The sequence below is a fragment of the Saprospiraceae bacterium genome (assembly GCA_016717265.1).
Lineage (GTDB): Bacteria > Bacteroidota > Bacteroidia > Chitinophagales > Saprospiraceae > Vicinibacter.
Map to the genome: position 1 here is coordinate 2,867,302 of JADKFX010000001.1, position 115,343 is coordinate 2,982,644.

Sequence of the window (115,343 nt, forward strand, 5' to 3'; positions counted from 1 at the left end):
ACTCCAACCTGTTCAGATAAAACAGTTAATTGATCGATAGCTGCTGGTCTATATACATCACAAGCAGTTAAAAGTACTTTCTTATTCTTCTTCGTTTTTAAGAAAAGCGATAGTTTACCGGAAAAGGTTGTTTTACCAGATCCTTGTAAACCAGCAATTAAAATAACAGCAGGATTTCCATTTAAATTTAAACCTTCTGCCTGGCCGCCCATGAGTTCTACAAGCTCGTCCATAACTATTTTAACCATCAGTTCACCTGGCTTAACAGATTTTAAGATGTTCTTAGATCCTAATGCTTGTTCTTTGATCTTATCTGTAAATTCTTTAGCAATTTTGTAATTTACATCTGCTTCAACCAGTGCTCGTCTAATTTCTTTAATAGATTCAGCCACATTAAGTTCTGTTATCCTAGACTCCCCTCTTATGGTTTTTAGCGCTAATTCAAGACGTTCATTTAAGCTATCAAACATGTATATTAATTTAAAATGCAAAGATATCCTTGAACTTGAAACTACCCCAATAAATTCAAAGACAGTTAATTCCTAAGTCGTTTTTTAAGATCCTACAATAAACTGCCCATTATTCATTCTTAAGGATTTACAAGTTGTAATTTCTGGTGCTATGCCAAATAAGCTTGTTGACAAAATCGTCATTCTTTCCGTTTGTCTCAATTGTTGAATGAGCTCAATAACCATATTTCTTCTCGTTACATCTAAAGCGTCAAGACTTTGATCCATCAATAATAATTTAGGCTTATTTATAAGTGCTCTAGCAATTGAAACCAGCACCTGATCACTATTAGACATATGTTCAATTTCAGTTTTCACTAAATGCTTTAGTTCCAGTTTCTCTAAAAGATTTGAAATTAATTCATCCTGAGTTTGATCAAATACCTTATCAGAAGCATCTAAAGCCATTAAAAGATTGGCTCGTAAGGTTTTATTTAACAAAAGCCGGTTTTTTTGGCTGGCATAGCCAATTTTACGTCGAATTTCCAATTTATCGCTCTTATTTAATGGAATTAATGAATAATCCAAAACCAATAATTGACCCGAGCAATGCATTGGATTCCCGTAAATTGAATCTAAAAGAGTTGATTTTCCTGCGCTATTTGATGCCTGAATTTCGACCCAATCGCCTTCCTGCAGGGTCCAATTTAAACTAGAAATAATATACTCATCGTTATATCCTAAGTTTAAATTAATAGCTTGTATTACGTGTTTTGACATAGTCTTGTATTCAAATCCAAAAATAGATCATTGATAACAGAACCAGAACTTTCTAGACTTTGTTTACTTATGATTAACCTGATACCATATGAATTTGATAATCCATAAACACTCAAAACCAGCATATAGATAAACAGATTAACTTTGCCACAGATATGAAAAAATCATTTATTATTGCTTTTGCCTTAATTGGAGTTGCTGTAGCTCTACTAATATCTGCTTCCAAGGATTTTTCAACGTACTCCAGTTTTAGTAAAGCTAAAAAAAATGGTGGTGTAGTAAAAATTGTTGGACAGTTAGCTAAAGAACAGGAAATTTATTATGAACCTGATAAAGATGCTAACTTTTTTAGTTTTTATCTTACGGATAAGGAAGGCCAAACTAAAAAAGTAATTTTAAAAGCTCCAAAACCTCAGGACTTTGAATTATCTGAACAGGTGGTATTAACAGGTACCATGACGGATGATTTATTTATGGCTAAAACAATGCTTTTAAAGTGCCCATCTAAATATAAAGATGAGGAAATTTATATAAAGTCGACTGTTGAATTATGAATACGATTCAATATGTTGGTGAGCACCTTTGGATTCATTATGCTGGACATTTCTTAGTTCTATTAGCATTTTTCAGTGCCCTATTTTCAGTAGTAGCCTTTATTCTTAATTTTAAAAACCTTACTAAAGAATGGGAATCCGCAATAAAAATTGGATTTTATACTCATTGGTTTTCAATTTTAAGTATCCTATTTCTGATTTTTTTCATAATGAGTCGGCACTATTATGAATATCAATATGTTTGGGCACATGTATCTGATGAACTTCCAATGAAATATATCTTGTCAGCTTTCTGGGAAGGTCAGGAAGGAAGTTTTTTATTATGGATATTCTGGAATTGCCTCATAGGATTTTTTTTATTACGGTCGAAAAATAAATTTAATATTTCAAATACCATCATTGTTCTGGCTGTCAATTTCATTTTGACCAGCATGCTTTTAGGTATTTATATTGGAGATTCGAGAATTGGCAGTAGTCCGTTTGTTTTATTACGACATGTTATGGATATTCCGCTATTCAATAATGCTGAATACTTGTCACTGATAAAAGGAAATGGGTTAAACCCTTTACTTCAAAATTATTGGAATATTATTCACCCACCAATTTTATTCCTCGGTTTTTCTTCAACTATTGTTCCTTTTGCCTTTTCGTTATCAGGACTTATTTACAGAGATTATACCTCCTGGTTAAAAGCTGTTTTACCCTGGGCTCTATTTTCAGGATTTATTTTAGGTACTGGTATTTTAATGGGTGGTGCCTGGGCATATGAAGCACTTAGTTTTGGTGGATATTGGGCTTGGGATCCAGTTGAAAATATGTCGTTAGTACCCTGGATTGTATTGATTGCTGGAATTCATACGAATTTAATCGCAAAATCAACACAATATTCTATTACCCCAATGATTGCAACTTATTTGCTTTCATTTTTTATGGTGGTCTATTCTTCATTTTTAACTAGAAGTGGAATACTTGGCGATAGCTCTGCACATGCCTTTACCCAAATGGGCTTAGAATGGCAATTGGTTATATTTTGCACAATTATATTAATTGTTCCATCTGTCTATTTATTTAAAAGAATAGCTGAAATTCCAAGAAAAAATACTGAAGAGCAAATTATGTCCAGAGAATTCTGGATGTTTATTGGTAGTTTGGTTTTACTTTTTAGTGCTCTATTAATTAGTTTTACAACGTCCATTCCAGTATATAATAAAATTCTTGACCTCCTTGGAAATATTACAAATAGTTCATTGGAAAGTTACCATAGAAGTACACCATTAGATCCCGTCGCCCATCATAATCAATATCAAATATGGATTGGAATTTTTATTGGATTTTTGGCATCTGCATCTTTATATTTAAAATATCTAGGTGAACGAAAAGCAAATTTAAATAAAGCGTTTTTGATAAATTTATCGATTTGCTTTATTGGATCCTTAGCACTTAGTTATTTCAATTCATATTCTTTTGAAAATTTAAATTGGAGTCACGCTCTTTTGTTATGGTCTGCCTGGTTTGCAATTGTTTCCTCTTTAGTGTTTTTTATACGAATGTTGAGATTTCAATTTCGATTAGCAGGAACTGTATTATCACATGGCGGATTTGGAATATTACTTTTGGGAATATTATTTACAGGAATCAATAAAAAAATAATTTCTAGCAATCAGTTTGCTCAACAAGGATTAGTAGAAAATTGGTCTGATGATGATATTGCGAAACACTTAACTTTAATTAAGGATCAAAAAATGTTTATGAATGGATATTGGGTTCAATATCTTTCAGATACTTTTATATTAAAAAGTAGAATCTATGAACTTGAATTCTGGAAAGAGGATACTCTAAATAATAAAACGGAAAGCTTCAAATTATATCCAGAAATTCAATACGACAATAAACTAACCAAAGTAGCTGCTTCAAATCCATCTACAAAACACTATATAAACAAGGATGTGTTTTCGTTGATTGCACAAATTCCACAAACCCAAGTTGATGTTGAAACTGCGCAAAAAGCAGAAGACAGTTTAAACTATGAGACCTATTTTTGTAAATTGGGTGATACCTTTTTTACAAAAAAACATGTCGTCGTTTTGAGTGCTATTTTAAATGATTTTGATGCGAAAGATTTTGAATTTAAACCGAATGATCAAAAGTTGCAACTCATTTTTAAGGTAAAAAATCTGGAAGATGATACTGCCAGAACAGCCACTCCCTCAATAGTATTCAGAAATAATTTAGTGTATAGATTTCCGTATCAGATTGATCCGTATCAAATGCGAATTCAAATTCCTGATACTGCATTTAGCACTTTAGTGCCTGAATTTGGCTCACAAAAATTCAATGCTATCGTTTTGAAAAAGGGCAACGAAATAGAAATTGGTGACCAAAAATTTATTAAGCTAATTGGATTTAGTAAAGAAATTGATCCTGATATCTATGTGCCTCAAGAAAATGAAATAGCCATTTCAGCACAATTAGAATATAGAGACCACGAGAAACGTTCTGTTTTGAATCCTATTTATCTAATTAAAGGCAACCAGGTTATTTCACTCCCTGTGAGCGCTGTGTACCCAGGAATTACAATACGGTTTACTAAAATCAACCCTGCAACAGAAGAAATGAGTTTTGATTATGCTGTTCATGCGCCAATTACATCCATTAAAATTCCATTGCAAATTGCTGAAAATGCTTCCAGAAATGATTTTATAGTAATTCAGGTTACTGAGTTTCCATGGATAAATTTAGTTTGGTTTGGCAGTATCGTTATGTTACTTGGTTTGCTATTATCAGCATACTACAAAAGAAATACGACTCGTTTTGAAGTATAAAATTGTATTAATCGGTTCAGGTAATTTAGCTACTTCATTAGGAGTCAAACTATTTGAAAGCGCACAGCAAGTAGTTCAGGTGTATTCAAAGACTTTAGAAAATGCAAAAGGATTAGCAAAGAAACTGCATTGCAATTATACGAATTCATTAAATGAAATTGATACTTCTGCAGATATTTATATAATAGGAATTAAAGATGATAAAATCCATGAAGTTTCAATTGCTTTGAAACAATTTTTAAAGCCGGATAAAATTATAGCCCATACTTCTGGAGTTAATAGTCCGAATTTAATTGATGATTATTTTATAAATCGTTCGTTATTTTATCCATTACAAAGTTTTAGCAAGATTAAAACACTTCTATGGGATGAAATTCCAATTTTTTTAGAAGGAAGCACGTATGCAACAAAGCTTTTGACGGAGGTGGCTCATGGATTATCAAATCAAGTTTTAGAAATGAATGATCAGATCAGGACACATTTACATTTAGCTTCTGTGTTTGCAAATAATTTTTCAAATTTTAATCTTCTGATCGCAGAACGAATTTTAGCAAAATCTAAAGTGCCTTTTACGGTCATTCAAAGTTTAATGAAAGAGACGATTGACAAAGCATTTGCGCTGGGTTCTAAAAGTGCTCAAACCGGACCAGCTAAACGAGGTGACAATTTAACTATTGAAAAGCATATTCGATTATTGGTTACAGAATTTCCAGAATATCGTTCGTTGTATAAAAAATATTCTCAAATCATCCAAAAAGAATTTAAACATGAGAATCCTGGGACAGATTCCACATCCTAATTTAAACATTACCGTTTTTAAATCAAACAACAAATACATTGTCAAATTTGAGATTGGACCCTTCGAACAAAGCTATAAATTTTTAGAAGCAAATAGCATATCAGGATTTGAAGATGTAAGCCGTTTAGTAGATGAAGTATGGCTTAAAGAAATTTTTCATGTTTTTGATCAAATGAATAAGCAATATCAAAGGATCTCTTCAAATATTACTTAAAAATTATGAACACTTTTAAAACACAATTCCAATTCATTGCAGCTAGTTTTATATTCTGGATTTCAGCTTGCGTAGTTGATCCTGTTGACCCCAATGGAAATTTTACTGGACCTAGTGAAATTACTATTGTTATAACTTCTGGAACATTTTCAGGCAAAACCTATAATTTAATTAGCAATTCATCAGGAGATGATCACAATTTTATTATTTCAAATTCGATTAATAAAATTCTTTGTGAGCCAATACAAATAATAGACTCAAATAATCTTAGCGAAGAGAGCTTTATAAACTGGGCTTGGGTTTCAGATTCAATAAAAGGAACCTATGAAGCCATTTTTGCAACAGATCCCTCCGTTTATAAGTCCGGTGACATTCAATTACATTTTAGAAACCTGGATGAACTAAATACGTATATTCCAAAAGGAACACAGATAATCATAGAAGAATTTGGCGGACTTTCTGGAGCAATCATCGGACAATTTGGATTCAGCGCTCCATTAGATTACCGATTAAATGGAATTAACAGGCGAGAAAATGCCAGTTTTGAAATTCATTTTAAAATAAAAAGAGGAGAAAATATTTAATTTTTTACACATTAGGCAGTGATAATCAGTTATTTACATATTTTAACTTGAAAAGAAAATGTAACGCTACAAGAATTGCATATAAATATTATAAAAATCCAAATTATTTTCTGAAACTTTACGCAGCGGTAATTTTTAATTCATTCACTAACAAATTTCTATTTTATCATGAAAAACTTATTTTTATTATTTGCTTTCACTCTTTGTGTTGGTTTTCTAAATGCACAAACTACACCAACTGACACAAAAAAACCAAGCTCTACTACTACTCAAACACCTACTTCTACAAAAACTGTAGATGCTGCAAAACCTGGTGATGCTACTGAAATGACTGATTCTCAATTAAAAGAACACAAATGCACAAAAGCATGTAGAACCGGAAAACATTCCTATGCACATGGTGAAAAAGGGCATACCTGTACAGAAGCTTGTCGCAGACCTAAAACAGATGCTAAACCTAAAACAACTACTAGAACAGATGGCAGAGCAAAAGTTCCTGCTCCAACTCCTCAGAAGTAATTTTGAGAATACATAAAATAAAAAAAGCTCTGCATTTGCAGGGCTTTTTTTATTAAAAGATGAATTTATTTGAGGTGTTAGATCCTGTGATTTAAATATTCAATAATTTGTAAAAAAGTTCTCAATCTTAGATTGAGAACTTTTATCACCAAATAAATATAAATAGCTTTTTAGCAATCAATAGATAAGGAAAATTTTAATCTCCTGTTGATCTTCACTACATTCTGTGTTAAATAAAAAAGGCCCGATTTTGTCGAGCCGTTTAAAGTGGAGCTGGCGGGAGTCGAACCCGCGTCCAGAGAAAGAACAAATGAGCTTTCTACATGCTTAGTTTCATATTTGATTGTCAGGATAAAAGGAGCTTAAGAAACGAGCTTTTTTATCCTTATTCTCTATTTAATCTCGCCTGATAAAAGAGATCATTATCTAGCCAGTCTGAATTTGATGATGTGCTTATCGACTTAGTCAGACATTCAGCCGGAAGCACACAAGCATTCTAATTCCTAGAATTAGGCAGCAAGGGCAAAAGATGTATTGCCATTTAATGTTCGACAACCGTTTTTTACGTAGCGTGTTATCATCCTACGGCATGCTTACTAATCTATTACATTTCCTGTCGATTCCAAGCAACCCCAATAAATTATTTGCAAATAATTTCAATATCAAATTATAAGCTATAAATATTTTTGAATTGAATATCTCTCAGAAAAAGCAGACTTCTTTAAATCTGTAAAATGTATAACACAGGAATCTATAAATTCGTTCCAGGATTAAAAATAATTTGAAAGATTTTGAGCAATCCGGTCCTTTATACGTATTGAGGAATCAGGTTTTATAAAATGCTTTCCGACTAATTTGTCATACAATTCTATGTAGCGTTCTGAAACATGCCACACGAATAAATCGGACATTTCAGGCATTAATTGATCATCCTTACCTTGAAAACCATGTGACATTAGCCATTCTCTTACAAACTCTTTGGATAATTGAATTTGAGGCTGATTTAATTCCAGATTCAATTTATAATTTTCGAGTTCAAAGTACCTTGAACTATCTGGTGTATGAATTTCATCCATCAACATAAGTTCGCCATCATAGATTCCAAACTCATATTTGGTATCCACTAAAATTAAACCTTGATCAGCCGCTAACTTAGTTCCTCTTTTAAATAATTGATGGGAATAATCAATCATTTGATCTAGCTGAGCAGTAGAAATAATATTGAGTTCTTTTAATTGAAGAATGGAAATATCAAGATCATGTCCTTCTGTTGCTTTCGTAGTAGGCGTAATGATTGGCTTTTCAAATTTTTGATTTTCTATCATTCCATCTTCGAGTGCTTCACCACATAAACTTCTAAGACCGCTATTATAAGTGCGCCAGGCATGTCCGGTTAAATATCCTCTGATAACCATTTCAATAGGGATCGCTGAACATTTTTTGCCTATAGAAACATTTGGGTCTGGTGTATTATCAAGCCATACTGGACAAATATCTCGTACCGCATTTAAAAAATGAGAAGCAATTAGATTCAAGACTTGTCCTTTATAAGGAATGGGCCTTGAAAGGATGTGATCAAATGCTGAAATACGGTCTGTAGCAACAATGATTAACTGATCACCGATATCATATACATCCCTAACTTTACCTTGGTACTTATGTTGCTGATTTTTAAAATGAAAATCAGTGGTAACTATTGAATTAGATTCAGGCGAATTCACAAAATCATTTTTTAATTAAAATTCGTATGAGGAGAAAGAGTCTTCTTCCCGTTTAAATATTTTTTACAGAGTTTCTATCTAATAGAATATCTTTTAACTCCTTTAACATTGCATATTCTTGTGGCAGCATCTTCTTAAATGCTTCTTTAAATGCCACATACGCTGAATCTTCTACAACCGGAATCTTGTTTTTTAGAACATCTTTCACAAGAATGATATCTTGCTTGATCAACTGTCGGACCCGGGGCAATTCATGCCAATCAGCTTCGATAGCGATCGTGCGAATTTCCTTAGCGTCTGATCCTTCCAACTCTATAATAGATGAATTTATAGTGGTCATCATGATCTGGTCATTTGAAAGGTCTCCATTTAAGAGGATCCAGTTGCCCTCTATTGAATTTGGCTTTAATAATAATACTTCAAGACCTTTCTCATGAATTCTATACACAATTAGGCGTATCTGATTTCTAACAGTCATACTACAAAGGTACGGCGAGATAAAATGATATCAAAACTTGTAATAAAACGCAAATAGTTTAGATTTGATATTCCTTTTTCAGGAATTAAACGGTTTAATATTATATTGATTAAAATACCTTCTTAACCTCCTGAATGCGTGTTCCTTAACTTGTCGTGTGCGTTCTGAAGACATTCCGTACCGCGCTGCAACTTCTTCAAGACCTTTGGGCATTTCTCCATCTAAGCCATACATCAGACTTAAAATTTCCCGTTCTCTTGGAGACAGATGCACCAAACCAAAGTTCAATTCTTCACTCATCGATTCTTTAATTAAAGCAAGATCTGGGGATTCAGCAGAATTGTCTCCGATCGTATCTATCATTTCGAAACCACCTTCTTGTCCATCTACAGGAGAGTCCAGAGAAACTGTTTTATTTCCTGATTGTAATATAGAATAAACGTCTTCTGGTTTCATTCCAAACAATTCAGAAATTTCTTCCGGACTTGGTTCTCTTTCAAATTCTTGCAAAAAGGATTGATAAATCGTATTGATTTGTTTTTGACTATGATACTTATTATAAGGCAACCGGATCATTCTTGAATTCTCTATGATCGCAGTCAATATTGCTTGTCGAATCCACCAAACTGCAAACGTAATGAATTTAAAACCACGGGTTTCATCAAAACGTTTCGCAGCTTTTAACAATCCTACATTCCCTTCATTTATTAAATCATTTAAGGTAAGTCCGTTATTCTGATATTGTTTTGCAACAGAAACTACAAATCTCAAATTGGATTTAACTAATGTATCAAGAGCTGCTTGATCTCCTGCTTTTATTTTAACGGTTAGCGCTACTTCTTCATCCGGAGAGATGGTTTCAATTTTGGCTATTTCAGATAGGTATCTTTCAAGAGCAACGCTTTCGCGATTTGTGATCTTTTGAGAAATTTTTAATTGTCGCATGTGAAGAGTAGACGCATTGACAAATATAAGTCTCTAAAACAAAAAAAAGTTTCATTATTTAAGAATGAAACTTTTTTATTTATAATTTAGAAGCAAATCCTATTTAAACAAAGGATCCGGTTCGTTTCTTGACATCATAGCTTTTCGGGATAAACGCAATTTTCCAGTTTTCGGATCCAGACCAATTAATTTAATCCTTACAGGATCGCCGACTCTAAAAACATCTTCTACATTGTCTATTCGGGTATGTGATATTTCGCTAACATGCAATAAACCAGATTTATTTTTAAAATCGACAAAAACCCCAAATGGAAAAAGGGATGCCACTTTACCTTCAAATTCATCGCCGATTTGAGGTACAAAGGTTATATTTTGTATCATGGCTAATGCAGCGTCCATTCCTTCTTTATTCGTTCCTGCTACATTAATCACACCTTTATCGCCAACTTCTTCAATATTAATTTTGGTTCCAGTCTTAGCTTGCATTTCCTGAATAATTTTACCACCTGGACCTATGATTGCACCTATAAAACTCTTTTCAATTATGATTTCTACAATTCTTGGAGCATGTGGTTTTAATTCTGGATTTGGAACTGCAATAGTTTCTGCCATCTTATCCAAAATATGAATGCGACCTTGCCGTGCCTGCTCTAAAGCTTCTTCTAATAATTCATAAGATAATCCATCAATTTTCATATCCATTTGTGCTCCACAGATTCCTTTCCGGGTACCGGTTACTTTAAAATCCATATCACCTAGGGCATCTTCATCCCCTAAAATATCAGATAATATTACAGTTTTGCCATTCTCAGAAATCAGACCCATTGCAATACCAGAAATGGGCTGCTTTACTGGAACACCTGCATCCATTAATGCTAATGAAGCAGCACAAACAGTTGCCATTGAAGAAGAACCATTGGATTCCAATATATCAGAAACAATCCGCGTGGTGTATGCAAAATTATCGGGCATAATTTTTTTCAATGACCGTCCAGCAAGATTTGCATGTCCTATCTCTCTTCTTCCAGGCGCTCTCATTGGTTTCGCTTCACCTACTGAAAATCCAGGAAAATTATAATGTAAAATGAATTTTTCATGATACAATAACATTGCATTATCAATCAACATTTCATCATCTTTAGTACCTAAGGTAACTGAAGTTAATGCTTGCGTTTCTCCTCTATTAAAAATAGCGGAACCATGTGTTGCTGGCAAATAATCTATTTCTGTCCAAATAGGCCTTACTTCATTTAGCGCTCTTCCATCCAAGCGTTTTCTACTATCCAAAACTAAATGTCGGATGATATTCTTTTTTAGTTTATCAAAATAACTTGCAATTTTCTTCTTATTATCTGCAACATATTCTGCACCTTTTTCACTAGAAAGTTTTTCAATACATACTTTCAAGATGGAATCAAAACCATTTTTACGAACGTGTTTTTCTAATGCAGATCCAGCGATTTCTTTTATTTTATCTGAAGCTTGAACTTGTAAAAATTGACTTAACTCAAGGTCTTCTTCAATTACTGGCAATTCCCGTTTTACTAACACACTATCACCTAATTGTGCGGATAAATCTAATTGTGCCTGACATTGTACTTTAATTGCTTCATGTCCTATTTTTATAGCTTGAATCAAATCAGATTCACTGCATTCATTACCTTCTCCTTCCACCATCATTAAATTTGTCATGGTAGCAGCTACGATAATATCTAATTCTGCATTAGCAAGTACACTCCGGGATGGATTTACAACAAATGCGCCATCAATTTTAGCTACCCGAACTTCAGAAATTGGCCCTTCCCAATTGATATCAGAACACATCAAAGCAGTGGAAGCTGCTAATCCAGCTAAAGCATCCGGCATGGTTTCAAAATCACCAGAAATTAAATTAATTATAATCTGGGTTTCATTCATAAACCCATCTGCAAAAAGTGGCCGAATGGCTCTATCCACTAATCTTGAAATTAAGACTTCATAATCTGAAAGCTTTGTTTCTCTTCTGAAAAAATTACCCGGTATCTTACCTGCTGCGGCAAATTTTTCCTGATAATCAACAGATAATGGGAAAAAATCCTGACCTTCTTTTGCTTCTTTATTGCAAACAACACTCGCAAAAAGCATGGTATTACCAAGTTTTATCACAGCCGAACCATGTGCTTGTGTTCCTAATTTTCCAGTTTCCAGGATGACCTCTCGTCCATCAGGAAGTTGAAATGAGGTTGAGAAAGGCGTTTTTAAACCCATAACAATTAATCTTAATATGTTAATCAAATAGAGAGTAACTCTTCAGTTCTCTGTAGTCTATAAAAATCCTAATAACGAAAAACCTTAGTAAAGACCCAGTAAAAATACCAGATTACTTTCTCAGGCCTAACTGTTCAAGTATAGCTCTGTAACGACTAAGGTCCTTTTGATGAAGATAATTTAAAAGTTGTTTTCTTTTACTTACCAAATGGAGCAGCGCACGACGGCAAGAATGGTCTTTCCGGTTGGTTTGAAGATGGTCTGATAGACCTTTGATTCTGGTTGTAAATAAAGCGATCTGAGCTTCAGATTTACCGGTGTTTTTTTCAGATCCACCATACTGTTTAAAAAGTCCTTCTTTACTTTCTTTTGTTAAATATGCACTCATTAATTAGAATTATCAAGTTACCAAATGGGATCACTAAGATCTTTATTAGCGGCGCAAATATACTAGAATAATCTGAAAATCAAGTATATTTAAAGGTATTTAAGCATTTTTTCAAACTTTATCCTGAAATATCCTCAAATACCTTTGAAACTTGCCAATAATAATAAAGTATTAATTGTCAATAATTATGAAATGCTGATCACTTTCCAATGTTAATTTCATCCTATATATCTAATTCATTTTATTCCAGTTGCAGATTTTTCTATTAATTTGGCTTTGTTCCACAATGCATCCAGCGCTTCCAAACTCATTTCTGTTAATGGTTTATCTGCTTGATTTTCAATATATTGAAATCTAGATCTAAATTTTTGATTAACTTTATCCAAAGCAGTTTCCGGATCAATATTTAAAAATCTTGCATAATTAATTAAAGCAAAAAATACATCCCCTAACTCACCTTCAATTTCTTGAATTGACATGTTTTGATCAATTGCTTCTTTTAATTCTCCCATTTCTTCATTGACTTTATCCCAAACTTGTGAAATATGATCCCATTCAAATCCAACTTGTTTTGCTTTATCCTGCATTCTAAATGCTTTAACCATAGCAGGCATGGAATCCGGAACTCCCGCTAATAAACTTTTCTTGCCTTCTTGTTGCTTGAGCTTTTCCCAATTCTGCTTTACCTGCTCTTCATTATCTAGTTTCAGATCACCATAGATATGAGGATGCCTGTGTATAAGTTTTTGACTAATCGATTCAATGACTTCTTGTAAAGTAAACCAATTTTCCTCTTTGGCAATTCTCGCATAAAACAAAATATGAAGCAATAAATCACCTAGTTCCTCCTTAATTCCTGGTGGATTTTCTTTTAAAATTGCATCCGTTAATTCATAACATTCTTCAATTGTCAACGATCGCAGACTATGAATCGTTTGCTTTTTGTCCCAAGGGCAACCATCTCTAAGCTCATCCATGATTTCGACAAGTCGAAGAAAAGCATTTGAAAGTGTAGTCATATGAATTTATTAAGGTAGTAAATGTCCCAGTTTCTCTCGCTTTGTTCTGAGGTAATCTTGATTAAACTCATTTTCACCAACAATAATCGGAATTCTTTCCACAACAGCAATTCCCGATTTTACCAATGCATCTACTTTCTTAGGATTATTCGTTAAAAGTCGAACTGATTTAATACCGAAACTTTTTAATATAGAGATCGCTTCATCATAATTACGCAGGTCTGGCTTAAATCCAAGAGCCTCATTTGCTTGTACGGTATCCAACCCAAGATCTTGTTTATGATATGCTTCAATTTTATGATGAAGTCCAATACCTCTACCCTCTTGTCTCAAATACACTAATAGCCCTCCCTCTTTTGATATTAAAGTAAGGCTTTGGTTTAATTGAAACCCACAATCACAGCGCAAGGAGCCAAACACGTCTCCCGTAAGGCATTCAGAATGAAGTCGAAGCAATGGAAATTGTAATTTTGCTAGATCCCCAGAAATTAATACTAAAGCTGGAGCATATGGATTTATTGGATTTGCAAAGCTATGAATTTCAAATCCACCATAGACGGTAGGTAATAATGCTTCTATAGATTCAATCATCTTATACTTTCAAATTAACCCTCAAACTCAAAACAACGGTCCTTGGGTGAATGTTGAGTTGAGTTTTGGTTAAAAGGCAAAAATTAAATTCTTCTTACTGAAGAACTCTTTCGTTGCCATAGCATAAGAGCCGTACTAAAAAGCAATACAGCTGTAACTATACAGACTATAAACATTGAAATAATTTGGTTTAACGTAAGCTTGATTCGGGCACAATATCCGAAATATCTTTTTGTAAAAACAAGTTTATTGCAAACTTTTCTTATATATTTTTTCCACCCATGTATTATTAGATCACACTAAGGTATTTTTGCTTTTAATACTGTTAAAAAAATATATTGAATACTAAGATCCAAAACAAAATTTAACTAGTTTGCCATTTCTTCAAGTTCAACCTCATGATCATATTTTCTAAAATCAACGGCTGTAACCGAAGAAACTCCTTGATCTTCCATGTAAACACCATACAATACATCTACATCTGCCATAGTCAATTTATTATGGGTAATAATTATAAATTGAGATTCTTTTGAGAATTTTCGGATAATTCTATTGAATTTTTCGATGTTAATATCATCTAAAGGTGCATCTACTTCATCGAATATACAAAACGGGGCAGGTTTTAATAGATAGAGCGAAAATAATAAAGCAATCGCTGTCAAGGTTTTTTCTCCACCGGACAATTGACTTATTGATTTTGGTCGCTTTCCTTTTGGTTTCGCAATGATATCAATATCGCATTCTAGAGGGTCTGAATCATCCACTAAAACTAAATCACAATCATCATCATCTGTAAACAAACTTCTGAATACTGTTTGAAAATGAACCCGGATCTGATTAAAAGCTTGCAAAAAACCACTTGTCGCAGTCTCTTCAATTTCTTTTATTGTTTCCATTAAACTATCCTGGGCTTTTAGAATATCATCTCTCTGTTCTGTAATTTTATCCAATCTTCCCTTCATTTCTTCATAAGCTTCAAGAGCTAATGGATTTACTTCCCCATAATTATCAATTCTGGTTTTATAATATTGGGACTTTTCTTGAAGTGCTTCCAGATCTAATTCCAAATCCTCTTCACTTGCAATAAATTCATCTAAATTACATAGAAATTCAATCTGAGCTTTTTCATATGCTGATTGTATCTTAAACTTAAATTCTGCTTTTTGATCTTTTATCTGGTTAACGACTGATTGCAACTCAAATATAGCTTTTTGATGAAATTTTGCTTTCACCTCTGCTTCGGAAATTAAATTTCGCATTTCATAGTAATCTGTCTCCATAGTTGACAGGTTAGAATCCATGTTTTTACGAAAATCCAATTTTTCTATCAGCTCTGTTTGATGAATATCGATTGCAATACTTAATTCAGCAATGGATTTCGTTAATTCTATTTTATTAAGTTGGTCCTCATTTGTTTGTTTTAGAATATCATTTAATTGATTTTCCTTATAAACTAAATCCTTTTGAATATTTTCATATTTATTTTGCCATTTTAAAAGCTCCAATTTTGCTTGATTAAAAATATTCGTTACATCTGATAATTCTATTGAAACTCTATTATAATCTTCGTCTGAAGAATGAAGAGATTGCATTAATTGCAACTGTGTCGCTTTTAAATCAGTAATTGAAATATGATTACTTTGTAGTCTATTGGTTAACTGATAAGCCTTTTCTTGATTTTCGGCAATTCTAATTCCGAGGTCACTTTTCAAATCCAGGTAATGCTGCAATTTTGCCTGCAATTGAGCCATTTGCTGCAATATTTCACTTTCCTTCCTTCTGTAACCATCCAGATCTTTTTGACGATCATTCAATTCAAACAAACGAATTTGATTCTTAATTTCAGAAAGTTGTTTCTCATGTTGAATGGATTGAGATTCTAATTTTTGAATCTCCGTCTCCAATTTCTCAAGATTCTTTTTTCGACCTAATTTCTTACCTTCAAATAATCCTACAGATCCACCAGTTATCACTCGATTTGCTTTGACAATAGATCCTGAAACTGAAATAATGGAGATATCATCAGGAAAGCGAATCACATCTTCCAAATGCTGGTCATTTTCAAGAATATAAACATCCTTCAACAGATCATTCATGAGCGGTTGGTATGCTTCTGATACCTCCACAACTGAAAGCGCAGGAATGCAGCCTTCAATTTCTTTAAATGTGGGTCTTGGATTTCTGAATTTATCTAAAATAAAAAAATTAGCTTTTCCTTTAGAATTATTAAATAATAAACGAATCGCTTTTACAGCATCATCCTCATTATATGCTACATAAAAATTTAAATAATGTTCTAAATAAAGTTCAATTGCAGAACGATACTTTTCTTCTGTATAAATAAGATCTGAAAGCACCGGAACATCTTGCCTCCAATTTTGATTTAAAAATTTAATAGACTCTGGAAATCCTTCCATCTTCTCAACCATGCTCTTCAATAAATCAAATTCATTTTTCTTTGCATCGCGTTGACGATAAATACTGGATACCTTATTTGTTACTTCTTCTAATTCTAATTGTACATTTTTTAAAGATGCCAGACGTGTCTCTTCTTCTACTAATACTGTTTGTACATCTTTTTGAATATCTACTAATTTCAATTTAAACGCTTCATTTTGATGATTCACCTGGTGATATTCCTCTAACTTCCCAGCGATTTCATCTTCGCATCTGCTGGAATCAGATTTCAGATTCTCTAATTGATTTTGTTGGATAGCCATTTCCTTTTCCAAATCAAAAATCAGGCTTTCATTTTTCTGTTTGTCTAACTGAAATTGATCGACGCCAGATTTCAGCAAATTAAACTCAGCTTGCTTTGCACTAAAAAAAGATTCTTGCAGCAGGACTTCTTCTTCTGCAATTTTTAAATCCAATTGTGTTTGTGCTAAATCTGTTCTGATCATTGTGATATCAGAATTCAAAAGTTCAATCTTGTTTTTTGCTTGTTGAATATTTTGATCTAAAATTTCAAGTTGATTTGATTGAAAATTTTTCTTTTGCTCATCAATCTGTATGGAACTTTCTAATGTACGAATAGTATCCAAAATTTCATTCACGCGTTTTTGAAAATCAGAAAGACTTTTTTCCTGATCCAAATGCATTTTTTTATTAGATTCTATTTGAGCTTCAATAACAGACATGGAGCTTTCTTCCTGTGTGATTTTTAGAATTTCTTCTTCAATGGTAGACTCCAGACCAGCCAGTTTTTCTTTAAGTGTCTTAACAGATAAAAACTGAACTAAAAGTCCGGCGGATTTATATTTTTCTTTTAATTCATTATACTTTTTTGTACGCTTTGCTTGTTTTTCCAATTCAAGCAAATTAGTATTTATTTCAAAAAGTAAATCCTCAATACGCGCAAGATCTTCTTTTGTAGTTTTTAATTTATTTAAAGTTTCTCGTTTTCTAGCTTTGTATTTCGAAATACCAGCTGCTTGTTCAAACATTTTCCTTCTAGCACTTTCCTTATTAGAAAGCAGGTCTTCAACCATATTAAGCGCGATAATTGCATAAGAATCAGATCCAATACCAGTGTCTAAAAATAAACTGGTAATATCTTTTAGCCTACAAGTCACCCCATTTAAACGATATTCACTATCTCCACTACGATACAATAATCGGGCAATTTCAATATTGTGATATTCTGTTGGAAGTAAATTCTTGGTGTTTTCAAAATTTAGTGAAACTTGAGCTAATGGCGCTTCTTTACGTTTTTTTGTACCATTAAAAATAACATCTGACATTTGCTCCAAACGCAACTCCCGGCCTTTTTGCTCACCCAATACCCATCTAATGGCATCCACAATATTTGATTTTCCAGAACCATTAGGCCCTACAATACCAGTCACTGATTCATTAAAATGAATTATTGTCTCATCAGCAAAGCTCTTAAACCCTTTAATATTGAGGTTTTTTAGTCTCATGCCGCAAAAATATGGATTTCTTTAATATAAAAAATTTATATATAAGTTATGGCCACTTCAGTAAATCATTGATATTCAGTTATATATAATTATTTATACTATCTTTTTAAGCCACTATCAAGACATTACGAATTGATAAAAAAAGATGAATTAAATTTTTAAAAAGTTCCAGGTACCTGAAGTCAGGACTTTATAAGATAAGAAACCTTGAACAAGCCAATACAAAATCTCACCAGACCAAGCTATAGCCAGGCCATTTACTGGATCCTTGACTGCAAAAAAGGCAATAGTCAAATAAGTTGTACAGCCAATTGCTTGAATTGTAAGACCTTTTAATGTTTCTCCTGTGCCACTAACTCCATTACAATACATGGTCGTAATGGAATACACTAATAAAATACAAAGCAAAATCTTAAAATATGGTACAGCGTCTTGAATCAAGGTTACATCATGATAGCCAAGCAGCGGAGCAAGAAATGTCATAGGAAACAATAAAAAAGGGATAGAAATAACTGCAGTTGTTGCAAATGCAATCATAGATGAATGAAACACTAACTTTAAAACCCGTTGATGCCGTTTTTTCCCAATTGTATTACTAACTAAGGTATTAATGCCTGTAGAATATCCCCAACACGGAATTGCCAATACCAAATAAGTTATGCGCAATAAATTTGAAATTGCTAGCTGACGCTCTCCCAACTTTTCAATCATTGAAAAGAATAAAAACCAGGATCCAATGGCCAATAGAGATTGCAACAAAATGGTAAAACTGATTGAATTAATAGTTTTGATCCAAGCAAAATCGAAGTGCGGAATTTTCAAAAGCTTAAAAACGCGAATTTCCTTATCAAAGCACATATAAACAACAAATATGCTCATCGCAATAATTTCAGACAACCCACTCGCAAGACCTGCACCTGCAATACCCATTTCTGGAAAACCAAATTTGCCAAAAACAAATAAATAACCTAATAAAACATTTACACTGCATAAAATGATCGTATCAATGAGAATAAAATTTGTTCGCTTAATCCCGATATATAAAGAAACAAAAGCTAGGCCTACATAAGCGAAAATCAAACCATATATACGTTTATCTAAAAACAGGAGTGATTTCTCTAAAATAATTTCTGATTGAATAAAGACAGATAGTATAGGTCTTGATGCAAAGTACAATGCAAAAAATACAATAAGTCCTAAGAGTAGTTCATAGATAAATATCGCATAAAAATATTTCTTAACAAAATCGAAATTGCGTTCTCCAAATTTACGAGCAATTAGGATCTGTCCACCTTTACTGATTCCAAAAGCAATAGATGATACAACTAAATAAAACACGGAAACAAATCCTGCAGCTGCGAAATCATTAACATCATAATAGTATAAAAACAAACTATCTGTCAACGCGACAATATTTTGCGCAGCACTTCCAATCATCATTGGCAATGATAGCCGGATTACATTTCTAACGTTAAACCAAAACTCGTGCAATGCTTATTTTATTTTGGCTAAAGATAGAAGGAAATATTGAACTAGAAAAACGGACTTAAGTGCAAATCAGACTTAATTGAATGCTATACAAACCATTTGACATCGATAATCTATTTACCTCATACTGCGCAACGAATACATTCGAGATATAATTTTTTAGAATTTACCAATATCTATATTTACAGATATATAACAATTCCATAAACTTAAAAATTAATTTTGGCAAAAAATGAGCTGTTATTTTGATTGATCAGAATAAGCGTTTTTTATATAAGCTAATTGTTAAATCGTTTGATTTCAGTCAACTCCCTAAAAATGACTTATAACAATTTACTAAATAACTATATAAAATCAAAATTCTCATCAATTTTCCAAAACTCCTGACAAAAATTCTAAAAGATTGATTAACCAGCTTTTAGCTTAGGCTTTTTTTAATTCTATTTGGGTAATTTCTGGCCAGATCCCAACGCGTCCTCTAAACCCTAACACACCGAATCCACGATTAATATAAAGATAGCGCTCATTTTCTTCATAAACACCCGCCCATTTTTGATATTTATATTGTATCGGACTCCATTTAAACCCAGGTATTTCAATTCCCATTTGCATCCCATGTGTATGTCCGCTTAAGGTCAAATGGATTTTATTTGAATTTAATTTTACTTCATTTTCCCAATGTGTTGGATCGTGAGAGAGCAAAACTTTAAAATCCTGATGATCCACGGTACTTAATGCTTTAGGCAAGTTACCTCGTTTTCCAAATCCTAAACCCCAATTTTCGACTCCTAACAACTGAATATGCTGTCCATCTTTTTCGATTTTTATAGATTCATCTAATAGCAAACGAAAACCCATATTTGAATGGTGGTTCTTCAAATCTCGAAAATTTGCTTCTTTTGCTTCCAGACTACCCCATTTTGCATATTCACCGTAATCGTGATTTCCTAAAACTGAAAATTGCCCAAATTTAGCCTTCAAGGTATTAAAATCCTTATACCAAGGATCAAACTCAGATGCATAGGTGTTTACTAAATCTCCGGTAAAGACTAGAAGATCACTATTTAGAGCTTTAGCCATTTCGATTCCTTTCAAAACCCCTTCCCGGTCTTCAAAACTACCGGCATGGATATCCGAAATTTGGGTTATTGTAAATCCATCAAATGCTTCTGGTAAATCCTTATAAAATACCTGTTGCTTATGAATTTTATATTGATATCGCCCTCTAACTAAACCATATGTCAAGGATAAAAGTGGAAAAGCAGCCAATAAAATAGCACTATTACTAATAAACTTTCTACGGGATGGAAGAAATGATTCAGATACCTCATCAGAAATTTGATTCCCATTAAACCACTTCAAATAAATTCCTTCAAAAAAACGATAAATATCTTCACCGAAAATAAATAAAATTAAAACCAATTTTGACATCAATAATACAAACCAAATATTCCCGATAAATACCCATACTGAAGGCATTAATTGGGTTTTTCTCATTTCAAAAACACCTACTAAAAATAATATGGGTAACACGATGGAAATCAACCAGTAGCCTATAAATATCCAATTTGCCTGGATTCCAAAAAGGCCATCACCGAAAGAAGTTTTAATGCCTTGAAAAGCATAAAAGTCAATCGCAAGAAGTAAAATAAAAATGATTATAAAGTTCATTAATTCATTTAAAAATGAAATTAAAAGCTGTTCAAAACGTAGATATGAACAACAAAAGCAAGAACTTTGTTCCAATTTAACATATGAATAAGATACCAGAAACAAAAACCCGGATTCGATTTAAAGATTGTGATCCTTTAGGTCATTTGTATAATACCCGGTTTATTGAATATATGCTTGAAGCCCGCGAGGATCAATTACTGGAGCATTATCAACTAAACCTAATGGAATATGCTGAACAACAAAAAATGGCCTGGGTTATTATTAAACATGAAATGGTCTATTTACAAGAGGCAAAAAGAAATGAATATGTTTGGATAAACTCTAGTATTATTCACTTTGATACATCCGATTTAGTAGTAGAATATCAAATGTGGAATGAAGATAAATCCAGACTAAAAGGATTACTTTGGTCGCGTTTTAAACATATTGACTTAAAGTTAAAAAAGGCTACAGCACATCCAACAGAAATTCATCACATGTTGGAAGATCTATTGAATCCAATTCAAGCAAAATCTATGGATGATAGAATTGTATTTTTATTATCAAGAAAATCTGCTATCTAAGCAAATTATTATAAGCAAATGTCCAATTATTAAGGTATTCAAGCCTAAAACTCCTAGTATTTCTTAATTTTGCAAAAAACAATAAGGAATGGAGTTTCAGCATCAAGAGGTAGAAGATAAATGGAAGAAAATTTGGAAAGAGGAACAGATTTATAAAGTTTTAAATGATTTTTCTAAACCCAAATACTATGTTTTGGATATGTTTCCATATCCTTCTGGTGCAGGATTACATGTCGGGCATCCATTAGGTTATATTGCCTCTGATATTGTAGCAAGGCAAAAAAGAATGAAAGGATATAATGTGCTCCACCCTATGGGTTTTGATGCTTTTGGTTTACCTGCAGAACAATATGCAATTCAAACTGGTATACATCCGGCGATATCTACTATGCAAAATATTGAACGATACCACCAACAATTAGATAATATCGGATTTAATTATGACTGGACAAGAGAAGTTATTACTTGCAAACCTGAATATTACAAATGGACACAATGGATATTTCTAAAACTATATAATCACTATTATAATACAAAAGAACAAAAAGCAAAACCAATTCTTGAACTCATTTCACTTTTTGAAAACTATGGAAATCTGGATGCACCTGCATCAACAAGTGAAGATTCTATTTTTAGTTCTACTGAATGGAATGAGAAATCAGCTTTAGAAAAAGATATTGTCTTAATGAATTACCGGCTTGCATACCGGAAAACAAGTTTTGTAAACTGGTGTGAAGCTTTAGGTACTGTACTTGCAAATGATGAAATTAAAGACGGTGTTTCGGAGCGTGGAGGACATCCCGTAGAAAAGAAACCAATGATGCAATGGGCTTTGCGAATTTCAGCCTACGCAGAAAGATTATTGAATGATTTGGAAACTTTGGAATGGTCTGAAGCATTAAAAAATATGCAAAAGAACTGGATTGGAAAGTCCGTAGGTGCTCAAGTATTTTTTACCATTGAAAATCAAAAAGAGGTTTTGGAAATCTTTACTACAAGACCAGATACCATATTTGGAGCTAGTTTTATGGTCTTGGCCCCTGAACACCCTCTCGTAAATAAAATTACAACAGACGCACAAAAGAATGCAATTATAAATTATATAGAATATTCGAAAAAGAGAAGTGAACGGGAGCGGCAATCTGAAACCAAATCCGTCACAGGAGTCTTTACAGGAGCCTATGCTTTGCATCCATTTACGAATGAAAAGCTTCCAATCTGGATTTCCGATTATGTCTTAATAGACTATGGAACCGGTGCCATTATGGCGGTTCCAAGCAATGATAAACGGGATCAATTATTTGCTATTAAATTTGATTTACCAATAATTAAAGTTATCGATCAAACTGAATTTCCCGGAGCAGATTTGGAAGATTTGGTAGGTACTCTTATCAACTCCAGTTTCTTAAATAGTGCTCCAGTTACAAAAGCAATTGATATGGCAATTGAATCTCTTGCTGAAAAAAATATTGGCAAGAAACGAATTCAATACAAAATGCGGGATGCAAATTTTAGCAGACAGCGTTATTGGGGTGAACCGTTTCCAGTGTATTACAATACAGAAGGTGTTTCATTTATATTGGAAGAATCAATGCTTCCACTGGAATTGCCACATATCGATTCAATCGAACCTGGTAAAGGCGGAAGATCTCCTCTAAACAGTAAAACAGATTGGGTGCATTGGAATGGCTTTGAAAGAGAAACGGATACCATGCCAGGCTATGCAGGCTCCTCTTGGTATTTTTTACGGTATATGGATGCATTAAATAATACGGAGTTTGCATCCAAAGAATCCTTAGAATATTGGCAAGATGTGGATCTTTATATTGGTGGAACAGAACATGCCGTAGGCCACCTTATGTATTCTCGCTTTTGGCATAAATTTTTATATGACCTTGAGTTTGTACCAACTATAGAACCTTTCAAAAAATTAGTAAATCAAGGAATGATACAAGGTATCATAGAATCCTTATTATTAGTTAAAGAAAGCCAACCTCCTCATTTTATTGATCCTGATATCGCAGAAAAATACAATGATGATCAACTTGCAAAAATTCCAGTTCATATTGATTTTATCCAACAATACAATACTCCAAATTCACATTTATCCAAATCAGGTTTAAAGCAATTTATACAATGGAGACCTGAATTTGAACAGGCATTTTTTGAAAACGCAACAGAGAAAAATACCGTTGATAAAATTTCCGATGCATTTAAAATTCAAAGTTATTCAGAAACAGGAAAAATGTCGAAACGATATCACAATGTTGTGAATCCAGATGATGTCATAGCTGAATATGGGGCAGATTGTTTCCGAATGTATGAAATGTTTTTAGGTCCTATTGAACAATCCAAACCATGGGACACTAAAGGAATTGATGGAGTGAGTAAATTTATACGCAAATTTTACAGTTTGTTTTATAACGAAGCGGATCAATTTGTTTTAAGTGATGATGGAGCCACTGGAGATGAATTTAGAATCCTGCATACTTGTATAAAAAAAGTAAACCAGGATATCGAACAATTGTCATTTAACACATCGATAAGTGCATTTATGATATGTGTCAATGAATTGAAAAGAATTGGATGCAATAAAAAAGAAATTCTCTTACCACTTACACAGCTGCTTGCACCATTTGCACCCTTTATTACAGAAGAAATCTGGGCAATTGCAAATAATTCAAGCAGTATTCATCATACTGCTTATCCAGAGCATTTAGAAATGTATTTAGTGAAGGATGAAGTGAATTATCCCATAAGTATCAATGGTAAAAAAAGATTTGAATGGATCGTATCAAAAAGTTTGACACAGGATCAGTTGCAAGACCAGGTTTTAAAGCTTGAAGAAATAAGTAAATGGGTAACCGGACAACAAATTAAAAAAATTATTATAGTTCCAGGTAGGATGATTAATATCGTACTTTAATTTTTAAACAATGTTTGAGCATAAAACAAAGCCTTTAGCAAATAAACACGTATTCTATAGACGGATGTTTGTTTTTTGGATGCTGGGCACTTCATTAATCATTTTTTCATTAATTCTTGGCACCTTAGGCTATATGTATTTTGGAAATGTTGGAGCTGTTGATGGTTTCTACAATGCTAGTATGATTTTAGCTGGTATGGGGCCTGCATTAGAAAAACCCTGTGATGCAGTTAAAATCTTTTCATCCTTTTATGCTCTCTATTGCGGTATTGTATTTTTATCAAGCATTACAATCGCGTTTGCGCCAATAATCCATCGATTTTTTCATTTAATTCATCTGGAAGGGCAATAAAGCCCAGCTTATGTTAGGTTGCTTAAATTGCTTAAGGTTTCTGTAAATCTGCTAAATTTAGGAGCAACTACAAGCTCCTTCGACCCAGCTGTATACGAATAAAATCCTTCACCCGTTTTGACCCCTAATTTTTTTGCATTCACCATTTTTACTAATAGCGGACAAGGAGCATATTTTGGGTTTCCAAAACCGCCTTCCAATACCCTTAAAATATCCAAACATACATCTAAGCCAATAAAATCCGCTAATTGTAATGGACCCATTGGGTGGGCCATACCTAATTTCATCACCGTATCAATTTCTTCAACACCAGCTACCCCTTCATACAGACTATAAATCGCTTCATTGATCATTGGAATTAATATCCGATTTGAAACAAAACCCGGAAAATCATTCACTTCTACGGGTACTTTATCAAGCGCGCGAGTAAGTTCCATAATGGTATCACAAACTTCGTCTGAAGTATTATAACCTCTAATTATTTCAACTAATTTCATGATCGGTGCAGGATTCATAAAATGCATCCCAATTACTTTATCAGGACGTTTTGTGACAGATCCTATTTTAGTCAATGAAATCGCTGATGTATTGGAGGCCAAAATTGTGTTTGGAGAGGTCATTAGATCTAAATCTGAGAATATTTTCAGCTTTAATGTTTCATTTTCGGTTGCAGCTTCTACAACTAACTCAGCATCTGTCACAGCCTCTTGAAAATGTGCATTTGATTTAATACGCAATAAAATAGCTCCTTTATCTTCTGGCTTAAGTTTACCCTTTTCAACCATCCTGTCCAGGTTTCTTGAAATTGAGTTCATTGCTTTATCCAATGCAGGTATTGAAATATCCGTTAATACTACCTGGTATCCATATTGAGCAAATACATGGGCAATTCCACTACCCATGGTACCTGCGCCGATTACTGTTATGTGTTTCATATTATGTTTTTATGAGCGGGCAAAGGTAAATGGTTTAAAGTTCAATTAACAAATCAAAATTAAAAAAATAATTTTGCATATATTGCACAAAATTTTAATGTGTATTTAATTGCAGATGCGGGATCTACTAAATGTGATTGGGTTTTATTTGATCAGAGTCAAAGCATTTATTTCAAAACAAAAGGAATTAATCCAAGCACCCAAGATCAAAATACTATAAAAAAATCAATTTTAGAACTGCGTGAACAACTTGCATTTAATCCACATAAAATCTTCTTTTATGGAGCTGGATGCAGTTCTCCATCCGCTATTAATATTATAACAACGATTTTAACACAATCGTTTTTATCCGCTGATATATATATATATACTGATCTACTTGGAACTGCAAGAGCACTTTGCGATGGCAAACCAGGAATTGTTGCAATTTTAGGAACAGGAAGTCATGCCGCTTTTTGCGATGGCCATAAAATTATACATCAATTGCCTTCATTAGGATATTTGTTAGGTGATGAAGGGAGCGGGAATTATCTGGGGAAATCTATACTGCAGGCTTATTTTTTAGGTAAATTAGACTCTGAACTTGAATTAAAATTTGAACAGGAGTATCCTGAAATCAAACAGGATTTCATTTTTCAATTATATCATTCAGAATCGGTTTCTGCATTTCTTGCTAAATATGCTGCTTTTATAATTAAATATAAGAACCATCCTTCGATTGCCAAAATTATAGAAATGGCAATTGATACATTCATTACTACCCGATTAATAATATATAAAGAAAAACAAGGAATCCCGGTACATCTTTGTGGTTCAATTGCTTCTTTATTAAGTATGGAAATCAAACAAAGAATCATAAAATTTGGTTTAGAACCTGGAACATTCTTACAAAAACCAATTACCGAAATAATGAAATATCATTTGACTTATGAGTATAATTAAACGAATTGGCATTTTTACTTCAGGAGGTGATGCCCCAGGAATGAATGCTTGTATTAGAGCAATCACACGATCTGCTAGTTATTTTGATTTACATGTTTATGGAATCTACCGAGGCTATGACGGTATGATTGATGGAGAGATAAGCCGGTTAGAAACCAACGACGTTAGTAACATCATACATCGTGGAGGCACCATTTTAAAAACTGCTAGGAGTCAACGATTTATGACCCCAGAAGGCAGAAAGCAAGCATTTGAAAATTTAGTTGCCAATGATATTGATGCATTGGTTGCTATCGGAGGAAACGGAACATTTACAGGAGCTGATATTTTCTTTAAAGAAACTAATATGCCAATCATAGGCTTGCCAGGAACTATAGATAACGATTTGTTCGGCACAGATTTTACAATAGGTTTTGACACAGCCGTAAATACAGCTGTTGAAGCTGTTGATAAAATTAGGGATACTGCGGATTCTCATAACAGATTGTTTTTAATAGAAGTTATGGGCAGGCATTCTGGCTATATTGCTTTATATACGGCCATTGCCTCTGGCGCCAGTGCCGTTTTAATACCCGAAAGCAACGCAAATCTTGAAGATTTAATTGAAGATTTAAATAAATCATTAAAACGAAAAAAATTGTTTGGTTTGGTTATTGTGGCGGAGGGCAATACCATCGGACAAACTACAGAAATTGCTGCGCAACTAAAGAATAGAATAAAAGATTATGAAATTAAAATTTCCATCATTGGACATATTCAAAGAGGTGGCTCTCCAACTGCATTTGATCGCATTTTATCAAGTCGATTAGGACACGCAGCTGTAGATGGATTATTAAAAGGCAAATCAAATTGCATGGCGGGAATTGTAAATGATAAAATTGTCTTCACAGCTTTTGAAAAAGCCGTAGTTCATCAAAAATATCCTGAAGAAGAATTAATTAAAATGGCTGAGGTATTAGGAATGTAATGAAAGTATTCTGAAACTGACAATAAAAATTGTTGAAATCGAATTAATTGACATCCATTCTTTAGTTTCCAATTCCAACATTAGTTAGTAGTCCAAGCTTTAAATAGGATCCTCCATAGCTACTGCCATAAAAACTATGAACCCAATCTAGTCTTAATACGCGAAATAATTTATAACCAATATTTCCAAATCCGAGACTCAATTCAGAATATGGATTGGAATTTGGAATCATTACAGATGCATATCGAACGAGTTCTTTTAATCCAAGTCTGTTTATTAAAGGAATCCGATCCAAAATAAAACCTTGCATATCATATTCTAAAAACCAAGATGCAGATTGTCTATCTGTAGAATATGCATAAGGATATAAAGCTATAAAAAAATCGAGCCTATTGGGCTTATTATATAAAAACAATCCATTCTCATGTTGAAAAATAAAATCAGGACTGTCTAAAGTGTGTTTATGAAATATTTTATTAACTTTTACAAAGGCATTTAATTCACCCCATTTACTCAATCTAAAATTATCAGATACAGAAAATTCAAATTTATGATAAAATTCCTTTTTCGCTAAATAGCTTCCAATAGCATAGGTCATAAAAAACCGAGGGTTGTCAGATTCCAATAGATTAATCTGATTTGGAGAAATCTCTACTCTAGTGCCAGGATTCCATGCAATACTATTGGTCAACTGAATATGTTGGGGCTTAGAAATATGCAAACTATCTGTAAAATAGTCAGCTTGATTATTCGCTTGATATGTTAACGACTTTTTTCGCCAGCTGTAATTTGAATGATTCACTACTTCCGATCTATAAGAATATTCAATATTTGATTTCCACCTCCAATCAAAATTTAAATAACGCCCATAAGCTATTGAATAAAACTGCTTTTCATAATACTTCAAATAGTTCTTTTTTATGAGTAAATTAGATAATTCCTCAAATAATTTGGAACTTTCAAAATTATTAAATTCAGATAAAGCTAAACCACCAGCTAATTGAATAAAAGATTTCGATCGGGTATTAAACTGATATTGCAATAAAAGTGAAGGTCTGAATTTTTGTTCTGCAAATCCATAATCTAATTTCATTTCACTAAAAAACCGGTTATAATCATTCGCATCAATTAAATACTTGCTAAATTTTAGAACAGAGCCTATAGCCCATCCCTGGATTGGATTAAAATGATACAATTCAATTGGTGAGTTTATACTAAATATACTCCTATCCATTGTTTTTTGATAACTATAACCTAAAAAGAGATCTGAAAAATTAAACTTATTATTTCTATGATCTATGGAATCTTTATAGGATTTCGATTCCCTGATTAATTTAATACTGTCTTTCAATGTATAATCCTTAATTTCGTCCTTTGTTAAAGGAATCGGACGAATACTATCCCAATACTGCTTCGTTTTTTCATTTGCACCTTTTGCAATTTGAAGAATTATTTTTTCATTTTCAAGTTCATGAATATTCGCAAAATTATAATCTGAAAATACAACTACAAATTTACCTTCAAATTTAATTCCTAATAAATTCGCTTTAAAACCAAAAACTTGATTTTGCAAAAGATTTTGAGAGGTTGTTGACACCGGAATAAACAATTGCGAAAGATAAATAGTATCAAACAAAGGTTGCTGTATTTGACTTCCAGATATTTGAAGATTAAAGGATTGAATACTCCAGGTTTCATCATGAATTGAGAGGATTCCAGACCACGCAGCTAGACTTCTTATTTTAGGTCGAACTTCAATTTTATACAAAAGCTTTGCTTCTATGTTTGATGTGTCAATACTCAGTAATTTAAAGGTATAATATTCAAACGCATAATCTGCTATTGGAGAAACAATGCCTTTTCCGAATGAAGTTATATTTTCATAAAGATTAAAATTTGCCGAAGTAGCCCGATTAAATGAAAAACCATTATCCCGACCTGAAATAATCGATGAAACCATTTCTTCATGGGTATAATCAGGTTTCTGAAAATGCAATCGGGAGACCGTTTCAGAAAGATATATAATACCTTGCCTGTTCGTATCCAGATTATTATCCATCGTGCCTATTTCTTGCCCTAAAATCTTTTTGGGTGCATCTGTAATTTTGATAAGGCCCTTTGTGTATGCATTGCATGTATGATTTTCATTCAACTTTAAAAAATAATTTCTTTTACTGATCGCTTTTCGAATAATTTCATAGGCAGGGTCTTCCTGATCAGAGGATACGACAACTTCGCCGAGAGAATAAACAGATACATATAATACTAAATTCAGAACAATGGGTTCATTTTTAAAGTCTACCTGGATTTCCTGAATTTGATAGCCTAAATAGTGAAACACCAAAGTATTTAATCCAGGATTTAAATTTAATTCATAATCTCCATCTAAATTTGTACTTGTGCCTTTGGTTGAATTTTTAATGTAAACAGCCGTATAGGGTATAGGATTCCCATCTGAATCTGTTACCTTACCCTTTATTTGAGCTACCATTAAAGAATTGGAAATAAACAAATAAAATAAAAACGTTAAGGTATATTTCATAAGGCTAGCCAATTTCTAACAAGATCAGAACCAATATTAGTTAAAAATGATTCCGGATGAAACTGAACTCCTTCCAAAGGTAAATACTTATGCTTTAACCCCATAACAACCTGATCTTCAGACATACAGGTAATTAAGAGATCCTTTGGAATAGATTCCGGGACTACTGCCCAAGAATGATAAACACCAACAAGAAAACTTTCAGGTAAATATTGCAAAGATGTATTTTGACAAGATTCTGACTTCAAAATTCTTTTTTGCTGCCCATGTTGTACTTTATCCTGCTTAAATAATTTAGCTCCAAAATATTGCGCTATGGATTGATGCCCTAAACAAACTCCTAAAACTTTCGTTTCCTTAGAAATCGACTTTAAAATATGAGACATCACGGGAAAGTCTTCAGGAAGACCTGGCCCAGGCGAAAAAACAATCTGCCGATAATCCAAAAAGCAATCCGTTTTCAAATCAAAAGAATCTGATATTGTAACTTTACACCCCAAAGATTCGAACAAATGAACAAGGTTAAAGGTAAATGAGTCCTTATTATCAATTAATAGAATTTTATTGCACGTGGATATCACAAAAGCTAATAACTTTCAGCGAAATTATAAAAACATTAGGATCCTTTGGATTTATTAATTAAATATTCCGCTATAATTGATAGGATGAATGCATATCATTTGTCAAATCAAGCATTTGTATTTGCTATTAATTTTTCAAAAACTACAGGTTTTTGTTTAAAACCTTATGAAATACCCAAAGATTATATTCGATTTTCGATGAATTTTTCAGAACCTGGATTAGCTCTATCAAAACCATTGCAATTCAAAATAGAACCCATACAGTTTATAGAATACCAAGCTAAATTTGATAGAATTCAACACCAAATATCGGATGGAAATACATATTTATGCAATTTAACACAAGCCACAAAAATTAATACAAATTTAAATTTAGAGGAAATCTATATTTATAGTAAAGCAAGGCACAAATTATTTTTAAAAGATCATATAGTAGTATTTTCACCAGAAACTTTTATTACTTTAAATAATGATATTATCAAAACATTTCCTATAAAAGGCACTTCCACTTTAGAAGCTGATCCTGACGGTTCGATTTTATTGAATAGCTCAAAAGAAAATGCCGAGCATAATACAATTGTAGATCTCATGAGAAATGATCTTAGCATTGTTTCTAATCATGTGACGGTCGACAAATTGAAAACTTTAGATAAAATAGATACACATCAAGGTGCCATTTGGCAAATGAGTTCTGAAATAAGCGGAATCCTCAAACCTGACTATTCTAGAAAAGCAGGTGATCTCTTTGACAAGATACTACCTGCTGGTTCAATAAGTGGTGCTCCAAAAGCAAAAACACTGGATATTATACATTCTACTGAAGCATACGATAGAGGTTTCTACACAGGTGTATTTGGGTATTTTGATGGAATAAATTTAACAAGTTCTGTCATGATTCGATATATAGAAAAAACAACGGAAGGCTTAGTCTATAAAAGTGGCGGTGGAATAACAAGTCATTCTATTGCTGAACAAGAATATAATGAATTAATAAAAAAGGTATATGTTCCGATTTTTTGAAAGCATCGCGATTCTGGATAACACTCCTCGGAATTTATATTTTCATCAATTAAGAGTAAATAAAACATTCAAATACTATTATCCTGGTTTTGAGCCTTTCCACCTTGAATATATAATATTTAATACTCAAGTAAATAAATACTCAAAAGCAAAACTAAAATTCTCTTATAACGAAACATCCTATAAAATTAATATAATTCAATATGTAGCTAAAGTATTTAATACATTTCATTTAATAACTGATAATTCTATCGAGTATAAATTTAAGTTTATCGATCGAAGTCTTCTTGATAATCATTTGAAATCCTATCCGATTAATGATCAAATTATGATCATTAAAAATAATTTAATTACAGATACTCAGTATAGCAATCTGGTTTTCTTTGATGGATATCGTTGGCTAACCCCTAAAAATCCTTTACTACCAGGTACCATGAGAGCATCTTTGTTGGCTGACTGGAAAATACATGAAGAAATTATTGAATTAGAACATTTTGCTAACTTTCACTCTTTCAAACTTATTAATGCGATGAATACTTTAGAAGAAAGCTATGAATATCCTATGGATAAAATTCAAGTACAAAAGAAACATTAATCTATGAATATACAAAATTATTATAATATCCGAGATACTATAAAACCATTCCATGCAAAACTTTTAGTGGTGACAAAAAATCAAACCATAGAAGATATTCTTAAATTATACAAAGCAGGGCAAAGAGAATTTGGAGAGAATCGGGTTCAGCTTCTAAAAGAAAAAAAAGAATTATTACCTTCCGACATAAAATGGCATATGATCGGTACCTTGCAAAAAAATAAAGTTAAATCGATTATTCAATGGATAGAAATGATCCATTCAGTTGATTCTTTCGAGTTAGTTAATACCATTGAGAAAGAAGCAAAAATAATAAATAAAAATATTAACATTTTGCTTGAAGTAAAAATTGCTAATGAACCCAGTAAATTTGGATTTACACCAACAGAATTACTTTTAAATTTAAAGACAAATAATTGGATTCACTTCAAAAATGTTAAAATTTGTGGCCTAATGGCAATGGCAAGTAATACTGAAGATCAAAGCCAGATCAATGCTGAATTTCACAAACTTAAAGAGCTATTTGAAACAATAAAAAACGCATCCCTATTGGGAACAGAATTTACACAACTATCCATTGGCATGTCCAATGATTATAAAATCGCCTTGCAAAATGGGTCTACAATTGTCCGAATTGGGAGTACTATTTTCAATTAATTCTGAACAACAATTTTACGAATCTCAGTGGATCCTTCCTTCATTTGGAATCGAAGTAAATAAACACCACTCGGAAAGCTTATTGGCAAGACTGTACTATGTGCATTCACTTCTAAATTCATTAATACTTTAGCATTCAAGTTAAGCAGTTCTAAATTCCTAATTGTAACTGTTGATAAAATAGATAAAGAGTTCGTAATTGGATTCGGATAAAGACTGATCGAATTATTGGAAATGTCTTTTACTCCTGTAGTTCTGCATACTTCTGCCGTTTCCATAGTAACAAATTTAAGATAACAATCAAAATCAGATAATTGAAGCTGCAAAGATTTTCCATTTATTGCTATATCCTGAATTTCAATTGGATCCTTAAAAACCTCTGAAGTAAGATCTTCAGCGCAATCATGGCTTAAAGCAGCTGGGTTTTCAAGTAAGATCAGAAAATTGTCCAATGAACCATTAGGTTTTACCATAGTCCATATTTTATCATTTGAACGATCATACGCTGAAGCTGAACTCGTTGCAATACTCACATTCTTTAATTCTTTTTTGAAATATTTAAATTGCTCAACGATCGCATTTAAAGAATTGACTTTCATCATTGCAAAACCTTCAAAACCATTTTCCACGGGAGCTTGTCCATTAAATAAAAAATAATTTCCATCGATTGTTGCAGATTCTACGCGAATTGGCGCGTTATAATTTCTCCAGGTTCTTAAAGTCAATGAGGTATCAAACATAGTAACTAAAACCGGACCTGGCTCAGATCTGCCTACAATCGATTGAGAAAACAAATGAATATTAGTCCCTTTTGCTTTAATAAAATTCCAACCATATCGATGGCTATATGAACCATCTGCACTTAATAATTCAATACGTTTCAAATTTAATGGATTCCCATTAAGGTCACATTGAACCAACATCATCCTGGAAAAATTATCAGTAGATAATTTAAATATACCACTTACTAATAAATTTCCATTGGGGCCTAAATTCAACATACCTGGAGTTTCCGAATGAACGGGAGCAACACTATTATAAACTGTTGACCAAAGAATCTTAGCTCCATCGTATTTTATCAACACAATTTTACTATTAAAATTTGATAAATATTCAACAATCGTTTCGGCTAAAATATAAAATACATTATTCGTGTAAATAACATCTACTGGATTTAAAATAAAATTAGGATCGGACTCCAAAGAAATTAATTTAAAATTTATGAGTGCATTGATTTTTATATTTACTATGCCGATCAATAATAAATTAACAGAACCCTGATCATTATAGGTTCCAAGTATAAATATCTCATCCGGACTTACTTGAATCGCCTTGTTGACATAAATACTACCTGTTTTATGATAAAGAACAGAACCTATTTTAAGGTCGGAAGCATGATGATAATTTAATAATAAAATACTACTCCGCTTTTCTAAATTATCAGTACAATTAATAGCACATAGTTTTGACCCTTGAGATGCACCTAAATTCCCATAACCACTCATACTTGCTATCGCATTCATTTCCAATGACGCATCCTTGATATTGATTTTGGTCATCGACTGAGAATTGCTTGAAATCCATACAAAAAGCAATAAGAACAAAATATAAAATCTCATTTTATTAAATTTTAATCCATTTAACATAAGCTAATTGATTAATAGTTTGAATTTTGATAATATAAATACCACTATTTAAAGATACCAAATGATCTTCATAAGAATTCATGGAATCGACGATAACAGAAGAATATAAATTGCCAACAACATCTAAAATTGAAATTCGGATAGGTTTTAAAAAAGAATTTTTAACTTTAAATATACCAGACGATGGATTCGGATATATTTCAACATAATCTTTGAGCAAATTAATATTATCCACACTTCCATCAACTTTAAAAGTAGTTGTATAGATGCCAAGACCTCCTCTTGAGTTACCGGTCACCATATCCAATATACCATCATCATCAATATCTGCCAAACTGAGGGTTATGCGCTCCCCTTCTTGTACGTTTCCATAGGTTGAATCTACAATCGAAAAATTTCCTTGCACATTGCCTTCTACATTATCAATAATTTTTATTTCGCCAAATATATTTCCTGAGAAGAGCTTATAGGTACCTTTAAAATCTATTACTTCAGGACTGGTATAGGATTTGGAAGAAAATGAATTAACAATTACCTTACCCAAACAATTTGTGTTGGGCGGTTTAAAATAATCGGGATCAAAATGAGGGACAGATTTAGTGCCCATATTTTGAAAATAATAAAAACTTCCACATGCCTGATTATTTGAATCGTTTGTATTTAACCTTGTCCCTGATACAATATCTAACAAACCATCTCGATTAAGATCCACTAAAAACGGACTACTATTACTTCGAACGGATAGATCCTGAAAGGGATAAATCGGTTTATTAAACTGAAATAATTTATTTTTACCTGCGATGTTTTCACAATAAAAAAATTGACCTTGATTCTCTCCTACTAATAAATCTAAGTCACCATCACCATCCAGATCACCTATTGTAGGTGAAAAACTATGATGAGCATCAGAACCCAAAGAAAAATAATTGAAATTTAAATAATTACTATCGACCAATTTATATTTAGGTTGCTGTTTATTCCCAATGTTTTCAAAAAGCACTAACCGTGCATTCCGCAAATTTGAGGATCTTATAAAGTATCCTTCTGTTCCAACCAATATATCTGTTAATCCATCCTGATTATAATCTAAAAAACAAGGATCTGACCCAGAACCTAAATCAATCATCTCAGAAACAAACATTGCACGGGTTTGCAACTCAAAATTGGGTGCTGTTGCTTTTCCAGTATTTCTATAATACGAAATATTATTTGCATTTTCTGAAATAGATCTTTGATTTGGTGCAATCAACAAATCTCTTAATCCATCATGGTCAACATCTACATCATAGGCACCTAAAAAAGTAGCAATATTTACAGAATCTTTTTTAGCTGGCCAATAGGTCAATTGATTGGTCATCCATGCTTGTGAATTTGTACCTCCATTGTATAATGCAATTACTCCATTGTTCGTAAGGTCTCCAATAATCAAATCCCGAAGTGAATCTCCATTTAATTCCACACTCAGCACTGTAGAACCAGCATGCCGGGTAGTAATTTCTGGACTCAAGAAACTCGCACATTCATCCATTTTACCACTCAATTTTATTTCAGCATTTAAACCACTTTCGATAAATTTTCCATAACAGCGATCAGAGATAACAAAAGCAAGTGTATCTTTTGAATAGGCCCTTTCCTTTACAACATTTTGAAACCAAGTTACCCGATTATTTCCAGGCTCGTAGGTTAATATATCCAAATCACCATCTCCGTCTACATCATCAATTGAAGGCAGATCTGAATAATCAATTGGTATTTGAACGGAAGAACTCCCCCCCGTTGGAAAATACAAAACTTTAAATTGCTTTTTCATATCAAATTTTGAAAAAACTATTTTTTGATTTTCTAAAGAAGCAGTATATACTTCAATACCAGCAATACCTTCTGTGTTAAATGCACAACTAAACAGATCCATTAAACCATCGTAATTATAATCTTTAAAAACGACCCAATCTTTTATTTTCGGAAATATTTGTTTGTATTGCGGAGCATATCTATACTTTTTTGTAGAAACTTCAAAAAGCATAGGAATCAAAATATCACCAGCCCGATCAAAAATGACAATATCATTAATTCCATCTTGATTTAGATCAAACTCTCCAATTTGAGCATTATCGACACCCCCTGATAAAGGATTTTCCAACAGTTTGTCCTGAATAGTTAAAAAAGAAACATTTTTATTTTCTAAAATCTGGCTGTAGGCTATATTAAACAGGCTAAAAAATGAAATACAGACTATTGCAATTACTCTCATTTGATGTATTTACTATTATAAACGAACAAAATTAATGATTTGCGCTTAAGAAATCAATCTAAATAGTGGCTAGCAATAAATTTAAAACATTAAGTAGATATTCAACATTATTGAAATATTGCTAAAATTAGCGAAATTGAAAGTTGCATCCTGGAAATCGCCATTATTTTACATAAAAAACCTAAAAGTTTGCTTTAATCATTCTGATTCCTTCAGATTTCGTTAAAAAAGCCTTAAAACATAGATTTTGAACTAAAATTTCATAAATTGATCAAACCAAAATAAAGCAAATTACGTTTAAAAAAAGATGTCGCATAAAATTTTACTATTAGTACTTTTCTTTAACCAAAATATATATGGCCATCTAAATGCACAGCAATCAATTCCTGTGGTCAATACTAAAGAATTACTTTCCTTAATAAATTCCCAAGATGACACTTTGAGAATATTTAATTTCTGGGCAACATGGTGCAAGCCTTGTGTTCAAGAATTGCCATTTTTTGAAGAATTAAATACAAAACGTAAAGAAGGTAAATTTGTACTTTATTTAGTAAGTCTTGATTCTAAGGAGAGTATTCAAAAAAAATTAGTCCCGTTTATTAAGAAAAGGCAACTTCATTCTACCATTATTGTATTTGATGGTGGAAATCCAAATGTTTGGATTGATCAAATTGAACCAAATTGGACAGGTTCAATACCAGCTTCCTTATTCATATATCAAGGAAATCGCCTTTTTGCAGAGAGTCCATTTGAGAATTTAACAAGTATTGAAAATTTTATAAATCAATTTAAATTATGAAAAATATTTTAATTACTCTAGGAATCTTTTTTTCCTTGGCAAGTTTCCTAAATGGACAAGGTTATCAAATTGGTCAAACAGCTGAAGACTTTAGCTTAAAGAATGTCAACGAGAAAATGGTGAGCTTAGCGGATTACAAGGCTGCTCAAGGTTTTGTTATTGTTTTCACTTGTAATCATTGTCCGTATGCAAAAATGTACGAGAAAAGGATCATCGATTTGCATAAGAAATATGAAAAGAAAGGATATTCGGTAATTGCAATTAATCCGAATGACCCAGAAGTAGTTCCAGAAGATAGTTATGCAGAAATGGTAAAAATTTCAAAGAAGAAAAAATACCCTTTTGTTTATCTATTAGATGAAGGTCAAAAAGTATACCCAAAATTTGGTGCAACCAAAACGCCTCATGTTTATATTTTAGATAAAAACTATGTTGTAAAATATATTGGTGCAATCGATGACAATCCAAAAGATGAATCTGCTGTACAGATTAAATATGTAGAAAATGCAATAGATGCATTAATAAAAGGCTCAAATCCTGATCCAGCGGTTACAAAAGCTATAGGATGCAGTGTAAAAAAGAAAGCATAATGATTACAATTTTTGCACGATATACAAATTGACTAAAGCGCTTTGATTAAATAACATTCGTTTATTAATTTCCCTATGATTAAAAATTATAGGGATTTTTAATTTAATGTAAAGAACCTAACCCAGTTCAATTCAAAGTAAAAAAACAAGAAGAGAATGTTATTAGAATATTTTAATATATAATTGATTCATTATCTTTGCGATTATTGAAACCAATATTAATTCATGGACATTCCAAACATCGAAACGGCTGCCAAATTAGGACTATCAGCAGCTGAATATCAACTGATTATAGACATATTAGGAAGGGAACCCAATTTTACAGAACTGAGTATCTATTCGGTTATGTGGTCTGAACATTGTTCATATAAAAATTCAATTCTTCAATTAAAAAAATTACCACGCAAAGGATCTAGACTTTTAGTCGAGGCTGGAGAAGAAAATGCTGGTTTAGTGGACATTGGTGATGGTTTGGCTTGTGCTTTTAAAATTGAATCACACAATCATCCATCTGCCATTGAACCTTACCAAGGTGCCGCAACCGGTGTGGGAGGAATTCATAGAGATATTTTTACTATGGGAGCAAGACCCATTGCAGCATTAAACTCACTGCGTTTTGGCAATCTCCAAAATTCTCATACCAGGCAACTAATGAAAGGAGTGGTAAAAGGAATTGGCAATTATGGCAATGCATTTGGCGTGCCAACGGTTGGCGGAGAGGTTTATTTTCATAATTGTTACAACCAAAATATTTTAGTAAATGCAATGTCTGTGGGTATCGTTGAGCATGGCAAAACGGTATCTGCCAGCGCAGATGGACCAGGGAATCCAGTTTTTATAGTTGGCTCTTCAACAGGAAAGGATGGAATCCATGGTGCAACATTTGCTTCCGCGGATTTAACGGAAGATTCTGCACAAGACTTACCTGCGGTTCAAGTAGGAGATCCATTTCAGGAAAAATTATTGTTAGAAGCTAGTCTGGAAGCCATAACTACAGGACAAATTATAGGAATGCAAGACATGGGTGCGGCAGGGATTACCTGCTCAACATCAGAAATGTCGGCTAAAAGTGGAACCGGTATGAAAATTTATCTTGATTTAGTTCCGACGCGGCAAAAAAATATGCAACCATTTGAAATTCTTCTATCTGAATCACAGGAAAGGATGCTTGTTATTTGTAAAAAAGGTGGAGAACAACAATTATTAAAAGTATTTGAAAAGTGGGATTTAGAATGTGTTCAAATTGGAGAAGTCACTGATACCGGAAGATTAGAATATTTTATGCAAGGAATTAAAGTCGCAGATGTTCCGGCTTTTTCATTGGTTTTAGGAGGTGGAGCACCGGTTTACGAACGCGAATCAAAGAAGCCAGGATATTTTGAACTAATTGAAGCTTTTGACCCAAAGCAAATACCAGAACCTGAAGATCTGATTGGTATCAGTAAAACCTTAATTTGTTCTCCTAATATCGCCAGTAAAAATTGGATTTTTGAACAATATGATAAAATGGTTCGAACAGGGACCCTGAATTCTGTAAAGCAAGCTGATGCAGCTGTTATTAGAGTAAAGCAGAATGGAAAAGCGCTTTGCTTAACAACCGATTGCAATTCCAATTATGTTTATTTGAACCCATATATTGGAGGTATGATTGCGGTTAGTGAAAGTGCCAGAAACATAAGTTGCTCAGGTGGAATTCCAGTAGCTATTACAAATTGTCTAAACTTTGGCAATCCTTATAATCCAGAGGTTTATTGGCAATTTGAACAAGCATTAAAAGGTATGCGTGAAGCTTGTTTAAAGTTTGACACTCCTGTAACGGGAGGAAACGTAAGTTTCTATAATCAAACAGTCAATAAGGATAAAACAGAACCAATTTATCCTACACCTACAATTGGCATGCTCGGATTAATGGAAGATCTAACGTTATTTACCACCTTAGACTTTAAGGAAGAAGGTGATTTAATCTATTTATTAGGTGTTCAAAATAACAATCTAGCGATTTCAGAGTATTTGCAGCTTATACATGGAATTATACATGCACCGGCCCCTTATTTTAATTTGGATGAAGAATACTTAGTGCAACAAACAATTCAAAAATTAATAAGAAAACACCTTATTAAATCGGCACATGACGTTTCCGAAGGTGGAATCTTTTGTTCCCTTGCAGAAAGCAGTTTTGCTAGTCCTAAACTTGGATTTGAAATTCAAATTCCGGCGGGTTTTAGAAAAGATATCTTCTTGTTTGGAGAAAGTCAAGGAAGAATTTTAGTTTCTATTAAACAAGAAGATAAACAAGAATTTGAATTAATTTTGCAACAAAACAAGCAATTATTTTATTTAATTGGAAGCGTAATAAAAGATAATTTTGTGATAAATGATGTACACTTTGGTACAAATAAAGAATATTTTGAACTAAATTATGATTCCATTTCAAAACAATTTTAACAATACATATTTTAAGATTTATGAAAACCCGTATACAACAATTATTATTTTTAACACTTTCTGTAATTGTTTTTTCTTGTAATCAAGGAAATCAGATTATTGGAAATTTTACAAATGCATCTGACATTTCGATCTCACTCGATAGAATTGGATTAGATAATTCTGCAGTTGCAATCGATAAAACAGAATTTAAAGGGGGAAGCTTTAAATTTCAACTTAAAGAAGCAAATAAACCTGGTTTATATAGAATCACCATGGGACAACAAAATTTAATATTTGTGCTTGATGGCACCGAATCAAAGGTAGAGTTTTCGGGAAACTATAATGAATTAGGATCCGGAAAAGTCAGTGTAAAAGGATCCAGTGCATCGGAAGAGGTCTTTGCCACAATTGCTGAATTAAGTGGTTCACAACCAAATGTAGAAAAAGTAAAATCCAAGATAGCGGGTGCAAAAAGTCCTTTAGCTGCTGGCCTACTTGCGGTTCAATTTTTAGGATTTAGAGCAGATTTTCTGCCTGTGCATAAAGAAATTGTAGTTAAATTAAAAGAAAAATACCCAACTTCAGAATTTACTAAAACCTATGAGTCATTTATTGTTCAAACTGAACAAATGGCCAGTGTGCAAGATGCAAATGAATCCATTAAGGTTGGGATGGATGCACCAGATATTGAGCTTCCTTCGCCAAAAGGGAAAAGTTACAAATTATCAGACCTAAAAGGAAAAGTAGTGTTATTAGACTTTTGGGCTAGCTGGTGTGGTCCATGCAGACGTGCAAATCCGCATGTTGTAGATGTTTATTCAAAATATAAATCCAGGGGATTTACTGTTTATAGTGTTTCATTAGATGGCGTGGACAGTCGCACGAAAGCACAATTAGGTTCTGACTCACAAATTAAAGATTTTACAGACAGAGCTAAAGAAGCTTGGGTTTCTGCTATCGAAAAAGACAAATTAAGCTGGGATACCCATGTAAGTGATTTAAAAAAATGGGAAAGTGATCCAGCTAAAAGATATGGAGTACAATCTATACCAAAAACATTTTTAATAGGTAAAGATGGCAAAATAGCCGCTGTAAATCCACGTGAAAACCTTGAAGAAGAGTTACTTAAAGCGCTCTAAAAAGCACAACTTTTCAAAAAATAATGGCTCTTGTAAATTAGTTATTTGGAGCTCTTGGATCTGCAAACCAAGCCATTAAAATAGAGCTAGCAATAGCTGCATTAAGCGATTCCGCGCCTAGAGATTTGTTAGAAGGAATGGATATTGTTTTGTTACAAGAATTAATTATGGGATCAGACAAACCCTGGGCTTCATTTCCAATACAAATCAATTGACTGCCTGTTTTTTCAATTTCGTAATATGGTTGCCCATTTAAAACGGTTGCGAATTTATTTATATTTTTAAAATCGATCAACATTTGATCCCATGAACAATGTATTACCGCGACCCTCATAATACTTGACATGGTAGCTTGCACACATTTATTATTAAAAGGATCTACCGTATCTAAAGAACAATATATCTGCTGGATTCCAAACCAATCTGCAGACCTAATAATACTTCCCAAATTACCAGGATCCCTTATTCGATCTAAATATAACAAGACATTACTTTGTGGAGTCCTGTTTACATCAATTTCTGGAAAATCAAAAACGGCTAACACTTCATCTGTGCTTTTTAATGACGAAACTGCATGTAACACACTTAATTCAACGATTTTCAATTTAGGATTATGATTTTGCAAATCGGATTCATTATTCAAAGCCCATGTTTTAGTCGCACAAATCATTTGCAGTTTATCCGGTGCTGTTTTAATCAAATCAAGAATAAGCCTTGAACCTTCAGCGATAAATTGTTGCCTTAGATATCTTGTTTTCTTCTCTTTTAGCGAATTAATCCACAATTTTTCTGATTTACTTAGCATCTTTGTTGTAACAATTTATGAATCATCACAAATTTAATATATTATTTGCATTATCCGTTTTCTTATGTAGTTGTAATACGACCAGATTATTACAACCTAACGAGCTCCTGCTTAAATCAAACAAAATTGAAATTGAAAATTTTAAATCATTAGAAACTAAAGTCAGCTTGAATGAGCAACTTTCCACTTTATACAAACAGAAACCAAATCGAAATTATTTTCTTTTTGTTCCTCGGGAACATCTCTATTACAAGTATGTTATTAAAAAACAAAAAGATAACTGGATTACTAAAACATTGGCAAAACAAAGCGAAAAACCATCTATATTAGATACTTCGCTTTGCACAGCAACCAGGAATAACATCTATAATTATCTTTTCAATATGGGTTATTTTGCTGCAAATTGCAGATACGAAATCAAGTCGAAAAATCAAAAAGCAAGTGTAACTTATTATGTTAATCCAGGGGAGCGATATATAATAAATGATATTCAATTCTTAGCTGAAGATTCTAGTATTCAAAAACTTTTAGAAGAAAATCAAGAAGCATCATTTCTTAAACCCGGAAATCCATTGGATAATAGCTTATTTCAAAGTGAAAAAGCTAGAATCAGTGAGCTGCTATTTAATAACGGATTTGTAGAATTCAATCCAATATATATACAAACGCTGGACGTAGACACGATACATTTGAAAGCAAATATTAAATTAAATATAATTAATCCTGAATTCAAATCAAGACATACACAATTTACAGTAAATAAGATAAATGTAAATCCGAATTACAAACCAAGCGATTCAACAAAACTGATTCATACGGTTCAAGATTCTATTGATTATCTCATCGATCCAGAAAATAAGTTTGTTAAATTAAGTGTTATATCTTCTAAAATTGGCTTTCGTCCAAACACTATCTCAAATAAATCCTACATTGACGAAACATATGATAAACTTTCAAGATTAGGAATTTACAGATTTGTTACCATCGAGCCCAAAATTGATTCTTTAGATCCAACTAAAATAAATTATAATATTTTACTTACCTCCCATAAAAAATGGGTTTTTGACTTTGGAGCTGATTTGAATTATACTTCCATCAAAACGACCAGTAAAACATTATTTGGGGTATCTGGTTTTGTCCTTTTAAAAAACCGAAATCTATTTAAAGGTGCGGAAAGTTTTACAACCAAATTTGAGGTAGGAACGGAATTAAATCTTTTTAATTTAAATAAATTTAATTCTTTAAACTTTCACTATAGCAATGAACTATCACTCCCAAGCTTTTATGATATAACAGCTAGTTGGCGCATTGCACGGTTTTTATTTAGACCATTTACTAAATTAAAGGACAGGCCTGACTCTCGAACGAATTTAAAAATTGGAGCAGATTATGAAAATTTGGTCGAACTCTATAAATATACAAGTTTTAATACAAACATTGAATATGAATGGCAAATTAACAGGAGAAAACGGGTTTCGCTCCATACCTTAGGATTTTTTCTTTACCTGCCTACAACAACAGATACCTTTAATTCCATTTTAAAAAACAATCCTTTTCTGGAAAATAGTTTTAAAGGTCGTAGAATTTTAACATCCTTCTTTCTTGATAATTTTACATTTTACTATCAAAGTAAGTTAAATAGAAAATCACAACATGCTTTGATAACAAATTTTAATATCTCCGGACTTGAAGTGCAAGCATTAAACAATTTATATAAATTTACAAGCTCTAAAAATGATACATTTTCGTTCGGTGAATTTGAATTTTCAAAGTTCATTAGAGGCGAAATTGATTATAGATTCTATTATTCTATATCCGAAAAGAGCAGACTCGCTACTAGATTCTCCATTGGATATGTAAGCCCTTTTGGTTTCAGTAATTCAGTACCTTATATAAAACAATTTTATGTAGGTGGCCCTCAGAGTTTACGAGCCTGGAATATTCGTGAAATAGGGCCTGGAAGTTACAATTTAAACACGGCTAACATAAATAATCGCCAAACATATTTCGCAGCTGGCGATATAAAACTAGAAAGTAGTATAGAATTCCGCTTTGATGTAATTTGGCGAATTAAGGGTGCATTTTTTATAGATGCTGGAAATATTTGGCTTTTACCCGATGCATTCAATGAAGATAAAAAAGGTATCATCAGCAAAAATCTACTAAATGAAATTGCAATCGGAACTGGATTAGGTGTCAGACTTGATTTAAGTTATTTCTTATTTAGAATTGATGCAGGTTTTAAACTTAGAAATCCATATGAAACCGAAGGAAAACATTGGATCTATTCAAACAAATATCCTGTCAGTTTGAAACACTTATTTGAAAATTATACCCTCCATCTTGCCCTAGACTACCCTTTTTAACTTAGTTTCTTTCCAAATTTTAAACAGATTGGACAAGTTTCTATATGGTGCCCTCGTGCTTGGCAGTATTTTCTACCATAATAAATAATCTGCAAATGCACTTTATTCCAAATTGACTTATCAAATACTTTCATCAAATCCAATTCCGTTTGAACCACATTCTTTCCTGAACTCAAACCCCACCGATGCGCAAGTCTATGGATATGTGTATCTACTGGAAAAGAAGGGACTCCAAAAATTTGAGCCATAATTACAGAAGCTGTTTTATGGCCAACACCTGGTAAGGATTCTAAATCTATTATGTTGTCAGGAATTTCTCCATTAAATTTTTGAATCAAAATCTCAGACAGTCTGTTTATTGCCTTAGATTTAGTACCAGACAAACCACAAATTTTTATAATTTCTTGTATTTGTTCAATGGGAATTTGCACCATCGCGTTTGGATTGTCTGCTAAAGCAAATAATGCTGGAGTTACTTTATTAACTCTCTCATCGGTGCATTGTGCTGATAATAAAACCGCGATTAATAATGTAAATGAATTCTGATGGAATAATGGAATTGAAGGTTCAGGAAACAAATGATCCAGAATCTTTGCAATTTCAATGGCCTTTTCTTTTTTACTTAATCTTATCACTCCTGAATATTATTCAAAAATAAAAGCGTGTCGATACCATCCTGATACTCCATTAATTCCGGATGATGACAGTGTCCCAATTTAATAGTAGCAACGGAAGTCAAAAGTGAATTAGAGGCCACACATTGTATTTTATTCAAATCAGAATTAATATTAGAATCAAGCATATCTAAATTTGAATAATAGCTAAAATTAATAGTAGCAATTGGAGGATTCAAACTTTTATCTTCAACCCATAATAAACTTTCACCTTGCAGAAAATGTTTATTATTTAAACAAAGAAGTGCAAATTGATAGTCATAGTTATTCCTATATTTTGTATTCTGTTTCACATATCTATAATGCGTATCCAGAATGTTGATTAAATTTTCAATTGGATAATCGAATGGCAAATATAAATGGCCTACATTTCTACATCCCAATCCAAAATAAGAATAGATATCTAATCCAAGTTTTACTAAATCTTCCACTGATTCTTTACCACTGAGAACCGCAATACTATTTCGATGAGATCGAATAATGCATGGAAATTTTTCCAGATATGTTCTAAAATGATTTGTGGCAAGAGACCCACCTGTTGCAATCAATGCATCTACATCATTTAGCCTTTCAACAAATGATATCTTTGGATGCTCACTTCCACTAAGAATATTAATTTGTTCGTAAATATACTTTGATAAAATACTATCCTTAGTTGACATTTTAATGTATATTTCACACCCAAAACACAAACAGCAAAGTACATCATGAAATGAAACCAGCGGAATATTTCCTGCTGCTATGATACCAAGCTTTTTAGATGACCTGATTTTCCTAATTTGATAGTTTGAAATCCATATTTTCAATTTATCTTGATCTAAATAATTTTTTACAATTAAGTCAATCATTCTATTGACCTCTAATTTTGTAAAATAAGGGTTGTGATATTCTGCTTGAATTTTAACATTTTCAAAATCAACATTTTGTTCGGTTAGAATTTGTTTTAATCCGCCGCAAATATTTAAAAATTGGTCAAAATTCATTTCATTGTTCTTCATCATTCAATAAATCCTTTCTAAAACTAGTATAGTGTCTCCATTTATCTAATAATTGCTTAAAATCAGCTGGCATATCAATTTCGAAATAAAGCGCTTTATTTGTAACGGGATGTATAAAACCTAAACTCCGAGCATGCAGTGCAAATCTCGGCAACAGTTTATAACAATTCAAAACAAATTGTTTATACTTATTAAAAATGGTACCTTTTACAATTTTATCACCCCCATATTTTTCATCATTAAACAATGGATTTCCAATATACTTCATATGCACCCTGATTTGATGTGTTCTTCCCGTCTCTAAAACACATCTGACAAGGCTTGTATAATAGTAGCTTTCTATCAACTCATAATGAGTCGTTGCATTCTTGCCTTCTAAACCATCTGCAAAAACGAATTGCCGTTGTCGATGCTTTGGATCTCTACCGATGTTTGCTGTTATTGTACCAGATATTGGACTTGGCTCTCCCCAGACTAAGGCATAATATTCTCGCTGAATTGAATGATCAAAAAATTGTTTTGACAAATGTGCATGCACAAAATCTGATTTAGAAATTACCAGTAAACCTGAAGTTTCCTTATCAATCCTGTGGACTAATCCAAAACGTTCTTTCTCTGTAATATTTGATCTGGCATCAGCCGCCCGAAAATGATATGCCAATGCATTTACTAGTGTACCCGTATAAACTCCTGCAGCAGGATGGACAATCATCCCGGGTTGTTTGTTAATCACCATCAAAGACTCATCTTCGAAAATGATATCAAGTGGAATATTTTCAGGAATTATTCCAGAGTGGTCAATGAGTTTTGGAATTCTAACATTTATTTGTTCTAGTCCACTTAATTTATGACTTCGTTTTACTGTCTTTCCATTTAATGTTATGAGTCCTGCGTCAATTGAATTCTGTATTCTATTTCTGGATATTTTTGAGAATTTGCTTACTAAAAAATGATCCAAACGGATTGCCGATTGACCTTTATCAACGACAATTTGCATTTCTTCATAACTTTCTTCTTCATTTGTGTCAAAATTTTCTATTGGATCTTCCATAATCTTGAATATAATATTGAAATTTGTATTTAAATAAAATTAATGAATTCCAAACCATTTAAACATTTAGAATCTCTGTGTGCAGCAGAAGCAAAAATAAGAATTACTACACAACCACACAAAATACCGCTTTTTGCCAGCTCTGCATTTAAATTTGAAAGCATTGAAGATGGCATTGAAATTTTTAAAAATCAGCCAGGTTCTCATGTATATACCCGATATGGAAATCCAACCATTGAAGCGGTTGCACAAAAAATTGCTAATTTAGAAGTTTTTGGTTCAGATTTGGCAGCATTTGGTCTTTTGACTAGTAGTGGCATGGCAGCTATTCATTTAACAATTCAAACAATTTTGAAACCTGGAGATTCGATATTAACTCAAGGAAACCTATATGGTGGGACTACAGAACTTTTCAACAAAGTTTTTGGACCTCAAAATATTAATATAGAAATTATTGACTTTGGAGCTTTAGATAATTTAGAACAATCAATTTCTAATCTAAAGGTACAGCCTGTCATTTTTATTGAAACACCTACGAATCCTACCCTACAATGTATTGACATCCTAAAGGTATGTCAAATCGTTCACAAATATAAAGGTTTGGTTATTGTTGATAACACATTTGCTACCCCCGTAATTCAACAACCTATTCTATTAGGTGCAGATGTTGTAATACATTCAACTACTAAGTTTTTACACGGCCATGGGGTCTCAACAGGTGGCGCCATTGTAACAAGTAATGAAAACTTATTTAAGGCAATATGGGAAACCCAGAAGTTGGTTGGAAGTAATTCAAACACATTTGATGCCTGGCTTGTAAATATCGGATTAAAAACGCTTGTATTACGAATGGAAAAACAATCTGAAAATGCTTTGCAACTAGCACATTATCTTTCAAAACACCCAAAAATTAATAAAGTTCATTATCCAGGCTTACCAAATGATACCAATCATCAACTAGCTAAACAACAAATGGAAAAATTTGGAGCGATGTTAAGTTTTGAAGTTGGTTCTGAATATCAGGATGCAATAAATTTTGCAAATCGATTAAATCATTGTGCTTTGGCTCCATCTTTAGGTGAAACAGATACGATGGTTTTACATCCTGCTTCAATGTCTCATTTAAAAATTCCTAAAGAGACCAGACTGAAATATGGAATAACAGACAACTTAATACGATTTTCAGTAGGAATTGAAAATATAGAAGATATTATTGATGACATTGAACAAGCTTTAGCATAATAAATAAAATGTTATCTTTTATTATTACGATTTATAATTTATTTGTGCTAAAACGTATACAATAGACTTCTTATTGATTATTTAATTCAATTACTTCCATATCTTTTATTTCTGCTTTATCAATTGTAAAGCGCATTAAAGTTCTAACTTTTTGAAAACCTGATTTTCCGCATGCTCCAGGATTAATATATAATACTTGATGTAATTGATCAAAAGCCACTTTTAAAATATGAGAGTGACCACAAACAATAATGCCTGGTTTTTCAATTTTAATAAGTTCTCTCACCTTTGGATTATAGCTTCCAAATTTTCCTGCAATATGTATCAATAATACTTTAAAATCTTCAGCTTGAAACAGCTCATGTTCTTTTGTTATCGTTCTGATTTTATGATCATCAATGTTTCCAAAAACGATCTGTGTTTTTTTAAATTCCTTCAGCTGATCAACAATTTGTATAGATCCAATATCACCAGCATGCCAAATTTCGTCACAACTTTCAAAGTAATTGAAAACTTTCGGGTCCAAATAAGAATGTGTATCAGATAACAATCCTATTTTAATCATTCCTTAATCTTAAGTACTAATTTCCCAAATTGATTTCCAGATTCCATTTTTTTAAATACTGTTTCAAATTCAGTAAAGGCAGATATACTATCTATAATAGAAACTAATTTATTAGCTTCTACAAATTCCAACATTTCTTTAAATTCATTTTGTGTACCCATCGTGCTCCCAAAGATTGATAATTGCTTCCAAAATATCTTTTGCGGGCTTAATCCATCAATGATACCTTGTGTGCCGCCATAAATACAAATTCTGGCACCACCATTACAAAGATTAAGTAACTTCTGAAATGATATACCTGCAGCACTATCTATAATAATATCAAAGCCGCCAGACTCCTTCAACAGTTCAACATCCCAATCAGAATGTAAATAATTTACACCATGAATTGCTCCTAATTGTATTGCCTTTTCAATTTTGTGATCATCAGAAGAGGTTACAAATACTTTTAATCCAAACACAACTGCAAACTGCAAAACATGAAGTGCTACCCCACCACCGATCCCATGAATTAAAATAGTTTCACCTGCTACAGGTTTACATTTTGAAAACAAAGCCCGATAAGCTGTAATTCCAGCTAAAGGCAATGCAGAAGCTTCTGCATCCGATAAATGCTCAGGAACTTTGTAAATATATTCTTCAGGAACCGATACAAACGTTGCAAAACAACCATTCTGGGGCAGTCCCAAAATCTGAAAATCATCGGATTGCACAGCATTATTATTGCCCCAAAAAAATCCAGGATTCACAAGGATTCTAGTTCCATTTAAGTATCCGCAAAAATCGGAGCCAGGGATTATAGGAAATTTAATTTTTGCGTATTTTCCTTTAGATATCCAAAGATCTCTATGATTAATCGAAGCATGTGAAACTTCTACAATATCATAACCTTCCTTTAATTCAGGCATTTGGGCATCCTGAATTAATAACATTTCATCCTTACTTCTAAATTGTATTGCTTTCATAATTATGCAAAAATAAAAAAAGTGTCCTCATAATAAGGACACTCTACTTTATTAAACCGATATAAAAAATCCTTATTTGCTAAGTATCAATTTTTTCACTCCATTAAAATTATTGGCTTTCAACTGGTAATAATAAATACCTGCCTCACCAATCTCGGATTTGGAGATCGTAAATTGATTTTTACCTTTTTGTACTCTTAATTCTTTATTCAGTATCATACGCCCTTTTATATCATACACAGAGATCGAAACTTGCTGATCAAATGGAATATGAAAACTAATTACTGACGACTCACTAAATGGATTCGGTTGATTTTGATACAATTCATATTGTGAAAAGTTTAAATCTGTGCCTTTAATTCTAAACTCAATATCCATTACATCCATCTTTTCATTATAAGCTTCTGGATTTAAACCAATATAGCTTAATCCAACTAAGTCACTCACAATGGATGGTTTGGTAACATTTAATACAATATAGAATAATGGCATGTCCGTTTTCGTTATACCGCGATTACTATTCCAACTTACTGGGATGAATCCTTTATCCAATTGATTCATTGCATAATTCGCATCCGTAATCGTAACTGAACCCGATTTAATTTGAATAAACTGAGAGGATTCCATATTATATTCAAGTGTCATTTGAAATCCATTTAACTCGCTATTCCAAGTTCCATAAACTGGAATTGATATTTCACCAGTTTTTACAAGTTTATGATTTTCAAATTCAAATATCAAAGATTCCTTACTCCGTTTTTCTACACCACTGTTAAGATCTGTAGTTTTTGCACTATAATTTATATCACCCATTTTAACACCCATATAATCAAAAGCAACATTCGGACCTTGTAATGCTTTTACTTCATATAAAGTTTCCCATGGCGAATTCTCCCAAGGATTTTCAGGATTATCAAAAACTGTTGACTTTTTAATAAATGACCATGATTCTGTGCCATTACTAAAAGTATTTGTTATTCCTAAAATCAGTTTTCTTAATTCTGAAATATCAGCTGCTGTAATTGAATGAGAGTTGTTTACATCTGCTGCAATATATTGGTATACAGAATTAAATCTTTGCAATCCTAAGATATGCTTTTGCATTAAAACGATATCTGCAGTAGAAACTCCATTACTTATATCATCATTTTTAATAGGTCGCAATTTATAGTCCTCTCCTTCAGGTAAATCGACAAAGATATATTCTCCAATTTTATCGGAATTAATAGAGCCAAACATAATATCTGATTTTAATAATTCTAAATGTGCATTCTGAAGTACAGAATTTGTTGTTGTATTAATTAAACCCGCTATGATACCGCCATTTGTAAACTTGTTTGGACAAATATTGCCATTGTTATCTTGTAATAGTAACGAAGTTTTACAAAATGTTTGATTTCCATCTAAGTCTGTAATGTATAATGTTATCTCAATAGTATCTCTAATACCATTAAAAATATCTGCACAGGTAAATCTTTTTATACTATCATTAGGATTTGTAGTAAAGGAGAATCTTAATTTGTTCTGTGGAGTACAATTATCGGCACTCTTTTCATCAAAAAATCTCGCAGGCACATCAATAAAAGCACCTGTAGGCATCACCACTGCAATCAAACCTGTTTTACAAAAAGGAGTTGGTTGTTTGCAATCTTTAATTCTGATTAATTGATTACAAGTAGCGGCATTGCCACAAGAATCTCTAACTGTCCATTCAATGGTATGGTAACCACCTGAATATAATCCACTTGCATTATTACCTTGATTTATTGAACCAAAACTTCCATCATTATTTAAATCCACTCGGTATGACCAAATCAATTTTGTATCATCAGTACAATCATCCGTAGCGACTCCCAACAAATTCACATTTGCATCGCAGGTAAGATCATTTGCACAAGTTTCTTTGAAGGCACACGTAACATTGTCAATTATAGGTGCTACTGTATTTCTTAAGTAAATAATCTGATCTCTTTTAAAAATACCTGCAGAATTTGGATCATTAACATCATACAGACACCAGTCAATAACCCGCCAATGTCTTATAATTTTTATACAGAATCCACCAACATTATAAAATCTTTCATCTGTTGAACCAGCAATCAAATTACTACAAGGTCTTGTTGGATAAGATGGTTTTCCTGCAAAATCAGGATGTGCATCTGTTGCCTTACAGCCATTGATTGTAATATCAGCTGGCCAAATTATTGAATCAATAGTAATCGGATTTTTATCAATGACTGTGATCGATTGTGGACATGCCGTAAATTGTCCACCTGCAGCTGTTGCAATCCATAGTCTTCTTATAGAACCAGAACCACATTTCCATGTAATGGTGTCATCTCTATAGGTAACTACTGTATTTGAACAAATATTTGTTGCAGTTGCTCTTCCCAATAATGTTAAGTTGCCAAGATCTGTACCGCAATCCACCGTAATATTAGGTGGGCAATTAATAGTTGGAGGAATCTTTTCTTGAACCGTAACAGAAACCATACAATCATTAAAATTACCTTTCTCATCCCATACCCGGAATACAACCATATGCGGATTTCTTGTCAAGTCTTCACAACAAAATGTCACTTTCGGACCAAAGTCTAAATTTCCAGAAACACCACACCAATCATTCATTCTTCTGATAGCCATAGAATCCACTTCACAATTATCATAACTTCCTTGATTTACAGAGGTAGCATATAATTGTCCAATTCCTTGTTCGTTTATACTTATTACAGTATGTTGATCACAAATTGCAACTGGATCTAATCTATCCACTATCAAAACTTCAATTCTACACTTGGTAGAATTACCACAATCATCCGTAACTATAAATTGAACCCAAGTAGTATCCTTAGGTAATCCTGTAATTACTGCATTTCCATTTACATAAGTAACGTTATCTGTACGATAGTCCCCAGCTTCTGGCTGCCCGTTAGGACTTGCCAATTTGTATTCTACAGTAAATGTAGTATTGGAACAATCCAAAATTAGTTGAGGTGGTGGTATTATAGCAGTACCTGTACATTTGTAATAATCTGTTGGGAATTCAATATAGTTATTACTACAAGCAACTTCAGGAGCCCGATCATCTGTAACTTTAATAAACTGTACACATTCTTGTAACTCACCTGTACACCAATCAAATATTCTCCAAGTACGCAATAATTTAAAGGAACTTCCACAAACAGGAATCTTAATATCTCTGTAGGTCACTGCAATATGATCGCAATGAATTCCTTGAGGAACACCTGTGCCACGCCATTTTAACTGACCATTTTCAACAAAATCATAAGGCGAAGGATTTCCATTTGTGAGTGCATTCCATCCTGCAGGATATGGACCAATTGGAGGTTTTATAGAATCACATTTTAGAGCTGGTCTTTGAAATCCATCATAGTTTAATGGACAAACTAAATTTAATAAACTTCCTTGTAAAAGGTATATAGAATCTTTACAACTTGTTTTGTTTCCTTTGCAATCTTTAGCTACCCAAGATCTTTCCACTTGAGCATAATAAGTAGAATTGCAACCATTTTTAACATAGATATCAGTATAACACAATTCTACATCACAACACAGATCAAAATTCTTAACAATGTAGCATTGACTTAATGTAGGATGCTTAGTCCAAGTTGCTCCCATCGGTAGCGGAAATCCTATACTGTCTGCAGAATAATCTTCATCACAACTAATAACAACAGGCAATGAATTACATTCTAACAAGGGAATAAATTTATCTTCTATGAATATTCTACCCCAACATGAAATACCAGAACATATATTTCTAACATTTACTGTAAGTGTTTTCCCAAGATGAGAATAATCAACAGTATTGCTAGGTATTGGGACATTATTTGGATTGTAAACTGTTACAACATAGGAGTCATCAGGATATACATTCCCTTCCAGAAGTACACCTGGAGTGATTAATGCTTGACAGTTTCCATTTAATGAAACATTTACTAAATCATCACATGCCATTGCAATATCTCCTTCTACATATACATTTTGAAATATTGTAGTCCCACCATTTACTAGTCTAATTAGAAATGAACCAGGTACATTACCCCATGCAATTGTAAATGAATTGACAGGTCCGCCAGGTACAGGTGATAAACTACCCCCACCGAGCACTGTGATAGTCCAAGGACCGGCACTAAAATTATAAGTGACCACTGTATTTGGACAAACGCTTGTGTCTCCACTAATATACTGCGCATATGTCGTGTTTACATCAAGTAAAAATAGCATCACAAAAGATACAAATGCTAATTTTGACTTAAGCGTGGTAAGAAGAAAAAACTCCCTCAAGTTTTGATAGATCTCCTTCATAATATAATTTTTTAAATGTAACTTCTTAGTCATGATAAAAAATTTTCTATATCGTTTAATTGGAATTTGAATTAATTATATGTTCGTGGGGCTTTCATCCGGGAATAATTTACTATTCCCGGAATCAGCCTTAATTACCCAAGAACCGTTTATTTTAAAATAATCATTTTTCTAGTTGAACTATATTCCTCAGCCTCCAGTCTATAATAAAGCACACCATTCATTTTAGTATCTTCTAATTTAACTTTTACTGAATTCAATCCTTTCTTCGCATTTAGATCGTATGACTTTACTATTCGACCAGACAAATCATACAAACCAATTTTTACAAATGACTCTTTTGGAACATTAAAGAAAATAGTCGTTTCATTAATAAATGGATTTGGAACGTTTTGGAATAGCTCAAAACCATTATCTGATTTGGTATTATTTGTTCTATAAACTAACGATATTCCTAAATCTTCAGATGGTGCATAAACTTCTGCATTTAATCCACTCACATTAAGCTTCAATTCATTATATCCCAATACTATATTGTTTTTAACATTGAATAATAAATAGAATAGCACATCAGAATTCAAAATATTTAATTCTGTATCATTATTCCAACTTAGGCGAATAGATCCTTCCTTAAGATAATTGTAATCTGTTGAATTTATATTTAACACGCCAGATTCTATACCTGCAAATTCTAAATCATTCTGATCTATTTTGAATTCCATCTGGAGTCCTGAAGCAACTACTAAATCACCAGCATTTCTTACCGGTATTTTGATAAAATCTGATTTTGCTGCATCTAGTTGATCTAATTCAAGTAACATCATTTTATTGCTACGTGATTGTGCATTTCCACCGAAACCCGTATTGGCTTCTCCAGTAACATCTCCTGTTTTGATTGAAATAAAATCAACATTCAATAAGCTATTCGCAAAATCAGGTACTTCTACTTTGTTTTTATAACTAGCGTAATTATCGAATGACAATGGATAATTTGAATCAACAAAATTCCATGAAGTGTTACTCTCAAATACATTTTGAACGCCAAGTATTAATTTTCTTAATTCCGAAACATCTCTTGCTGTAATAGAGCCTGATGCATTTACATCTGCTGCTATCAGCTTATAAGGAACATCAAATGATTCTAAACCTAATATATGCCTCTGAATCTTTACAATATCTTTAGTCGATATACCATTTAATGGATCTTTATCATATTCAGCGGAGATTGTATAACTTTTATACATATCTAAGTCATCAAACATATAGGACCCTGAAGTACTTGTACTTTTAGTAATCAACTGATTGCCTAACGATTTAACAATCACAGCAACATCCGGGGAAGGATTTTGATTATACCCACGAATCGAACCTCCTAAATTTCCAAATGTTGGAACATCTGGACAAACATTTTGATTGTCTTGAAGGATAAGTTTCGTTTTGCAAAAATCTTGATTACCTGCAATGTCTGTTACATATATAGATACTTCTACCGTATCACTTCTGCCATCTGGAATATCTGCACAAGTAAATGTTTGGAATGAATCTTTAATATTAGCTGTGAAAGAATATTTCAAATCCTTTTTTTGTGTACAATTGTCTTCACTATTCAAGTTAAAATCTTTAGCCCAAACTGTAACAGAACCAGAATTTTGCATTAATACGGTAACAATTCCATCGAGGCAATAAGGCGTTGGAAATTTACAGTCACTAACATTTATAAAGTAAGAACAATTTGATTTATTGCCACATTGATCTTCGACAATCCATGTAATTCTATGCATTCCTACATTGAATACAAACGAAAATCTATTTCTATTTCCAGTAATAATTCCAACACCATCATTATCCAAATCTAATTGGTATGTCCAACGAAGTTCTCCTTGTGCTGTGCATAAATCAGATGCGGTTGCTTCAAGAGTCACTTTTACTTCACAGCCACTTGTAATACAGTATTGTTGATTTACACAAGAACTTGTAAAAAACGGAGCTTCCGTATTATTTACTTTTATAACTTGAGTATGATACCAAACACCTTTATTTGGAATAACGTTTTGATTATAAGTACACCAATCAATTACTGTCCATTTTCTTAATATTTTAAAACAAACTCCTTCAACATAATTAAACGTCAAATCTTCATATGTCGAGAGTGGTTGATTACAGATATCTCTATTTATAAAAATTGGCTTTCCCGTAATTTCTGGATTTGGGTTATCGCCACAACCATTTAACACCAGATCACCTGGCCAAATAATATCGCCAAGACTAAATGGTGTATTGTCAATTACTGTAATGGTTTGTCTACAAGAATCTCTTAAACTGCCATTATCAATGGCTATGAATTCTCTAACCAGGGTTCCGATATTACAAGTATTTAAATTATTATAAACTCTAGTCTCCATACGCACCTGACAATTATCAGTTGCAGTTGCTACTCCAAATACATTTAAGTTAGTTAAGTCGGTACCACAATTCACTGTCATATTTTTAGGACAAGTAATTTTTGGCGGTAATTTATCTTGTATAAAAGCATCTATCATACATTCACTTGTATTTCCCGCTTCATCTATAACTTTTAGCACAACTATTACAGGAACTGTTGCAGATACATCCGCGCAACAGAATTCTTGATCGGGACCAAAAGAAGTAGTACCACATGGACCCGGGTTCATCCTTCTTACTTCAAAATGAACTTTTCCACAATTATCATGACTACGATCATCGAAAACACTTGCTGGTGCTAGCGCTTTTCCATTAGATCCTAATGAAATTACTGTTTTTTGTTGACACACCGCTACAGGAGGTGTCAGATCTTTTACTTCAATATCAAATTGACAAACACTAGAATTTCCACATCCATCTGTAATTGTATAATAAATCCAATTACATCCCAATGGCATGTTGTCAACCCGGTATTTTCCATCTGCTTGTTTTGTAATATTTCTTGAATCACCGAGTCCTGGAATTGGGGTACAATCTTTTGGATCTAGTGCTGGTAAATGTGTCACGGCATAAGTCCAATCAGAGCATTTCTCTATAACGTATGGTGTCCTATCATCAACAATTGTTTGTGGCGTTAAATCCTGCGGAACTGGCAATACTAATGAACCTGTGCAATTCCAAGGATTTGTACTTACTGTAAAATTGGCCGGGCAGGTTACTTTTGGCAACTCATCATCTACTACTTTTATTTGTTGGATGTAATCAATACGAAAACCTGGATTGCACCAATCTAATATGATCCATCTACGCAATAATTTAAAAGTGCCTTTACAAACACGAATCGTGTCATCTGAAAAATCATATTGAATGTTTCCACAATAAATACCTAATGGTTTGCCTGTACCAGTTACGGTTGTATCTGGAAAACCATTTGGAAGTTTTGTCCAATTTCCATCGCATTTCAAATACGGTTGATTCCCAACTTGTCCATCATAATGTGGTGGCAATGTTATGTCAGCCAATGTTCCTCGACGTAAATCTATGGTATCATAACAACATGCAGTATATCCACCTGGATCTCTTGCACACCATTTTCTAAATATTGTTGCACTTAAAGAATCATTTGTACAATCATACTTAACTAAACTATCTACATAGGTAAGATAAACTATTCCACATGCATCAAGGCCTGTTACTATAAATGGATAAACATTTTTATTAATAAGGTTTGTTGGAACAGGATAACCAAGAACATCCGGAGATAAATTTGCGGCACAACTAATGGTATCCCGAACTCTGCAATTCATTACAGGAGGTGATTTATCTTCTAATATTAATGTACCCCAGCAATTATTATTGCAAACAATATTACGTACATTAACTTTCAACTTCTTATTTAAATAAGTTTCATTCAAAGGAAGCTGAATCTTAATATTATTATAAAATAAAGTTACTTCGTAAAAACCCAAATTAGAACAAACACTATTCTCGCCTTCCAAAACCATCTCCGCTAAAATGTCTGCTTCACAAATGCTGTTAACAGAAACCTGAATCTGATTATTACATGCCAATTGACAATTCGTCCAACAATTAGGTATTGTTGCACTAGTTGACATTGTAGGTAAATGTCCAACTGGAATTGAATAACTTGTCGATGCCTGATTGTTTAAAATAACAGGAGCTCCAACTGCATCAACATCTACTTCTGCAGTAAACTGAAGAATAAGTGAATCTCCTAAAATTAAAAAACCAGTACCATCTGTTAAGTTAGGATTAGAACCTAATCCATCGAAACCAGGATTCACATTCCCAGAACTACTTGCTACAGAAATATAAGCTACTGAAGGAAATCCAACAATTCTTATGAATGCAGATCCTAAATTTCCTGGAGCATTAAGAATGTCCTGAATTACAATACCATTCGAAATTGCACAACCTGTATTAATAATTACAAGTTGATATGTGGCATCTATATTTCCAGGAACTCCACTACTTGCAGGAGCAACAGCTAGCAGATTTTTCTGTACAGAAAGACATTGTGAGTACAATGATTGACCAGAAAAGATTAGAAACAATCCTAACATCATCAACAATTGTCCCATCATCCCAATCTTCTTAACTGCCAGATGATTATTGAAACGAATTTTCGTGTTCATTTTGGATAATTTATTAATTGTAAAAATATTTTTCATTAAATATGATTTATGACAATTTCTGAGATCCTCAAACGGTTCTTTTGAGGTTGAATGAGCTTTGATTATTAAATAATTTAACTTGGGGGTATAATAGGAATCTAATCCTTAACTGGATACTTATTCTAGTATGAGCATCTTGCGGATAGCTCTATGATCATCCATTTCCAGATGATAATAAAGTACACCACTTCGATTAATATCTTTTTTATCAATTTCAATAGAATTAAATCCCATTTTAAACAATCTCTTAATTTGAATTAATTCTTTTCCATTTACATCAGAAACTTTTAAACTCACCATACCATCTCGTGGAAGTTGAAAAGAAATAGAAGTGGTATTACTAAATGGATTTGGTTGATTTTGGAACAAATAAAATCCACTCATTGCTTCATTGTTTGCAGAATAATACGTAAGCGACAAGTCAAATGCTTCTGATAAATTATTGTAAATCTCAGATTTAAAGTTTTCATTCGAAAGCACAAATGATTTATTCAATTCTCCATTTTTATTCGACTTCAAAACAATCGTAAACAATGGTTTGTCACAAGAAACACCATTTGAATTATCCCAGCTCATTTTAATCTTTCCGGATGAAATACCATCCATAGAATAATTTGCATCCTGAATATTCATCATTCCAGATTCAAACTCTACAAAGCTAAAAATTTGCGGATCAAAACTAAATTGTGTCTGCATTCCATAAATACTAAATTCACAATTTAAGCTCACCGGAATTCTTACAATTTCATTTTGTTGAAACAATTGATTTGGAATCGTCAAACTAATTTGTGCATTATTTCTTGAACTAATGTTATTGAGATTATTTGTTTTTGCATTTCCACTAACATCACCCATTTTAATAGCAACAAAGTTGTTATCTAACTTATCATTTGCTAAATTATTTATAGCGCTATTTTCATTAAATGGCCAAGGATGGTTTATGTCTGAAAATATTTGATCAGAACAAACAAATTTCCAAGATTTATTATCGACGAAATTATTTGTAATCCCAAGAATTAATCTTCTTAAATCAGAAACATCTTTTGCCGTAATTGATTGTGAATTATTCACATCTGCAGCGATCATCTTATAAGGTGAATTCAAAGACTGCAATCCTAATATATGCTTTTGAATTAACACGATATCTTGCGTAGTAACACCATTCAGAGGCTCATCCTCTTTATGTGCAGACAATACATAGGTTTCATTCAATGGAAGTTGAATAAATGAATATTGTCCATCTGGCCGAGTCATTTCATGTTTTGGCATGGATGGCATATTTCCATTCAATGTTACCATTGCGTTTTCAACTTTATTGTTGGATTCATTAAAAATGTTACCAGCTAAATTTCCAGTACCACCTCCTACTATATTGTCTAAACATGCATTCCCAATTCCATCCTGAACAATAACCTTTGTGTCACAAAAATCATAATTGCCTGCTTCATCCGTTACATAAATTGTAACATCAAATGATTCTGAAACACCGTTTCGTATTTGTGCACAAGTATATGTTCTTGATGCATCTGCAGGATCCGAAGAGAAAGAATATCTAAGTCTTTCTGAAGGTGTACAATTATCAGAACTATGAGAATTTAAATCCGAAGCCCATATCGTAACCTGCCCGTTGGATGGCATTATAACTGTGATGATTCCTACCCTGCAAAATGGTGAAGGTTTTTTGCGATCTAATATTGTAAATAAATAATTACATGATGCAAAATTACCACACTGATCTGTAACGGTCCATTTAATTCGATGTGGACCTACAGGATATGTGCCACTAGCGTTATTTCCAACGCCTGAATAATCTATCGACGTGTTGTCAAAAAGATCTATTTGATAATTATAAATTAATTGTGCAGGCAAACAATCATCTGTTGCTGTTGCTGTTAATGTTGCAAATCCATTACAATCTGTTGAAATACCTTCAAAGCTAATATCAGCACAACTACTCGTAATCGTAGGTGCGATAGAATTCCGTATTTTAATTACTTGAACATATGTCCATCGTCCGGCTCCTGTTGAACTATTATAAATACACCAGTCTACTACGGTCCACTTACGCAATACTTTGAAACAAACATTTTCAACAATTGAAAATACCTGATCATCATAGGTAGCTAAAATATTTGAGCATGTAAGATTTGTTGGCCAGCTTGGCTTTCCGGTAATATTTGTACTTATATCTGAATGACAACCATCAACTTCAATAGGTTCTGGCCAATCTATAGATACATCTCCATCAAATTTCGTAAAATCTTGAACTGTAATAATTTGAGTACAAGTATATGGATTATTAAAATCATCTCTAAATGTAAACCGGCGTTCAATAGTACCGAGTCCACAATGATTAAGGTTAAAGCTTACGGAAGAATCTTTGGTAAGATTACAATCTTCAGTCACTAAACCATCCCTTCCCCAAATATGAGGCTGACTAAAACTCTTATTTGTAGGATCATATAAAAAGATATTTTTACGTTCCGCTTCCGTCCTTCTATAGGTACCGAAAACAGAAAGATTGGATCTATCAAATTCGCAACTTACCGTTATGTCTGGTAAGCATACCACCACAGGTGGTTTTTTATCTTGAATTGTAACCCATACCATACATTCATTTGTATTTCCAGCTCTATCTTTAACTTGAAGAACCACCAATACTGGGTTATTCGGAATATCATTACAACAAAACTCTACATAATCACCAAACAAATTATCATCCTTTATTGGATCCGGACAATTCCCTGGGTCCATTCTTCGCACTTGAAAAGAACCTAAACCACAATTATCATGAGATCCATCATCAAATGTAAGCGCATATACTTTTGCTGAACCATCATCGGTTAACGTAACAACCGTTTCAAAATCACAAACAGCAATTGGTTTTGTTTTTTCTTCAACAGTTACTTCCGTAGCACAGGTATCTAAGTTACCACAGCCATCTGTTCCTATAAATAGAACCCATGATAAACCTACCGGTAAGTTTCTAATATTATAAAGTGAATCATTCACTCTAAACACCCCTGCAGATGTTGCATCTATTGCAGATGGAGAAAGAAGAGGATCCGCCCCGCGTTTTACTTTAACTTCCCACTTAACAGAAGAACATTCATTTAATACTGTAGGTGTTGGGATATTAGCCTCACCTTCGCAGGTAGCGGCTAAAGTTGAAATCGTTATATTAGGTGAACAAAATAGTGTGATTCTATCATCTATTACTTTAATGATTTGGATACAAGTAGTTTGCCTTCCAGTGCACCAATCAGCAATAATCCATTCCCGAAGAATCTTATAAGTTCCTTCGCAAGCTTTCAATTTTATATCACTATATGTATAATCTAGGTTACGGCATTTTACAAATGTAGGATATCCCGTTGTATCTGGATGTGGATTTCCCGCAGCATCTTTTTTGTAAATACCATTACAAGCCAAAGCAGGATTTTGAATATTATCAAAATTTGGTGGACAAATCACAGCACCGATATCTCCTATTCTAATTAATATAGTATCAGAACAAGTAGCTATATTTCCATAGGAATCAATTGCAACCCAATCTCTAAATACTGTATCTATATAAGGTACCGGTGGCGGACAATCCACATGCACAATTCTATCCGTATAGGATAAATTTGTTGGTCCACAATTATCATAAAAACTACTTGTGCTTCTATATTTACGGGGACTGATCAATGTTGGATTTATTGCACCAGGTGGGTTTGGAAACCCAATAATTTCAGGTGTATAGGCTTGATCACAATTTATTTGATAGGATCTACAAGCTAATCTCGGTGGTTGTTTGTCTTCAACTAACAACATACCCCAACAGGTATTCCCAGAACAAATATGATGCGATTCTACAATTAAGTATTTACCTAAATGCGCAACACCAACATATGGACTCGTAGGAATTGGAAGGTTAGTTTTAGGATCTTTTATAACGATTATATAATCCAAAGAATCAAAAACACCTTCTAAAATCAAACTAGGATATACAAATCCATGACAATTTTCATCCAGTGATATGTTCACTGTATCGTTACAATTCATTTGAGGAGCTGCACGACCAGATAAATGAACATTAAAGGTATCAGAACAAAAGAATGGACTAATTACCTGGAAGTATAACTTATAATTACCAATTGTATTTCCCCAATTAACTTCATATCCGGGTCCTTGCGGAGTTGAAATAAAATTAATACCTACCGATCCAGGAGGTGAAACTAACAATTGATAAGAATAGCCAACTACAAATGGCGATATCCGGAATGTATCCAGATCATTTTGGCAAGCAACGCTTGGCACACCTATTAAAGGTGAAGGGGTACCGCAATATTGAGCGATCGATTGATTTATTACCAAAACCATAAATAGGACTTGCAATAATAAATACCTTCCGACAGCTAACAATTTGGCCTGTGTAAGTATTGGTTTATTCATATTCTAAATATTTATAAAATTCGTTTTTGCTCATTACCAGAATTACTTGCTGTTCATTACAAGCAATTCAATTGTGTAAATCTTAGTGGGGGGTAGGTATAAATTGGTTTTAATAATTCAATTATCAAAACCGCTTCATGTACATATGAAGAGCAAGTAATATTCCAAAAATGGTGCTTCTAAGCTTAGGCTTGAGTAGAAATCTTAATGTAAATAAATTAGTTTATTCTATAATATATTAGTCGCTACAATACCAATTAAATACACTTTCATAATAGCACTCATGGGTGAAAATAAATTATGTAAAATAATTTAATGAATTTATGAATCAAAGAAATCTTTGAAATTCGAATTTAACATAAGAGTGGTAAAAATGATTAAAATATCATATATACTACTGCATATCAACACATTACAGTATTTATTACAATCCTATTCATCCAATGGGAAGTTTTTCAAAACAGAAACTCCGCTTTCTCAAATATTGTAAAGAATGTTAAAAGTTGTCTAAATTAAAAGCATCAGAGCATGCTTGAAAAGAATTTTGACAAATTAAGTTATCCAGGCAAAATCAACTCCTGGTTTACTTTATAATCTATCTGATTGATAAATCCTAATTGAGTAAACATTGATTGCATATTAAATTAAAATGTATAAAAAAAGGGTACATGTTTTTAACATGTACCCTTAAAATATATTTTAAAATGACTCCGGGTCTTAGTCCATAACAACCATTCTCTTGGTTGCTGTATGGTCTGCGGCATCTAATTGATAGTATAATACGCCTCCTGCATTCAATTCAGCTTTTTGAACTTTTACAGTGTTCAAGCCTTTTACGCCTGTTAACTCATATACTCTCAATACTTTACCGGTTACGTCATAGATACTCAATTTAGCATTTCCTGCTTCTGGTAATCTATAACTGATGGTAGTTTCTTTCGCAAATGGATTTGGTGTATTTTGGTATAACTCAAAAATTCCACTTTCTACAACGCCTCTTTCTGTACGCACTCCTAAGCTGATGTCTTTTGTATTTAATTGTGCATCATATGCTTCTGCTGTTGTTACATCTCCAGTGATTGCGATTAAGCTACCAATGTTGCTGTTACTGTTTGCGCGGAATACTACTGTGAATAACGTTGCTTCTGATTCTACACTCTGTGCTACTTTGCTATTCCAGCTCGTAGTCAAGATACCGTTTCCAACCTGGTTTGTTCCAAAGTTTGACTCATCAACATTTAAAGATCCTGCTTCAATTCCTTCGAATGTCAATGCTTGACGATCAAATTTCATTGTAAACTGGTATCCTGCGATGTTGTTGAAATCACTTGATTTGAATGCTACTTTGTACAATTCTCCGGATACCGTTGTATTGTTATCAATTTCTAAATGTAACTTACCATTGTTACGACTGCTGCTTCCAGCTACATTGTGACCTCTGGCATTGTTATTAACATCGCCCATTTTAACTGCAATAAAATCTGCAATTTCTTGCTGTGCTAATGGCATTGGTACTATTACTTCCCGAGGAGCAGCCCATGGATTATTAGCATCCATAAAATAGTCTTTAGGAATAAATGTCCAGGAATCAACTTTGCTAAACACATTTGTAACACCTAAAATTAGTTTTCGAATCTCAGAAATATCTGCTGCTGTAATAGATGCAGTATTATTGACATCGGCAGCTATGAATTTATAAGGACTATTAAGTGTTTCTATTCCTAGGATATGTCTTTGAATCTTAACAATATCTGCAGTGGTAACGCCATTTAGAGGATCATCCGTTCTTCTTGGTTGAATTACATATTCAACAGAAGCACCGTAATCCAAATCTCCAAACAAATACGCACCGTTACTAGCGGTTGTCATTTGTTTTGTCATAATGGAAGATTCTAAAAGTTGAACATCTGCAAATTCTGTTCCTTCATCTGTCAATGTTTTTAACTCCCCTGTGATTTTTCCAAAGGATCCTACATCAGGACAAATATTATGAGGATCTTGAATCACAACCGTGGTTTTACAACAATCTTTATTTCCTTCTTCATCTTCGACACAAATTGTAACCGGTAATATTAATTCATCGTTAATCTTATTGCTTACAAAGTCATCACAGCAAATTGTTAGACTATCTGTATTTCCATTTTCAAAATAAATTCGAAGATCTTCAGGATTTGTACAATTATCAAAACTACCAGCATCTAAATCTCTTGCCCAAATTGTTATACAACCTGAACTTGGCATGACTGTGGTGATAACACCTACATGACAATAAGGAGTTGGAGCTTTGCAATCTTTAATCTCAAATAATTGACAATTAGCAGCCAAATTGCCACAACCGTCTTCAACATACCAACAAATTCTATGAATTCCTATTGGATATGTTCCACTCGCATTAAAAGGGTTAAACTCATCATCCGCTAGAGGATTATGATGTTTCAATGGAGTTCTTCCTAAAGCATATTCTTTCTTAGTCAAAGGTCCTACTGCATAGTCAAATCCAGAATGAACACCAACGCCATCATTATAAATATCAATCTTATAGTCATAGAATAACCAATCGAGTGGGCTACAATTATCTGTAGCATCTACGGTAATAGTTATATGTCCATAACAAATATTATTTGTTGCATTTTTGACAGCTGGTTCACAATTTCCGATTGAAACTGTAATAACTGGTTTATCATTATCGTGTACTTTGATAATCTGCAAATACTCCCATCTTCCCTTGATTGGATCGATACTAGGATCATATTGGCACCAATCAATTACGACCCATTTACGCAATACTTTAAAGCACGCATCTGGTTCAATTGTGAAGATCTCATCGAAATATTCGATACTAATTAAAGCGCAAAGATCATCCGAGTTATTTTCAATTATAGGTCTTCCTAATAAAGGATTATCAGGACTAATATCTGCTCCACAACCTTCAATAGTTGTAGCTTGGCCTGTGCAATTTCCTGGCCAGGTAATATCATCATCCGGATCGCAATTATCTGCTCTATTGATATAAAATGGATCGCAATCAACTACCCAAATAATTTGGGTACCTGTTACACTAATTCCATTAGGACCTCTTGCTACAATAGTTCGTGTAATTTGACCTTGACCACATTCGCGATTATCATTTACAGAGATAGAATAATTTGTACCACAAGCACCAAGAACAGTACCATCAAAACCCCAAACGAGCTCATATTTTCTATCATAATGAGAAGTATCAAATAATACTCTATAATAGTCACAAGCTTTATTCCATGCTGGAGGATTAGAAGGTGGTGCGCCAGGAACGAAACCAGGATATCCTGTTATATCATTTCGAACACAATAGTTATAACAAACTAAATCTTTAGTGACAACTTTCTTTCTTGCACTAAGATCACTTACAACTCTACCAAAGGTAGGATCATTTGGATCAGTAGCTTTATCAACATCAAACCAGAACCAACAGCTTACAACGATATTTGGTGGTGGCACAACAGTTGGAATACTTTTATCCTGAACTTCAATTTCAACCATACAATCACTATAATGATTGAATAAATTTCCACCGGAGTTCATTCTACTTGGTGTTACTGGACCGACACCTGGTTCGCGATCAAATACTCTCAAAACAACCATGATTGTTTTTCCAACATCACTACAACAGAATTTAACATGATCATCAAAATAAATTTGATTTCCATCTAAAATTGCATTGTCATCACCATTCACACTTGTGCAATTTGTACCATTATCTGGTTGACCAGCATTACTTCCATTATTTGTACCTCTCAATTGTTCCATTCTGATAACCTTAAAGAATACATGCGGAGAACAATTATCAAAACTTCCTTGGTCTAAATCATTTGCAAAAACTTTCGCATAGTTTTCACCTGGACTTTGGTTACCGTTGAGACTAACAACTGTTCGTTGATCACAAACTGCAATCGGAGGAACATTATCAAATACATTGACAGCAACTCTTTTCTTAGTGATATTTCCACAACAATCTTCTGCTATGATATTAGCATTCCAAATGCCTCTTTCTATATCTACTATAATATAACCTGCAGTCTCATTTCCTAACACTGTTCCATTTTCAATTTGAATAGTATAATGAAGTTCATTGCTGCAATTATCTAATAACCAAGGCTGGGGTACTTCCCACCTACCAGTACAGGTCCATACTTCCATATTTACGGTTACCGTATCTGGATAAAGCACTTCCGGGCCTTCGCGATCTATTACTTTAATAATTTGATTATGACCGCCTATCTCACTCGTACACCAATCCAAAACAGTCCATTTACGGAGCACCTTGTAACATCCAATTGGCCCAGCGTCGCATCCTGGTTTAGCAATATCTATAATTAAATCCTGGAAGGTAATCCCTAAATTCGAGCAGTCTAAACCACTTGGATAACCGGTTCCATGCCACATTACAATTTCATCCGGTCCCCAACACACTGGATTATTTGGTCTCCAATTTGGATGTGCTGGATAATAAATAGGCCATGGACTCGGATGGCCAATGTATAAACCAGTATCTATACAATTCCAACCTAAAGTTCTTGGTAAACGCTCCCCTGCTAGATCACCATTTGGACTTGGCAAAAATCCACCCGTTGCAAACCAATGTGCAGAGTCTAATAAATAGCCATCCACACAATATGGAAATGCCAGATAATGAGGTGTTACATCTTTATTTAAATCGATTTTCTCATTACATGCTAAAGCAGGTTCTTCTAAATCATCAAAATTTAAGGGAACATCAACACTATTTATTGTAGCTAAACTAACAATGATTGTTTGAGAACAAACAGATTTATTATTAGATGCATCAATTGCAGTCCAAGTTCGCACTATAGTTTCTTCAAAATTTAAAAGACAGCTACCTGCTGTGACGTCATCCTTATAAGATAAGGAGTATCCTCCACAATTTTCACGAACTAATGGAGAGCCCATATAAAATGGTGATGTCTCTGTCGTTCCACAAACAACACAGGTGTCTCTTGGACAGGTTAGTTGAGGTGCAATTTTATCTTCCACTGTAGCATGACCCCAACAACTGTTGCCAGTTGCAGGATCTCTTACGGTTACTTTAATTTCTCTTCCAATATCTTGAACTCCAACTTGAGATCCAGGTACATTTGGTTGTCGATCGATCACCAAATTTGTAATCCAGTCTCTAAGCTCGATTATATAATCATCATAACATTTATAAGGACCACCGGCAAGTACTTCATCTGGACTAATAGTTGCAAAGCAATTTTCGTCAAGGCTTATTTGAATTTCATCATGGCAAGCTAAGAAATCAACAGCTCCTTGAAATGCATTAACGCATACATCAAATTGACAGGTTGATTTATTACCTACTGCATCCGTTGCCTCATAGCAAAGGGTTGTACATCCAATAGGGAAATAACAACCTGGTCCATAAGGAATTCCGCAGGTTTGTTTTAAACGAATCATATTATCTGCAGTAGCATATAGCACGTTGCCTACATAACCAAATGGACGACAAATACCAATATGACCAATCGATGCAACTGTATTACTTGCTAAACCGCCTGCGATAAGTCCGGTATTAATCTGACATTTACCATCACCAAATGGACGGCCTACGTTACAAGAACCGAATGGTCCGACAAGACCTGGTTCAAAACGAGTACCAAGTGCACCTGTTAAGAAGATTCCTCTTATCTCCCCGGGCTGTAAAATAAAATTAGAACTTAAGGAAGAACCAATATTAACAGTAAATGTACCATCACAAGCATAAATTGTATCTCTTGAAGGAGGTACCGCTGTTCCTAATAAAAGTGTATCCAAAGAAGTTTGAGTAATAGGAGTTGCCCTTAAATTATCAGCAACAGAGCCAGTTTTAATTTGCGTCCATAAAGCTTTAGGAGAAACACCATTGCAACCAACGGTTGCTGGATTTCCATTAAAACCTGTTAAACCAACATCCCAGCCTGTATTTGCAGTAGTTTTTATAAAAACATCAAACAATGCATTATTGCTTGTAATACCTGAACAGCCACCAGTATAATAACTTGGAAATCCTAAGATTGCCATTGGGGCAGAGGTATTATTTGTTAAGTTAAAGATCCAACCAGATGGATTCACGGCATCATATCCACAAAAATTTAGTGTGCCGGTACATCCGATTGAATTTGCTTGATTTAGGAATGTAGCAGTAGGACAATCATCCATCGCCATAAAAGGAGGTGCATCCCAGCTTGCTTCGCATTCTCCAGGACCCAAGTTGATAATTACCCCTTTTGTTGGGCAATTAATAATTACTGGAGGAGTTACATCCCCTCTAGTCAATTCCTGGACTGTTGTAATTTCTTCACAAGTAAATTTGTTGATACTTGTCCAATTCACGATTGTTTTACCAAATGGAAGGAAAATAGTTCCTTCACAGGTTCCTGTTTTATCATTTACTGCTCTAATATTAGAGGTAGGTATTCTTAATTCAATATTTACCCAGTTTTCAGGGCAGAATGGAAATCCAGATCCATTCGTTACTAAAGAGTTTGGTTTTAACTTCCAATGAAGTCCACCAGATGCTTGAATATTAAAATCACAAAAGCGCATAGTGCAACCACTTTCAACGAGCTCACAATCTGCTCCGCCGACTCTGCAAATAATATTATCAAACTCATCCAAAAGAACTAAGTCTTCAAATGGCCTGGAGCTTAAATCTCCAACAGCAGTCATGATGATCGTGACATCCGCACATCCTGCGAATGGTACATTTTGAAAAATAGTTGGAGTTGTATCCAAATGAATTCCACCTGGAGGAAACGCTTTAAAATTAAGCTCAAACCTAGAGGACAAAATCACTGGGTCAGAAGTTGGATCTGGTATACATCCACAATCTGGAGCAATAAACTCTGGGCAAACTAATGCATAGGCAGCCTGACAGGTTCCGTTATCAGCAGCTTGAGGCGGAAATGCAGCAAACTGACAAGATTGTGCGAACTGTTTCTGAGAAAAGCATAGACTCAGAAAAAAGATGCTTAATAAAATTGAACGTTTCATGTAATGGTTATTCAGTTAAAAAAATCGTCTTTTCATATTTGCTAAAATCCAAAATAAAGAAATCCTTCCTCCAAACTGCTTAATTAAGGCAATTTAAAAAAAGTCGAATTTTAATTATTAAATAACAAAAAATTACAATTAGTCAATATGACAAATTTTGTAACAATTTGATTTTCAACAATTTAATAAGTTGATTTTAGATGAGTTGCTTCGTCTCTATCAAAAATCAGATTCCGTATTTGTCTCTTTACAAAATACTTTTGATCAAGCAAATATACATAGACTTGAACAACAAACAAATTTTAATTAAATTATTTTATTCTGGTGATATTATGAATACTATATATATAAATAAAATGTATAAGATTCCATCTAAAGCGCTATTATCGAATATAAAAATACTGTTTATCAGGCAACCTTTATAAAGGTCTATTCGTAAAGATTTATGATTAAAGTGTATCTTTATCACCTTAGATCCTAATCACATGAATATTAAAAAATACCTATTTCTTTCTTTTGTTCTAATATTATCGCTATTTTCCAATTCATTATTTGGTGCCTGCGAGATTTTTGATCTTACAATTCTGAAAACGGACTGCAATCAGAATAATAAATTTGCTGTGAAATTAAATTTCGGCTATCATGATGTAAGTGATTGCTTTACAGTAAAAGGGAATGGTAAGGAATATGGGCCATTTTTCTATTCCAAATTACCGATTATTATTGATGGATTACCAGGTGATTGCACAACCGTTTATGAATTTCAAATTGTCGATTGTAACAATAAACAATGTACTTCCGTTAGCAAAGAACTTGGTAAAGTGTGTTGCCCAAATCCAGCCGATTGTAAAATTTATGACCTTCGATACGAAAAGCTTCCGTGTGATACAAATGACAATTTTTTTGTAATTATTAATTTTGGTCATCAGAATTCATCTACCTGCTTTAAATTAAAAATCAATGATCGTCTATATCAAGAATATAAATATAGTGACCTTCCTATAAAGGTGGGTCCTCTTGAAGGTGATTGCGCAACAGAACGTGCTTTCACAGTTTTTGACTGTGAAAAACCAGATTGTATAGCTCGAGTTGAAATGCCGAAAGTTTGCTGTAACGAACCCTGTAAAATTTCAGATCTTAAAATTGAAAGAACAGCTTGTGATACGAATCATAAATTTTTTGCAATCCTAAGCTTTAAAGCCCAAGGGGTATCTGATAGTTTTTTCATCAAAGGCAATGGCAAAGTATATGGCAAGTATAAATATGGAAGTACAAGCTATAAAGTCGGTCCACTTTTAGGTGATTGTGTTACTAAATATGGCTTTGCAATTATAGATCATAAAAATACAAATTGCGGTTTAGATACTACCTGGGGAACTGTTTGTTGTGATACCCCGAATGAACCTTGTAAATTATATGATTTAATTGCTGAACGGACAGAATGTAATGCCGATAATCAATTTTATGTTGTGCTTAATTTTAAATCAAAAAACGCTTCAGAATGTTTTCGTGTAAAAGGGAATGGTAATGATTATGGAGAATTTAAATATACTTCCTTGCCTATAAAACTTGGCCCTTTTCATGGTGATTGCATCACTGAATATGAATTTATAATGCAGGATTGCAAAGACATTCATTGTTCTTTAGAAAAATTTATTGGTAAAGTGTGTTGTCCACCTTCACCTGAACCTTGCAAATTGTCTGAACTTGTAGTAGAAAAATCAGACTGCAACCAAGACAATCAATTTTACCTCCATTTGAATTTCAAAGCAAACAACGCCTCAGAATGCTTTAAGGTTTTTTTGAATGGAGCTTTCTTAGGAGAGTTTCCATATGCTTCATTACCTTTAAAAATTGGTCCGTTTCCAGGTGATTGTAAAACTGAATATAAATTATTAGTGAAGGATTGTAAGGATCCACATTGTAATCTTGAAAAAAATATTGGTATCGTTTGTTGTCCGCCAAATGCTGAACCCTGCAAATTGTCTGAACTTCTTGTGGAACGCACCGAATGCAATGCAGATAATCAGTTTTATGTGTTCTTTAAGTTTGATTTTTCAAATGCATCAGAATGCTTTCATATCAGAGGTAATGGAAAAGATTATGGGGAATTCAGATATGCCAACTTGCCTATAAAACTTGGACCTTTTGAAGGTGATTGCACTACCGAATATGAATTTGTAATTCAGGATTGTAAAGATCCTCATTGCAGTTTAGAAAAATTCATTGGAAAGGTTTGTTGCGGCACACAAGAACCTTGCAAATTTTCAGATCTTGTAGTTGAAAAATCTGATTGTAATGCAGATAACCAATTCTATTTGCAATTAAATTTTAAAGCTAATAATACATCCGATTGTTTTAAAGTATTTATTAATGGAAATCCATTTGGTCCGTATTTATATGCTTCATTACCATTAAGAATAGGTCCATTTCCAGGAGATTGTAAAACAGAATATAAATTACTAATTCAAGATTGTAAAGATTCACATTGTGGAATTGATAAGTATATTGGTAAAGTATGTTGTGGCACACAAGAACCCTGCAAACTAAGTGAATTAAATATTACGAAAACGGATTGCGAAGGGGAACGTAAATTTTATGCAATTCTAAATTTTCAGCATTCAGGGACTTCAGGATGTTTTAAAGTAAAAGGTAATGGACATTATTATGGAGAATTCAATTATTCCCATTTGCCAATAAAAATTGGACCGCTTACTGCAGATTGTAATACAAACTATGAATTTGTAGTTTTTGATTGCAATAATGAAGCGTGCCGCGTTTCAGGAAATCTTGGAAAAGTATGCTGTGAACCAGGAGACGCCCATTTTTATGAGCTTTTAATGGTTCGCTCTGATTGTGAACCAGACTCTACGTTTAGGTTGAAATTTGATTTTAAATACCGAAATGTCTCGGATTCATTTCTAATTTCGGTGAATGGAAAACCTGAAGGTACTTTCTCTTATACTAAATTACCGGTTAGTATCGGGCCTCTTAAAGCAGATTGCAAGACGATCTACAAAATATTATTGATTGATCAAAAAGACACTTTAATTCGTGCAGAACGTTTTATTGAAAGACCCTGCTGTAGACCAAAAAATGAACCTTGTAAAATATTTGAAGTAAAAGCAACTCCTTTACATTGCACAGGCCCTAATGAATATGCTTTAAAGATCGATTTTAAAACACAAGGCATTACCAACGCATATTTTGATGTATATGATAGACTAGGACCTATAGGCTTCTTCTCTTTCAGTCAATTACCGGTAACGATCAATAATTTTAAGAAAAGCGGTCGGGATTTTGATTTTATTAAAATTTGTGAAAATGATAATCCAGCCTGTTGCACGCCAATTGAATTTCATACTATTGATTGCATTACTTCAGATCCAAAAAAATTCAGTATTTCAAACGTAATTGTAAATAATTCTTCAAATACTGTTTCTATATTTTCTGAACTTGAAATTCCTGCAGATGTTGAGCTTGAATTATTTAATTTAGAAGGTAAACAAATAGAAATACACAGACTTGAATCGGGTCCACATGAAATTTTAATTTCTACTGAAGGCTTAAGTACAAATGCTTATTTTTTAAGACTTAAGAATCAAGAAACCGTGAAAACATATAAATTTTTTCATCTCCGATAGTTATTAACTAATTATAGAATTTGAAACCAGCGTATAAATTACTACGCTGGTTTCTTTTTTTTATCTTTTTCAGCTTTTCTTCTGACATTTGCGGGATGTTTAAAATTGCACAAAGAGCCCAGCTGATGACTGAGTCTGCTACTCTTAAAATGGCACAAATGGCTAGACAAATGAAAAATCAAGGCCATGATGTCATCAATCTAAGCTTAGGAGAACCAGATTTTGATACCCCTGAGCACATTAAAAATGCAGCTATTAAAAGTATCCAGGATGGCAATACCAAATACACACCCGTCGCTGGAACACTAGAGCTTAGACAAGCCATTTCACGAAAATTTGAACGGGATAATTCAATCTACTACAATACAGATGAAATTATTGTGTCTAATGGGGCAAAACAATGTTTTGCTAATATCTGTTTTGCCATGTTAGAAGAAGGTGATGAAGTAATTTTATTTGCACCTTATTGGGTATCCTATTATGAAATCATCAAACTTTCAGGTGCTACACCCGTTTGCATATTTGCTGGTGTAGAGAAAGATTTTAAGCCAGACCCTGATCAAATTCAGGATGCAATTACATCCAAAACAAGAATGCTTGTCTTTTCAAGTCCATGCAATCCAACAGGCACTGTTTTTTCTAAAGAAGATTTAATGGCATATGCAAATATCCTAAAGCCATATCCTGATATCTTAGTAGTATCCGATGAAATCTACGAATACATACAGTTTGGAACAAAGCATATAAGCATTGGCTCTTTACCAGGCATGAATGAGCGGACCGCAACCATAAATGGTTTTTCTAAAGGATTTTCAATGACTGGTTGGCGATTAGGTTATATGGGGGCGCCACTTAAAATTACACAAGCTTGTATAAAAATTCAAGGGCAATTTACTTCAGGGGCAGCATCCTTTAGTCAAAAAGCAGGTTTGATTGCTTTAGAATCCGACTTAAGTCCAACACATGAAATGTGCAAAGCATACGAAAACCGGAGAAATCTCTTATTAGAACAAATCAAATTAATACCTGAATGGAAAGTGAATCGCCCACAAGGTGCATTTTATATATTACCTGAAGTAGATGCTTCTTTTGGAATGTATTATGAAAATATAAGAATCCAGAATTCTGATGATCTGGCCTTGTTTTTATTACAAGAAGCTCATGTTGCGGTGGTGAATGGGATCGCTTTTGGAGCACCCAATTGCTTACGAATTTCCTATTCGCTTTCAGAAGAGAATATTTCAAAATCTATCTTGAGAATCAGAACTGCATTAGACAAACTTAAAAAGATTTAATCAATCATTTTATATCTATTGTTTTTAATTTCTATCAATTTTATATACTGATTTTCATAATATTCGATATCGCTAAAGAGCTTATTATTACTTTTATAAACAGGCTTCAATTGAAAATCTGTTTGCAAATATTTCTCATTGGATTTAAATTCTTGTGTATAAAAATGCTCCCCATAATTACGTAAAGAACTCACAATAAACTTCGTTAAATCATATCCTTCCATAGCGTCGTCTGAAGGGAATTCACGATAAACATTAAAATATTTTTTACGAAAATTAACCACCTCCGGTTTGTCAGCATCCACAAAATTACTTATAGACAATCGAACATTCAAAACATTAATATATTCTAAAATTTCAGCTTTCATTTCAAGCCATTTGGACAATCCATAAACGTAGACCGTTTTATTTTTTTTCTCTGAAATTACACGTCGCAAAAAATGATAAATATAATTTTCATCCCTTGTTGAAGCCAAGGGTAAAATAAATATAGTTGGACCTTCTGCTTTAAAATATTTCTCCAATATAGGATCAGCATTTTTAGCCAAATCATCTTCGGAAATAAACTCTTCATGAATTGCGGATAAATGCAATAAAGTATCATTGAATATTCGAGCTTTAGATTCTTCTTTCGATCTTGAAATTAAGATCGTATTCTCGATTGGAAAATGAGTTCTTACGTGACTACTTATTAATTGATAATGTGAATTCAAACCAGCTTTAGCCTGAATGTAATATGGATTTTTCTCTGTAATCGAGGAACTACTAATCCAAGGACTTATAACCACTGTTTGATTTTTTTTCGCCCAATCTGCTGCATATTTAAGCGCGTCACTTTTATAAGGGCCAATTATGATATGTGGCAATTTTGATTCATATTTTTGCAAAATATTTTTAGATACATCCATTTCTTCAGTATCGAAAATATCAAACTGTACATAGGTTGCCTTCACTTGATTTAATTCGTCAAGCGCTAATTTCATACCTGAATAAAAATGAACAAATCGTAAATTTTGCCCTGGTATTTTGTTTGATGTGGTATCAATTTCATCTACTTTAAATGGAATCAAGGCAACTAATTGCAACTGATCTGTAGATTTTGTGTTGGGTAACTTTTCAGTTTGTGTTGGAGGATTATCTTTGTCTGGGACTATAATTTTATCATCTTTTGATGGAACTTCTTCTTTCCATTGGATGGTATCAATTTTCTCTGGTAAATTTTTAGGAGTTTTATCTTCTAATTTCGGTTTCTCAGGCCGTTTCGTTGGCTTAACAGTGCTTGATTTTTTTGTTGTTCCACAAGCAAAAACAAGCAAGACCAAAAGCAAATTAAAAACAAAATGCTTATTCCCATTCGATAGTAGCCGGTGGCTTTGAACTGATATCATAAACGACTCTATTAATACCTTTAACTTGATTGATAATTTCATTTGAAATTTTTGCCAACAGTTCATGCGGAATATTGCTTGCTTCAGCTGTCATTCCATCTGTTGAATTAACAGCTCTTAAAGCTATAACCTTTTCATAAGTTCTTTCATCTCCCATAACCCCAACGGTATGAATGGGAAGTAAAATTGCACCAGCTTGCCAGATTTTATCATAATACCCATTGTCTTTTAGATTTTTAATATAAATCTGATCTGCTTTTTGCAATAACTCTATTTTATCTTCGGTGATATCACCAATAATCCGAATGGCTAATCCTGGACCTGGGAAAGGATGTCTGCCTAAAATTTCTTCTGGAAGTTGCAGTTCTTTTCCAACTAAACGCACTTCATCTTTAAATAATAATTTTAAGGGTTCAATAATCTTAAGATGTAAGGTATCTGGAAGTCCTCCAACGTTATGATGTGATTTAATTGTAACGGAAGGTCCATAAACGGAAACAGATTCAATAATATCAGGATAAATGGTTCCTTGACATAGCCATTTTACTTCAGGAAATGATTTTGCAGCTTCTTGAAACACATCAATAAATATTCTCCCTATAATTTTACGTTTTGATTCCGGATCAGAAATCCCTTTTAGTGCTGAATAAAATTGATTTCTGGCATCTATACCTTTTACATCAAGTCCTAAATTTTTATAGGTAGTAAGTACTTGCTCAAATTCATTATATCTTAAGAGTCCATTATCAATAAAGAAACAATGCAAATTCTTACCAATTGCTTTTTTTACTAATAAAGCTGCCACGGAGGAATCTACACCACCTGATAAAGCAAGAAGAACATGCTCTTCCTTAACCTGCGATTTAATGTTCTCTAATGTTTCCGCAATAAACGACTTCGTTGTCCAACTTGGAACTACTTTACAAATACCTTTTATAAAATTTTCAAGGAGCAATTTTCCATAATGACTATGCATCACTTCAGGATGAAATTGAACCCCATAAAAAGCATGTCCAACAGATTCCTTCTTAAAAGCTGCTATCGGTATGCTATCTGTTTTAGCAATAGCTACAAATCCCTCTGGCATTTTAGAAATCGTATCACTATGAGACATCCAAATTTGAGACTGGTCTGGAATCCCATTAAATATTGGATCTTCTAATATCACATTCAGCGAAGCTTTCCCATATTCTCTTTTATCTGAGGCTTTCACTTCACCCCCTAATTGGGCTGCAATCAATTGAGCACCATAGCAAATTCCTAAAACTGGGAATCGCTTAGAAATGGCATTAATATCCACCTTAGGATGATTCAAATCACGCACAGAACTCGGGCTTCCTGAAAGAATTACTGCCGCAATATTCTCATCCTCTGGAATTTCTTTATAAAAAGGTAAAATTTCACAATAAATTTCAAGTTCCCGAACTCTTCTGGCAATTAATTGGGTAACCTGCGACCCGAAATCAAGAATAATAACTTTATCCATGAAGAATCTATACTACTTAAAATGAATAAAAAATGACTTTTATCTGGTTTATTGACTTAATCCTCTGCCCTCTTTGACAATTTTACCTTCTGCTTCCAATTGCTTCAAAAGCTTATCGAGTACTCCATTTACAAATTCCTTTGATTTATCAGTACTATAGGTTTTGGAAAGTTCTACGTATTCATTAAGCGTAACTTTCGCTGGGATTGTTTTAAAATGGGACATTTCGACAACACCCATTTTTATTAAAATCATATCAATTAAGGCTACACGTTCAGAATCCCAATTTTCAAGAACCGGATTTATTAGGTTTTCCAAATCTTTATCTTCCCTATAGGTTGTTTCTAATAAAAACTGTCCAAAATTTATGACGGTATCATCATCTGGAATATGTTCTTCATAAATTGGTCCGCTTCTCGGTAAAATTTTCAAAGTTTTTTTCAATGCACCGATAACCAGAGACTTATCATCCATCCACCCTGTAAAACGATCATCCATTATTTCATTAAAAACTTCATTTTTACGGCAAAACCTATAAAGTTCTAATAAAATCTCAACATGATCTTCATCGGTCGATTCTGATGTCAAATACTTTTGATAGCTCTCTTCCTTACAAAATTCTTTATAAATACGTCTGAAAAGATCTTCTTCTAAACCATCAACACATTTTTCTTCTTTAAATTTATCCTGTAATTTCTTATTTGATACAAGACTGGTTACCAAATGATTAGAGTATATTTTGTCGGTAAAATGTTTGTCATCTGCAGATTTAATATGCTTTGCAGAACGTATCTTAAAATCTTCAGATGCTGCTGAACACACCTTCATAATACAATACAAGTTAAGTAAGTACAATCTAAAGGAATCATGGATTGTATTAAAATAAGCTTGCTTCGCCTCCTTAAACGTAAGTTCTCTATCTTGGGCTATACTATATAATTGTTGCATCACTTTGACGCGAACATTCCTCCTACTCAGCATGTAGTGATCCGGCTTTTATTAACGCAAAAGTAAACTCTTTTATCGAATTATATTCTGTATAATATATGTTTTATTATTTTAATATATTTTATTGCCTAATAAATTCAAATATTTAACTCTCAATTCTTCTGGTTTTGGCAATTGATTTTTATGCCATTTATGAATAATTTTACCATCTTTCAATAATATTAAACCAGGATTTGAGCGCAAAATCGTTTTTAACAACAAATCATCGGCTTCATAACAAGGAAAATCAATTCCAGATTTTTCCTTAAGATCTGCGATACCTTCTTCTGTTAGCAAGCCAAAAACAGCGGAAGCAGTCACCCCATCATTTCGGACACTGTCTATAAGAGGCAAAAATTTAGTTTTTAATGTATTTAAATATTCTTCATCCCATTGATACTGATTCCTTTTATATTTTTTTGATTGAGTACCCGCAACTTGTTTTGTAATAACCAAACTATCTCTTTTCTTTAATTTAATTATAGTAGTATCCATTTTATAAATAGTATCAATCCTTTCTTCTTCTATAACAGATGATTCATATTTAACTTTTGGACTAATGATCATTAAATTATAACGGCTTTCATCTAATATAAAATCAGTCATAGATTGTCCATCCAATGAAAGGATATCAAAATCAGAAATTTTGGTTCTAGGAATACTTGGTTCAGATTTTATTTGATCCAATGTTTCCCAATTTGCTTTAAAATTTGAGTTTTTCTTAAAGGAATCCAAAAAATCTTTATAAGGAACATCCATTTCGCGTTTGTCAATTTTGCTTTTAATTCTATAAGCAATAATTTCAACATCCGCTTGTGCCTTTTGCTCGGCTTTCAGTTTAGATTTAATATCGATACCATTAGAAAATGGTCTAAAATCCCATACCGGCTCATTCCAAACAAAATTGCTAAATGAAAACAACAACAAACCTAAAACACTCATACATGTGATGCCTGTGCGGATTATAGGACTAAATAATTGGTGTTCATTTTTCCAACGAAACAAAAACCAACATGCCGGAACCATAAGTATTAAGTCTTTGATAAATGATATTTTAGGTTCCAACTTAATAAAATCTCCAAAACAACCACAATCGGTGACACGCATATTCGTTTTATTGAATTCTACCCATTTTCCAAATTCGAAAAAATTAACATCTGTAGGTACATATCCTGTTAAAAAGGTAAATCCCGTTAATATGGTAAAAAAGATCATGATGATAAAAAACAACCATGCACTTAATTTACGTCTATAACCGATGATTAGCATAATTCCCAATACGATTTCCAAAACAATCATAAATACAGAAAAACTTATTGCATATTTAGATAGTAAAGGAAACAAAGGTGCCAAAAATTTAAGAAAGGAACCATTGCAGGTATCCTCGAATGCCGTAAAGTATTGCTCCATCTTATATGCAGTTCCTAATGGGTCTACTGCTTTAACAAAGCCAGAAAATATAAATAAAACCCCAGCGAAATTTTGAAGAAAGCTATCTGCAAAGTGGAATTGACTTTTGCGTGACCAAAAAATCAAACCCGTTAATAAAGCTGCTACAAGTCCGACATAAAGAAATAAAGTAACTATTGTCATAGAGAATAAATTAATCGCAATGGTTTATAATTAATAATGAAGTTGTACTTCGAAAAAGATGAAAATTCTAAAATTTTATAGTTTGCCTTTGCAAATCTTATGTAAAAATTATTACAAGATACCAATTTAAATTACAATCTATTAATAATTGAAATGCAAGCTTGTTCAATTTAAAATGTTAATAATTCCTTCAAATTCAGACACTAATCTTGATAAACTATACCCCGCATCTTGGTTCACCTATAGGATACTATGGTAATCATATCAAAATATACCAAACACAAAAGTTAATAAAATAAGACAAATTTATTTTTTATTGTGGAAAGAACCTATAATTAGTTTTAAAAGAGGAATCAATAAAATGTTAATAGCTTTGCAGCGGATATGTTTTTTACAATACTTTGTATTCTTTGCACCAGTATTTTAGGTTTAATCTTTAAGCTGGCAGCTAAATTTGAATGTAAAACATCCAGAATCATCATTATCAATTACTGGGTTTGTGTAATTATTGGATTTTCCCAAAATGGAAACTTCATGGTAGACAGCTTTTCAACGAGCTGGTTACCCTATTTGCTTGCATTAGGTTTTCTTTTTATTATTGGGTTTAATTGGTTTGCAATGACCATTCATATTGTCGGACTTTCAATATCTACCCTCTTTCAAAAAATGTCTATAGTATTGACTGTGCTTGTGGCAATCACTTTGGGAGACGTCCTGAATACTATTCAATGGTTTGGATTATTCCTCGGCCTACTTGCGATTCCATTAATTTATAAAACATCAGAAGTCAAGTCTAAATTTGCACTTAGACCGATCATTTTCTTATTGGGTACATTAATACTTTCTGCTGCTATTGAAATTCTTTTTATAATAGTTGGTAAAAAGCAATTTATCTCAACAAATATTTACTCCATTTTTCCTGGTTATATATTTGGGATAGCTGCTATCCTGGGACTTATCAGCCATATAATAATTCATAGGTCCATTCAAATCAGTTTTAAAGAACTGGGCTTTGGTGTACTCTTAGGAATTCCAAATTACTATTCCATCCAAAGTATGATGCTTGCGTTAAATCAAGAGTTTACAGGATCCCTCTTTTTTCCAATACTAAATTGTTCAGTAATCCTAATTGCTACTTTGATAGGCTATTTATTTTTTCAAGAAAATCTAACACTAAGGCAATGGATTGGACTCTTGTTCTCTTTAATTTCAATTGTATTCATTAGTTATTATTCAGTTTAATTGAGTATAAAACATTCATATAAAAGTTTAAATCAAACCAATTCTTATGAATTTGTTTCGAAGGCTAGCAAATTTATTGCATATGCAATTCCGATTCAGGATAAAAAAGAAATTGATCGCGCAATTAATGAAATAAAAGCTCTTCACCCAAAAGCAAGACATTGGTGTTATGCATGGAAATTAGGCATCCAGGATACACAATCAAAAACATCAGATGATGGGGAACCTTCTGGCACTGCAGGAAAACCAATATTAAATCAAATTGAAAGTTTTGAACTTCAAAATATTATTGTAATTGTGGTGCGGTATTTTGGCGGTACGCTTTTAGGAACTTCTGGATTGATTAAAGCGTATAAAGAAAGTACCAGATGTTGTCTTGAATCCGCTTCGATCGTTACCATATTAATCCAAAAGCAATTTTTAATCAGCAGTCATGTGTCGAATATTCAATCCTTAATAGGGATCTTAAAAGCATTCGGAATTCAAATACTTCATTATACTTTGGATGAACCTGCATCCATTAGTTTTGAAATTCCTGTAAATGAAGAAATGCTATGGTTTATTAAAATTAAATCGAAATTTGAAAAAATAAACAGAGATCAGATCCAAGATCCTAAATCCATTTCGGAATGCATTTTGAAAGAACTCAATACGAATACATGAAAATTATTGGATTAACCGGAGGAATTGGAAGTGGCAAAACGACCATCGCAAATTTGTTTGAATTTTTAAATATTCCTGTCTATTATTCAGATGTCAGAGCGCGATTTCTGATGGAAAACGATCCGATAATTATAAATTCAATGAAAGAACATTTTGGGAATCAAGTATATTCTGATACTGGAATTTTAAATAGAAAATTTTTAGGAGAAATTATATTTAAATTTGACGCAGAAAGAACCTGGATTAATGCTATTGTACATCCAGCGGTTGGAATAGATTTTAGTCATTGGATTTTAAATCAACAGTCCGAATTTGTACTTAAAGAATCCGCCTTACTTATTGAAACACTAAGCATTCAACCTGTTGATAAAATAATTTTAGTGATTGCTTCTTTACCTATTCGCATCCAAAGGGTGTCTAAAAGAGACCAACTTTCTGAAGCCGAAGTCAAGCGAAGAATCCGTATTCAAATATCGGATGAAGAACGAATTAAATTTGCAAATTATATTATCACGAATGATGGCAACAACAGTATCATTCAGCAAACATTAAAATTATATAAAACAATACTATCTGATTTAACAAATGATTAAATGCTGTCAAAAGTTTAGTTTGTAATTTTGTAGTCAAATTCTCAATTAATATCAATTAATATGAATACCATATTGTCAAAATCCACTGCGAGTCAATTTATAGAAATCGAAGCACAATATGGAGCGCACAATTATCATCCTCTACCGGTCGTATTGGAGCGCGGTGAAGGGGTTCATCTCTGGGATGTTAATGGTAAACAATATTATGATTTTTTATCCGCCTACTCTGCTGTAAATCAAGGACATTGCCACCCTAAAATAATCAATGCCTTAGTCACTCAAGCACAAAAGTTGTGTTTGACTTCCCGTGCATTTTATAATGACCAATTAGGGAGCTATGAAAAATATATTACACAATTATTTGGCTATGATAAAGTGCTTCCTATGAATACCGGGGCAGAAGGAGTAGAAACTGCTATAAAACTTTGTCGAAAATGGGCTTATTTGATAAAGAAAATACCAGAAAATCAAGCCAAAATCATTGTTTTTGAAGGAAATTTTCATGGACGTACCATGAGTGCTGTTTCAGCATCTACAGATCCTACGAGTTATAAAAACTTCGGGCCCTTTTTACCGGGATTTATAAAAATTCCATATAACGATCTATCAAGTTTAGAACATGCAATAAGTCAGGAGCATGTTGCAGGAATATTAATTGAACCTATCCAGGGAGAAGCAGGTGTAATAATTCCTTCTGATGATTTTTTAAAGACCGCTTATGCACTCTGTAAATCCTATAATGTTTTATTTATTGCTGATGAAATTCAGACTGGCATAGCTCGTACTGGTAAAATGCTTGCATGTGATCATGTTGCGATTAAGCCGGATATCTTAATTTTAGGAAAAGCGCTTTCGGGTGGTGTTTTACCGATTTCTGCAATTCTTACCTCCAATGAAATTATGCTTTGCATTCAAGCAGGAGAACATGGTTCGACTTTCGGAGGCAATCCATTAGCAGCAACCGTTGCGAAAGCTTCTTTGGAAGTGATCCTGGAAGAAGGCTTAATCGAAAATGCTAAAGAAATGGGAGAAATTTTAAGATCTGAATTAACGTCTATACAACAAAAAAATAGACTCATTAAAACAGTGAGGGGCAAAGGACTTTTAAATGCAATTGTTATTGATACTGATGAAAATAGTGAAATCGCATGGAAAATTTGTCTTGAAATGGCAAAAAATGGATTACTTGCAAAGCCTACCCACGGAAATATAATCAGACTTGCGCCACCATTATGCATTACTAAAGAGCAGATTTTAGAAGCAAGCTTTATGATTCAAAAAGCCATTCATAGTTTTAGTTAAATTTGAAAATAATTTTCAAAAGGCAGGCCTACAATTTTAGATTTCACACGTATAGATAGTTAGAGATTTATTTAATTTCAAGTCACAAGCTCTAGTTTAGAAATTTTAAGTATATTAATTCCATGGTTATCTTTAATCCATAAACTTAATTTTAGAACTTAAAATTCTAATCATTTAATTTTTTAAAAATCATTTAGGTTTACGTATCTTTACTTCAAATTATGTTTAATCATATGACATTCAAACAATTATGTTTTATAACGGGAATTTTATTTTATTCTCTTAATGGGTTTTCACAACCCTCTATGCAGTTTAAATTTTGTGGAAAGACTGCTGCTGTGGTTCCTGCTACCGATAATGGTGGCAACGACCAAAGACATAAAGGAGGTCTTCGTTTAGATTTAATTAGAATTGGCAGGTTAGGCCAATCTAGGACTAGCCCATTTTTTAGCTTAGGCGTAACCCCTGGAATTGCATTTAAAAATAGCACTTGGGTTGATGGTTGTGCTTCAAATACAAATCAAACATACTGTTCCGGCTGCTCCACTTGCAAACCTATTTTAAATACAAGTAACGGATCCATTGGCGTTTCTGAAGGCAAAATGTTAGAAAATGTTAGATTAAGATCTGCTAATAATGATTTCTTTCTTGAAAGTACAGGAAGTCAAAATGTAGTTTGTTTTGTTAGTGATCCATTCGATGTATCAAGCCAAGGTGGTAAAACGATAGAACTCAATGCAATCTATGAAGGCACCTCTGTAGATGGTTTTACAAGTGTAAATGTAAATATTTCATATCGATATAATAATGATGCCTGGGTTCAATTATTAAATCAAAATAGTAATTTTATCAGAGTCGTTGATACTGCTATATTACTAATCGCAAAAGTTCCTAATGCGGTGGCCAATTTAGATGGAATCGTTGATTTTTCTATTTCACCAAATCCAGTTAAAGATCTATTATTTGTACAATTTGAAAGTCAAAATACCTTTGATGGGAACTTGCAAATTAGAGATCTTAATGGTAAAATTATTTTAGATAAACCCACTACCATTCAATCGGGTAAAGGCCAATTCCATTTAAAAACAGATGCACTTCAACCAGCTGTCTATTTATTTCAAATTGCAGATCAGGAAGGCAGAATAAGTACCCGAAAATTTATAAAGAAATAATTTTATTCTTTAAAATTTTAACGGTTCATATTTCAAGTTGTAAAAGGAGCTGACTTTAATGTTTAATTTATTTTCATTTCTGGAATTTCTCCTTCGATAATTAAAGTTGCATCGGTTGCTTTAATAATATCTTCCACACGCACACCTGGAGCGCGTTCCACAAGTTTAAAGCCTGCTTCTGTAATTTCGATTGTCGCCAGATTCGTTACTATTTTATCAATACATTTAACGCCTGTTAAAGGCAAGGTACATTTTCTTAATAATTTAGAATTTCCTTGATGATCTGTATGCATCATGGCCACAATAATATTCTTTGCAGATGCCACCAGATCCATAGCGCCCCCCATTCCTTTCACTAATTTTCCAGGAACTTTCCAATTCGCGATATCACCATGCTCTGAAATTTCCATAGCGCCTAATACAGTTAACTGAATATGTTGACCTCTAATCATTGCAAAACTCATGGAAGAATCAAATATGGATGCTCCTTTCAATAAGGTGACTGTTTGTTTTCCAGCATTGATCATATCTGCATCTTCTTCGCCTTCAAATGGAAAAGGGCCCATCCCTAAGATGCCATTCTCTGATTGAAAAACAACATTTATTCCTTGCGGAACATAATTGGCAATGAGAGTTGGAATTCCAATACCAAGGTTAACATACCAACCATCTTTTAATTCTTGTGCAATTCTTTTTGCTATACCATTTTTATCAAGCATACTTGTATTATATTATGAATTCAATTTTTAATTCGAACAGTTCTTTGTTCAATTCTTTTTTCATATGCAATTCCTTGAAATATACGCTGCACAAAAACTCCTGGAGTGTGAATAAAATTTGGATCTAAATCTCCAGGTTCCACTAATTCTTCAACTTCTGCAATTGTTATTTTACCAGCCATTGCCATCACATGATTGAAATTTAACGCTGTTCCTTTATAAATCAAATTTCCAAAACGGTCACCTTTCCATGCTTTTACCAATGCAAAATCGGCTGTTAAAGCAGTTTCCAGGATATGAGGCTTCCCATTAAAAATTCTACTTTCTTTGCCTTGAGCTATTTCAGTTCCATATCCTGCAGGTGTAAAAAATGCTGGTATTCCTGCGCCTCCTGCCCTGCAACGTTCAGCTAATGAACCTTGAGGAATCAAATCGACTTCTAATTCACCGCTCAACATTTGCCGTTCAAATTCTTCATTTTCACCTACATAGGAAGAAATCATTTTTTTGATCTGCTTATTATTCAAAAGTAAACCCAAGCCAAAATCATCAACTCCTGCATTATTTGAAATACAAGTCAGATTTTGAATACCCGAATTTACAAGGGCTCGAATACAATTTTCAGGAATTCCGCATAATCCGAATCCACCTACCATTAAAGTCATACCTGAGTGAATATCTTTAATGGCTTCTTCAGCGTTGGCTACAATTTTATTCATAATATGAAGGTATTGAAAAATTACGTCTCACAATTATATGCTTTTCAAATTGATCCTTGTGTTAAATTAGAAAACCCTTGTAAAACAATGATTACAAGGGTTTTATAGTGATCTGTTTGGGACTCGAACCCAAGACCCACGGCTTAAAAGGCCGTTGCTCTACCGACTGAGCTAACAGATCAGTCCACGATTCTAAAATCGAGCTGCAAAGATACACTTACAGGGCTTTTTTCCAAAATATTTGTAATTTATATAATATAAGTTCCATTAAAAAGCAAAAGCCCTGAAATTCTCAAGTAAATAATTGAAAGCTGTAAGCTAAATTTTGCCCTTATAAACGAGAATAAAAAACGATCCTCTCCAAGCTCTTAACTCTTGCCTCTTAATTATCGCCCCTTGACTATTAACTTTTAATTATTGACATTCGCCCCTTGACTCTTAATTCTTGACTATTAACTCTTAATTATTAATTATTGACTCTTGACTCTTAATTATTAACTATTGACTCTTAATTATTAACCATTGACTCTTGACTCTTAATTATTAACTATTGACTCTTGACTCTTAATTATTAATTATTGACTCTTAATTATTAACTATTGACTCTTGACTCTTGACTCTTGACTCTTGACTCTTAATTATTAACTATTGACTCTTGACTCTTAATTATCACGAATCTACTTTAATAATTAATCCTTCGGTTCCCAATATGGTGTTTTCAAAAATCGATTGGCACTCTTTTAAAATTGGATCAAGTTTTTCATATCGCGACGAATAATGACCCGTCAATAAAGTTTTTACATTTGCTGCCAATGCAATTTTTGCGGCTTGTATAGCTGTGCTATGACCGTTCTCCTGAGCCTTTAAACTTAATTCATCGAGGTAGGTCGTTTCATGGTACAACAAGTTAATATTCTTCAAATATGGAATCAAAGAAAGTTCATAGCGTGTGTCAGAACAATAGGCATATTTTCTAGTTTTCTGCTGGTCTAATACAAGTTGACTATTGGATATTTTGCTATGATCGGACAAGCTAATGTCAAAGCCTTCTTCAATTTGCTTCCAATATTCCTTAGAAATGCCCAATTCATTTATTGCATGTAGGTTTAATTTTCTTTTAGCTAACTTTTCTTCAAATAAAAAACCACTCGTTGGGATTTTATGATTTAAAGGCAAACTTTTAACTTTAACATGCTCGTCTTCAAAGATTATCTTACCCTGAAAATCAGTAATATTGTGAAAACATATTTTATAGTGTAACTCACCTGATGAAAAAGATAAAATTTGAGTTATCATCTCTTCTATACCTTGAGGAGCATAGATATTTAAATCCTCTTTTCTATCCATTAAATTATAACTCGTTATGAGTCCGGGTAAACCAAAGACATGGTCTCCATGTAAATGAGAAATAAAAATATGATCAATTCTGGATTTTCGAATGCCGTACTTCTTTAATTGGAATTGAGTTCCTTCTCCACAGTCTATTAAAAATAATTTTTCATGAATATTTAATACCTGTGCTGATGGTAACCGGTTAAATGCAGGCAAAGCAGCGCTGCATCCCAGCAACTGAAGCTCAAATTTTCCGGTATTCATTTCTATTCTTCTTCCGAAAGATCCCGTTCAAGATCCTCCATAAAAACATACTCAATTGCTTCTTCTATAGTAGGTATAATGGTTAAAATACCATCTAGTTTTGAAATTTCGATTAATTTTTGAACGCTCTCACTTTTGATATTTGTCATAACAAAAGAACCATAGTCTTTCCAAATTCTATTTGCGGTTAAAATAGAACTCAATCCTGATGAATCGACAAAGTCTACATCTCCTAGATCAAAAATTAGATTTCGTACACCTTCATTCCTCAAGAATACAAATTCTGATTTTAAATGAGGAGCAATCAGAGAATTTAGATTTTTCTCTTCCAGGCTAAAAATTGCGTACCTGTCTTGTTTATCTACCTGATATTTCATTGGTTATGCTGGTGAATATTATAATATATTAAAATATACTTGTTTATCCATATTAAATAATAAATATATGAATAAATAAATATCCAAAATTATTACCTTTGGAATGCAAAAGTAATAAACTTTGTACCCAAGCAAAACACAAAGCCTTTATATTTGGCATAATCGATTGCTGGCAGGAGGTTAATTATTTATTAAACAAGAGGAATTCCGTAATCAAAACGGCTTTTAATTTGTATTTTAGATATAATTATCAATTAAATGAATAAGAAATTTTCCCAAAAAGTCAAAAAGGTTTTGGCCAATAGTCGGGAAGAATCCCTCAGACTTGGTCATGACTATATAGGCACAGAACATATTTTACTTGGACTGATCCAGGAAAAAGATACCTTGGCTGTGAATGTATTAAGAGCCTTAAAAGTAGATCTTGAAGACCTCCGATTTAAAATTGAGGAAGCGATTCCAGTTAAAAAAGGAAATGAAGCTACCTTTCAAGTTGGTAATTTACCACTTAATAAGCATGCGGAGAAAGTTTTAAAATTTACTTACCTGGAGGCAAAAGTGAATAAGGAAGAAGAAATATATCCTGAACATTTGGTTCTTTCTTTGCTAAAACACAATGAAAACCTTGCTTCGCAAATCCTAGATCAATTTAATGTAGATTATGAAAGTTACCGTTCTGAGCTCGAATATTTAATCGAACAAAAAGCGGAAGATCCGGGATTAGAAGATTTACCCCAAAATGCAGCATCCGATTCTGACCCATACGAAGATGAGCCAAGTCAAGGAACCTATTCTCGTAAATCCAGTAATAAATCAATGACACCGGTTCTTGATAATTATGGAAGGGATGTATCCCGACTGGCAGAAGAAGGAAAATTAGATCCTATAATCGGTCGTGACAGAGAAATCGAAAGAGTTTCACAGATTTTAAGTCGCCGGAAGAAAAACAATCCGATATTAATTGGAGAACCAGGAGTTGGAAAAACAGCTATTGTAGAAGGCTTAGCATTGCGTATAATTCAGAAAAAAGTGTCCCGCACTTTATTTAATAAACGCATTGTAATGCTTGATTTGGCGGCACTTGTTGCTGGCACAAAATACCGTGGTCAATTTGAGGAACGGATTAAAGCGATTATGACTGAACTTGAAAAATCAAGAGATGTCATTTTATTTATTGATGAAATCCATACTATTATTGGAGCTGGTGGAGCTACCGGTTCATTAGATGCATCCAATATATTTAAACCCGCATTGGCACGTGGCGAGTTGCAATGTATCGGAGCCTCCACATTGGATGAATACCGTCAGCATATTGAAAAAGATGGAGCTTTAGATCGTCGGTTTCAAAAAGTAATGGTAGATCCTCCGACGGCAGAAGAAACGATTCAAATATTGAATAATATTAAGTCGAAATATGAAGATTATCATTCTGTAAGTTATTCGGATGAATCTATTATAAGTTGTGTAAAATTAAGTGACCGATATATCACAGATCGATTTTTACCTGATAAAGCGATTGATGTTATTGACGAAGTAGGTGCAAGGGTTCATTTAAAAAATATCCATGTTCCAAAACATATTGAAGAAATTGAAAAACAAATTGATCAAATAAAAGATCAGAAGAATATTGCTGTGAAAAGTCAACAATATGAAAAAGCTGCTGATTTAAGGGATTTAGAATCCCGTTTAATGAAAAAACTGGAACAATCAAAAACAGAATGGGAAGCTGATGCAAAAGCAAAACGGTATCCGGTTACTGAAGATGATATCGCTGAGGTAGTGTCTATGATGACTGGTATACCAGTAAAAAAAGTCGCCCTATCCGAAAGCAAGAAATTGGTAAATATGGCGGATGAAATCCGAAAATCTATAGTCGGACAAGATGAAGCGATTACCAAAATATGCAAAGCCATTCAAAGAAATCGGGTTGGTTTAAAAGATCCTAGAAAGCCTATTGGATCCTTTATTTTTCTGGGTCCTACGGGTGTTGGAAAAACAGAGTTAGCAAAAGGAATTGCAAGATTTTTATTTGACTCTGAGGAAGCTTTAATCCGTTTGGACATGAGTGAATACATGGAGAAATTTACAGTTTCCAGGTTGATCGGTGCTCCTCCAGGTTATGTAGGATATGAAGAAGGTGGACAGCTTACGGAAAAGGTAAGACGTAAGCCTTATTCTGTGGTACTATTAGATGAAATTGAAAAAGCCCATCCAGATGTTTATAATATCTTATTACAAGTATTAGATGAAGGTTTATTAACGGATGGTTTAGGTCGAAAAGTAGATTTCAAAAATACCATCATTATCATGACTTCAAATATAGGAGTCCGCCAGTTGAAGGACTTTGGACAAGGAGTAGGATTTGCGACCAAGACCCGGGTTGACAACCAAGATGAAAATACAAAAACAGTCATTAAAAATGCATTAAAGAAAACCTTTTCACCTGAATTTTTAAACAGAATTGATGATGTTTTAATATTCAATACGCTTGAAAAGCCAGAAATGCATAAGATTATCAGGATTGTTTTACAAAAATTGATAACGAGAATAGAGCAATTAGGATACTTTTTAACAATGTCGGATGAGTCTATTGATTTTCTAGCTGAAAAGGGGTTTGATCCACAATTTGGAGCACGACCTTTACATCGGGCAGTTCAAAAACATCTTGAAGATCCTTTAGCTGAATTTCTACTCAATGAAAATCCGGAAGCTGGTTCAAAACTAAAAGCAACCCTGGATAAGGAAAAAGAAAATATTATCATTCAATTTTCAACAAAAACGAGTTCCTTAAAGAAAACATGATGCAAATAATGTTAACGAGTATTTAGTATATTTGCATCCTTAACTAAACATTTTCATTTGAGTCAAAGAAGAGTTCCTGTAAATAAGTTCGACGAACTAAAAAGTCAATTCAGAACAAACGAATCGATCCGTAACAGTCAAATAAGGCTTGTTGGAGAAAATTTCGATGAAATTAGTGTGGTCGCTGGAAAGCCGATTGAAGCTGGTGTATATTATACAGATCAAGCTATCAAATGGGCTTTTGATTTAGGTATGGACCTGGTAGAGATTACTGCAAAAGCAGACCCTCCTGTTTGTAAAATCATAGATTTTAAAAAGTTCTTGTATTTAAAACGCAAAAAGGAGAAAGAACTTAAAGCAAAAACAGCTAAAACTGTTGTTAAAGAAATTCGATTTGGGCCACATACCGACGACCATGATTTTGAATTTAAAATGAAACATGCCATTAAATTTCTTGAAGAAGGTGCTAAAGTAAAGGCATATGTTCAGTTTCGAGGTCGAGCCATTGTATTTAAAGATCGTGGTGAACTGGTCTTACTTCGTTTTATAAAAGAACTTGAGCCATATGGTGTTGCAGAGGAATTACCTAGATTAGAAGGTAAAAGAATGCACGTTATCCTATCTCCGAAGAAAAAAACGAATTAAATACTTCAAATTCCCGACATTTTTATACCTTTGCAGTCCGAATTATTGGACCTAAATATATTAAGCATCATGCCGAAGGTTAAAACGCATTCCGGAGCTAAAAAGCGGATGAAATTGACAGGAACGGGAAAAGTTAAACGCTTTCAAGCCAAAACTTCCCACTTTATGAGAAATAAGTCGAAAAAAGCTAAAAGGCATTTAGTACATTCTGTGATTGTTCACAAAAGTGAAGAAAAACGAATGAAAGCTTTATTAGGTATATTTTAAAATATTTTTAAACTTCAAGGTTAAGTATCAATTTTTTTGATCCCTTGCAAAAAAATAAGTTATGCCACGTTCAGTTAACGCAGTAGCGTCTCGAAGAAGAAGAAAGAAAATCATGAAAGCTGCCAGAGGTTATTTTGGTGGCAGATCTAAAGTGTATACAGTTGCCAAAAACGCTGTAGAAAGGGCAATGAAATATGCCTTTAAGCATCGTAGAGAGAAAAAAAGAGCTTTCAGAAGACTTTGGATCGCCAGGATCAATGCAGCGGTAAGACCCTTAGGTTTAAGCTATTCCAAATTCATCCATTTGTTAGCGACTAACAATGTACAAATTAATCGTAAAGTGTTAGCAGACTTAGCATTAAATAATGCACCTGCTTTTAATGCGATTGTACAAAAAGTAAAATAAGCAGAACATTTTATTGAAAGTGAACTATTGTAATTGCTTATTTATAACATATATAAGCAGTTATTAAAAACGCTAGCGTTAATACCTTTTAGGTAATGACAGAAGTGTTTATTGTCTTGTTATAAAGACGATTCATAGATAGACAGTCCATGCGAAGTTATTTTCTAATTGCCTCCACCGGATCCATTCTAGATGCACTAATTGCTGGAATTATGCCTGCGATAATACCGATAATTATCGAAAGTGCAAATCCAAGAAATACATTTTCAAGTGACATATAAATTGGGAAATCTACTAAACTAGAAATAATAGTAAGAATTATCCAAACCAACAATAAGCCAATAATTCCACCTATAATACAAAGTATAATTGCCTCCAATAAATATTCCAAAAGTATGAAATAGCGTTTTGCGCCTATCGCCATTTTAATACCAATAAGATTGGTTCGCTCCTTTACAGATACAAACATGATGTTTGCAACACCAAATGCACCAACTAGCATCGCAAACAAACCAATAATAAAGCCAGCAAAATTGATGACACCAAAAACACTATCCACAATATTTGTCAACATCGTAAGCTCATTAATAGCAAAATTATTTTTTTCTTTTGGCCGCAATCCCCTACTCGGCCTTAATATACTTGCTACTTCATATTTTAATTCATCCAAATCTACTCCTTTTTTGGCTTTAACATTTACCAATGTCCCCCAGGTAGAACTCGGATTAATTGACACTAATTTTCTTGCTGTATTAAACGGAATAAAAGCAGCTTCATCGTTTGGCATAATATCAAGAATCGATTTTCCTTCCTTTTTTAAAATTCCAATGATTTGAAAATATTGGCCGAATAATCGAACTTCTTTCCCTACTCCATTCCCGTTTGGGAATAATGATTCCGCTAATTTATTGCCTAAAATGGTTTGATTACTTCCTACTTGAAAATCTTTTGGTGAAAAATAAGATCCATCTTCAAATTCCATTTTTATTACTTGCTCATAATCTTCGGTAATTCCAGCCATATAAGCCCCTTCAACAAATTGATCCCTATATTTAATTGTACGACCTGGTAAAAAGACCGTTAAGGAAGCAGCTTGATATAATTTAGATTTTGATTCGATTGCTTTCAGATCATTAATATCTGGCGTTGGTCTTGCCATATATTTATAAAAATTTTGACCAGGATCCTCTTGCCAAGGCCATTTATCAATATAGATCACATCATTTCCAAGCTTTTCAAAGCTCTGAACAATGTTATCCTGCAAAGAATCAACTGCTGAAAGCACTGCAATAACACAAAAGATACCAATCGTAATTCCTAATAATGTTAAAAAACTCCGAAGTCTGTTCGAGATTAGTTGTTGAATTGCTTGTCTTAAGCTGTCGGATAATATTCTAAAAAAGATCAAAATCTATTTTTATGGATTCAAAATTAAGCTTAGCAAGGTCAAATTTTGAAGTATTTCGACCAAATAACAAAAAATATATACGATTAAACAACAATCCTACATAAAATTCATTGAATATTTGTCAAAAGACTTGATTTTAGTATACTCGAAACACTATTTTTGCCGAAAATTAAAAAGCTCACATGCGCACAAAATTATCACAGTTTACCTTTACCCTTCCAAAGAATTTAATTGCCCAATATCCAACAGATGAAAGATCAGATGCCCGGATGATGGTAATTCACAAGGATACTGGTAAAATCGAACACAAACAATTTAAAGATCTTCTAAATTACGCTCAGGATAAAGACGCCATTATCATCAATAACACCAAAGTTTTTCCAGCCCGAATGTTTGGAAGAAAAGAAAAGACTGGTGCAAAAATTGAAGTCTTTTTATTGAGAGAATTAAATAAAGAAGTTCGTCTTTGGGATGTTTTAGTGGATCCGGCAAGAAAAATTAGGGTTGGCAATAAATTATATTTTTATGATAAGAACGGAAAAGAGGTTCTGGTTGCAGAAGTCGTAGATAATACAACGTCTAGAGGCAGAACCATTCGTTTTTTGTTTGATGGAGATCAAACGGCTTTTCAGAATGCATTAAAAATATTAGGTCAAACGCCATTGCCAAAATACATTACAAGGAATCTGGAAGCTTCTGATGAGGAACGCTACCAAACGATTTATGCTAAAGAAATCGGAGCTGTAGCCGCTCCGACTGCAGGTTTGCATATGAGTCGCGAATTGTATAAAATGTTGCAGATTAAAGGGGTGAATTTTGGGGAAGTCACATTACATGTTGGTCTTGGAACATTTCGAACTATAGATGTAGAAGATTTATCTAAACATAAAATGGAAGCTGAATACTTCCGAATTGACGAATCAACTGCAACTTTAGTGAATGAAGCTAAAGATAGCAGTAATAATGTAATATCTATAGGCACTACGACAATGCGGGCTTTAGAATCTTCTGTTTCTGCTTCAAAGTATTTAAAACCAGCTGAAGGTTGGACCAATCTTTTTATTTATCCACCCTATGAGTTTAGAGTGGCCAATGTATTGCTTACAAACTTTCATCTGCCTAAATCAAGTTTATTAATCATGGTTTCCGCTTTTACAGGCCACGAATTATTAAATGAAGCCTATGAAATGGCGATTAAAGAAAAATATCGCTTTTATAGTTATGGAGATAGCATGATGATCATTTAAAATTTTACAAATCCGGAACTATTTTAGCAATATTTCCATTTTAATACCAATTAACTAATCATAAAACTAAAATTGAAAATATGTACTGGACCTTAGAATTAGCTCATCATTTGGAAGAAGCGCCATGGCCTGCATCACGAGATGAGTTGATAGATTTTGCAATTCGATCCGGAGCTCCTATAGAAGTACTGGAAAATCTTCAAGAATTGGAAGATGATGAAGAAATATATGAAAGCATGGAAGACATTTGGCCTGATTATCCAAGAAAAGATGACTTCTTGTTTAATGAAGATGAATATTAAACTTATAAAATCCTGTTCAAGCAACAGGATTTTTTTATTCCTATAAAAATGTACATGATTATTGCAATTGATGGGCATTCAGCATGTGGAAAAAGTACATTAGCTAAAGACTTAGCTAAAAAATTGCAAGTTACCTATATTGATTCAGGGGCCATGTATCGGGCAGCTACACTTTATTTAATCAAAAACAAACTTTCTTTAAATCAACTTTCTCTTCAACAAAATTTAGATCAGATTAAAATTGATTTTATTCCAGGAGAGAATCCGAAGATCTTATTAAATAATACGGATGTCACCGATGAAATCCGGTCACCAAAAGTATCTGAACTTGTCAGTGAAGTTTCAACGATTCCAGAACTCCGTAAAAAGATGGTGCAATTACAAAAATCAATGGCTTTAGAAAAATCTGTAATTATGGATGGTAGGGACATTGGGAGTGTAGTCTTTCCTTTTGCAGAAATTAAATTTTTTGTTACTGCCGATCTTGAAACAAGAGCCAACAGACGTTTTGAAGAATTAAAAAAGAAAGATGCAAATATTTCAATTGAAGATATTAAGGCAAATCTTATGAAAAGAGATCAAATTGATTCAAATAGGAATGATAGCCCATTAATTCAAACCTCTGATGCTATTTTGATAGATAATAGTAGACTTACAAGAATAGAACAATGTAATCTTGCTTTGGAAATTATTTTAAGTAAAGGAATATTTGAAAATAATTCGGGTTCAAACAATTAATTCAGAAACCATATTAAAGCAAATAAGCCAATCGCAAGAGGTTTGGTTGAATTCATCTTACGCTACTACAGTATTGAGTGGGTCAAGTTCAGTTTCTGTAACGCAATCGTTTTTTTTCAAAATAGACAAGACCTGGTCAAAATGGAATCTGTGCCCAATTTCTGTTGATCTGAACCCAAGACCTTGGGGTTCGAAATCAAGCTAATGTCGATAATTCTATCGCTATTTATTCAACTTTACCTTTCAATTATTCTTAAGTATGATCCCTATTAATTAAAAAACACAATCGAATTATAGATATGTACATTAAATAAAAAAGACCATTCAAAACATGAATGGTCTTTTTTATTTAAGATTTAATTTAAATTATCTAATTAAGGTAAAATCTCCTTTATAGATGTCTGATCCTTCAGAACCAACGTATTCAATTTCTGCGTAGAACACATAGACACCTGGTAATGCATGATCACCATTCCATTCACCATTCCATCCTACATTAGGATCTAAGTTTCCATCTTTTATATTGGAAGCAGAAAACACCATTTCTCCCCAACGATCATAAACATTTAAGGACTTAATATTTCTTACACGTTTTCCTTTAATATTCCAAAGATCATTTACTTTATCGCCATTTGGTGTAAATGCAGTTGGCCACCATACATCTTTCAAAATTCTAACAACTACTCTCACTCTATCTTGAATTGTACAACCTGCAGCATCTGTAATTGTAATTAAGAAATCTCTTGTTGTATCTGCAGGATATCTTAATTTATTATCCCATGAAATATTCTGATTCAAATTTAACCAAGCCGTATCTCTATAGTTTGGATTAAATGTTCCTCCTCTAACAAAATTAAGCAATGTGTCCAATTGAACTTCTTGATCCTGATCAACTATTATGGTTTGATCAACACCCATACTCAATTTTCCTGGCTCAATTAAAGTCAATGTAGTATCATGTAAACAACCATTAATATCTCTTACTGTTAGACGATAATTTCCCTGGCTTAAATTATTGAATTTTGTATTCGTAGAAAAAGCACCATTATTGAAAGAATATTCTAAACCTTGTGCATTTCCAGTTGCAATAATTCCTGCGATATCAATAGCGCCGTTCCGTTCTCCAAAACATAATGGATTTTGAGATAAAACATTAAAACCAACTAATGGATTTCCAATTTCCAGAACTTCTATATCAATAAATTCTATACAACCATTATTTTGATCTTTTACTTCAACTCTGTAAGATCCTGGTTTATCAATAGTAACTTTTGGTGTGCCTGCTCCTGCGATAATACTACCATTAGCAGTTTGCCAAGTATATCTATCAATTGTTCCAGACTGACCTCTTGAGCCACTCGCATCCAACTGAACTTGTTTTACAGAGCATGTTAATTGTCCAATTTGGCTAATATCCGGAATTGGTTTTCTAAGATCTGCCGTTACATTAACACTTGTAGAGTCAACGCAACCATTATCATTATTGGTAACAATAATTCGATAAGAACCTGTAGCATCCACTTTAGGTGTATATGTATTTCCGTTTTGAATAGTTCCCGGTCCTGCCCATTTTACGCTAAAGTTTGATCCTTTAGAAGATCCATTACCATCTAAATCAACAACCAATCGATCGCAAGTTATTGGTAAAGGAGTTCCTGTAGCTACGGTTGGTTTTAAAACATCAATACTTATATTATAAGTAATTTCATTTGTACAATTTGAAATTGGGTCAGTTACAAATAATTTATAAGTACCAGGACCATTAATAGCCGTTGTATTTCCTGTTTGAGGACCAGGGTTAACGAAACTACCGTTTGTTGTACTCCAAATATAATTTAATGGTGAACCAGAACCACTCGTTGAAGCAAGTCCATCCAGTGTAATGGAAGTAACTGCACACGTTAATTTATTAACTCCATTAATGGCTGCTTTAGGAAAATCATACCAGGTAACTGGCACCGCATCAAATTTTAAGCAGCGATCATTTAAAACAACATTTCCTGTTGCAGGATCCAAATTACCCATGAAAACTGCGATGAAATAGGTTTTACCTAATTGCATAGTAGCAGGATCAAAGACAAATGTTCCATTTCCATTAAAACGTAGGAATGTTCCTCCCAATGGATTTGCTTGTGATCCATCATAAAGTACATAGCGAATTACATCATTTCCATCTGGTGTTCCTGCGGCATAAACTGCTTGAGCAGTACCATCTTTACATAAAATGATCGGAGTTTTATTGAGCAAACCAAGTCCATTAATACATGGACATTCATAGGTATTACTGATGGTATCCGGTAAACAACTATGTCTATCATTAATTACTAATCTATATACATCATTATTTTTAACCCAATCCGTTTGCCAAGTATTTGCACCTATAAAACTACCTGGTAAAACGCCACTTGGAATTGCTAAACCATCAACTGTCCAGGAAGCGCGATCTCCATTTTGGCCGTCTACTGTAATCCTATAATTTTCAGCTGTATTATCACATTCTGGAGGATTTGCACCTAACCAATTTGGTGCATCCCAATGGGTAACAGTAACTGTATCTGTAGTTATGCAACCTCTTGCATTTTCAGTCAATTCATAAGTATAGGTACCTTTACCGGTAACGGTAGTATTGGTCTTATCAATTGCAGTATCTGCTATGCTAGCAGATCCAGGACCTGATAAAAACCTCCAACTTGGTGAACCTAAATTTGTAATACCATTTAATTGATAATTGTAAAAACAAATACTATCATTCTGACCAGCATCTGGATTAGGATATGGATTCCAAATAATGGGTTGATTGTTACTAACGCGTTTACAAGGATCTAAAGGATCTACGATGCCATCAAAATCTTTATCATCACCAACTACCCGGGTGATATAATAAGCTTTTCCAGTAACCATGATGGTTGGATCAAAACAGATCATATCCAATCTTGAATAGAATGTATCAATTTTAGGTAAGGCTGGATTTGTTTCATTCCATGAAGATTGATGGAATACATACATTACAACATCTTCTGGATCTGTTATTTCATCCACTATACTATTAATGGAAACACATTTATCAACACAAACTTCAATTGGGATAGTGTCTAATTGACCCGCATTAATATTTCCACAATTACAATTATAATCATCAATTATTAAATTAGAAATACATCCATTTGCATCTTGAATCTCTACCTTAAACTGTGTTAAACTCACTAATGTATCTGTGGTATAAACATTGCCGACAATGGTTCCACCACCTTGTATAATTGTGAAGGGTGGTTTACCATCATTAATAACAATAGTAGCTTTATAAGGATATCTTGGATCGTTATAATCCAAACAAATTTTTTGATCAACAAAAATAAATGGAGATGGGTTGAATGTTATACTAACCTGATCTGCTGCCAAACAACTTTGATTATCTTCTGAAAATTCAAACACATAGGTACCGTATACACCTTGTGTATTTACATTAGAAGTTGGAAGTGCGTCATCAGAGAATGTAACACCACTTGGACCTGAAATAAGTTTCCATTTTAAACTAGAACCTGTAACACTAGATTTTCCTTGCAGATCATAGATGGTTCCGCAGATTGCATCATCAACGCCAGCATTCGGCAATGGATTTTGGAAAAATGAAAATGGTTTAGGACCATCTACCTGCACACAACCTGCTAAAAAGTCAATACCACCCTGACCATTTTTCTTTCCAAGTAATGCAAAGATGTAGTAGGTTTTACCATAGATAAAAGTGGCGTCGTATATGACTGTTTTAGAAGATAAGATTTTAATAAACGGACCACCAGCAGCAGCATTATCTGGATCTGGGTCTGTTGTTAAAACAAAGATCAGTGTATCATTTGGATCTGGTTGCTCTGTTTGATCATCATAAAAGAATGTAAAGCTTTGATCCTCACATTTATTTTCAACTGATTTTGTCAATTGACCAACTACATTCGTGCATTTGCATTCATGATCAAAATTAAAGCTAAGAATACAACCCATTACATCCCGAATCAAAATGGTATAACTGGTTAAGTTGTCATGGAAATTGGATGTATAAATATTATTTACATCAATGGTACCATTTCCTTGAACAACGGTATATGGTGGTGTGCCACCTTTCACTTCAAAGCGAAGTTTATATTGTGTTTGTTTAACATTGCAGAGATAGGTAATGCCAGATGAATCTGGTGTTGAATTAAAGAATAAATCAACGGTATCAGATCCATCACAACCTAAGCGTGATTCTGAATAAACATATCGATAAATACCAAATTTATCAACTTTTACATTTGATTTAGGATCTGTACTATCTGTTATTGTCGAACTCCCTGGACCAGAAAGTTGAGTCCATTGACCACCTACATCTTTAGTTCCTTGAAATTGATTGTCTAAATTACAGATACTATCATTTGGGCCTGCTTGAGGCGCAGGTACTGGTCTGATTGCTACTCTAATACATTTTTCACAACTTCTACCACAATCTGTATCATAAAATACACATACGGTACCTGTATCCCCTGGAGGAAGCAACCATTTAATTTCAACTCCAGAAGAGTCAGGCTTTGTTGTAACAAAACCACCATCTACTGTCCAAGTATAGAAATTAACTTTTTGAGAAATAAAAGTGTCTATAAAATAATTGCCATTTTTTCCTACACATAATACTAAATCCCCTGCTAAAGGAAAACATTTAGGTGCCAAATCTCCTTCATTAAAAGTTTCACAAAAGGTCTTTGCGCATATTGCAAACTCAGTTTGTAACTCAACCCTAACATTGACCTCAACACAATAATCTTCATCAATTGCATCCACTATAAGGCGTTCATCTAAACTTATTGTTTTCTTTTGAAAATCATTCTTTTTATACCAACGATATTCAAATTGATAGGTTTCACCAACACTACAGGGTCTAAGAATACTAACATTTGGAGATATTTCAACCATTCCACCTAAGCATTGTACTCTCCATTTTGGAGTGTAATCAACATTAACAGCAGTCAAAACAATTGAGCTATCACATCTATACGGGTCTGTTGATTTTGGCAAATCAATATTAAATTGGTCTTTACAAGGTTGATGTGCCCTGCCTAATGCATCAATATAAGGTTCATTATCGCAGGTGATATAAAATACATCTGCAGGCATTGGCTGATCTAAAACATTAAATTTAACTACGGAATCATATTTACAGCAATTTGCATCTGTAAATTGCTCCCGATACTCACCGGACTGGTTAATTCGTTGGGTATGCCATTTATAGCCTCCAGGATTAACCTGCTCCCAACAAAGAATTCTGTCTTTTCCAAGTCTGTCTGCAATGGGTCTAACTTTAACAGTTGCACACTGCGGACCTTCTTGGGAACAGATGGATCCACTTTGAGGATTTCCTATATAAGCTGTAACGCAAATAACAAAATCACCTTCATCAGGAAAATCCAAGGTAATTTCATTTGAATTACCACCTACTTCATCACCATCGAGTGTCCACACATAAGTGGGAGAGCAACCTCCTGGTTGATCATTTACGAAAAACCGCACATTACATGCACCTACACAAACTGGTTGGATTATTTTGCTAGCAATATTGTTTATAAAGCCTAATGGACTTAAAGATGGTGGGCCACCACCTGAGGTGCTTAAAGTAAAGTCACAAATATCACCACTACAACCATCTACCCATAAATAGTAAGTTTTACATGCTTGCAAATTTGCAGAAACGACTTGAACACTATTTGGTGGCACACATGGAATAGATCTACATGCGATTTCTTCACCACAATTGCAGTCGCCCCAAATACCAAACTGGAGACCTTGGGTTGTGGTACAACCACCGATTGTCAAGGTGACGGTAACATTACCTCCTTGACAAACAAATCCCCACCAACTCGTATTATGTCCAGCTCCACCCTGTGAACAAAGGGGTGAACAAGGACTCGGAATGGTGCTTGGGTTATTACAGGCATAACCATTTACCTCGTCCAAAGAACATAAAACACTGGCTAATTCGCATTCTTCAGCCATGGGCGGAGTACACTGAGCCAGTAATTGTGGACTATTACTAATCCAAAAAATACATATTAAAGAAAGTAAAATTCGATACATATTGTAATTGTTTATCTTAAATATTATAAATAATAATTATATTAACATCAGAAAGCGAAATAAAATTAATAATTTATTTAACTTTCATTGTATTTATTTTCACAGATAATAAAGCAAATATCCAAAAACTATACCGATCTAATTCATTCAGCTTCTAACACGATCAACTATATTTTCATCTTTTAACTTATTATCTTCTTAAATGTCTTCTAAACATAAGACCCTCTACCTCCTCATTTCGCTTCTTTACAAAAATAATTATTTATCTTTTTTATATATGTTGAAATTATAACTAGATAAAATACAATTACTCAACGTATAAACGCCTATAAATGTGATACTTAAATTATCTTAGAATGGTTATGTCCCCTTTTAATATGGATTGACTATGATCCGCTAATTGTATGGTTAGTACAAATAAATAAACACCAGGATTGAGATCTTTGCCTTTAAAAGATCCATCCCAAACGGGTAATTGACCATTTACTTCAAAATTTGACTTTTCAAAAACTTCATTTCCCCATCGATCAAATATTTCTAATGAATTTATCAACACCGTATTTTCACCAGAAAATAGTGTAAAATAATCATTGACCTGGTCCTTATTTGGTGAAAATACATTTGGAATATAGATAGTTGGTTTAATAATAACGGTTATTAAGATATCATCTTCCGCCTGACAACCAAATTCATCTGTTATTTTTAAAGTATAACGGGTTGTAATTCCAGGACTTGCTGTCACATCCAAACAAGTTGCACAATTAATATTTTTAAGAGGGTCCCACATCAAACTTAGCAATTGGCTTGTATCTGCATTTGTCGTAACCGGGATTCGATATGTCGCTCCTAAATTAATAACTGTATCAAGTCCCAACATCAAATTTAATGGAGCAGGATCAATTAAATTTACAACCGTATCAAATTTACATCCATTTCGGTCTCTTAAAAAAATTCTATAGTTCCCAGATGGTTGATTTAGTATATCATTCAAATCACTATATTTAGTATCGTCTAAGGAAAATTGATAGGGTTTAGTTCCTCCAAAAATACTGTCAAACAAAATATGGCCATCTGAAAATTGAAAACAGGATGGATCTTTAATGTTTAAAGATACCGTCCGAATCTTAGAACTATCCCGCAGAAGCTCAAAACTTGACTCAAACTTACATCCGTTTTTAGTATCTGTTATGCTTAATTTATAATTCCCTTCTTTGGATACCTTCACTAAATCACTTTGCATTCCACTTACAATAAATCCATTTACTGTTGACCATTCATAGAGACAATTAATACAAGTTCCATTCGCATTTAATCGCACTTCTTTCGTTTCACAAATGAGCGTATCCAATGCAGAAATATCAGATTGTGGACGAATCGTATCCATGGATACTAAAATCGAAGTATCCTGTTTACAACCAAATTCATTTTCAATATCAATCCTATAAATACCAGGTATTTTAATGAGGATACTTCTGTTACTGGAATCTAATAAATTTGGACCAGACCACAGAAATTTTTGAATTTTTGAATCAAATGAAGCTGTTAAGTTAAAAATACTGTCTTTACAATTTAAAATTCCACCCCTTGTTAAAATGTCAGGAAGTATTTTATTACTTGCAATGTGTATGGTATCTAAGGTTTCACAATCATTAACGCCAACGAGTCTTACACGGTATTCTCCAGAATCTTTTACATAAGGATTTTTAATAAATGATCTAAATCCATTGGGTCCTTGCCAAAAATAATTTGATATTGAATCGACCGTATTTAGGATTAATTGGATAGAATCCGGTTGACATTGAATACTTGTATCCTGTACATTTATTTTGGGCTTTGATTTATTAAAACTTACAAATGCGGAATCCGTGAGGAGGCAATTATTTTTAGCGATAATTATTAAAGTATACCAACCGCTATCTTTCACAAATGGATTCCGAACATCATAAATAGTTCCTGTTGGTGATTGCCAAAACACGGATAATAAAGAATCTGAGCTTATCATCTCAATTTGAACGCTGTCCGATTTACAAGTGATCTCTGCTCCCATTGTTTGAATGGTAGGAAGCAATGAATCCTTAAACAATTCTAAAGTAGTATCGAGAAAACAAAAATTAGGACCAGTCAATGTCAATGAATACAAACCGGCTTTGGTAAGTATAGGATTTGGAAGTGTAGATTGAAAATTCATTGGACCCCGCCACTGATATGTGACATTTACAGGATTCGTTTCAATTAATGGAATCGCTTGTAATTTAATGCAAGTCAGTGAATCCAAATAAACCGCATTAATTATAGGCACCATAGTGTCAAAAGAAACCAATACAGAATCAAAAACAAAACAACCAAAAATGTTTTCGCCAAAAAACTTATAATAACCTCCAACCTGTATTGGGATACTTTTATTTTGATTCATAGCACCAGATGGATAGGTCCAGGTAAATTGGAAAAGCGAATCCATAGTATTAGCATGAAGAAAGGGTGCTTGTTTCGTTGTGCAATTAATTTTAGGATCGGAAATTATTATGGTCGGCTTCACTATAAATTCTTCGAGATAAAAAGAATCCGCAACAAAACAATCAAAATGATTTGTGATACTGTAATAATACCAACCTATTTTATTTGCCAATATAAAACTATCACTATTTTGAATAATTGAAGGCCCTGCCCAGGAATAGCGCAAATTAGTATCTGTCGACTGAACCAAAAGCTTTGCAATGGAATCTTTACAGCTAATGGTATCCGGTATAAACTGAAACTTTGGTTTGTCAAAATTTTCAAATACAAAAATTGAATCCTTTTTATTACATCCATTCAAGCCAGTGACTTCCAAGCTGTACCATCCAGTTTGTTGAACCTCAAGATTTTTTACACTATCCAGATTTCCTTGAAAATCTTTCCATTCATATTTTATTATAGAATCCTGCGTTGCAACTTGAATAAGAACACTACTTTTACTACAAGATATCGTATCTGTCGATAAAAACAGAGTTGGTGGCATTGTATCCAATAGAATCGTTATTTCAGACGAATCCAAGCATCCATTTGTACCTTGCACATAAACTTCATAACGGCCAGGAGTATTTACCCAAACAGAATCCTTAAACGATTTAAAATTAAAAGGACCAATCCACGACACGGTATCAATAAATCCATTCGGTAGTAAAATAAGGAGGATCGAGTCTTGCGCACATGTAATCGTATCCCCTATCAAAGTTAAAATTGGAGATTGACGATCCATTTTAATTTCAATAGATTTTTCTGCAGTGCATCCATTAAATGAGGTTACAATTAATTTATATAAACCACTATCCTGTACAGTAGGATCTTCTAAATTAGAGCTAAAAAAATTGGGTCCGGTCCAATTAAAAATATTTATATTATTAACCGTCGCTTCCAAAACTACCTGTTGTGTTTTACAATCCAGAATTGAACTTGTCAAAACTATAACTGGCTTTAAAGTATCTTGAAATACCTGAATAGAATCTTCTGTAAAACATCCATTATCCGATGTGACCCGAACTTTATACAATCCAATTTCTTTGACAAAAGGATTTTGCAAATTTGATTGAAAGCCAATTGGGCCAGACCAACTTATAGAATCAGAAATACTCGGCAATAAAAAATTTAATTGAATTTGAATACTATCAATTAAACAATCCAACATATCAGCTTGCAAAGCAAACATCGGTTTTAAACTATCAATAGTGACTACAAAGCTTGTATCAAAAACGCAACCGGCAGTATCTACAAGCTGCACATTATATAAGCCAGGCTCCCGAATAACAGGAGAAAGAATCGTACTTCGATAACCCGTAGCATTCGAATAGACTATGGAATCCATATAGGCTCTCGAAGCAGCCCGAAGCATAATTTCAAAATTATTAGTACAATTTAAGGTATCGATTTCTACATTATAATCTGGAATCGATCTTACAGATACGACTTCAACAACTTCCTGACTACTGCAGCCATTATTTGAAACTGCTGTCAATGTATAGAATCCTTCAACATTTATTTTTGGTGAAGTCTCAAATGATTTAAACAAAGAAGGGCCTTCCCACAAAAAAGAAATCAATGTTTGGTCAGACGTTACATCCAAGCTTATAGAGTCCTGTTTACAAGATAATTCATTTAAATTAAAATCTAATTTTGGCTTTAAAGTATCTGCAATTAATTCAATAGAGGTATAATTTGAACAACCATTTTGATCGGTAATTGTAACAAAATAATTTCCGGCTTGATTTGTTCTAAGTATTGAATCGGCACTAATAGAATTTAGTCCATCAGACCAATTATAATTTAAATTCAAAGTATTTGATCTTGCAATAAGACTTGCAGTATCTTTTATACAATTTATGGAATCCAAAATCACCTGAAGCGAAGGAATGTTATCCTTTTTATAAATGATTATTTCTGTTGAATCAATACAAAATCCATCTGACATAATTATCTTATAGGTACCTTCTTTATCCACTTTAACTTTTAATGAATCTGATAAATCACTAAAGTGACCATCCATTGTAGACCACGAAATATTCGTTTTTGTTGTTAGAATGGACCCGGAAACATCTAGCGTAAGTATTGGATTTAAGCAATCTAATGTATCTAAATTTGACCGCTTGATTGCTAAATCTACGATGTCCAAAAATAAAGTAATAATTGAATCACAACCAAAAGCAGAAGGTAAGGTGATATTATAAATACCCGCTTGCTTGTAATCTATGTTATCAATTGTTAATGAATCACCCTGGCATAAATTAACTTTGTAAATCTGATTTGCAAAAACTGGATGAATTGAAACCAAAATACAATTTTTTGAAATCTCTGCACAGAACCCATTTGCATTTACAACTAATTGATTTCTAAACATGCCTATAGATTCTCCCAAGTTTGGCAATTTTGTACTATCTGATACTAAGTATGATAAACCACAAACTAAATAATCACCAGGTGGGGCCATTCTCAAATCTATATTGTCTCCAATACCGATAATTTGATCATTGCTTGAAACAATATATTTATATGCATAAATTGTTGGATCTGGTTTATAAACTGGAAATGAAACAGTATCTAAAATTAATAAATCTGGGTCTCCAAAACAATAATTCAGGGTATCCTGCGGAAACACCCCTCCATTGGGGCTACAATCGGAACAATTAACACCATTTTGATCACAAAATAGCAGGCAAAAACTCTCAAGAGTACCTTCATAAAATTTTTCTGCATCCGTAATTTGTAAGGTCCAAATGCCATTTACAGGTCCTGTATTAAAATCTTCCAAACAACCCATTTGAGGGTAATACGTGCCACTATAAAACTTACCTAAAATTCCCCAGGATTGTTGGTTATCCCAACGTTTTTTAAAACCGGGATCAGGAATTGCCTGCAATCCACATGGAACAAAAGTGACACTCCATTTTGAAAAAGAACTTATCCCAGAATTTCCTAAAGGTCCTATTAAGCGCACTTTTTGTCCGGCTGGTGAAATCAAATCTATAGTTAGATCACCAATAAATTTATGATCAAACTTAATTCTAACACCACAAACCCCTTGTGATTGCGAAGCTAAATCATTATTTAAGGCCGAAGTAATTAATAATTTCAAAGTAGCAGTAGACTTATCCTTTATAATAAGGCTAGAGTCTATACAACACCATTGCGCAAATCCGTCGTTTAAAACAACCATTAAAAAAACCAATAGGTATCCCAAGCGCATTCGCATTTCTTAAATCTAATCGAATTTAATACCAAAACGACAATAATGGATATTATAATTTACAGGAGTATCAATAATATACACTTACAAGTTCGAAAATCGAACGACTACTGCCATAATTTCACTAAATGTGTTCCATCGATTTATTAACAATGCGGAACACAGCATTATTAATGGATATTCTATTTTGAAATGAATATAGCTTTTGTTAGAGAATGTTCTTGGTCTTTAATACTCAAATAATAGCTACCATTTGGCAAATATTCAAGATTAAGATCTTTTCTAAATGATCCAGAATTTGGCTCAAACAACTCTTTGTAGACTGATTTGCCAAGCATATCTACGATATTAATTTCAGTTTGAGGTCCAAAAGATTTTGTTAAAACACTAATTGTTCCACTTGTCGGATTTGGAAATACTAAAAATTCCTGATCCGTTGATTTTCGAACTGGATTTAAATAATCACCATTCAGAACATCCGTATAATAAAATATATTTTCAGGGCATAGAACCGGCGAGATTACTTTTATAAAAGACTGTTTAATCAATGTATTTTCCCCATTCGAATTTTTCACAGTTAATTTTACTGCATAAATTCCTTTTCCATTATAACGCACTACAGGATCTTTTAAATCAGATATATCAGGACTTCCTCCATCAAACTGCCATGACCAAAAATTAACATCTGATGATGTTTTGCTTTTAAAGTTAACTATTCCTGCACCGCATAAAATGGTGGTGTCTGCTGTGAAATCAATCTTCGGAATTAAGTATACAGCGATTATTTTATTCAAGGTATCTGCACCACAAGAATTTGTAACAATTAAACGAACTTGATATTCACCTTCTCCATTATACAAATGAATCGGTGATGCTTCTGGGCTTGTTGTATTATCACCAAAGTCCCAAAAATAGGTATTTCCATAAATTGATTGGTCCGTAAAATAAACAGTAGAACCTGTAATTGAAGTTTTAAAATCAGATTTTGGAATATCTCCAATTTCAATAAATGCAGTTTTTGTTATAGATTTTGAATCTGATGCATTACTAGCTATTAATGTAGCATCGTAAATTCCAACTGTATTGTAAGTTACGACAGGATTTAAATCTGTGGAAGTGCTTGGATTGCCACCTGGAAATGACCAACTATAAGCTGTAGCTCCTGCTGAATTATTGGAATACTGAACGCTAAATGGAATGCAGCCTTTTGTTTGATTTACTGAAAATCCAACCGTTAAACCACTACCAATAACAATTGTTTCGAAGCTGGTATCTACCCCACATTTATTTTGAGTTATCAATTTTGCCAGGTAGTTGCCTGGATTATAGGTATGCGTTGGGTTGTTTTCAACACTTGTTGTACCATCTCCAAAATCCCATGACCAGGTATTTGCATATTTTGAATTATTGGTAAAGCTTACTATATTATTATTCACAATGCTGGTAAATGCAGCCAAAGGAATTGAATCGACATTAATATATTTTAGACGTTCTACCGTTGCTTTGTATTTACTATTTTTTGCTATTAACCGAACATCAAATGAACCGGCAGTTTTATATTCTACGGTAGGTTCAAAAAGGCTAGAGGTAGAAGGTGTACCACCTGGAAAAGACCATTCCCATGAAGTCACATTTTTACTTGACAAATTCGTATATTTTACTTTGAGTGTGGCACAGCCTGAGGTTGTATCAGCAACAAATAAAGCTAAAGGAGTTGTTACGATGGTGACTTTCATTTTTACTTCATGCACGCCACAATCATTTTCAGCTCTTAAAATAATTTCATAAATTCCATCATCCAAATATTCATGATTTGGATTTACATCATTGGATGTTTCTCCATCACCAAAGTCCCATTCATAGATATCCCCGTATTTGGTGGTATTCGTCAAATAAATATTTCTTTCAATAACCACTTTGCTGAAGCTTGCAACCGGTTTTTCATTGGCATTAATATATTTTGTAAATGTAATCGTGTTATTTCCAAAAGGATTGGTAACCTTTAAGGTAACATCAAAATTTCCATATGCTTTATATTGAATGATCGGATTTTTAGCAGTTGAAGTAGATGGTGTTCCTCCTGGAAATGTCCATTGCCAAGCGGTAGGATCATTGGTTGATAGGTCTGTAAATTGAACTGTAAACGGCACACAGGCTTCTGTTGGAGTTCCAAAAAAGTCAGCTTCCGGAGCAGATCCACTTGAACAAACTGTCAGACAGCCTCTTGAAGCCACATGATTATTTATAGCGGAGATGGATCCACTTGACCAAGTCGATGTACAATTGACCGCCGGAGCCATAATAAATGGTTGGCCTGATCCATCATGATTAGCATTAAAATTATGACCTAATTCGTGTGCTTGTAATTGTCGAAGACAACTATTAGAACCACCGTAATCACTGCAAACATTATAGCGCAAATTATTACAGATTACACCAAGCCAAGCTAAACCTACAGCTCCATTTGTATACTTAGTTGTCCAAGCCGTAGCCACATCATAACCGGCACCATAACCACCGCTATTGCCCCAACTTACATGTTTATCTAAATGAGAATTAATATTATTAATGCCAAGCCAAGGGTCTGATCCTGAAGATGAAGCGACAAAACTTGCAGTTTGAACAAACTCCAGACTGTTTGCAAACTCATTATCATAATTGGCTTGCAACAAGGTTAAAATCGTGTTGTTCCAACTTTCAACATTATTTACAGATCCTCTTTTTTGGAAAACTGAAAAATCATTTGCAATGGCAATTTCAACTTGCAAACAAGCAGCGCGCTTATTGGTTTCAATCTCTTTTGACTCCAGCACTTTGCCTTGTTCTAAAAACTGCTGTTTATTTTTTATATACGCATCGTAACCACATTCTATGTTTGTATTACGAAAAATGTTTTCGCTATTATAGATTACTAAATAATCTGACGGCAGCTTAGGATCTATACCATTTGCTGGTTCTATAAAGAAATTTGCTCCACCTTCTGAAACCATTCCTGCTATAAAATTGTCAGATATTGTAATTCTGGCTTCTCCACCTCGTTGCGTTTTCAAATATCCAATTAAAGAATGAATAGCAGGTTTGCGACGAAATTGCTTAACCCCATCCTCTGTGCCTACTTGCAATAAATAATTGGGAGCATAAATATCATTATCAAACAACTCTAATTGCCAATCCAATCCTTCAGATTTTAGATTTAGAAAATGTTGAGTCCCTCTTGTGGACATTGCTGATTTCAATTGATTAAAGTCAATTTTAACCAATTTAAAATCATAAAATACTTGATTCAGAGGAGAATTTGAAGATGGTTCGATTTTTGATAAATTAATGGATTGACCAAATAATCCGTTAAAAAAACAAATGAACACAATAATATTAAGCTTAAATCCCTTTAATTTCATATCCGTTTTTATAAAATTTAACGGTAAAATTATTAAAAATATTCCAAATTGGGATCAGAAGCAATAACTAAATTCATTCAAGAAAATACTTATGCGTACAAACCTGTTTTTTAAGACATTACATATAATAATATTAACTTATTTCATTGCTTTTATTACTTTCCTTCCAGAAGCAGATGCCCAAGTCCGAAAGTCTCGTAAAAAGGAGAAAGCGCCCATTACGGAGAAACTTTGGTATGGTGGAGGTTTTAACCTAAATTTTGGCTCGGATATTTATTCGAGTGTTTTCACCATTGGAGTGTCCCCTATGGTAGGCTATAAATTGAATTCATTTTTATCAGCAGGACCCAGAGTTTCAATAGACTGGACGATTGCAAAATTTAATGACGGTTTTACTGCCTACAAATTTAACAGTCTTGACTATGGTGTTGGTGCCTTTTTGCGCGCCAAATTTTTCCATAATTTTTTCGCACATTTAGAATATAGCCAATTAAACGTTACCTATTCAGATGGCAATGTTATCAATAATAAATTAGTTAAGTATCGGGAATGGAAAGATATTCTATTACTAGGTTTAGGATATACTTCAGATTCGGAAATATCCTATGAGTTTTACGTAAACTATAATTTTCTTGAAGATGACAACTCCTTTCAAGTACCCATCCTATACCGGGCAGGAATTACCTATAAATTTTAATTTAAATCCAAGGTAATCCCGAGGCTCACATGACGCAATGCCTGAGGATATAATCCTTTATAATAAAAAGTATTATCATTTTCTTTACCCAAATAAGGATCGTCCTGCAAATTAATATTCTGATCCGTACTAAACCTTGAAATCCATCCGTGACTGAAGTAATTTTCATTTAATAAATTATAAAACTTTATCCAGGCTTTAATCATAGAAGCGTTAAAAATTTTCTTTTGAAACGTTACACATACATCCACCGTATTATAAGCTGGTAATTGACTTTCAGGATTCGAACTGTTATCAAGATAATATTTCGACACAAATGAATGTGAAAGTTCTATATCGAATTTGATATTTTGCAGTTTTGGATTAAGTATCGAATAGGAAATTCCGGTATTTAAAATCACTGATGGTGAAAATGAAATATCCGTATTTTTATGTTCTTTTAAAATATAAAGTTCCTGAGTAGAAGTCCCATAAAATGGTATGAATTCATCATATAAAGGAATTTTATTCTGACTTAAATTTCCAACATTCCATACGAGAAATCGAGATCCGATTTTATATTCGGATTCAAATTCAATACCAAGTCTATAAGATTTATTTAAATTAATACGCAATGCTTCTCCCACATCATTTAATTTACCACTTAATGCGAGTTGGTTTTTATAAAACATAGTATACACATTAATTTTAGTACGAAATTTTGCCAGGTCAATCACAATGCCCCCTTCAATATCAAATAGTTGCTCCGGATTAATAGAATCTCCATTGACAATATAGTCTTCTCTAAAAGGTTCCCGTTGCATAAATCCAACAGATGAAAAGAGTTGAATTTTACTATGAATCCTGTAATCCAAATAAATTTTTGGTGTTACTAAGATTTTATTATTATCAAATTCAAGAGGCTTTAAATTGTCTAATATGCCATGTATTTTATAATCTACAAACCGGGTTTGAAAATCGAAATTTAGATTTAATTTACTGGATATCTGGTGTTTGGATTTTATACTAAAAGAGAATTCGTTTTTTATACCTGTATTCTCATAGTACTTATTTTTTTTAAAGGAATAGTTGGCTAAATCAACCCAGCTTACATCACCAAAATGATCTCCATTGTATGAGGAATAGCTTATACCTGGAATCAATGTCCAGCTTTTAAAAACATCAAATACCATATTCATATGCAGAAAAACAAAATGATTCGTCAACCACTTTCTTCTGATTAAATCTGCAAAATCAATAGTATCTCTTTGTATTGAATAATCATCTAGTGGTTGATTTGATTTATAATTTTCATAAAATCCTCTACCGTAGGTATAATTCAGTATTGAATTCCATATCAATTTAGAACTTAGCTGATACTGATAAGAAAGTTGTAAGTGATCTTGCTTATACTGATCAATTTCATTTTCATATGGTGTAGCTGGTTTTTCAGTTCCTGCCAGATTAAATTTCCGCAAACTATCAATACCAACAAACTGAACAGGCAAACCAAACCAAGCTTGTCCGGTATGTTCACTCCCATGGATATAATTAAAACGCAGAGCACTGTTCACATGAAATACCCCTGCACTAAATCTAAATGATTTCAAATCTGATGCACTTCTATCAATATATCCA

75 protein-coding genes, 1 tRNA gene and 1 other RNA gene (2 of these 77 only partly in view) are annotated in these 115,343 nt (G+C 33.2%); 35 read left to right on the plus strand and 42 right to left on the minus strand.

Translation table 11 applies throughout. The features are described 5' to 3' along the window. Together ffh and IPO86_11280 are read right to left on the minus strand one after the other, a co-directional pair. Positions 1-470, minus strand: partial view of a signal recognition particle protein gene (ffh, locus tag IPO86_11275; protein ID MBK9728691.1) — the beginning only. 868 nt of this gene lie to the left of the window's left edge; 470 of the gene's 1,338 nt are visible here — the first part of the coding sequence; the start codon lies at positions 468-470; the stop codon falls past the left edge of the window. Between the two features lie 84 nt (positions 471-554). Beyond that, complete coding sequence (locus IPO86_11280; GenBank protein ID MBK9728692.1) at positions 555-1,229, minus strand: ATP-binding cassette domain-containing protein; 675 nt, start codon at positions 1,227-1,229, stop codon at positions 555-557. Between the two features lie 155 nt (positions 1,230-1,384). Here IPO86_11280 and IPO86_11285 point away from each other — a divergent pair, with 155 nt between their 5' ends. The 6 genes from IPO86_11285 (at position 1,385) to IPO86_11310 (ending at position 6,721) form a co-directional block, all read left to right on the plus strand. Further along, on the plus strand, positions 1,385-1,783 hold the full coding sequence (locus IPO86_11285; GenBank protein ID MBK9728693.1) for a cytochrome c maturation protein CcmE: 399 nt from the start codon (positions 1,385-1,387) through the stop codon (positions 1,781-1,783). Further along, entirely contained in the window at positions 1,780-4,605 is a 2,826-nt protein-coding gene (ccsA, locus tag IPO86_11290; protein ID MBK9728694.1) for a cytochrome c biogenesis protein CcsA, read from the plus strand. The genes IPO86_11285 and ccsA overlap by 4 nt, the downstream gene beginning before the upstream one ends. Beyond that, positions 4,595-5,404, plus strand: coding sequence for a DUF2520 domain-containing protein (locus IPO86_11295; GenBank protein MBK9728695.1), 810 nt, complete (start codon positions 4,595-4,597; stop codon positions 5,402-5,404). The genes ccsA and IPO86_11295 overlap by 11 nt, the downstream gene beginning before the upstream one ends. Further along, a complete protein-coding gene (locus tag IPO86_11300; GenBank protein ID MBK9728696.1) occupies positions 5,373-5,618 on the plus strand; it encodes a hypothetical protein in 246 nt (81 codons plus the stop codon). The genes IPO86_11295 and IPO86_11300 overlap by 32 nt, the downstream gene beginning before the upstream one ends. A gap of 5 nt (positions 5,619-5,623) precedes the next feature. Further along, the gene (locus tag IPO86_11305; protein ID MBK9728697.1) at positions 5,624-6,202 is read left to right on the plus strand and encodes a hypothetical protein; all 579 of its coding nucleotides are present in this window, start codon (positions 5,624-5,626) and stop codon (positions 6,200-6,202) included. A 168-nt stretch (positions 6,203-6,370) separates the two neighbouring features. Beyond that, on the plus strand, positions 6,371-6,721 hold the full coding sequence (locus tag IPO86_11310) for a hypothetical protein (GenBank protein MBK9728698.1): 351 nt from the start codon (positions 6,371-6,373) through the stop codon (positions 6,719-6,721). Positions 6,722-6,986: 265 nt separating this feature from the next. Here the strand turns inward: IPO86_11310 and ssrA are convergent. The 11 genes from ssrA to IPO86_11365 all read right to left on the minus strand — a co-directional run bounded on the left by ssrA (position 6,987) and on the right by IPO86_11365 (position 21,192). Further along, positions 6,987-7,355, minus strand: a transfer-messenger RNA (tmRNA) gene (ssrA, locus tag IPO86_11315). Between the two features lie 136 nt (positions 7,356-7,491). Beyond that, on the minus strand, positions 7,492-8,442 hold the full coding sequence (locus IPO86_11320) for a phosphoribosylaminoimidazolesuccinocarboxamide synthase (GenBank protein ID MBK9728699.1): 951 nt from the start codon (positions 8,440-8,442) through the stop codon (positions 7,492-7,494). Between the two features lie 52 nt (positions 8,443-8,494). Continuing rightward, positions 8,495-8,890: a hypothetical protein gene (locus IPO86_11325; GenBank protein MBK9728700.1), complete on the minus strand. Its 396-nt coding sequence runs from the start codon at positions 8,888-8,890 to the stop codon at positions 8,495-8,497. A 108-nt stretch (positions 8,891-8,998) separates the two neighbouring features. Continuing rightward, positions 8,999-9,865 carry an RNA polymerase sigma factor RpoD/SigA gene (locus IPO86_11330; GenBank protein ID MBK9728701.1) on the minus strand — a complete coding sequence of 289 codons (867 nt, stop codon included), beginning with the start codon at positions 9,863-9,865 and terminating at the stop codon, positions 8,999-9,001. 99 nt (positions 9,866-9,964) lie between these two features. After that, the gene (pnp, locus tag IPO86_11335) at positions 9,965-12,112 is read right to left on the minus strand and encodes a polyribonucleotide nucleotidyltransferase (GenBank protein MBK9728702.1); all 2,148 of its coding nucleotides are present in this window, start codon (positions 12,110-12,112) and stop codon (positions 9,965-9,967) included. A gap of 112 nt (positions 12,113-12,224) precedes the next feature. After that, the gene (gene rpsO, locus IPO86_11340; protein MBK9728703.1) at positions 12,225-12,500 is read right to left on the minus strand and encodes a 30S ribosomal protein S15; all 276 of its coding nucleotides are present in this window, start codon (positions 12,498-12,500) and stop codon (positions 12,225-12,227) included. A 236-nt stretch (positions 12,501-12,736) separates the two neighbouring features. After that, positions 12,737-13,519, minus strand: coding sequence for a nucleoside triphosphate pyrophosphohydrolase (gene mazG / locus IPO86_11345; GenBank protein MBK9728704.1), 783 nt, complete (start codon positions 13,517-13,519; stop codon positions 12,737-12,739). Between the two features lie 9 nt (positions 13,520-13,528). Beyond that, positions 13,529-14,110, minus strand: a complete 582-nt coding sequence (gene ribA, locus IPO86_11350) for a GTP cyclohydrolase II (GenBank protein MBK9728705.1) — start codon at positions 14,108-14,110, stop codon at positions 13,529-13,531. A 368-nt stretch (positions 14,111-14,478) separates the two neighbouring features. Further along, on the minus strand, positions 14,479-18,033 hold the full coding sequence (smc, locus tag IPO86_11355) for a chromosome segregation protein SMC (GenBank protein MBK9728706.1): 3,555 nt from the start codon (positions 18,031-18,033) through the stop codon (positions 14,479-14,481). Between the two features lie 150 nt (positions 18,034-18,183). Continuing rightward, the gene (locus IPO86_11360; GenBank protein ID MBK9728707.1) at positions 18,184-19,524 is read right to left on the minus strand and encodes an MATE family efflux transporter; all 1,341 of its coding nucleotides are present in this window, start codon (positions 19,522-19,524) and stop codon (positions 18,184-18,186) included. Positions 19,525-19,944: 420 nt separating this feature from the next. Next, positions 19,945-21,192 (minus strand): metallophosphoesterase, encoded by a 1,248-nt coding sequence (locus IPO86_11365; protein MBK9728708.1) that lies wholly within the window; start codon positions 21,190-21,192, stop codon positions 19,945-19,947. Between the two features lie 83 nt (positions 21,193-21,275). Between IPO86_11365 and IPO86_11370 the strand changes: the two genes are divergently transcribed. From IPO86_11370 to IPO86_11380, 3 genes are all read left to right on the plus strand, one after another. Continuing rightward, positions 21,276-21,758, plus strand: a complete 483-nt coding sequence (locus tag IPO86_11370; protein ID MBK9728709.1) for an acyl-CoA thioesterase — start codon at positions 21,276-21,278, stop codon at positions 21,756-21,758. An 88-nt stretch (positions 21,759-21,846) separates the two neighbouring features. Then, complete coding sequence (locus IPO86_11375; protein MBK9728710.1) at positions 21,847-24,684, plus strand: leucine--tRNA ligase; 2,838 nt, start codon at positions 21,847-21,849, stop codon at positions 24,682-24,684. Positions 24,685-24,694: 10 nt separating this feature from the next. Further along, positions 24,695-25,036: a hypothetical protein gene (locus IPO86_11380; GenBank protein ID MBK9728711.1), complete on the plus strand. Its 342-nt coding sequence runs from the start codon at positions 24,695-24,697 to the stop codon at positions 25,034-25,036. An 8-nt stretch (positions 25,037-25,044) separates the two neighbouring features. Here IPO86_11380 and IPO86_11385 read toward each other — a convergent pair whose 3' ends face one another. Further along, positions 25,045-25,971, minus strand: a complete 927-nt coding sequence (locus IPO86_11385; GenBank protein ID MBK9728712.1) for a 3-hydroxybutyryl-CoA dehydrogenase — start codon at positions 25,969-25,971, stop codon at positions 25,045-25,047. Positions 25,972-26,070: 99 nt separating this feature from the next. On the opposite strand from IPO86_11385, the gene IPO86_11390 reads away from it, so the two are divergent. Together IPO86_11390 and pfkA are read left to right on the plus strand one after the other, a co-directional pair. Next, positions 26,071-26,913: a hypothetical protein gene (locus IPO86_11390; protein ID MBK9728713.1), complete on the plus strand. Its 843-nt coding sequence runs from the start codon at positions 26,071-26,073 to the stop codon at positions 26,911-26,913. After that, positions 26,900-27,880 carry a 6-phosphofructokinase gene (gene pfkA / locus IPO86_11395; GenBank protein ID MBK9728714.1) on the plus strand — a complete coding sequence of 327 codons (981 nt, stop codon included), beginning with the start codon at positions 26,900-26,902 and terminating at the stop codon, positions 27,878-27,880. The genes IPO86_11390 and pfkA overlap by 14 nt, the downstream gene beginning before the upstream one ends. Before the next feature lie 61 nt (positions 27,881-27,941). Here pfkA and IPO86_11400 read toward each other — a convergent pair whose 3' ends face one another. Next, entirely contained in the window at positions 27,942-30,422 is a 2,481-nt protein-coding gene (locus tag IPO86_11400; protein MBK9728715.1) for a carboxypeptidase-like regulatory domain-containing protein, read from the minus strand. Beyond that, positions 30,419-31,003 (minus strand): aminodeoxychorismate/anthranilate synthase component II, encoded by a 585-nt coding sequence (locus IPO86_11405; GenBank protein ID MBK9728716.1) that lies wholly within the window; start codon positions 31,001-31,003, stop codon positions 30,419-30,421. The genes IPO86_11400 and IPO86_11405 overlap by 4 nt, the downstream gene beginning before the upstream one ends. A gap of 84 nt (positions 31,004-31,087) precedes the next feature. Between IPO86_11405 and IPO86_11410 the strand changes: the two genes are divergently transcribed. From IPO86_11410 to IPO86_11420, 3 genes are read left to right on the plus strand one after another with little or no spacing between them, the layout of a single operon-like run. Further along, positions 31,088-32,023 (plus strand): aminodeoxychorismate synthase component I, encoded by a 936-nt coding sequence (locus tag IPO86_11410; GenBank protein MBK9728717.1) that lies wholly within the window; start codon positions 31,088-31,090, stop codon positions 32,021-32,023. Continuing rightward, the gene (locus tag IPO86_11415) at positions 32,007-32,618 is read left to right on the plus strand and encodes an aminotransferase class IV (GenBank protein ID MBK9728718.1); all 612 of its coding nucleotides are present in this window, start codon (positions 32,007-32,009) and stop codon (positions 32,616-32,618) included. Before IPO86_11410 ends, IPO86_11415 begins: the two co-directional genes overlap by 17 nt. A 3-nt stretch (positions 32,619-32,621) precedes the next feature. Continuing rightward, positions 32,622-33,275, plus strand: a complete 654-nt coding sequence (locus IPO86_11420; GenBank protein MBK9728719.1) for a YggS family pyridoxal phosphate-dependent enzyme — start codon at positions 32,622-32,624, stop codon at positions 33,273-33,275. On the opposite strand, the gene IPO86_11425 is transcribed toward IPO86_11420, so the two are convergent. Further along, positions 33,272-34,894 carry a T9SS type A sorting domain-containing protein gene (locus IPO86_11425; GenBank protein ID MBK9728720.1) on the minus strand — a complete coding sequence of 541 codons (1,623 nt, stop codon included), beginning with the start codon at positions 34,892-34,894 and terminating at the stop codon, positions 33,272-33,274. The two genes, IPO86_11420 and IPO86_11425, sit on opposite strands and share 4 nt — an antisense overlap. Before the next feature lie 4 nt (positions 34,895-34,898). Further along, positions 34,899-37,172 (minus strand): T9SS type A sorting domain-containing protein, encoded by a 2,274-nt coding sequence (locus IPO86_11430; protein ID MBK9728721.1) that lies wholly within the window; start codon positions 37,170-37,172, stop codon positions 34,899-34,901. A gap of 307 nt (positions 37,173-37,479) precedes the next feature. Between IPO86_11430 and IPO86_11435 the strand changes: the two genes are divergently transcribed. The 4 genes from IPO86_11435 to IPO86_11450 all read left to right on the plus strand — a co-directional run bounded on the left by IPO86_11435 (position 37,480) and on the right by IPO86_11450 (position 42,127). Next, the gene (locus tag IPO86_11435) at positions 37,480-37,971 is read left to right on the plus strand and encodes a TlpA family protein disulfide reductase (protein ID MBK9728722.1); all 492 of its coding nucleotides are present in this window, start codon (positions 37,480-37,482) and stop codon (positions 37,969-37,971) included. Then, positions 37,968-38,561 carry a thioredoxin family protein gene (locus tag IPO86_11440; GenBank protein MBK9728723.1) on the plus strand — a complete coding sequence of 198 codons (594 nt, stop codon included), beginning with the start codon at positions 37,968-37,970 and terminating at the stop codon, positions 38,559-38,561. Before IPO86_11435 ends, IPO86_11440 begins: the two co-directional genes overlap by 4 nt. A gap of 225 nt (positions 38,562-38,786) precedes the next feature. Then, the gene (purL, locus tag IPO86_11445) at positions 38,787-41,006 is read left to right on the plus strand and encodes a phosphoribosylformylglycinamidine synthase subunit PurL (protein ID MBK9728724.1); all 2,220 of its coding nucleotides are present in this window, start codon (positions 38,787-38,789) and stop codon (positions 41,004-41,006) included. A 20-nt stretch (positions 41,007-41,026) separates the two neighbouring features. Beyond that, positions 41,027-42,127, plus strand: coding sequence for an AhpC/TSA family protein (locus tag IPO86_11450; protein MBK9728725.1), 1,101 nt, complete (start codon positions 41,027-41,029; stop codon positions 42,125-42,127). A gap of 37 nt (positions 42,128-42,164) precedes the next feature. On the opposite strand, the gene IPO86_11455 is transcribed toward IPO86_11450, so the two are convergent. Beyond that, entirely contained in the window at positions 42,165-42,932 is a 768-nt protein-coding gene (locus IPO86_11455) for an RNA methyltransferase (GenBank protein ID MBK9728726.1), read from the minus strand. 17 nt (positions 42,933-42,949) lie between these two features. On the opposite strand from IPO86_11455, the gene IPO86_11460 reads away from it, so the two are divergent. After that, a complete protein-coding gene (locus IPO86_11460; protein MBK9728727.1) occupies positions 42,950-45,298 on the plus strand; it encodes a BamA/TamA family outer membrane protein in 2,349 nt (782 codons plus the stop codon). Here the strand turns inward: IPO86_11460 and nth are convergent. Genes nth through IPO86_11475 form a run of 3 tightly spaced genes read right to left on the minus strand, consistent with a single transcriptional unit; the run spans position 45,295 to position 48,021 of the window. Further along, positions 45,295-45,933, minus strand: coding sequence for an endonuclease III (nth, locus tag IPO86_11465; GenBank protein ID MBK9728728.1), 639 nt, complete (start codon positions 45,931-45,933; stop codon positions 45,295-45,297). The genes IPO86_11460 and nth overlap by 4 nt on opposite strands. Continuing rightward, complete coding sequence (locus IPO86_11470) at positions 45,930-46,973, minus strand: hypothetical protein (protein MBK9728729.1); 1,044 nt, start codon at positions 46,971-46,973, stop codon at positions 45,930-45,932. The genes nth and IPO86_11470 overlap by 4 nt, the downstream gene beginning before the upstream one ends. Further along, positions 46,957-48,021: an RluA family pseudouridine synthase gene (locus IPO86_11475; protein ID MBK9728730.1), complete on the minus strand. Its 1,065-nt coding sequence runs from the start codon at positions 48,019-48,021 to the stop codon at positions 46,957-46,959. Before IPO86_11475 ends, IPO86_11470 begins: the two co-directional genes overlap by 17 nt. 42 nt (positions 48,022-48,063) lie before the next feature. Here IPO86_11475 and IPO86_11480 point away from each other — a divergent pair, with 42 nt between their 5' ends. Further along, positions 48,064-49,263: an aminotransferase class I/II-fold pyridoxal phosphate-dependent enzyme gene (locus tag IPO86_11480; protein ID MBK9728731.1), complete on the plus strand. Its 1,200-nt coding sequence runs from the start codon at positions 48,064-48,066 to the stop codon at positions 49,261-49,263. Between the two features lie 70 nt (positions 49,264-49,333). Here IPO86_11480 and IPO86_11485 read toward each other — a convergent pair whose 3' ends face one another. From IPO86_11485 to IPO86_11510, 6 genes are all read right to left on the minus strand, one after another. Continuing rightward, positions 49,334-49,828: a metallophosphoesterase family protein gene (locus IPO86_11485; protein MBK9728732.1), complete on the minus strand. Its 495-nt coding sequence runs from the start codon at positions 49,826-49,828 to the stop codon at positions 49,334-49,336. Further along, positions 49,825-50,793 carry a zinc-binding dehydrogenase gene (locus IPO86_11490; protein ID MBK9728733.1) on the minus strand — a complete coding sequence of 323 codons (969 nt, stop codon included), beginning with the start codon at positions 50,791-50,793 and terminating at the stop codon, positions 49,825-49,827. Before IPO86_11490 ends, IPO86_11485 begins: the two co-directional genes overlap by 4 nt. Positions 50,794-50,865: 72 nt before the next feature. Beyond that, the gene (locus IPO86_11495; GenBank protein MBK9728734.1) at positions 50,866-55,122 is read right to left on the minus strand and encodes a T9SS type A sorting domain-containing protein; all 4,257 of its coding nucleotides are present in this window, start codon (positions 55,120-55,122) and stop codon (positions 50,866-50,868) included. A 149-nt stretch (positions 55,123-55,271) separates the two neighbouring features. Further along, positions 55,272-59,720 (minus strand): T9SS type A sorting domain-containing protein, encoded by a 4,449-nt coding sequence (locus IPO86_11500; protein MBK9728735.1) that lies wholly within the window; start codon positions 59,718-59,720, stop codon positions 55,272-55,274. Positions 59,721-59,876: 156 nt separating this feature from the next. Beyond that, entirely contained in the window at positions 59,877-64,196 is a 4,320-nt protein-coding gene (locus IPO86_11505; protein ID MBK9728736.1) for a hypothetical protein, read from the minus strand. A 717-nt stretch (positions 64,197-64,913) separates the two neighbouring features. Next, the gene (locus IPO86_11510; GenBank protein ID MBK9728737.1) at positions 64,914-71,225 is read right to left on the minus strand and encodes an HYR domain-containing protein; all 6,312 of its coding nucleotides are present in this window, start codon (positions 71,223-71,225) and stop codon (positions 64,914-64,916) included. Positions 71,226-71,710: 485 nt separating this feature from the next. On the opposite strand from IPO86_11510, the gene IPO86_11515 reads away from it, so the two are divergent. Both IPO86_11515 and IPO86_11520 read left to right on the plus strand, forming a co-directional pair. Further along, positions 71,711-74,869 (plus strand): T9SS type A sorting domain-containing protein, encoded by a 3,159-nt coding sequence (locus IPO86_11515; protein ID MBK9728738.1) that lies wholly within the window; start codon positions 71,711-71,713, stop codon positions 74,867-74,869. A 95-nt stretch (positions 74,870-74,964) separates the two neighbouring features. Further along, the gene (locus IPO86_11520) at positions 74,965-76,164 is read left to right on the plus strand and encodes a pyridoxal phosphate-dependent aminotransferase (protein MBK9728739.1); all 1,200 of its coding nucleotides are present in this window, start codon (positions 74,965-74,967) and stop codon (positions 76,162-76,164) included. Here IPO86_11520 and IPO86_11525 read toward each other — a convergent pair. The 4 genes from IPO86_11525 to IPO86_11540 form a co-directional block, all read right to left on the minus strand. Continuing rightward, positions 76,161-77,552: an amino acid ABC transporter substrate-binding protein gene (locus tag IPO86_11525; GenBank protein MBK9728740.1), complete on the minus strand. Its 1,392-nt coding sequence runs from the start codon at positions 77,550-77,552 to the stop codon at positions 76,161-76,163. The genes IPO86_11520 and IPO86_11525 overlap by 4 nt on opposite strands. Next, on the minus strand, positions 77,509-79,038 hold the full coding sequence (gene guaA / locus IPO86_11530) for a glutamine-hydrolyzing GMP synthase (protein ID MBK9728741.1): 1,530 nt from the start codon (positions 79,036-79,038) through the stop codon (positions 77,509-77,511). The genes IPO86_11525 and guaA overlap by 44 nt, the downstream gene beginning before the upstream one ends. Positions 79,039-79,086: 48 nt before the next feature. Next, positions 79,087-79,986: a transcription antitermination factor NusB gene (gene nusB / locus IPO86_11535; GenBank protein ID MBK9728742.1), complete on the minus strand. Its 900-nt coding sequence runs from the start codon at positions 79,984-79,986 to the stop codon at positions 79,087-79,089. 111 nt (positions 79,987-80,097) lie between these two features. Further along, entirely contained in the window at positions 80,098-81,618 is a 1,521-nt protein-coding gene (locus IPO86_11540; protein MBK9728743.1) for a DoxX family membrane protein, read from the minus strand. 384 nt (positions 81,619-82,002) lie between these two features. On the opposite strand from IPO86_11540, the gene IPO86_11545 reads away from it, so the two are divergent. From IPO86_11545 to IPO86_11565, 5 genes are all read left to right on the plus strand, one after another. Then, positions 82,003-82,860, plus strand: a complete 858-nt coding sequence (locus tag IPO86_11545) for a DMT family transporter (GenBank protein ID MBK9728744.1) — start codon at positions 82,003-82,005, stop codon at positions 82,858-82,860. Next, entirely contained in the window at positions 82,861-83,523 is a 663-nt protein-coding gene (locus tag IPO86_11550) for a YigZ family protein (GenBank protein MBK9728745.1), read from the plus strand. It abuts the gene before it with no gap. After that, entirely contained in the window at positions 83,520-84,116 is a 597-nt protein-coding gene (locus IPO86_11555; GenBank protein MBK9728746.1) for a dephospho-CoA kinase, read from the plus strand. Before IPO86_11550 ends, IPO86_11555 begins: the two co-directional genes overlap by 4 nt. A gap of 60 nt (positions 84,117-84,176) precedes the next feature. Continuing rightward, positions 84,177-85,418 (plus strand): ornithine--oxo-acid transaminase, encoded by a 1,242-nt coding sequence (rocD, locus tag IPO86_11560; protein ID MBK9728747.1) that lies wholly within the window; start codon positions 84,177-84,179, stop codon positions 85,416-85,418. 305 nt (positions 85,419-85,723) lie between these two features. Then, positions 85,724-86,590: a T9SS type A sorting domain-containing protein gene (locus tag IPO86_11565; protein ID MBK9728748.1), complete on the plus strand. Its 867-nt coding sequence runs from the start codon at positions 85,724-85,726 to the stop codon at positions 86,588-86,590. A gap of 62 nt (positions 86,591-86,652) precedes the next feature. On the opposite strand, the gene IPO86_11570 is transcribed toward IPO86_11565, so the two are convergent. The 5 genes from IPO86_11570 to IPO86_11590 all read right to left on the minus strand — a co-directional run bounded on the left by IPO86_11570 (position 86,653) and on the right by IPO86_11590 (position 90,001). Beyond that, positions 86,653-87,309, minus strand: coding sequence for a CoA transferase subunit B (locus IPO86_11570; protein MBK9728749.1), 657 nt, complete (start codon positions 87,307-87,309; stop codon positions 86,653-86,655). Between the two features lie 20 nt (positions 87,310-87,329). Beyond that, positions 87,330-88,028: a CoA transferase subunit A gene (locus tag IPO86_11575; GenBank protein ID MBK9728750.1), complete on the minus strand. Its 699-nt coding sequence runs from the start codon at positions 88,026-88,028 to the stop codon at positions 87,330-87,332. Between the two features lie 108 nt (positions 88,029-88,136). Beyond that, a tRNA-Lys gene (locus IPO86_11580) sits at positions 88,137-88,209 on the minus strand. 488 nt (positions 88,210-88,697) lie between these two features. Continuing rightward, a complete protein-coding gene (locus IPO86_11585; protein MBK9728751.1) occupies positions 88,698-89,624 on the minus strand; it encodes a ribonuclease Z in 927 nt (308 codons plus the stop codon). 2 nt (positions 89,625-89,626) lie between these two features. Next, positions 89,627-90,001 carry an STAS domain-containing protein gene (locus tag IPO86_11590; protein ID MBK9728752.1) on the minus strand — a complete coding sequence of 125 codons (375 nt, stop codon included), beginning with the start codon at positions 89,999-90,001 and terminating at the stop codon, positions 89,627-89,629. 258 nt (positions 90,002-90,259) lie between these two features. Here IPO86_11590 and IPO86_11595 point away from each other — a divergent pair, with 258 nt between their 5' ends. The 4 genes from IPO86_11595 (at position 90,260) to rplT (ending at position 94,121) form a co-directional block, all read left to right on the plus strand. After that, complete coding sequence (locus tag IPO86_11595; GenBank protein ID MBK9728753.1) at positions 90,260-92,803, plus strand: ATP-dependent Clp protease ATP-binding subunit; 2,544 nt, start codon at positions 90,260-90,262, stop codon at positions 92,801-92,803. A 57-nt stretch (positions 92,804-92,860) separates the two neighbouring features. Beyond that, on the plus strand, positions 92,861-93,448 hold the full coding sequence (locus tag IPO86_11600; GenBank protein MBK9728754.1) for a translation initiation factor IF-3: 588 nt from the start codon (positions 92,861-92,863) through the stop codon (positions 93,446-93,448). Between the two features lie 69 nt (positions 93,449-93,517). After that, on the plus strand, positions 93,518-93,715 hold the full coding sequence (gene rpmI, locus IPO86_11605) for a 50S ribosomal protein L35 (protein MBK9728755.1): 198 nt from the start codon (positions 93,518-93,520) through the stop codon (positions 93,713-93,715). Between the two features lie 61 nt (positions 93,716-93,776). Next, complete coding sequence (gene rplT / locus IPO86_11610) at positions 93,777-94,121, plus strand: 50S ribosomal protein L20 (protein ID MBK9728756.1); 345 nt, start codon at positions 93,777-93,779, stop codon at positions 94,119-94,121. 157 nt (positions 94,122-94,278) lie between these two features. On the opposite strand, the gene IPO86_11615 is transcribed toward rplT, so the two are convergent. Next, entirely contained in the window at positions 94,279-95,529 is a 1,251-nt protein-coding gene (locus IPO86_11615) for an ABC transporter permease (GenBank protein ID MBK9728757.1), read from the minus strand. A gap of 182 nt (positions 95,530-95,711) precedes the next feature. Here IPO86_11615 and queA point away from each other — a divergent pair, with 182 nt between their 5' ends. From queA to IPO86_11630, 3 genes are all read left to right on the plus strand, one after another. Continuing rightward, entirely contained in the window at positions 95,712-96,776 is a 1,065-nt protein-coding gene (gene queA, locus IPO86_11620) for a tRNA preQ1(34) S-adenosylmethionine ribosyltransferase-isomerase QueA (protein ID MBK9728758.1), read from the plus strand. Positions 96,777-96,856: 80 nt separating this feature from the next. Next, on the plus strand, positions 96,857-97,078 hold the full coding sequence (locus IPO86_11625; GenBank protein ID MBK9728759.1) for a DUF2795 domain-containing protein: 222 nt from the start codon (positions 96,857-96,859) through the stop codon (positions 97,076-97,078). A 48-nt stretch (positions 97,079-97,126) separates the two neighbouring features. Next, positions 97,127-97,816: a (d)CMP kinase gene (locus IPO86_11630; protein MBK9728760.1), complete on the plus strand. Its 690-nt coding sequence runs from the start codon at positions 97,127-97,129 to the stop codon at positions 97,814-97,816. Between the two features lie 366 nt (positions 97,817-98,182). Here the strand turns inward: IPO86_11630 and IPO86_11635 are convergent, their stop codons facing one another. The 3 genes from IPO86_11635 to IPO86_11645 form a co-directional block, all read right to left on the minus strand. After that, positions 98,183-103,915 carry a gliding motility-associated C-terminal domain-containing protein gene (locus IPO86_11635; GenBank protein MBK9728761.1) on the minus strand — a complete coding sequence of 1,911 codons (5,733 nt, stop codon included), beginning with the start codon at positions 103,913-103,915 and terminating at the stop codon, positions 98,183-98,185. Positions 103,916-104,261: 346 nt separating this feature from the next. Then, positions 104,262-109,637, minus strand: a complete 5,376-nt coding sequence (locus IPO86_11640) for a gliding motility-associated C-terminal domain-containing protein (protein MBK9728762.1) — start codon at positions 109,635-109,637, stop codon at positions 104,262-104,264. A 176-nt stretch (positions 109,638-109,813) separates the two neighbouring features. Next, on the minus strand, positions 109,814-113,029 hold the full coding sequence (locus IPO86_11645) for a PKD domain-containing protein (protein MBK9728763.1): 3,216 nt from the start codon (positions 113,027-113,029) through the stop codon (positions 109,814-109,816). Between the two features lie 91 nt (positions 113,030-113,120). Between IPO86_11645 and IPO86_11650 the strand changes: the two genes are divergently transcribed. Further along, positions 113,121-113,726: a hypothetical protein gene (locus tag IPO86_11650; GenBank protein ID MBK9728764.1), complete on the plus strand. Its 606-nt coding sequence runs from the start codon at positions 113,121-113,123 to the stop codon at positions 113,724-113,726. On the opposite strand, the gene IPO86_11655 is transcribed toward IPO86_11650, so the two are convergent. After that, a protein-coding gene (locus tag IPO86_11655; protein ID MBK9728765.1) for a TonB-dependent receptor crosses the window boundary here: on the minus strand, positions 113,723-115,343 show its 3' portion. The gene runs 821 nt beyond the window's last position; 1,621 of the gene's 2,442 nt are visible here — the last part of the coding sequence; the start codon falls outside the window, past its right edge; it ends in the stop codon at positions 113,723-113,725. The genes IPO86_11650 and IPO86_11655 overlap by 4 nt on opposite strands.

Coding starts and splice junctions, on each gene's coding strand:
- pfkA (MBK9728714.1), top strand. CDS start 26,900: ATGAGTATAATTAAACGAATTGGCATTTTTACTTCAGGAGGTGATGCC.
- guaA (MBK9728741.1), bottom strand. CDS start 79,038: ATGGATAAAGTTATTATTCTTGATTTCGGGTCGCAGGTTACCCAATTA.
- nusB (MBK9728742.1), bottom strand. CDS start 79,986: ATGCAACAATTATATAGTATAGCCCAAGATAGAGAACTTACGTTTAAG.
- IPO86_11485 (MBK9728732.1), bottom strand. CDS start 49,828: ATGATTAAAATAGGATTGTTATCTGATACACATTCTTATTTGGACCCG.
- IPO86_11430 (MBK9728721.1), bottom strand. CDS start 37,172: ATGAGAGTAATTGCAATAGTCTGTATTTCATTTTTTAGCCTGTTTAAT.
- IPO86_11510 (MBK9728737.1), bottom strand. CDS start 71,225: ATGAAACGTTCAATTTTATTAAGCATCTTTTTTCTGAGTCTATGCTTT.
- IPO86_11280 (MBK9728692.1), bottom strand. CDS start 1,229: ATGTCAAAACACGTAATACAAGCTATTAATTTAAACTTAGGATATAAC.
- IPO86_11415 (MBK9728718.1), top strand. CDS start 32,007: ATGTTCCGATTTTTTGAAAGCATCGCGATTCTGGATAACACTCCTCGG.
- IPO86_11285 (MBK9728693.1), top strand. CDS start 1,385: ATGAAAAAATCATTTATTATTGCTTTTGCCTTAATTGGAGTTGCTGTA.
- IPO86_11305 (MBK9728697.1), top strand. CDS start 5,624: ATGAACACTTTTAAAACACAATTCCAATTCATTGCAGCTAGTTTTATA.
- IPO86_11590 (MBK9728752.1), bottom strand. CDS start 90,001: ATGAAATATCAGGTAGATAAACAAGACAGGTACGCAATTTTTAGCCTG.
- IPO86_11495 (MBK9728734.1), bottom strand. CDS start 55,122: ATGAAGGAGATCTATCAAAACTTGAGGGAGTTTTTTCTTCTTACCACG.
- IPO86_11370 (MBK9728709.1), top strand. CDS start 21,276: ATGAATAAGATACCAGAAACAAAAACCCGGATTCGATTTAAAGATTGT.
- IPO86_11515 (MBK9728738.1), top strand. CDS start 71,711: ATGAATATTAAAAAATACCTATTTCTTTCTTTTGTTCTAATATTATCG.
- pnp (MBK9728702.1), bottom strand. CDS start 12,112: ATGGGTTTAAAAACGCCTTTCTCAACCTCATTTCAACTTCCTGATGGA.
- IPO86_11400 (MBK9728715.1), bottom strand. CDS start 30,422: ATGAAATATACCTTAACGTTTTTATTTTATTTGTTTATTTCCAATTCT.
- IPO86_11555 (MBK9728746.1), top strand. CDS start 83,520: ATGAAAATTATTGGATTAACCGGAGGAATTGGAAGTGGCAAAACGACC.
- IPO86_11300 (MBK9728696.1), top strand. CDS start 5,373: ATGAGAATCCTGGGACAGATTCCACATCCTAATTTAAACATTACCGTT.
- IPO86_11455 (MBK9728726.1), bottom strand. CDS start 42,932: ATGCTAAGTAAATCAGAAAAATTGTGGATTAATTCGCTAAAAGAGAAG.
- IPO86_11460 (MBK9728727.1), top strand. CDS start 42,950: ATGAATCATCACAAATTTAATATATTATTTGCATTATCCGTTTTCTTA.
- IPO86_11645 (MBK9728763.1), bottom strand. CDS start 113,029: ATGAAATTAAAGGGATTTAAGCTTAATATTATTGTGTTCATTTGTTTT.
- IPO86_11545 (MBK9728744.1), top strand. CDS start 82,003: ATGTTTTTTACAATACTTTGTATTCTTTGCACCAGTATTTTAGGTTTA.
- IPO86_11565 (MBK9728748.1), top strand. CDS start 85,724: ATGCAGTTTAAATTTTGTGGAAAGACTGCTGCTGTGGTTCCTGCTACC.
- rocD (MBK9728747.1), top strand. CDS start 84,177: ATGAATACCATATTGTCAAAATCCACTGCGAGTCAATTTATAGAAATC.
- IPO86_11480 (MBK9728731.1), top strand. CDS start 48,064: ATGAATTCCAAACCATTTAAACATTTAGAATCTCTGTGTGCAGCAGAA.
- IPO86_11330 (MBK9728701.1), bottom strand. CDS start 9,865: ATGCGACAATTAAAAATTTCTCAAAAGATCACAAATCGCGAAAGCGTT.
- IPO86_11440 (MBK9728723.1), top strand. CDS start 37,968: ATGAAAAATATTTTAATTACTCTAGGAATCTTTTTTTCCTTGGCAAGT.
- IPO86_11420 (MBK9728719.1), top strand. CDS start 32,622: ATGAATATACAAAATTATTATAATATCCGAGATACTATAAAACCATTC.
- IPO86_11310 (MBK9728698.1), top strand. CDS start 6,371: ATGAAAAACTTATTTTTATTATTTGCTTTCACTCTTTGTGTTGGTTTT.
- rpmI (MBK9728755.1), top strand. CDS start 93,518: ATGCCGAAGGTTAAAACGCATTCCGGAGCTAAAAAGCGGATGAAATTG.
- IPO86_11505 (MBK9728736.1), bottom strand. CDS start 64,196: ATGAATAAACCAATACTTACACAGGCCAAATTGTTAGCTGTCGGAAGG.
- IPO86_11500 (MBK9728735.1), bottom strand. CDS start 59,720: ATGAACACGAAAATTCGTTTCAATAATCATCTGGCAGTTAAGAAGATT.
- IPO86_11650 (MBK9728764.1), top strand. CDS start 113,121: ATGCGTACAAACCTGTTTTTTAAGACATTACATATAATAATATTAACT.
- IPO86_11525 (MBK9728740.1), bottom strand. CDS start 77,552: ATGATATCAGTTCAAAGCCACCGGCTACTATCGAATGGGAATAAGCAT.
- IPO86_11585 (MBK9728751.1), bottom strand. CDS start 89,624: ATGAATACCGGAAAATTTGAGCTTCAGTTGCTGGGATGCAGCGCTGCT.
- rplT (MBK9728756.1), top strand. CDS start 93,777: ATGCCACGTTCAGTTAACGCAGTAGCGTCTCGAAGAAGAAGAAAGAAA.
- smc (MBK9728706.1), bottom strand. CDS start 18,033: ATGAGACTAAAAAACCTCAATATTAAAGGGTTTAAGAGCTTTGCTGAT.
- IPO86_11625 (MBK9728759.1), top strand. CDS start 96,857: ATGTACTGGACCTTAGAATTAGCTCATCATTTGGAAGAAGCGCCATGG.
- IPO86_11365 (MBK9728708.1), bottom strand. CDS start 21,192: ATGAACTTTATAATCATTTTTATTTTACTTCTTGCGATTGACTTTTAT.
- queA (MBK9728758.1), top strand. CDS start 95,712: ATGCGCACAAAATTATCACAGTTTACCTTTACCCTTCCAAAGAATTTA.
- IPO86_11410 (MBK9728717.1), top strand. CDS start 31,088: ATGAATGCATATCATTTGTCAAATCAAGCATTTGTATTTGCTATTAAT.
- IPO86_11375 (MBK9728710.1), top strand. CDS start 21,847: ATGGAGTTTCAGCATCAAGAGGTAGAAGATAAATGGAAGAAAATTTGG.
- IPO86_11640 (MBK9728762.1), bottom strand. CDS start 109,637: ATGCGAATGCGCTTGGGATACCTATTGGTTTTTTTAATGGTTGTTTTA.
- IPO86_11435 (MBK9728722.1), top strand. CDS start 37,480: ATGTCGCATAAAATTTTACTATTAGTACTTTTCTTTAACCAAAATATA.
- IPO86_11450 (MBK9728725.1), top strand. CDS start 41,027: ATGAAAACCCGTATACAACAATTATTATTTTTAACACTTTCTGTAATT.
- IPO86_11635 (MBK9728761.1), bottom strand. CDS start 103,915: ATGTATCGAATTTTACTTTCTTTAATATGTATTTTTTGGATTAGTAAT.
- rpsO (MBK9728703.1), bottom strand. CDS start 12,500: ATGAGTGCATATTTAACAAAAGAAAGTAAAGAAGGACTTTTTAAACAG.
- IPO86_11520 (MBK9728739.1), top strand. CDS start 74,965: ATGTTTAAAATTGCACAAAGAGCCCAGCTGATGACTGAGTCTGCTACT.
- IPO86_11630 (MBK9728760.1), top strand. CDS start 97,127: ATGTACATGATTATTGCAATTGATGGGCATTCAGCATGTGGAAAAAGT.
- IPO86_11385 (MBK9728712.1), bottom strand. CDS start 25,971: ATGAAACACATAACAGTAATCGGCGCAGGTACCATGGGTAGTGGAATT.
- ribA (MBK9728705.1), bottom strand. CDS start 14,110: ATGATTGAATCTATAGAAGCATTATTACCTACCGTCTATGGTGGATTT.
- ccsA (MBK9728694.1), top strand. CDS start 1,780: ATGAATACGATTCAATATGTTGGTGAGCACCTTTGGATTCATTATGCT.
- IPO86_11425 (MBK9728720.1), bottom strand. CDS start 34,894: ATGAGATTTTATATTTTGTTCTTATTGCTTTTTGTATGGATTTCAAGC.
- IPO86_11490 (MBK9728733.1), bottom strand. CDS start 50,793: ATGAAAGCAATACAATTTAGAAGTAAGGATGAAATGTTATTAATTCAG.
- IPO86_11380 (MBK9728711.1), top strand. CDS start 24,695: ATGTTTGAGCATAAAACAAAGCCTTTAGCAAATAAACACGTATTCTAT.
- IPO86_11470 (MBK9728729.1), bottom strand. CDS start 46,973: ATGATGAAGAACAATGAAATGAATTTTGACCAATTTTTAAATATTTGC.
- mazG (MBK9728704.1), bottom strand. CDS start 13,519: ATGACTACACTTTCAAATGCTTTTCTTCGACTTGTCGAAATCATGGAT.
- purL (MBK9728724.1), top strand. CDS start 38,787: ATGGACATTCCAAACATCGAAACGGCTGCCAAATTAGGACTATCAGCA.
- IPO86_11540 (MBK9728743.1), bottom strand. CDS start 81,618: ATGACAATAGTTACTTTATTTCTTTATGTCGGACTTGTAGCAGCTTTA.
- IPO86_11575 (MBK9728750.1), bottom strand. CDS start 88,028: ATGAATAAAATTGTAGCCAACGCTGAAGAAGCCATTAAAGATATTCAC.
- IPO86_11570 (MBK9728749.1), bottom strand. CDS start 87,309: ATGCTTGATAAAAATGGTATAGCAAAAAGAATTGCACAAGAATTAAAA.
- IPO86_11595 (MBK9728753.1), top strand. CDS start 90,260: ATGAATAAGAAATTTTCCCAAAAAGTCAAAAAGGTTTTGGCCAATAGT.
- IPO86_11475 (MBK9728730.1), bottom strand. CDS start 48,021: ATGGAAGATCCAATAGAAAATTTTGACACAAATGAAGAAGAAAGTTAT.